Here is a 114,349-nt window from a genome sequence, read left to right as displayed (position 1 = left end):
TGCTTCGGCTCCTGCTTCGGCTCGTCGAACGCGGGGCGGGCGTGGTGCCAAGGGGCGTCGGAGCTGCGCGGCGCCGCGGGCCTTGCTGGTACGGCGGCAGCGGGCGGCTCGGCGGGAACTGTCGGCCCCGCGGGGGGCGTTGGTTCGGTGGAGGGTGTTGGTTCGGTGGGAGCGGGCGGCTCGGTGGCCTGCGTCCTTTGTGTCGCCGAGCCCTGGCTCGCGCTGCGCGCACGGCGGGGGCCGGCGGGAGGCGTCGGCTCGGCGACCCCAGGGGCGCCGGGGGCTGTCGTGGTCGCCTGCTGGTCGGTGGCCGGGGCCTCGGTCTGCTGGCTGGCCGAGCCCTGGCTCGCGCTGCGCGCCCGGCGCGGTGGCGTCGGGGCCTGCGCACCGGCAGTGGCGGCAGTGGTGGCACCGGCGGCGGGACCGGTCCCCGTGCCGCCGGTGGTGGTGGCCTGGCTTGCCGAGCCCTCGCCCGCCGTGCGGGCCCGCCGCACCGGGCGGTCGCCGGCGGCTCGGGCCGCTCCGCGCGCCGGGCGGGCGGGGGCCGGGGCGAGCTGGCCCTTCAGGGGACCCCATTCGTTGGGGTCGGGGACGCCGGGCGGAAGCATCTGGCGGCGCTTGGGGCCACCGTGATCGGACTCCCCCGGCTCCTTCGCCCCGGGCCAGGCCTTGGCGACGCGGGCGGCGAGGACGAAGTCCTTGCGGAGGGGGTGGCCTTCGAAGCCCTCGGGGAGAAGAAGGGGGGCGAGGCCCGGGTGGCCCTCGAAGGTGACGCCGAACATTTCGTGGGTCTCGCGCTCGTGCCAGCCGGCGCCGGCGTACACGGAGACCGCCGTCGCCAGGACGGGTGCCTCGTGCGGGACGGTCGTACGGACGAGGAGGCGGCGTACGGGGGACAGGGCCACCACGTGCGCGGCGACGCGGAAGCCCGTGCCGGGTTCGTCGACGGCGCTCAGCCAGTCGAAGTAGGTGCAGCCCAGCGAGTCGCGCGCGGTCTCCAGGGCGGAGAGCCAGGCAGTCGGCGGTACGTCGACCGTCAGGACCTCGTACGACTCCTCGGCCGTGGCCTCCGGGCCGAAGAGTTCCTCGACGGGGGCGGGGAGCCAGCCGACGGTCATCGGTCCTCCCCCACGGCGGGCGGACGCACCAGGTCGCTCTGGAGGGCGGCGGCCGACGGACGCGGCGAGGAGCTGTAGCGCTCCCCCAGCGACTCCCGGGCGATCTTCTCCTGGAGCTTGAGGATGCCCTGGAGCAGCGCCTCGGGGCGGGGCGGGCACCCGGGGACGTAGACGTCCACCGGGATGATCTGGTCGACGCCCTTGGTGACGGAGTAGGAGTCCCAGTATGGGCCGCCGCAGTTGGAGCACGCGCCGAAGGAGATGACGTACTTCGGCTCGGGCATCTGCTCGTAGAGGCGCTTGACGGCCGGGGCCATCTTGTCCGTGACCGTGCCGGAGACGACCATCAGGTCGGCCTGGCGCGGACCCGGCGCGAACGGGATCACGCCGAGCCGGATGAAGTCGTGCCGGGCCATCGACGCGGCGATGAACTCGATCGCGCAGCAGGCGAGACCGAAGTTGAAGACCCAGAGCGAGTAGCGGCGGCCCCAGTTCAGGACCACCTTCATCGGCTCCGGAGCCAGCCGGGAGAGCACGCCGAGCCGCTTCGGCTCGGGAAGCAGCACCGGCTCGGGAAGCATGGACTCGGGCGGCGGCGCCGGCTCGGAGGTCGTCGAGGGGGTCACGTCCGAGGGGGTCACGTCCATGTCAGGACGCCCTTCTTGTATGCGTACAGCAGGCCCACGGCCAGGAAGCCGAGGAAGATGAACATCTCCACGAGGGTGGCCGCGCCGTAGCCGGGCGCGGCGAAGACGGTCGCCCAGGGGAAGAGGAAGATCGAGTCGACGGCGAAGATGACGTAGAGGAAGGCGTAGACGTAGTAGCGGACCTGGGTGTGGGCCCAGCCCTCGCCGACGGGGTCGACGCCGCACTCGTACGTCAGGAGTTTCTCGGGGGTCGGGACCACCGGCCGCAGCAGACGGCCCGCCCCGAAGGCGACGGCGACGAAGAGCACGCCGACGACGGCGAGCAGTCCGACGACCGAGTACGACTGGAAGTAGCCCGCCGCGACGACGGCCCCGGTTGCCGTGACAACGGTCGGTTCCGGCACGTCAGCCCCTCACTCCCTGACCTCGTTGCGCCCGGCGCGCGCCCCGTCGCGCACGCTGTGATGCGCCCCGTTCGACGATCTGTACGGACGGGAGTCTAGGGCCTGCTAAAGAGACGGTAAGCAGCCCGTCACGCATTGGCTATCGGGGACATGTCACGGACTCGTCCGCCTCGCCCGTCGCCGGGTTCCCGGACTCGCCCGGCTCACGTGTCACCGGATTCCCGTCCGCACCTCGCGGTCACTTCCCATTTCACCTCGCGAGCACATCCAGGTACACCGCGCGGCGGCGATCGCTTTCACCTCAAGGGGTGGGGTTTTCCCCAGTGGATCGTGGCGGTCGACCTCATGGCGCGGCGGCTCGCCGCCGGGCAGGCTAGCGAATATGACCGAACGCATCATCCCTGTCGGCCCTGTCGGCCCTGTCGGCCCCGTCGGCCCGTCGGACACGCCGCGAGCCCTGGATATACCGGGCGCACCGGATGTACCCGACAAGTCGGCCGACAGTGACCGGCTGCCTCCCCCACGTTTCGCCCTCAGCCGGCAGACGTGGAAGGAGATCGCGCACCTCCTCGCCAATCTGCCGGCCTCGATCTTCGGCTTCGTGTACGTCGTGACGCTCATCTCCACGGGCGCGGGGCTGGCCGTGACGGTGATCGGGCTGCCGCTGCTCGCGGGCGGGCTGCGGGGCACGCGGCTGCTGGGCCGGATGGAGCGGGCGCGGGCGCGCAAGCTGCTCGGCGTGCGGATCGACGAGCCGAGTCCGATGCCGGTGCGCGGGACGGGTTTCTTCCCCTGGCTGTGGTCGAGCCTGCGGGACCCGGTGGCCTGGCGGACGGCGCTGTACGACTTCATCCGGCTGCCGTGGGGCATCGTCACGTTCACGGTCACGCTGACGTCGTTGTTCCTGCTGTGGCCGGTGCTGCCGTTCCTCGCTCGGGGGCTGACGAACGTGGACCGGGCCATGGTGCGCGGGCTGCTGTCGCCCTCGGACGAGTTGGAGCGGCGCATCGCCGAGCTGGAGTCGGACCGGGGGGTCGTGGTCGACACGGCCGCGGCGGACCTGCGGCGCATCGAGCGGGATCTGCACGACGGGGCGCAGGCGCGGCTCGTCAACCTCGCGATGGGGCTCGGGCTCGCCAAGGAGAAGCTCCTCGAGGGCCAGGCCGACGAGACCGTCGCGGCCATGGTCGACGAGGCGCACGGCGAGGTGAAGCTGGCCCTGCAGGAGCTGCGCGATCTGGCCCGTGGCATCCATCCCGCGGTCCTCACCGACCGGGGCCTCGACGCGGCGCTGTCGTCGGTCGCCTCGCGCTGCACCGTGCCGGTGAAGGTGACGGCCGACCTCCCGACGCGACCGGCCGCCGCCATCGAGGGCATCGCCTACTTCACCGTGTCCGAGCTGTTGCAGAACGTCAGCAAGCACAGCGGGGCGCGCTCCGCGTCCGTCGACGTGTGGCGGTCGGACGAGCGGCTGCTCATACAGGTCCAGGACAACGGGCGCGGTGGGGCCGCCCTCGACGGCGGTACGGGGATGGCGGGGCTCGCGGACCGGCTGGGCGCGGTGGACGGGCTGTTCGTCGTCGACTCGCCGCCCGGCGGGCCGACCACCATCACGGCGGAGCTGCCTTGGCGGGACCGGGGGGACGGGCGGGGCTGACGGGGCTGACGGGGCCGACGGGGCTGACGGGGCTGACGGGGCGAGTGGGACGGGCGGGACCGGCGGACGGGCCTTGGCCGGGGGGTCTTGGCGGGGCGGTCGGTGGGTCTTGGCGGGGCGGTCGGTGGGTCTTGGCGGGGCGGTCGGTGCGGGGTCTGCGCATGACTGAGATGTATGTGCGGTTTCCGTACGGCTGAGGTGCCTGTGTGTGATTTCCGTACGTCTGAGGCATCTGCGTCGTTTCCGTACGGGCGCGGCCTCTGCCCGGTTTCCTACAGGCGCGGCCCCCGCGTTTTCCGGGCGGGCGTCGGGCTCCGGGGTAGGGAAAACCCCCGTCCCAAGACGCCGACCCGCTCCATGGTCGGGAAGGGCCGGGGACAGCAGGGTGGGAGTACGAGCCGACGAGCAGGACGAGTAGAACGGACGACACCGATGGCGACGGAGTACGGACAGGGGTACGGGTACCCGAGCGGGCCCGGATTCCACGAGGCGGGCGCCGAGGAGCGGCGGCACCGTCTCCCGGCACCGCTGCGGGCGCCGATCGAGGCGCGCAGCTGGCGCGAGTTCGGTTATGTGATGTCGGGCCTGCCGGTCGGCATCCTCATGTTCACGTTCGCCGTCACGATGTTCTCGCTCGGCATGGGGCTGCTGATCACCTTCCTGGGGATCCCGGTGCTCGCCGCGGCCCTCGCCGGCATCCTCGGGTTCGGCGCGCTGGAGCGGGCGCGGGCGCGTGGGTTGCTCGGGATCGAGGTGGCCGCGCCGGAGCCCCTGCGGGTGCGCAAGCACGGGGCGATGGCGTGGATGGGTGCGATCCTCAAGAGCGGTTCGGCGTGGCGGCATCTGTTGTACTCGGTGGTGCAGTTCCCGTGGTCGGTGTTCTCGTTCGTGGTGGCGTTGAGCTTCTGGGTGTACGGCTGGGCGATGCTGACGTATCCGCTGTGGTTCTGGCTCTTCCCGGTGTACGGCGGGCAGGGCGGCCTCCAGCTCTACGGCGACGGCGCGCACCGCATCTACCTGGACAACCCCTTCGAGATCACCGTCACCGCGCTGCTGGGGCTGCTGATCACGATGGCCACGCCGTGGATCGTGCGGGCGCTGACCACGGTGGACCGGGTGATGGTGGCGGGGCTGCTCGGGCCGTCGCGGCTGGCGAGCCGGGTGGTCGAGCTGGAGTCGGACCGGGGGGTCGTGGTCGACACGGCCGCGGCGGACCTGCGGCGCATCGAGCGGGATCTGCACGACGGGGCGCAGGCGCGGCTCGTCAATCTCGCGATGGGGCTCGGGCTTGCCAAGGAGAAGCTCACCGAGGATCCGCGGGCCGCGGCGCGGATGGTGGACGAGGCGCACGGTGAGGTGAAGACGGCGTTGCAGGAGCTGCGGGATCTGGCGCGTGGGATTCATCCGGCCGTGCTGACCGATCGTGGGCTGGATGCGGCACTGTCTTCCGTGGCCTCGCGGTGCACCGTGCCGGTGCAGGTGGATGTGGATCTTCCCGCTCGGCCGGCGCCGGCGATCGAGGGGATCGCGTACTTCACCGTCTCCGAGCTGCTGCAGAACATCAGTAAGCATGCGCGGGCGACGCGGGCGATGGTCGATGTGTGGCGGGTCGATAACCGGTTGATGGTTCAGGTTGTCGACGATGGTGTGGGTGGGGCCGATGTTTCCGGTGGTTCCGGGCTTGCGGGGCTGGCGGAGCGGCTCGATGCGGTGGACGGGGTTCTGGTGGTGGACTCTCCTGTGGGTGGGCCCAGTCGGATTACTGCGGAGTTGCCCTGGCGGGGGTGAGCGGGGGGCGTGGGGTGGGGTGTTTCTCGCCCCCGCCGCCCCTACCCGTCCCATCCCGGGGGCTCCGCCCCCACCCCCCCGGCGGGGCTCCGCCCCTGCACCCCAGCGGACCACGGCCGCAACCCCGCGAGACCCCGCCCTCGCGAGCCCGCGCGCGCCCCCGCACCCCGGGGGCTCCCCGAATCCCACTGCCCTGCCCCTACGCCCCACCAAAGAACCTTTACGAGGCGGCACGAGTGCGCCCCCAGGGGCACCGCCGCCCCCTCCTCCCCCCACCAGCCCGAAATCCCCGCCCCCCTGAACCCCACCCGGAGCCAAAAGTGCGCCCCCCGTATTCCCCCTCCCCCCACCCCCTGATTTCCCTTGATTTCCCTTGATTCCCCTTGCCCCGGCACAGGGCGGTTCGAATGCTGGGATGCTGTGGGCTGATGTATGAGCGGGGACGCGGCCGGCGTGGGTCGGGGAATGGTGTGGGGGGCCGAGAATCGTGGAGGACAGGGTGCGGGTGGTCATCGCCGAGGATTCAGTGCTGCTCAGGGAGGGCCTGACCCGGTTGTTGACCGACCGCGGGCACGACGTCGTGGCCGGTGTCGGAGACGGCGACGCGCTGATCAAGACCATCACCGACCTGGCGGCCCAGGACTCGCTGCCGGACGTCGTGGTCGCCGACGTACGGATGCCGCCGACGCACACCGACGAGGGCGTGAAGGCGGCCGTGCAGCTGCGCAAGCAGCACCCGGGGGTGGGGGTGCTGGTGCTGTCGCAGTACGTGGAGGAGCGCTACGCCACCGAACTGCTGGCCGGTTCGAGCCGTGGCGTCGGCTACCTGCTCAAGGACCGCGTCGCGGAGGTGCGCGAGTTCGTGGACGCGGTGGTGCGGGTGGCCCAGGGGGGTACCGCGCTGGACCCGGAAGTGGTCGCGCAGCTGCTCGGGCGCAGCCGTAAGCAGGACGTGCTGGCCGGGCTCACCCCGCGGGAGCGGGAGGTCCTAGGACTTATGGCCGAGGGACGCACCAACTCGGCGATCGCGCGGCAGCTCGTGGTGAGTGACGGAGCGGTCGAGAAGCACGTCAGCAATATCTTCCTGAAACTCGGACTTTCCCCGAGCGACGGCGATCACCGGCGTGTTCTCGCGGTCCTCACCTATCTGAACTCCTGAGGGACTGACACTGGGTCAGCAGAACGGAAGCGCCCCCGGGTGACAGGGACGCCCGACACGGCACCAGAGCGGCGCGAGACCGGCACGAGAACCAAAGGATGAGGTAGAAGCGTCTTCCAGAGGAGCGTCGGGGGCGAGTAAGTCATGACAAATCAGGGCGTCGAACCGTCTCAAAATGGTGTCCATCATGCGAACGGCCGGGGGAAGGCGACCCTTACAGACGTAGGGTTGATCCTGGGAGGGCCTGCGGGAAGGCCACTCCCAGACAGCCGCCTCGAAGGAGGTCCAGTTAAGTGACCAGCCAGGTCAGTAGCCCAGCGGAGCACGCCGACGAAGCCGTCGTAGGAGAACAGCGCAAACCGGCGGGGGCGAAGGAAACACGCCGGCTCGACCGGGTGATCATCCGGTTCGCGGGCGACTCCGGTGATGGAATGCAACTCACCGGCGACCGCTTCACCTCCGAGACGGCGTCCTTCGGCAACGATCTTTCGACGCTGCCGAACTTCCCCGCCGAAATCCGAGCGCCCGCAGGCACCCTGCCGGGCGTTTCTTCATTTCAGCTGCATTTCGCGGACCATGACATCCTCACACCCGGTGACGCGCCGAATGTGCTGGTGGCCATGAATCCGGCGGCGCTCAAGGCGAACATCGGTGATGTGCCGCGCGGCGCGGAGATCATCGTCAACACGGACGAGTTCACGAAGCGGGCGATGGCGAAGGTCGGTTACGCGGCCAGCCCGCTGGAGGACGGTTCGCTGGACGGGTACGCCGTCCATCCGGTCCCGCTGACGACGATGACGGTCGAGGCGCTCAAGGAGTTCGAGCTGTCCCGCAAGGAGGCCGAGCGCAGCAAGAACATGTTCGCGCTGGGGCTTCTGTCGTGGATGTATCACCGGCCCACCGAGGGCACGGAGAAGTTCCTGCAGACCAAGTTCGCGAAGAAGCCCGAGATCGCCGCCGCCAACATCGCCGCGTTCCGGGCGGGCTGGAACTTCGGTGAGACGACGGAGGACTTCGCGGTCTCGTACGAGGTCGCTCCGGCCGCCAAGACCTTCCCGACCGGCACCTACCGCAACATCTCCGGGAACCTGGCCCTGTCGTACGGCCTGATCGCCGCCTCCAAACAGGCGGACCTGCCCCTCTACCTGGGCTCTTACCCGATCACCCCCGCCTCAGACATCCTGCACGAGCTCAGCAGGCACAAGAACTTCGGCGTGCGCACCTTCCAGGCCGAGGACGAGATCGCGGGCATCGGCGCGGCCCTGGGCGCGGCCTTCGGCGGCTCCCTCGCCGTCACCACCACCTCCGGGCCGGGTGTGGCGCTGAAGTCGGAGACCATCGGGCTCGCGGTCTCCCTCGAACTGCCACTGCTGGTCATCGACATCCAGCGCGGCGGCCCGTCCACGGGTCTGCCGACGAAGACGGAGCAGGCGGACCTGCTCCAGGCGATGTACGGGCGCAACGGAGAGGCCCCGGTCCCGGTGGTCGCCCCGTGCACACCGGCCGACTGTTTCGACGCCGCCCTGGAGGCGGCCCGGATCGCCCTCACCTACCGCACCCCCGTCCTCCTCCTCTCCGACGGCTACCTGGCCAACGGCTCCGAGCCGTGGCGGATCCCGGAGGTCGACGAACTCCCGGACCTGCAGGTGCAGTTCGCACAGGGTCCGAACCACACCCTGGACGACGGCACCGAGGTGTTCTGGCCGTACAAGCGCGACCCGGGGACCCTGGCCCGCCCCTGGGCGATCCCGGGCACACCGGGGCTCGAGCACCGCATCGGCGGCATCGAGAAGCAGGACGGCACGGGCAACATCTCCTACGACCCCGCCAACCACGACTTCATGGTCCGCACCCGCCAGGCGAAGATCGACGGCATCGACGTCCCGGACATCGAGGTCGACGACCCCTCCGGCGAGGCCAACACCCTGGTGCTGGGCTGGGGTTCGACGTACGGACCCATCACCGCGGCGGTACGGCGGCTGCGGACGGCCGGGGAGAACATCGCGCAGGCCCATCTGCGCCACATCAACCCCTTCCCCCGGAATCTCGGCGCGGTGCTGGGGCGTTACGAGAAGGTGGTGATCCCCGAGATGAACCTCGGCCAGCTCGCCACGCTCGTCCGGGCGAAGTACCTGGTCGACGCGCACTCCTACAACCAGGTCAACGGCATGCCGTTCAAGGCCGAACAGCTCGCCACGGCGCTCAAGGAGGCCATCGATGGCTGAGACGTCCACAGGAAGCGCGGACACGATCGAGGCCCTCACCCTGGTGCCCAAGGCCGAGGCCAGGCAGTCCATGAAGGACTTCAAGTCCGATCAGGAAGTGCGCTGGTGCCCCGGTTGCGGTGACTACGCGGTCCTGGCCGCCGTACAGGGCTTCATGCCCGAGCTCGGCCTCGCCAAGGAGAACATCGTCTTCGTGTCGGGCATCGGCTGCTCGTCCCGCTTCCCGTACTACATGAACACGTACGGTATGCACTCCATCCACGGCCGCGCGCCCGCCATCGCGACGGGCCTCGCCTCCAGCAGGCGTGACCTGAGCGTGTGGGTGGTGACCGGTGACGGGGACGCCCTCTCCATCGGCGGCAACCATCTGATCCACGCGCTGCGCCGCAACGTGAACCTGAAGATCCTGCTGTTCAACAACCGGATCTACGGCCTCACCAAGGGGCAGTACTCGCCGACCTCCGAAGTCGGCAAGATCACCAAGTCGACGCCGATGGGCTCGCTGGACGCGCCCTTCAACCCGGTGTCCCTGGCCATCGGCGCGGAGGCGTCCTTCGTGGCCCGGACCGTGGACTCCGACCGCCAGCACCTCACCGGCGTACTGCGGCAGGCCGCCGCCCACCCGGGCACGGCGCTGGTGGAGATCTACCAGAACTGCAACATCTTCAACGACGGCGCCTTCGAGGCTCTCAAGGACAAGCAGCAGGCCGAGGAGGCGGTGATCCGCCTCGAACACGGGCAGCAGATCCGCTTCGGCGCGGACCGCGCCAAGGGTGTCGTACGGGATCAGCTGACCGGTGACCTGAAGGTCGTCACCGTCACCCCGGAGAACGAGGCACAGATCCTGGTCCACGACGCCCACTCCGCGTCCCCGACCACGGCCTTCGCGCTCTCCCGGCTGGCCGACCCGGACACCCTGCACCACACCCCGATCGGCGTCCTGCGCTCCGTGGAGCGGCCGGTCTACGACACCCAGATGGCCGACCAGCTCGACACGGCCATCGAACAGAACGGCAAGGGCGATCTCGCCACGCTCCTCGCGGGCGGGGACACCTGGACGGTCGTCGGCTGAGCGAGCCGACCGTTCGAGGCGTTGCTCGAGGCGTTATTCGAGGCGTTCAAGATGTTCCAGAGGCCCGGGTGGCTGACGCCCGGGCCTCGTCGTATGCCAGGCGGGACTTCTCGACGTCGTCCATCCGGTCCTCGGTCCAGCCGGCGAGCGCGCGCACCTGCTCGGCGGCCTCGCGGCCCAGTTCGGTGAGCGAGTAGTCGACGCGGGGCGGGATCACGGGCTTCGCGTCACGGTGGACAAGACCGTCGCGCTCCAGGGTCTGGAGGGTCTGGGTGAGCATCTTCTCGCTGACCCGGCCGATCGCCCGGCGCAGCTCGCTGAAGCGGTAGGGGCGGTCGAGGAGCTCGATCAGTACGAGCACGCCCCAGCGGCTGGTGACGTGCTCCAGGACGAGGCGGTACGGGCACATCGCCTCGCCGGTGTCGTACTTGGAGACGGCCGCGGGCTTGGAGACCGTCGCAATCTTGGAGACGGCAACAAGCTTGGACGCGGCCGGAGTGTCGGTGGGCATCTTGGCACTTACTCCCATGCCAGTACCTTACTTCAAAGTGGGTACTTTCGCAGAGTTAGCGCACATCCTAGGGTTAGCGTCAGACCTACCCCACAAGGAGCCAAGTCATGAGCATCGTCGTCACCGGAGCCACCGGACACCTCGGCCGCCACGTCATCGAGGGACTGCTGGAGAAGGTTCCGGCCGACCAGATCACCGCAGTCGTCCGCGACGCGGAGAAGGCCGCGGGCTTCGCGGCCCGCGGTGTGAAGATCGCGGTCGCCGACTACAACGAGCCCGGGTCCTTCGGAACCCTCTTCGCCGCCGGTGACAAGGTGCTGCTCATCTCCGGCAACGAGTTCGACAAGGGCCGCGTCAACCAGCACCAGGTCGTCCTGGACGCCGCCAAGGCCGCCGGGGTCGCGCTCTTCGCGTACACCAGCGCGCCGGGCACCCTCACCGCCGCCCTCGCCGACGACCACAAGGGCACCGAGAAGGCGATCCTGGAGTCGGGTGTGCCCTACGCCCTGCTGCGCAACGGCTGGTACAACGAGAACTACACCGAGAACCTCGCCCCGGTCCTCGAGCACGGCGCCGTCACCCAGGCCGCCGGCGACGGCAAGGTCGCCTCCGCCACCCGCGCCGACTACGCGGCCGCCGCCGTGGCCGTACTGACCGGCGAGGGCCACGAGAACAAGACGTACGAACTGAGCGGCGACACCGCGTGGAGCTTCGCGGAGTACGCCGCCCTGGTGGCCGAGCGGTCCGGCAAGGAGATCGTCTACAACGCCGTCTCCGTCGAGGTGCTCACCGGCATCCTGACCGGCGCCGGACTGCCCGGCCCCCTCGCCGCGATCCTGGCGGGCGTCGACGCGTCCATCGAGAAGGGCGAGCTCGCGGGCACCAGCGGTGACCTGTCCCGGCTGACCGGCCGCCCGACCACGCCGGTCGCCGAGTCGATCGCGGCGGCGCTGAAGGGCTGACTCCCCCTCGGGGCCCCGGCACCGTCGCCCTCCGAACCCCCGCCTGTCATGACCGTATAGCGATACGGGCATGACAGGCGGGGGTGCTCGGCGCTACCTTCTTGGAGGCTGCGCGGGAGCAGCTGTGCGAGAGGGAGGGCCGACGGCCGTGCAGCAGGCGAAGAATTCGATAGGCGCGACCGGCTCCATGGCTTCCAGTGGCCCCGTCGGCTCGACGGGTCCCCAGATATCCAAGGCCGAGCAGCGCATCGGGCTGTTGAACGGCTTCGCCGCGTACGGCATGTGGGGGCTCGTTCCCCTCTTCTGGCCGCTGTTGAAGCCGGCCGGGGCCCTGGAGATCCTCGCCCACCGGATGGTGTGGTCCCTCGCCGTGGTCGGCGTCGCCCTGCTGGTGATGCGGCGTTGGGCCTGGCTCGGCGAGCTGCTGCGACAGCCGCGCAAGCTGGCGCTGATCAGCGTCGCGGCGGCCGTGATCACGGTCAACTGGGGCGTCTACATCTGGGCCGTGAACAGCGAGCACGTCGTCGAGGCGTCCCTCGGCTACTTCATCAACCCGCTCGTCACCATCGCCATGGGCGTCCTGCTGCTGAAGGAACGGCTGCGCCCCGTGCAGTGGGCGGCGGTCGGTGTCGGCTTCTGCGCGGTGCTCGTCCTCACCATCGGGTACGGCCGGCCGCCGTGGATCTCCCTCACCCTCGCCTTCTCCTTCGCCACGTACGGGCTGGTGAAGAAGAAGGTCAACCTCGGCGGGATCGAGTCGCTCGCCGCCGAGACGGCCATCCAGTTCCTGCCCGCGCTCGCCTATCTGCTGTGGCTGGGTTCGAGCGGGGGCGCGACCTTCGGCACGGAGGGCGCGGGGCATGCGACGTTGCTCGCGGCGACGGGCGTGGTGACCGCGCTTCCGCTGGTCTGTTTCGGCGCGGCCGCGATACGGGTGCCGTTGTCCACGCTGGGGCTGTTGCAGTACCTCGCCCCGGTGTTCCAGTTCCTGCTCGGCATCCTCTACTTCCACGAGGCCATGCCGCCGGAGCGGTGGGCCGGGTTCGCGCTGGTCTGGCTCGCGTTGTCGCTGCTCACCTTCGACGCGCTGCGGACCGCGCGGCGGGCGGCTCGGGCGCTCAAGGCCGGGGCCCCCGGAGATGCCGTCGGAAATGCCGTTGCCGGCGTGCGGGATGCCGCCGCCGTGGACGCCAAGCCGTAGAGGGTTTCGCCCCCGCCGCCCCTGCCCCGCGCCCCTGAAAGCCTCGGCGTGTCCGGTGTTCAAGGGGCACCTGCGCCAATCCGTTGCGCGCTCAGTCACGCAACCACTATGAGTGGCTGCATGACGCCTACGCCCATGCACTGGAAGCTGGTCATCGACGCCACCGACCCGCACGCCCAAGCCGACTTCTGGGCCGCCGCCCTCGGTTACGAGATCGAGGACAACAGCGCGCTCGTCGAACGACTGCTGGACCTCGGCGCCCTGCCGGCCGAGGCCACCGTCGACTTCCACGGCCGCCCGGCCTTCCGGGACCTGATCGCCGTACGGCATCCGGACGACCCGTACGACAAGGAGCGCGGCATCGGGCTCGGGCGGCGCCTGCTCTTCCAGCGCGTCCCTGAGCCGAAGACCGTCAAGAACCGGCTCCATCTCGACCTGCACCCGGGCGAGGGCCGACGCGCGGACGAGGTCGCCCGGCTGGAGGGGCTGGGCGCGGACGTGCTGCGGCACGTGAAGGAACCGGCCGGCGAGTGGGTGGTGATGGCCGACCCGGAGGGGAACGAGTTCTGCGTGGCATGAGCGTCGCCCACCCCGGTGGCCCGGGTTCGCTATGCGAACCAGCCTGACCGGATTGCGCTCTTGACGGAACATCAGCCTCAGAAACACCATCAGGCACCTCATTCCCATAAGGAATCCGGAGCCCCCCACATGAAGCTCTCCGTTCCCGGGCGTGCCACCGGCGCCGTCGTCGTCGCGGCCGTCACGCTCCTCACCACCGGCGCGATAGCCGGCGCGGCGCCCGCCCCCACCGCCGCGGCCGCCGCACCCGACATCCCCGTGGCCAACGTCAAGGCCCATCTCGCACAGCTGCAGTCCATCGCCACCGCCAACGGCGGCAACCGCGCACACGGCCGCACCGGCTACAAGGCCTCCATCGACTATGTGAAGGCGAAGCTGGACGCGGCCGGATTCACCACGACCCTCCAGCAGTTCACGTCCTCCGGCCGCACCGGGTACAACCTGATCGCCGACTGGCCCGGCGGCGACGCCAACAAGGTCGTCATGGCGGGCTCCCATCTCGACAGCGTGACCGCGGGGCCCGGCATCAACGACAACGGATCCGGGTCCGCCGCGATCCTGGAGACCGCGCTCGCCGTCTCCCGGGCCCAGTACCAGCCCACCAAGCACCTGCGGTTCGCCTGGTGGGGCGCGGAGGAGCTGGGGATGGTCGGCTCGAAGTACTACGTGAACAGCCTGTCCTCCGCGAACCGGGCGAAGATCGGCGACTATCTGAACTTCGACATGATCGGCTCACCGAACCCCGGCTACTTCGTCTACGACGACGACCCCACGATCGAGAAGACCTTCAAGGACTACTTCGCGGGCGTCGGCATCGCCACGGAGCCGGAGACCGAGGGAGACGGCCGCTCGGACCACTCCCCCTTCAAGAACGTGGGCATACCGGTCGGCGGTCTCTTCAGCGGCGCCGACTATATCAAGACGGCCGCCCAGGCAGCCAAGTGGGGCGGCACCTCCGGCCAGGCCTTCGACCGCTGCTACCACGCCTCCTGCGACACGGCGTCCAACATCGACGACACGGCGCTGAACCGGAACGCGGACGCGCTGGCGTACGCCGTGTGGACGCTGTCCTCCTAGGACTCCTGGGGTCCCTGGGGCTCCTGGGGCTCCTCGTCCTCCCAGCCCTCCTAGGGTGTGTACGGGTTGTCCGCCAGGGAGCGGGCCCGGGCCCGCTCCGCGAGGCGGGTCATGCGGGTGCGGGCCGACTCGAGCTGTTCGAGGTCGTCGGCGGCGGGGCCGCCGTCGGCCACGAGTTCGGTCCACAGCGTGATCAGGTCCTGCCCCAGGTTCAGCCCCTGCACGGGGTCGCGGACGGCACGCCAGGCCGCGGCGGCGCTCTGTACGTTGCCGTACGCGGCGTCCGCGTCCTGGTGCCGCCTGCGGACCCGCGCGAGGTCGAGGGACAGATGGAACGCGCGGAGCGGGTCACCGGCCAAGTAGGCGATGTACGAGGTCAGCTCACGCAGCCGCAGCACCTCCGGGTGCTCGGGGCCCAGCGACCGCGACGCGTCCGCGCCGACCCGCTCCGCCATCCCCGTGGCCTCTTCGATCCGGCCCATCTTCACGGCCTCGTTGATCCGCGCCACGGGCTCCATGAGGAACGCCGCGCCCTCCGTCTCCTGAACCGGCGCCAGCACCGACTCGGCGACAGCGTCGAAGCCCCGCGCGGGAGTGGGCTTCGGTTCCGGCTCCGGCTCGGGGTCCATGAGGGACATGGCCCCCATCGCGGGGGCCGGACGCTCAGGACTCAGCCCCACGGGCGGCGGGCCGAACTCTCCCGTCGGAGCCACCGCGACACCGGGGGTGGCGTCCCCCGTCGGCTCCGGCAGCGCCCGCAGCACATGCGTCGCCGCGGGCAGGGGCAGGGGCTGAGGCTCCGGCACCGGCGGCGCCGCGGGAGGGGCCGCGGGCACCGCGGGAGGCGCCGCGGGAGGGGATGCGGGCACCGCGGGAGGGGATGCGGGCACCGCGGGAGGGGATGCGGGCACCCCGGGTACCTCGGCCGGCGGCCCGATCCGTACCGGCTCGCCCGTGTACCGGCTCGACCCGTCCCCGTACACCTCCAGCGGTACGACGAAGCCGATCCGTTCGTCGTGGATGGTGACGAGGACGGAGTGACCGGCGGCGAGGGCGAGTCCGTGGAGGTGGTTCAGGACGGCGGCCTGGACGCTCTCGCCGGGCACCACGACGACCGGCACACCGCCGACCGTGGCACCGCCCCCGCTTTCCCCCGCGGGCACGGGGACCCACACCTCCAGCGGGCCGGCACCGGGGCCGACCGCCGAGCGCTGCCGCTTGGATTCCCGCTTCTGTCCGCGGCTGAGTCGAGACATCGATTCCCTCACTCGGGTCGTACTTCCATGCGTCGACCTTGCCTCAAGATCCGGTCAGGTACATACAGTCAAGTCTCTCGGCTCACCACCGCTGCATGCGTCACTACGGCGTCACAGGCTCGTAAGAGTGGCCGACAACAAGTACGACGGTTGATGGCGACCGATGACGGATGACCGTTGACCGACGAGTGATGACCGATGGCTGACGACCGACGACCGAGGAGAGTGGTCAGGTGATGCAGGGGAGTATGCGGCAGGGGGCGCACGGGCCCGAGATCTGGCTCCGCGGGCCAGTCGCCGACACGGCGGAACCCGTTCAGTGGCCCGAACCCGCCGGGGGCGAACCGGGCCACCTCGCCGTCGGCCCCCGGCGGTTCGCCTGGGTCGCGACGCACGGCGGCGCAGGCACCACCACGCTCGCCGCGGTCTTCGGCGGCCATGACGCCGGGCGGAACTGGCCCCGGCCCGACCTGGGAGAACCGGGGTCTGTGCTCCTCGTGGGGCGTACGCACGCGGCGGGACTGGACGCCGTCTCGCACACCCTGGAGACCTTCCGCCGGGGCGAGGCGCCCCCGGGGCTCGACCTCGACGCCGTGGTGCTGGTCGCGGACGCGCCCGGACGGCTCCCCCGCCCTCTCGCCCAGCGCGTCAAGGTGATCGATTCGATGATCGACGTGTATCAGGTGCCGTGGATCCCGGCGTGGCGCCTCGGTGACCTCGCCTCGGCGCCGCCCCGCGAAACGGCCGCGCTGGCCCGCCTGACGGGGGCCGCGCGTCTGCCCTGAACCCCGGCAGGACCCCGACAGGACCCCGACAGGACCCCGCAGCCGACAGCCGACGCCCAGCATCCGCCATCCGGGCGTCCCGGCGTCCCTGCATCCCGGCGACCCGGCGACCGACATGGACTTCGCATGCGTGTGCATATATTGTGCACGCATGCAGTTGTGGTCGTGGCGTTCAGCGACCCGTCGCACACGCACCCTGGGGGACCCATGAACCGTCATTTCCTGTTCCTGCTCGGCAGCAGCCGCCCCGACGGCAACACCGAGCTGCTGGCCCGCCGGGCCGCCGAACAGCTGCCCGCGGATGTCGAGCAGCGCTGGCTGAGCCTCGCCGAGCACCCGCTGCCCGACTTCGTGGACCTGCGGCGCGACAGCGACCACGTACACCCGGCCGCGGGGAGCAACCCGGCGCTGCTGCTCGACGCCACCCTGGCGGCCACCGACATCGTGATCGCCTCGCCGTTGTACTGGTACTCGGTGTCCGGCCTCACGAAGCGCTACCTGGACTACTGGTCGGGCTGGCTGCGCACTCCCGGCGTCGACTTCAAGGCCAGGATGGCGGGGCGCACCCTGTGGGGCGTCACCGCGCTGGCGCACGAGGAGGAAGAGGTCGCCGACCCGCTGATCGGCACTCTCAACCACTCGGCCGCGTACCTGGGCATGCGTTTCGGCGGGGTCCTGCTCGGCAACGGCAGCAAGCCCGGTGACGTACTGAAGGACACGGCCGCGCTGGCGCGTGCGAAGACGTTCTTCGCACAGGAGGCGCCACCCGCCCGCTACCCCTACGAGACGCACGACACCGACGACACGCCCGAGAGGCGCGAAACGCAGGGCCTGGCGACTACGCGGTGATGTCCTTCGCCGTGAACCGCGCCCACGCCGCCGAGCCGAACACCGCCGCGTACAGGCCCTGGAGTCCGAGATTGCGGACCAGGTCGTCCCAGTACACCGGGTCGCGCATGAGGTCGGCGAAGGACAGCCAGTAGTGGGAGAAGAAGTACGGCTGGAGGGCGTGCAGCTGGGGGATCTGGTCCAGGATCTGGATCGTGATGACAAGGCCGACCGTCGTCGCCATCGCCGCGATGCCGCTGTTGGTCAGTGTCGAGACGAACAGGCCGAGGGCCGCGACGCCGATCAGTGACGCGGCGACGACCAGCGCGATGAGGAGCGCTCGCCCGAGCCCCTCGGTGAAGCTGATCCGGGTCCCGGAGATCGTCGTCAGCTCGCCCAGGGGGAAGAGCAGTGCGCCGACCGCGAGCGCCGAGAGCGCCACCACCAGGGTCGCGACCAGGCAGAACGTCATGGTGGTCGCGTACTTGGTGAGCAGCAGGCGGGTACGGCCGGCGGGCGCGACCAGCAGGTAGCGCAGGGTCCCCGCGTTCGCCTCACCCGCGATCGCGTCGCCCGCGATGACGCCGATGGCCATCGGCAGGAAGAAGGGGAGGGTCGCGGCAAGCGCCGTGAACACCAGGAACAGGCCGTTGTTGGTGATCTGCGAGATGAACGCCGGTCCTTCGCCGCCACCACCGCCCGCCGTCGAGCCGTCGCGCGTCTCGATCTTGATCGCGATGCCGATGAGGATCGGCACGGCCGCGAGCACGGCGAGCAGCGCGATGGTCCGCCAGCGCCGGAAGGTGGTGAGGAGCTCGCTGCGGAAGAGTCCGAAGGTCCACAGGGGGCTCGGTTTCCGTATCGCCGTGTCCTGGACGCGTACCAACTCGGCCTCGGCCTCAGCCCGCGACATCGAACCCCTCCCCCGTCAGCGCCACGAACGCGTCCTCCAGTGAGGCCCGTTCGACGCCGAAGCCACGGACGCGGACGCCCGCCGTGACCAACGCGGCGTTCAGTTCGGCGAGTTCGCGGTCCGGGGGTTCGGCCCACACGCCCGTCTCCGTCACGACCAGATCCGCGACTCCCTGTTCCTTCAGTACGCGCGCCGCGTCCCCGGGGTCCGGGGTGGTCACGACCAGCCGCCCCCGCGCCCCCGCCGCGAGCTCCGCCACCGGGCCCTGGGTGATCAGCCGCCCCTGTGCCATCACGGCGGCGTGCGTGCACACCTGCTCGATCTCGTCGAGCAGGTGCGAGGAGAGAAAGACGGTCGTGCCGTCCGAGGCCAGCTCCCGCACCAGGGAACGGATCTCGCGCATGCCCTGCGGGTCGAGGCCGTTGGTCGGCTCGTCCAGGACGAGCAGGCGGCGGGGCTGGAGCAGCGCGGCCGCGAGCCCGAGGCGCTGCTTCATGCCGAGCGAGTACGCCTTCGCCTTCTTGCCCGCGGCCGCGGTGAGTCCGACCCGCTCGAGGGCGGCCTCGACGCGGGTACGCCGGGTGCGCGGGTCGGCGGTCGGGTCGGCGGCGTCGTACCGGAGGAGGTTGTCGCGGCCGGAGAGGAAGCCGTACAGCGCGGGGCCCTCGATGAGGGCGCCCACGTGCGGGAGCACGGCGCGGGTGGCACGGGGCATGGGCTGCCCCAGCACCCGCGCCGTGCCCGAGGTCGGCTCGATCAGGCCCATCAGCATGCGGATGGTGGTGGTCTTGCCCGAGCCGTTGGGCCCGAGGAAGCCGAAGACGCTGCCCGCCGGGACGGTCAGATCGAGGCCGTCCACGGCGAGCTGTCCGCCCCGGAAGCGCTTGGTGAGCGCATGGGTGGCGATGACCGCGCCCTCGGCGGACGCGGTGGCGGTGCCCGCCGCAGGCGGGTCCGTACCCTCGGCGGACCGCTCCTCCATGGACTCCCTCGTTTCGGCTTCGTCCGTACGGTGGTCGGTTCTGTACGTCAGTTCTGTACGTCAGTTCCGTCCGTCAGTTCCGGCCGTACGCGTCTCAGTGGGCCGCGTTGGCCGCCTTCACCAGCGCGTCCTTGGTGACCGCACCGGCGTACACCTTGCCGTCGTCCGTGATCAGCGCGTTGACCAGTCGGGTCGAGAAGACCGTGCCCGAGCCGAACTTGCCCTTGACGTGGTCGCCGAGGGAGTTCAGGAACCCGGAGACGTTGCCGCCCTGGGACGACGCGCCGGAGGGCAAGCCCTGGCCGCCCGTGTCGAACTCGGCGATGGTGCTCCAGCCCTTGCCGATGGTCTTCGGACCCTCGAGCCCCTTGCCGAGATCGCCGCGGGTCGGAGCGGACTCCGGGGCCTTGGTGTCCTTGGGGTCCTTGCCATCCTTGCCCTCGGTGACCTTCGCACCCTTCGGCGGGGTGAAGTCGAAGGTCGAGGCGGCCGGCTTGGCGAAGGTGACCTGGGTGAAACCGGCGTCCACGACGGCCGCGCCGCCGCTCTTCGGGACCAGCGTGAACTTCAGCGGCACCCCGGTCTTCGCGTCCACCGCGACGGTGATCGCGCCGACCGTGGAGCCGGACTGCTTCGGCTTGATGAGCAGCTTGTAGGCGTCACGGCCCGCGACCTGCGCCGTGCCGTCGACCGTCACGGAGGTCGTGTCGTCGACCGACTTCAGGGCCTCGTCGGCGAGCTCCTTGGGCGTCGTCGGGACGTCCTTCGGCGCCTTCTCCTTGCCCTTTTCGGCCGCGGGGGCCGTCGAGTGGTACACCTCGTTCGACTTGCTGTCGTACGCCCATACGTCGTTGCCGTTGTGGATGACGCTGTACTCGGCGGCGTTCTCCAGGACGGAGACCTTGGCCTTGTCCGGGCCGTCGGCCGCGACGCGCACCGTGTGCGTGCCGGAGGCCAGCTCCAGGAGCTTGGACTGCGGGTCGGCGGACGAGTCGCCCGACCCCTTGGTGGCGCCGGACAGCATGCCGCTCTCCAGGCCGCCCAGGCTGGGCAGTCCGAGATCGGTGCTGACCTTGACCGTGCCGGACAACTGCTGGACGTCCGACTTGGCGATCTTCTCTATGAGCTGCTCTGCGGTGATCTTCGGCAGGCTGGGGTCGCCGGAGTCGGCGAGCGCCGGGACGAGCCCGATGGTCGCGGCCGCCACCCCCACCACTGCGACCGGAACGACGTAACGAGCCGCCTTGCGCCGGCCGGCGCGGACGTCGTCGGCCTCGTCGGGCAGTCCTTCCGCCCCGGCGGTCCTGTCGGATTCGTACGGTGCCATGTGTGCCTTACCTCCGTCGTCGGCGGCGGCCTACCGTCCTCACTTCTCCACCCCTGTAGCCGCCATTCTCACCCGAACCGGTGAGGAGTGGTGTTCTCAATCTGACCAAATCGGCCGACAAGAAGCGTCAGACCCCGGACTCAACTCCACGTAGTCCTGCGGTATGACGTGAGGAGGCGGTGGCTCCCCCGACCCGTAGGGGTTGGGAAACCACCGCCTGAGCCTCACTGGGCCTCGGTACCCGTCAGCGCTGCACGAACACGTAGTCCGCCTGATAGGGCACGCCCATGATCGCGCCCGGCGAGCAGGACCCGGCCGGGGCGACGCCGCCCACGGTGTTGAGCCGCAGGATCTCCTGCGTGTCGGCCAGCAGACCGCGGTGTTTGCCGGACTGGGTGGCCTTGAGGTCCAGCTCGGCGATGTTCTTGTCGCCGTTCGGAATCTTGGAGATCACCGCTCCGGTGACCGCGCTGCGGTCGGGCGCGACCCACTGCGGCGTACCGGAGCTGGGCTTCACGAACGTGTGCGCGATGCCGCCACCGAGCAGCGCCGCGACGTCACGCTGCGCGAAGGCGTAGCCACCGCCCTCGGCGGGCTTGCACTCGTAGATCTGCTTGCCCTTGACCACGGACGCCTGGAAGTTGTCCAGGGCGTCGCGGAAGTCGAAGGAACCGGTGACCTTGTGGAGCTGGCCGCGGACGGCCCCGCCCGGGAACTCGGCGGTGTGCAGATTGGCGTAGAACGCACCCGGGTCGTTCTTCAACCGCTCCAGCAGGGCGGCGTCCTTCACCTTCACGGTGCCGACCACGTGGTGACCCTTGATCCTGTCGAGCAGCCCGGTGAAGTCGATCTTGACGCCGCCGTTGGCGCCCTTGGCGCCCTGGTGGATGTGGAGCATGGTCGGCCTGCCGGTACCGCGCCAGGTCACGGCGACGGACACCTTGTCCCCCCTGACCTTGATGAACTCCAGTGCCGCGCCGTCCTTGTCGCCGACGGCGGGGCCGCCCTGGACGGGCACCTCGTTGGCGCCGCGGAGGCTGGTGGCGAGGATGGTGCCGCCGCTGCCGCCGACGACTCCGCTCTGCGCGACGATGGTCCGGTCGCCGGGCGTCGAGTGGTTCATGCCGCTGTGGTCACCGTGGTGACCCCCACCGGCTGCGACCGCCGGGACGACGGCGGCGGCGACACCGGCCGCGGCCAGCACCGCGACACCGGCCAGGACAAGGCCCTTGCGACGCGTGTCCGACATGGCATTGAACGTGGCGTTCGATTCCATGATTCTTTTTTCTCCCCGTAATGCAGCTGACGCCCCCTGCGTCAGCTTCTGTACGGGAGTACGGACCGATTCCTACCCTGGACTCAATCCAACAATGTGACGTGCGTCACAACAGGAAGGGTGTACGCCAGTACCGGGGAGGCCGTACGCCAGTAGCTCGCTCCGTCCGTACGCCAGTGGCGCGCTCCGGGCACCTATCCGGCCCGGTGCACCACCGCGTCCACCAGCTCCACGAGCGCGGCCTTCGCATCGCACTCGGGGAGCGGAACGAGCGCGGCGCGGGCCTCCTCCGCGTACCGCACGGTGTCACGGCGGGCCTGCTCCAGCGCGGGATGCGCCCGCAGCAGGGCCAGCGCCTCCGCGTGCCGGTCGTCGTCCGTGAGGTCGGAGTCGAGCAGCTCGCACAGCGCGATGTCCTCGGCGAGACCGAGCCGCTCCGCCCGCTCACGCAGCCGCAGCACCGGCAGCGTGGCGATGCCCTCGCGCAGGTCCGTACCCGGCGTCTTCCCGGACTCGTGCGAGTCGGAGGCGATGTCCAGCACGTCGTCCGCGAGCTGGAAGGCGACGCCCAGCCGCTCCCCGTACTGCGTCAGCACGTCCACGACCGTCTCGTCGGCGCCCGACATCATCGCACCGAACCGGCACGCCACGGCGACCAGCGAGCCGGTCTTGCCGCTGAGTACGTCGAGATAGTGGTCGACCGGGTCGCGCCCGTCGCGCGGCCCCGCCGTCTCCAGGATCTGTCCGGTGACGAGCCGCTCGAACGCCTCGGCCTGGACACGGACGGCCTCGGGCCCGAGGTCGGCCAGGGTGTGGGACGCGCGCGCGAAGAGGAAGTCGCCGGTGAGCACGGCGAGCGAGTTGCCCCAGCGGGTGTTCGCGCTGGGCACGCCGCGCCGCGCGTCGGCCTCGTCCATCACGTCGTCGTGGTACAGAGTGGCGAGATGGGTCAGTTCGACGACCACGGCCGAGGGCACGACACCCGGCGCGTAGGGGTCACCGAACTGCGCGGCGAGCATCACGAGCAGCGGACGGAACCGCTTCCCGCCGGCGCGCAGCAGGTGCTGCGCGGCCTCTGTGATGAAGGGGACCTCGCTCTTGGTGACTTCGAGCAGGCCCTCCTCCACAGCCGTCAATCCGGCCTGGATATCGGCTTCGAGAGCCTGATCCCGCACGCTCAGCCCGAACGGCCCGACGACGGTCACGAGAGGTTCTCCTGTCTGCTGACGATCACATGGCGAACTCGGTCGATCATTCGGTCGATGACACGGTTTGTCGATGTGTCGCTGCCATCACTCAAGTCAGCGTATCCGGTCACGTTTCGATCACCACGAGCGCCCACCGTCCCCACTGCCGACTTCCTCCCGACTTCCCTCTCCCCGCCACCCGATGTCCCCCGGGCGGCAGACAGTCCCACAGCCGGGCGGTACGGGATCACGAGCGGTATGTTCTTGATCGGTCGATACAGCCCGATATCAGACGTATTGACTGACCGGACGTGCCACAGGCCACTGAAGACACTGAGAACACCAAGCACACCAAGCACACCAAGCACACCGTGATGAGCATGCACATCCGTACGTCCTTCTCTCATGAGACGACTCACGAGGATCTGTGGATCCCTCTCCCGGACGGCACCCGCCTGCACGCGCGCGTGTGGCGCCCGCTGACCGACACGCCCGTCCCCGCGCTCCTCGAATATCTCCCAGGCCGGCTCACCGACCGGACCGCGCCACGCGACTGGCAGCGCCACCCCTGGTACGCGGGCCACGGCTACGCCTCCGTCCGGGTGGATGCCCGCGGTCACGGCAACTCGGAGGGGGTGCCGACGGACCCGTACGGGGAGGTCGAGCGGGCCGATGGGGTGGAAGTGATCCACTGGCTGGCGGACCAGCCCTGGTGCAGCGGCGCGGTGGGCATGTTCGGCATCTCCCGGGGCGGCTTCACCTCCCTCCGGATCGCGGCCCTCGCGCCCGAACCGCTCAAGGCGATCGTCACGGTCTGCTCGAGCGATGATCCCTATGACAACGACGGGCACCGCATGGGAGGTTCCGTCCTCGCCGTCGAGACGCACGCCCGGGCGGCCACGGCACTCGCCGATGTCGCCCGTCCGCCGGATCCGGCGCACGTGGGCCAGGTGATGTGGCGCGACATGTGGGTGAAGCGTCTGGAGACGGTGGAGCCGTTCATCCATACGTGGCTGTCCCACCCGACCCGGGACGCGTACTGGCGCCACGCCGGCGTGCGCGAGGACGGGGGATACGGAGGGATCCGGGCCGCCGTGCTTGCGGTGGGCGGCTGGCACGACCCGTACCGCGACACGGTGCTGCGGCTGGTCGAGAGCCTTCCCGCCGACCGCGTGCGCGGCCTGATCGGCCCCTGGTGCCACCAGTACCCGGACCGGGGCCTGCCGCCGGGCCCGGCGATCGGCTTCCTCCAGGAGACGCTGAGGTGGTGGGACCACTGGCTCAGGCCGGCCGATACGGTCCCCGAGCCCGATCCAGACGTGATCGGCAATCCCGACCTCGGTGTGACCGGCAATCCCGACCCCGGTGTGATCAACAACCCCAGCCCCGCCGGGACCGCTGATCGGGGCCCCGGCGCGACCGCCCGTCCGGACCCCGGCGCGACCGTCGCTCCGGACCCCGGCGAGGACAACGATCCGGACCCCGTCGTGAACAACCGCGACGTGATGGCGCAGCCCCTCCTGCGCTCCTACGTCATGGCCGCACACCCGCCGGCGACGACGTACCCGTCCCTCCCCGGTCGCTGGGTGGGCGACGCGGCCTGGCCCTCCCCCTCCGTGACCCCGATCGCGTACGCGCTGCGGGGCGCACCGGTGCTGGTGCGCTCCCCTCAGCACACGGGTGTGGACGCGGGCCGTTTCCGCCCCGTCGGGAACGACGCCGACCTGCCGCCGAACCAGCGGGAGGAGGACGCGAGGTCGGCCTGCTTCGAGTTCGAGGTTCCGGGGGAGACCTGGGTCCTGGGGCGCCCCAGGGTCCGCCTGCGTCTGACGTCCCGCTCCCCCTGGGGCCAGGTGATCGCCCGGGTCTGCGACGTCGCTGCCGACGGTTCCTCGACGCTGGTGACCCGGGGTGCTCTGAACCTGTCAGCGCGCTATGGCCCCGACCAGGCGGTCTCCTGGAATCCGGGCTCTACGGAGGACGTGGTTTTCGACCTGACCGCCATCGGCTACGCGTTCCCGCCCGGCCATCGCATCCGGCTCTCCCTGTCCTCCGCCTACTGGCCGTGGATCTGGCCCCAGCCGGGTTCGGCGGCGGGATTCATCCTGGACCCGGCGGGCAGCTGCCTCGAACTTCCGGTGCGAGCGCGGGAGTCCGACCCGGGGATCACCTTCGAGGAGCCGGAGCAGTCCGAACCCCTGGGAGTGACGTCCCCCGCCACCCTCGACGAACCCCGCCCCGAACGCCTGGTCGCCCGTGACGTGGCGAGGGGCGAGTGGCGTTCGGAGGTCGACCCCCGCCGGGACGGCACCCGTGTCCACCCGGACGGCCTCGAATGCACGGAGGAAGCCCTGGACACGTACACCATCGGCGAGTCGGACCCGCTCTCCGCCCGTATCCGCTCGACGAGGTCGATCCGTCTGCACCGGCCGGAGCTGCCTTGGGACGCCCGGGTCGAGACACGCTCCGAACTCAGCTGCGACGCCCGGGAGTTCATCACCTCGAACGAGCTGATCTGCAAGGACGGCGACGAGGTGGTCTTCCATCGGACGTGGGAGAGGAGAATCCCCCGGACGGCGGACTGGAGTCCCGACGGCGCCATGGGCAACCCTGAGGAGCATGGCGCGGACCGGTGAGTTCCTGATGGCCCTGGACGAGGGGATGCTCGCGTACTTCCGCGAGATGGCCGACGAGATGGTCACACGCTTCGGGATCCCCCGGGCCGAAGCGGTGGCGAGGATCAACAGGGCTTACGCGGGGCAGGAGTTCGGGCCTTATCCGGACCTGATGTGCCACGAACTCCCCGAATACTGGGCCTACGGCCTCTACTTCAAGCCCAACGCGGGCCGGCTCCCCGACGACGACCCCGACACGGACCTGTCCGTGTGGGAGGTACGCCCGGCTCCGCCCGCGGGCTCATCGGCCTGGACGCTCGACTCCTGATGTCCGTTTTGCCGCCAGTGCCGCTTTATTTCTACTTGGTCGCGTGAATTGGGTCACGCGCATGCGGGGTGGACTCTTTATCCCATCTTGACGACTTCCCCTTTGCATAAGGCAAGTTGAGCGTCACGTTCCGGATTAATCGGGCATTTTCCCCCTCATTTTTGCCAGGTGAAAGCGATCTACACCGGGAAATGAGGGCTTGTTCCGGACATGTGCTCTCGCATACGTTCACGTCGATCCGGACGGACCGCCCAATCCTGCCGCCGACCGGAATAACCCAGCCACCCACACACGCACGGCAGGAGCGGGGGACCCAGGTAAGCCGCCGATCCGGACACCGGAACGGCTAGGGGTGAAGTCGCACACACCGTGCGGCCGGGCAGCTCCCGCCCGAACCCGACAGCTCACCTCGCAGGCACCGGAGAGGAATTCGCCATGTCCGCACGAGGCAAACGCCACAGCTTCAAGACCCGCAGCATCCTCACTCGGGGCATCCTCGCCGCGGGAATGGGCGGAGTCGCGCTCGCCCTTCCGATCATGAGCGCGACCTGCGCACAGGCCGCCACCACCACCGACGTCCAGCTCATCACGTACAAGGTGGTCGCGGGCGACACCCTGGCCAAGATCGCGCAGAAGAACCCCACGAGCGGCGGCGCGGCGAAGCTGTACGCCGCCAACCGCGCGGTCATCGGCCCCGACCCGACGACGCTCCGCCCGGGCCTCACGCTGACCGTGGGCACCAGAACCATCAAAAGCACCACCAAGGCGACCCCGGCGCCCACCGCCAAGGCCCCTGCGAAGACGTACGCGAACAACCTCGACGGATGGATCAAGCACTCGCTGGACATCATGGCCCGCGCCAAGATCCCCGGCACCTACAACGGCATCCACCGCAACGTCATGCGCGAGTCCTCCGGAAACCCCCTGGCCATCAACAACTGGGACTCCAACGCAAAGGCCGGCATACCTTCCAAGGGCCTCCTCCAGGTCATCGACCCGACGTTCAAGGCCTACCACGTGCCGGGCACGTCGATGAACCCCTACGACCCGGTCGCGAACATCACGGCGGCCTGTAACTACGCGGCGGCGAAGTACGGCTCGATCGACAACGTCAACGGGCCCTACTGATAGGACTGGTGGGGCTGGTTGGGCCGGTAGGGCTGGTACGACTGCCGGGGCTGACGGGGCTGATGGGGTCGAAGAGACTCGGACGGCTGCCGGGACCCACGCGGCTCTCCGGACTCCCGGAACCGGTCCGACCGGCCCGGGAACAACCGCTCCAGCACCACCGCGATCCCGTCGTCCTCGTTCGACAGCGTCACCTCGTCGGCCATCGCCTTCAGCTCCGGATGGGCGTTGGCCATGGCGACCCCCTGCGCGGCCCAGTCGAACATGGGGATGTCGTTGGGCATGTCACCGAAGGCGATGGTGGCGGCGGGAGTGAGACCGAGGTGAGCGGCGGCGAGTGCCAGACCGGTCGCCTTGGTCACGCCGCATGGCTGGAGTTCGACGGTCCCGGGCCCCGACATGGTGACGGTGGCCAGCGAGCCCACCACACCCCGGGCCGCCGAGGCCAACTCGTCGTCGGACAGCGACGGGTGACGGAGCAACACCTTGCTGATCGGCTCCGTCCACAGGTCGTCGCGGCGGTGCACCCGTACCGCCGGAAGCGTCGGATGCGGCATCACGTATCCCGGCTCGATGAGCGTCAGCCCGTCCACGCCGTCCTGGTCCACCGCGGCGTAGAGCAGCCCGACCTCCGCCTCGATCTTGCCGAGCGCGGTCTCGGCGAGTTCCCTGTCCAGGGTCACCGACCACAGCAGGCGGTCCGCCGCCGCGTCGTACAGCTGCGCCCCCTGCCCGCACACCGCCAGTCCCGCGCCGCCGAGTTCGTCGAGCAGCGGTCGAACTCTCGGCGCCGGGCGCCCCGTCACGACCAGGTGCCGGGCGCCCGCCTCGGCCACCCTCGCCAACGCGGCCCGGGACCGGTCGGAGAGGGTGTCGTCGCCGCGGAGCAGCGTTCCGTCCAGGTCAGTGGCGATAAGTGAATATGCAGTCGGAGCGGCCATGATCCGAAGAATACGGATCGAACGACTCATCGGCCCGGCGTGAACCGGACGACGTCCGGTATCCCGTCAGCAACGCCGTTCACCGTACGGGGCGTACCGGGCGTACAAAGTGCACTTCCGCGCCGCCCACCGAAGCGGGCGGTACGAAAAGACTCCGAGCGGAATGTCACTCCAGAGGATGACGCGGCTGCGGTGACTGTGGCCGTCTGAACCCAACACGAGCTCCGACACGGCGGGTTGGACCCGACCCGCCGTGTGGCCCACCAGCCACCGTCCCCTCCGGCCCTACGGACCCCGCCACCTCACCCGTGCGCGCCCGCCAAGTGCTTGGCCAGCCGCGGCGAAGCGAACTCCGTACCGCACACGAAGCGCATCACCGGCCCGTACGAAGCCGCCGCCGGCAACCCCGTGAAGTACAGCCCGGGCACCGAGGAGCGGTACCCGGCACCGAGCTTGGGAGTGCCGCGGCTCACCGCGAGCGCCGTACGCAACTCGTGTCCCAGGAAGTCCATCGCGGCGATGTCGACGCGATAGCCGGTCGCAGCGATGACATGGTCGGCGGAGAGCTCCTCGGCCCGGCCGCCCGGGGTCCGCACGGAGAGGACCGGACGCCCGTCGGAGACATCGGCGCGAACGATCCCGGAGACCTCGCTGACCTCGACCTTGCCCTCGAAGCGGTCGCGCAGCCACCACGCCCCGAGGGGACCGAGCACCCGGCGGACCAGGTGGTGCCGGGCCTCGGCGGGCAGATAGCGGTAGGGGTGCGGGTAGTAGCTGAGCGCCCACAGGGACCAGGCGCGTCCGAAGGGCGACTCGGGACGCAGCCTCGGCTGCTTCCAGGGCGGCGCGCCGAAGGCGACCCTGCCCCGCCCCCGGGACACCACCCGCACCCGCGCGCCCGCCTCCGCCGCGAGCGCCGCCGTCTCCAGCGCGGACTGGCCCGCGCCGACGACGATCAGTTCCTTGCCGGAGAACCGGGCGAGGTCGTGGTGCTGGGAGCTGTGCGAGACGGGGCCGGTGGGTGTGGGTCCGTCCGCCGCCGCGCCGCCGAGCTCGGGCGGCAGATGAGCGAGTCCGTACAGTCCCGTGGCCACGACGACCGCCCGCGCCGTGAACGACTCCCCCGAGTCCAGCTTGAGTTCGAAGCCCTCGCCGCCCCGGCGGTCGACGGACACGACCCGCACCCGCTCCAGCTCGGGCACCAGCTTCTGCTGGAACCACTCGCCGTACGCGATGAACGTCTCGACCGGAATGATGTCCTCGTCCGTGACGAGCCGGCGGATCCCCGCCGCGTCGCAGTAGTCGGCGATCGTGTGGCCGGGCTGCGGGGCGTCGAGGCTGGACGCGGCCGGGGTCGACTTGAGGAGCATCCCCTCGGGCATGTGGTCACGCCAGCTCACCATGGGCTCGCCGAACACGCGCACCGGTACGCCGCGCGCCCGCAGATGAGCGGCGGTGGACAGGCCGAACGGACCGGCACCGATGACTGCTACCGGATGAATCACGAAGTCCCTCCCCAGGACGTACTTTCGTCACTTCGCGGTCGTACTGGTACTGCTGCCACGGCGGTTGGTCCGCCACAGCTGATACAGATGCTTCGCGCCCGGCCGCACGAAGCGCGCGAGCATCGTGAAGAACGGCCGCAGGTCGTCACCCGCGAGCCAGGCCAGCTCCGTACCGCTCGCGCGAGCCGGCGCGTGCGGGGTCGTGTAGCCACTGCGCCGGTAGGCGAGCAGGGCCGGCAGGTCGATGTTCTCCACGATGTACCGGTGACCGGCCCGCTGTTCCCCTTCGGGAACGGTGCGCCCGGTCAGGTCGAGGTGCATGGCACGGACGACGTCGATCCCCGACTCGTTCTCGAAGAGCCGGAACTGCGCGCCCATCCGGGGGTTGAAGTCGAGGAGTTTGTACTGTCCGTCGCGCCGGTCGAAGCGCAGGTCGAGGTCGATGACGCCGCTGAAGCCGATCTGTTTGATGAAACGCGCGGCGAGGTCGGCGAGTTCAGGATTGTCGACGACGTACGCGTTCGCCGTCATTCCCGCGTGCGGCGGCCAGGAGCGGACCTTCACACCCGTGAACATCGCGAGCGGCGTCGAGTCCGCGTCGAAGTAGGCGTGCACGATCCAGTCCTCCGCCTCCTCCCTGGGCAGGTACTCCTGGAGGATCACGCCCGGCTGATCGCCCCAGTCCCGGGCGAGTGACAGCAGTCCCTCCCGGGTCGGGATCCTCGTCGTCCCGTTCACCGCCGGCTGACTGCGGCGTACGAACGCCTCACGGTTCTTGGCGACGATCGGAAACCGGGCGCTCTCGGCGAACGCCACGATCTCGTCGTACGACTGTGGAAAGGCCGCCGCCGGACTGGGGATGCCGTGTTCCGCACAGAGTTCGTGCAGGCCCTGCTTGCTGGCGAGGCGCCGGGGCAGTTTGGCGTCCACCCGGGGAAAGAGGAACCGCTCCCCCAACTCCTCCTGGTGCTCGGCGATCAGGACGGCCGCCTCCTCGTCCGTCGGGACGAGCACCGTCGGCCGCCCGATGCGGGCCCCGATCCGCAGCAGCCCCTCGACGAGACGCTCCGGCTCCTCCGTCCCAGTCGTCGGCCAGACGAAGGCACGGCGCAGATAGCGTGAGGCCGCGGCAGGCGTGTAACGGTCCTCGGTGATCGCGTACATGGGTATGCCGAGGCGGCCCAGACTCCGGATGGCGCCCACACCGCCGTGGTGCAGCGGATAGTCGCCAAACTTCACGATCAGGCCCGGAACGTTCCGATCGGCGTCGACCGGCACGCCACCGACACTCCTGGCCACGGGTCCCCCCACGTGTCCCCCCCTACGGACCGGACCCACCCCGTCCATGTCCCCAAAGGACGCTAAGCCGGAATTACCGCGTCCGACAAGGCCTATTCGGACATTGCGAACTCTTTAGGCACTGTCGAGGCAACTCCTCGGGTACCGCCCCTGCGACTCGGGACAACTCGCGGCGACTCACGGCGACTCTCTGGGCACTGCCACAGCACGTCACTCCCCCGTAACCTGTGCCGCGACCACCCGGAACACGTGAAACACCCACACCTGCACCGCGCGGATCACACGGCAAGACAGTCACACGGATCACACAGCGCGCACGACCACGAAAGCGAGGCACCACCCGATGCCCCCCTTCGACGTCCCCGAGGGCGATCCCTTCGGCCCGCACAACCTCCCCTACGGCGTCTTCTCCCGGGCCGGAGCGTCCGAGCGGAGCGTCGGCGTCCGGCTCGGCGACCACGTCCTCGACGCGGGAGCGACCGCCCGGGCACTCGGCTCCCCGTACGCCGAACTGCTCGCGCAGCCCACCCTGAACCCGCTGCTCGCCGCCGGCCGCACGGCCTGGTCCGACGTACGCCGCGCACTCACCGCCTGGGTGACGGTCCCCGCCCACCGGGAGACCATCGCAGCCTTCCTGCACCCCCTCTCCGAGGTGACCCTGCACCTCCCCTTCGAGGTCGCGGACTACGTCGACTTCTACGCCTCCGAGAACCATGCCCGGAACGTCGGACAGATCTTCCGCCCCGACGCCACCGACTCCCTCACCCCCAACTGGAAGCACCTGCCGATCGGTTACCACGGCCGCTCCGGCACGGTCGTGGTGTCGGGCACGGAGGTGGTCCGCCCCTCGGGCCAGCGCAAGGCTCCTTCCGACACCGCCCCCGTCTTCGGCCCCTCCGTCCGGCTCGACATCGAGGCGGAGGTCGGCTTCGTGGTCGGCGCACCCTCGACCAGGGGCACGCCCGTCCCCCTCTCCTCGTTCCGCGACCACGTCTTCGGCCTCTGCCTCCTCAACGACTGGTCGGCGCGCGACATCCAGGCCTGGGAGTACGTCCCTCTCGGCCCCTTCCTCGGCAAGTCCTTCGCCACCTCGGTATCGGCCTGGATCACCCCGCTCGACGCACTGGACGACGCACGGGTCGCACCCCCGGCCCGCACGCACCCCCTCCTCCCCTACCTGGACGACACCGAGGACGAGCCCGGCGGCTACGACCTCCGTATCTCCGTCGCCGTCAACGGCCACGTCGTCTCCGAACCCCCCTTCTCCACCATGTACTGGACGGCCGCCCAGCAACTGGCCCACATGACGGTCAACGGAGCCTCCCTGCGCACCGGCGACCTGTACGGTTCGGGAACGGTCAGCGGCCCCTCCGAGCACGAGCGCGGCTCCCTCCTGGAACTCACCTGGAACGGCCGCGACACCCTCGACCTCCCCGACGGCAAGCGGGCCTTCCTGGAGGACGGCGACGAGGTCACCCTGACGGCCTGGGCCCCGGGCCCCGGCGGCACGCGGGTGGGGCTGGGCGAAGTGACGGGCCGCATCACCCCGGCACCCAACCCCTCCTGACTCCGGCCCGGAATGGTCCGGGGACCGCAAACCCCGGCGGGGTACGGGGGCGAAGCCCCGCGACGTCCCGAGGGCACACGGCCCCGGGATGCGGAGGCAGCAGACCCGCGATGCCCCGAGCACGCAGCCCCGGCGGGGTACGGGGGCGAAGCCCCGTGGTGGTCCCCCGGGGAGGGAAGTCCCCAGGGGGTCGAAGGGGCGGAGCCCCTGGGATGGGACGGGTAGGGGCGGCGGGGGCGAAAACCCTACCCCGCCGGCCCCACGCCCCCGCGCCCCGCGCCACCACCCCCGCCCCCACACCGCGCCGCCACGGGTGGCAGATCTCCCCTCCTCCCGACCAAAACCGCAGGCCAACCCCCGGCTCTCACCGTCGGCAGGTGGCGCAACACTCCGGCAACACCACCACCCGCACCCCGTCGGTATGGTCCGTCGCATGCCCACCGAACGCATCCGAGAGCACGCCGGCCCCGGCGCGACCACCGTCGCCGCCCACCGGCGTCGGCTGCGCGCGGACCGGGCGAGGCAACTCGCCGACCTGCTCCGCCACCAGGTGCTGACCGGCGGCTTCCCGGACGGCACCCTGCCGCACGAAGCCGCCCTCGGCACCGACTACCGCACCTCGCGCAACACCGTCCGCCAGGCCCTCGGCCTGCTCCGCGCGGAAGGCCTGGTGGACCGCCTCCCCGGCGTCGGCACGGTCGTCGTCGCCCAGAAGTACCCGCACGGACTCGACCGGCTGATGGGACTCGCGGAGACCCTGCGCGAACACGGCCACGTCACCAACGAGGTCCGCACGGTCGGCCCCGTGGCCGCGCCCACCCCCGTGGCCGACCGCCTCCGTATCGCCCCCGGCGCCGACGTCCTCTACATCGAACGACTCCGCCGCCTCGACGGACTCCCCCTCTCCCTCGACCTCACCTACATCCCGCTCGACCTGGGCACCGCTCTGCTCGGCGCCGACCTGGAGAACACCGATGTCTTCCGTCTCCTGGAAGCCATCGCCGGCCAGCCGCTGGGGCACGCCGAGATCACCCTGGAGGCGGTCAACTCCGACGCGCACTCGGCGGCCGTCCTGCAAGCGCCCCGCGGTGCGGCCGTCCTCATGCTGGAGCGGCTCACTCACCTCGCCGACGGCCGCCCCGTGGACCTGGAGTTCATCCGCTTCCGCGGCGACCGCATCACGATGAGCGGCCGGCTTCGCCGCGTGCTCTGACGCCTCTCTTCACCACGTCGCCGTCACCTCCCTTCCTCTCCCTTCCTCACCGCACCGCCCCTGCACCACCACGCCCCTTCACCCCTTCATCGTTTCGAAGGGCCCTTCCGGTTCATCCCACGCACGACTTTTCTGGAGACAGCCATGCCCTTGGCGCCCCAGCGGGCCGACGTGCCCGTGACCATCGACGAGTCGAAGTGCATCGACGGCTGCACGCTCTGCGTGGACATGTGCCCGCTGGACTCCCTCGCCATCGACGAGAGCAACGGCAAGGCGTACATGCACGTCGACGAGTGCTGGTACTGCGGCCCCTGCGCGGCCCGCTGCCCCACCGGGGCCGTCACGGTCAACATGCCCTACCTCCTCCGGTGAGAGGACCGGACTCCCATGAAAACCAAGGCACTCACCGCCCTCGCCACGGCCGCCCTCGTACTTCCTCTCACCGCCTGCGGCAGCGGCGCCACGACCAGCGCCGGCTCCACGGTCACCATCACGGTCGGCTACCAGTCCAAGACCATCAACACCGTCACGGCGGGAACCCTGCTTCGTTCCCTCGGCTACTTCGAGAAGGAGCTCAGCGCCCTCGGAGACGGCACGACGTACAAGGTGAACTGGCAGGACTACGCGACCGGCGCACCGATCACCGCCCAGATGACCGCCGGGAAGATCGACATCGGCTCGATGGGCGACTTCCCGCTGCTGATCAACGCGGCCCGCGGCAAACAGCTCGGCCGCCCCACCCGCCTCGTATCCGTCACCGGCTACAACCTCCGAGGCGGCCTCAACACCATCGTCACGGCACCGGACTCGAAGCTCGCCACCCTCGGCGACCTGCGCGGCAAGAAGGTGTCGACCAGCATCGGTTCGGCGGCCGACGGCACCCTCGTACGCGCCCTGCGGCGCGCCGGAATCGACCCGGACAAGGGCATCCAGAAACTCAACCAGCAGCCCGCGGTGGGCGCTTCGGCCCTCGCCGCGGGCAGCACCGACGCGCTCTCGCAGTTCGTCGCCTGGCCCGGCCTGCTCGCCTTCCAGGGCAAGGCCAAGGCCCTGTACGACGGCGCCGCACTCGATCTGCCGACCTTCCACGGCGTCACCGCACGCGAGGACTTCGCGAAGAAGCGCCCGGCCGTGCTGGAGGCCTTCCTCAGGGCCCAGTCGGAGGCGACGGCCTACCTGCACGACCAGCCCCTGGCCGCCGCCCAGAAGGTCGCGAAGGCGACCGATCTGCCCGCTGAGGTCGTCTACCTCTACAACGGCGCTCACGGCGTCGCCACCTTCGACCCGGCCCTCAAGCCCCAGCTGATCTCCGCGCTGAAGAAGGACGTCTCCGTCCTGAAGTCGGCGAGGCTCGTGGGCGACGTCGACGTGGACGCCTTCGTCGACGACCAGTACGTGAAGCGCGCCCTCGGCCCGACCGCGTACACCGATCAGCTCGCCGCGTCACCTCCACCGGCCGCGAGCGAGGTGTGGCCCAAGGGCGCCTCCTCGACCCGCACCTTCACCTCCCCCTCCTCTCTCCTCCACTACGTGTCCTCCCACCGCGACACCGTCCGCGCCGCGTACGTCCCCGACGCCGCGACCGGCACTCTGTGGTTCGCCGACCGGGCGGTGTGGGTGGCCGACGGCGGCGACCTGCGCCCCTTCGTCACGGCGGCGACCGCCCAGGCGTACCTCGCCGCCCACCAGGGCGCGCGCACGATCTCGTACGTCTCGGCGCTGGAGCGGGCGTCATGACCCGGTATCTCGTCAGGGCCGCGTCGCTCGCCGCGGCCCTGACCGCCTGGCAGCTGCTGACCAGCCTGAACGTCGACCTCTGGCTGCGCTTCTCGCAGTTCCCCACCGTCGCCGACGTGGCCCGTGCCTTCGGTGACCGCCTCGGCGGCCACGACTACTGGACGGACCTCACCGACAGCCTCACCCGGATCCTCACCGGCTTCCTGCTGGCGGCCGTCCTGGGGGTGGCCACGGGCGTGCTCGTCGCCCGCTCGCGCCTCGCCGAGGACCTGCTCGGCCCGCTGGTGGAGGTGGTCAGGCCGATCCCCGCGATCGCGCTCGTCCCCGTGGCGATCCTCCTCTTCCCCGACAACGAACAGGGCATCGTCTTCATCACCTGCGCCGCCGCCTTCTTCCCGGTCCTGGTCTCCACCCGGCACGCGGTTCGGGCCCTGGCCCCCGTGTGGGAGGAGGCGGTGCGCACCATGGGCGGCGGCCGATGGCGGGTCCTCGGCTCGGTCGTCCTGCCCGGCGCCCTCCCCGGGATCTTCGGCGGTCTCTCGGTCGGCATCGGCGTCTCGTGGATCTGTGTGATCTCCGCCGAGATGATCTCCGGCCAGTACGGCGTCGGCTACCGCACCTGGCAGGACTACACCGTCGTCGACTATCCCGGTGTCTTCGTCGGCATGGTCACGATCGGTGTGCTGGGCTGGGTCACCTCCACCGCCGTCGAGCGCGTGGGGCGGTGGCTCACCCGCTGGCTGCCACGCACCGAGTACGTCGCCGGGGTGCGCCTGCGCAAGGCCCCCGGCCCAATCTCGTCCGTCCCGGAGCCTGTCCGGGAGGAGGGGGTGCGCGATGAGCACCTCGTCTGAGACCGGAACGCCCGTCGCCGCGCGCGGCACCCGGCTGGCCCTCACACGCGCCTCGCTCGGCCGTCCCGGCGCCCCCGTCCTCGAAGGCGTCGACCTGGACATCACTCCCGGCGAGATCCTCACCGTCGTCGGCCCCTCCGGCTGCGGGAAGTCGACCTTCCTGCGCACCCTCGCCGGGTTGCTGCCCGTACTCGCCGGAACCCTCGCCCAGGACGGTCGCCCCCTGGTGGGCCCCGGTGCCGACCGGGCGCTCGTCTTCCAGGAGGACGCCCTTCTTCCCTGGCGCACCCTGCGCGCCAACGTCGAACTTCCGCTGGCCATCAAGGGCTCGTCCCGCACCGAGCGGCGCGCGCAGGCCTCGGTCTGGCTCGCCCGCGTCGGACTCGCCGACCGGGAACGGCAGTTGCCGCACCGCGTCTCCGGCGGCCAGCGCCAGCGCGTCCAGCTCGCCCGCGCCCTCGCCGGAGCACCCCGCGCCGTCCTCATGGACGAACCCTTCGGTGCCCTCGACGCCCAGACCCGCGCCGGCATGCAGGACCTCCTCGTCGAGGTACTGCACGGCACCGGAGCGACCGTCGTCTTCGTCACCCATGACGTGGACGAGGCGCTGTTCCTGGGCGACCGGGTCGCACTCCTCGGCTCCGGGCACCCGGCCGACGACGGCGGTCCCGGCAGCCCCGGCCGGCTTCTCTCCGTACGTGAAGTACCGCGTCCGCGTGAGCGATCCGCACTCGACGACCCGGCGCGGCTCGCCCTGCGCCGCGAGGTCCTCACGTCCCTCAGTACCTGAAAGGCAACCTCGTGGACACCCCCGTGGACACCCTCGTGGAGATCCCCGCGCTCGCGGACGCCGAAGAGCTGTCCTGCGACGTCCTCGTCATCGGCGGCGGCACGGCCGGCACCATGGCGGCACTCACCGCCGCCGAGCACGGGGCCGACGTCCTCCTCCTGGAGAAGGCGCACGTCCGCCACTCCGGCGCTCTCGCCATGGGCATGGACGGCGTCAACAACGCGGTCATCCCCGGCCGCGCCGAACCCGACGACTACGTCGCCGAGATCACCCGCGCCAACGACGGCATCGTCGACCAGTCCACCGTCCGCCAGACCGCGACCCGCGGCTTCGCGATGGTGCGGCGCCTGGAGTCGTACGGCGTGAAGTTCGAGAAGGACGAGCACGGTGAGTACGCCGTCCGCCAGGTGCATCGCTCCGGCTCGTACGTGCTGCCGATGCCCGAGGGCAAGGACGTCAAGAAGGTCCTCTACCGGCAGTTGCGGCGCCGCGAGATGCGCGAGCGCATCCGCATCGAGAACCGGGTGATGCCGGTACGGGTCCTCACGGCGAAGGGGCGTGCGGTGGGTGCCGCGGGCTTCAACACCCGCACAGGGCGGTTCGTCTCCGTACGTGCCGGGGCGGTGATCCTCGCGACCGGCGCCTGCGGCCGCCTCGGCCTGCCCGCCTCCGGCTATCTCTACGGCACGTACGAGAACCCCACCAACGCCGGTGACGGCTACGCCATGGCCTACCACGCCGGCGCCGAACTCACCGGCATCGAGTGCTTCCAGATCAATCCGCTGATCAAGGACTACAACGGTCCCGCCTGCGCCTACGTCGCCAACCCCTTCGGCGGCTACCAGGTCAACCGGCACGGCGAACGCTTCGTCGACTCCGACTACTGGTCGGGCCAGATGATGGCCGAGTTCGCCGCCGAGATCGCCTCGGACCGGGGCCCGGTGTACCTCAAGCTCAGCCATCTCCCCGAGGAGTCGATCAGCGCCCTCGAGTCCATTCTGCACACCACCGAACGCCCCACGCGCGGTACCTTCCACGCCGGTCGCGGGCACGACTACCGCACCCATGACATCGAGATGCACATCTCCGAGATCGGCCTGTGCGGCGGCCACTCCGCTTCGGGCGTACGGGTCGACGACCACGCCCGTACGACCGTGCCGCGCCTGTACGCCGCCGGGGACCTGGCCTGTGTCCCCCACAACTACATGATCGGCGCGTTCGTCTTCGGCGACCTCGCGGGAGCGGACGCCGCCCAGTACAAGCCCTACGAGGGCGAGTTGCCGCAGGATCAGCTGAGCGACGCGCACGAACTGATCTACCGCCCGCTGCACCATCCGGACGGGCCCCCGCAGTCCCAGGTCGAGTACAAACTCCGCCGCTTCGTGAACGACTACGTGGCGCCGCCAAAGTCCGGCGCCCGGCTCTCCCTCGCCCTGGAGGCGTTCGAGCGGATGCGCACGGACATCGCGGAGATGGGTGCCCGCACTCCGCACGAGCTGATGCGGTGCGCCGAGGTCACGTTCATCCGCGACTGCGCGGAGATGGCGGCCCGCGCCTCCCTGGCCCGCACGGAGTCCCGCTGGGGCCTGTACCACGACCGCACGGACCATCCTGCGCGCGACGACGCCTCCTGGTTCCACCACCTCGACCTGCACAAGTCCCCCTCCGGCTCCATGGAGTTCACGGCCCGTCCCGTGGCCCCCTATCTCGTCCCGGTTCCCGATTTCGCCCCGACGGGCGGTCCCTCCCGACACCTCGGCGAGGTCCACCCGGAGGGGGTCGCCACGGCGGGGGCACGGGACGCCGCGCCGGTGGCCTCGGTGCCCCCTTCCGTCCCGGTCCCTGCCAGCGATCCCGACGGCAGGGGACTCGACCACACCGGCGCCTGCACCTCGCCCCGCCTCCTCGAACTCCTCGCCCTCACGGAACAGGAGCCCCAACTCACCGCAGTGCTGCCCTACTTGGACGACCCGTCCCCCGCTGTCCGACGCTCGGCCGTCGACGTCCTCACCGAGACCGTGCCGCCCGGTACCGGACCCGCCCTCGCCGCCGCACTCCGGGACCCGCACGGCGACGTACGGGCCACCGCCGCGGCCTCGCTGCGTGAGCTGGTGGAGACCCTGCCGGCCGAGCCGGACCTGCGCGAGGGCCTCGCCGCCGCCCTCACCGAGGACGATCCCGTCGTACGCGCCGCCGCCCTGGACGTCCTGCGCGCGCTGCGCCTGGGCGACGCGGATCTGTTCGCGGACGCCCTCGCCGATCCCGAAACCGCCGTCCGCGTCGAGGCCGTGCGCGCGCTGGTCTCCGTCGACGCCGCGGAGCCCCTGAGCCGGGCCGCGGCCGACTCGTCCCGCGAGGTCCGCGTCACGGTGGCCAAGGCCCTCGCCAACGTGACCCCGGGCAGGCTCGTCGAGGGCACCCTCGACCGGCTCACGACCGACCCGGACGCCCTGGTCCGGGCAGCGTCCTTCGCGACGCTGGCCGTCACCGGCTGCCCGGCGTCCCTGGCCGCGCGTGCCGTCGCCGTCCAGGCCGACCCCGCCTGGCAGGTGCGCTCCGGCGCCGCGACCGCCCTGTCCGCCGCGGCGGCCGCGGTCGCCGTCCCGGCGCTCGCCCGGGCCCTGGAAGACCCGAACGCCGACGTCCGCAAGGCGGCGGTCCTGGCCCTCGTACGGCACTCCGCGATCGACGAGGGCGCCCGCGCGGCCCTGGCCACGGCCACGGCGGACTCCGACGCGGATGTCAGGGCGTACGCGTCACGGGCCCTGTGACCACAGGGTCGGGCAGGGGGCCGGGGCGCCCTATATCCAGTCCTCCGGCTCCGGTTCCGCGTCCATCTCGGGCCAGTCCGGGTCCGGTGCCTCAGCGGCCGCGGGAGCCGGCGCTGCTGCGGGGGCGCCGCCGCTCAGGGAGGCGAGCACTCCGATCACGCCCTCTCCGTACGTCGCGAGCTTCTTCTCGCCCACCCCGCTGATGCCGCCGAGGCCTTCGACCGAGGTGGGCCACACCGTGGCGATCTCCCGGAGCGTGGCGTCGTGGAAGATGACGTACGCCGGGACGCCTTGTTCCTTGGCCTGCTCGGCGCGCCAGGAGCGCAGGGCCTCGAAGGCGGGGACGAGCTCCTGGGGCAGGTCGGCCGCGGCGGCCTTGGCCTTGCGATCGCCCCGCGAGGACGAGGAGGACGACGAGCGGGAGACGGTGGGCTTCGGCGGCTCCTTGCGGAGCGGCACCTCGCGCTCGCGCCGCAGCACCGTCCCGCTCTCCTCGGTCAGCACCAGCGTCCCGTACTCGCCCTCGACCGCGAGCAGGCCTTGCGCCAGCAACTGCCTCGCCACGCCGCGCCATTCGGACTCGGCGAGCTCCTCACCGATGCCGAACACGGACAGCTGGTCGTGATCGAACTGGATCACCTTGGCGGTGCGCCGCCCCAGCAGGATGTCGATGATCTGACCGGCGCCGAACTTCTGGCCGCGCTCGCGCTGCAGCCGTACCACCGTGGACAGCAGCTTCTGTGCCACGACCGTGCCGTCCGAGGTCTCGGGCGGTGCGAGGCACGTGTCGCAGTTGCCGCATGCCGGGGTGTGCGGGTCCTGGCCGAAGTAGGCGAGGAGCTGGGAGCGCCGGCACTGGACCGTCTCGCACAGGGCCAGCATCGAGTCCAGGTGAGCGGCGGCCCGGCGGCGGAACGCCTCGTCGCCCTCCGAGCCCTGGATCATCTTGCGCTGCTGGACGACGTCCTGAAGCCCGTAGGCCATCCATGCCGTGGAGGGCAGTCCGTCACGGCCCGCGCGTCCCGTCTCCTGGTAGTAGCCCTCGACCGACTTGGGCAGGTCGAGGTGGGCGACGAACCGCACGTCCGGCTTGTCGATACCCATGCCGAAGGCGATGGTGGCGACCACGACCAGGCCCTCTTCGCGCAGGAAGCGCGACTGGTGGGTGGCGCGGGTGCCCGCGTCCAGACCCGCGTGGTACGGCACCGCCTCGACGCCGTTGCGGGAGAGGAACTCGGCCGTCTTCTCGACCGAGTTGCGCGAGAGGCAGTACACGATGCCCGCGTCGCCCGCGTGCTCGTCGCGCAGGAAGGACAGCAGCTGCTTCTTGGGGTCGGCCTTCGGGACGATCCGGTACTGGATGTTGGGACGGTCGAAGCTCGCCTCGAAGTGGCGGGCGGTCGGCATGGCCAGGCGCTGGGTGATCTCCTTGTGCGTCGCGCGGGTGGCCGTGGCCGTGAGCGCGATGCGCGGGACGTCCGGCCAGCGCTCGCCGAGCAGTGAGAGCGCCAGATAGTCGGGGCGGAAGTCGTGGCCCCACTGGGCCACGCAGTGCGCCTCGTCGATCGCGAAGACGGAGATCTTCCCGCGTGACAGCAGGTCCAGCGTGGTCTCCAGGCGCAGCCGCTCCGGAGCGAGGTAGAGCACGTCGAGCTCCCCTGACAGGAACTCGGCCTCCACCACGCGCCGCTCGTCGAAGTCCTGCGTGGAGTTCATGAACCCGGCGCGCACGCCCAGCGCGCGCAACGCGTCCACCTGATCCTGCATCAGCGCGATGAGGGGGGAGACCACGACTCCCGTACCCGGTCTGACCAGGGCCGGAATCTGGTAGCAGAGCGACTTGCCGCCACCCGTCGGCATCAGGACGACGGCGTCACCGCCCGCCACCACGTGCTCGATGATCGCTTCCTGCTCGCCGCGGAAGGCGTCGTACCCGAAGACCCGGTGGAGCGTGGCCAGCGCCTCGCTCTCTCCCAGCGTCTCCGTCGCGTCCGCTTCGGTCATCACACCCGTCCCGCCCATCGTCCTGTCCCCCGTACGTCGCGCCTCGACCACTGCGTCCACGATAGGGGTCCGCGCCGACAGCCCGAGAGTTATCCACAGGCTGCGACCGATCGGCTTCCCTACGCACTCGCGTCCGGCCGGCCTCGCTCCCCCGCACGGCGCGCCCTGCGCGCGTTCAATCCGCTGGCCCCACTCACATGGCGACGCCTCTCCAGCCGGGAACGCACGTGCCCGGTCCGTCCGGGCCAGGCGGCTCAGACCGGACACGCGATGCGCTGATCACAGCTCGGGCCCCGCTCCCTCACGAGGAGGAAGCGGGGCCCGGCCCGTGCGTGGTTCAGCGGACGAAGACTCCCGCCTGGCTCGCCAGGTTCAGGAAGTACTGCGGCGCCACACCGAGCACCAGCGTGACCGCCACGCCGAACCCGATCGCCGTCATGGTCAGCGGCGAGGGCACGGCGACCGTCGGTCCCTCCGGCCGGGGCTCGCTGAAGAACATGAGCACGATCACACGGATGTAGAAGAACGCCGCGATCGCCGACGAGATCACACCGACCACGACCAGCGCGCCCGCGCCGCCCTCCGCCGCCGCCTTGAAGACGGCGAACTTCCCGGCGAAGCCGGAGGTCAGCGGGATACCCGCGAACGCCAGCAGGAAGACCGCGAAGACGGCCGCGACCAGCGGTGAGCGGCGTCCGAGGCCCGCCCACTTGGACAGGTGCGTGGCCTCGCCACCCGCGTCCCTGACCAGGGTCACGACCGCGAAGGCCCCGATCGTCACGAACGAGTACGCGCCCAGGTAGAAGAGGACCGACGAGACGCCGTCCGGCGAGGTCGCGATGACGCCCGCGAGGATGAATCCGGCGTGCGCGATGGACGAGTACGCCAGGAGCCGCTTGATGTCGGTCTGGGTGATCGCGACGATCGCACCGCCCAGCATGGTGACGATCGCGACGGCCCACATGACCGGCCGCCAGTCCCAGCGCAGCCCCGGCAGGACGACGTACAGCAGTCGCAGCAGCGCCCCGAAGGCGGCCACCTTCGTCGCCGCGGCCATGAAGCCGGTGACCGGTGTCGGCGCGCCCTGGTAGACGTCGGGGGTCCACATGTGGAACGGCACCGCGCCGACCTTGAAGAGCAGGCCCATGACGACCATCGCGGCGCCGATGAGCAGCAGCACGTCGTTGCCCATGGTGCCGGCGAGCGCCGGGTCGACGTTCGGGATCGTGCCGTCCACGACCTGCGCGATCTTCGCGTACGACACGGAGCCCGCGTAGCCGTAGAGCAGGGCGATGCCGAAGAGGGTGAACGCGGAGGCGAAGGCGCCGAGCAGGAAGTACTTGACCGCGGCCTCCTGCGACATGAGCCGCTTGCGGCGGGCCACGGCGCACAGCAGATAGAGGGGCAGCGAGAAGACTTCCAGCGCGATGAACAGTGTCAGCAGGTCGTTGGCCGACGGGAAGACCAGCATGCCGCCGATCGCGAAGAGCAGCAGCGGGAACACCTCGGTGGTGGTGAACCCGGCCTTCACCGCGGCCTTCTCGCTGTCGCTGCCGGGCACGGAGGCGGCCTGCGCGGCGAACGAGTCGACGCGGTTGCCGTGCGCCTCCGGGTCGAGCCGTCGCTCGGCGAAGGTGAAGACACCGAGGATGCCCGCCAGCAGGATCGTGCCCTGCAGGAACAGGGAAGGTCCGTCGACGGCGATCGCGCCCATGGCCGCGATGTGCGCCTTCGTGGTGCCGTATCCGCCCGCCGCCAGTGCGATCACCGCGGCGAAGGCGGCGGCGAGCGCGACGACGGACAGGAACACCTGCGCGTAGTAGCGGGCCTTGCGCGGCACGAAGGCCTCGACGAGCACCCCTACGAGCGCCGCCCCGATCACGATCAGGGTGGGCGACAATTGCCCGTATTCGATCTTCGGCGCGTCGATCTTGGAGATCGGTCCGGCCGCGGTTGTCCACAGGCTGTGGACAGCTGCTGTGCTCACTTGGCCGCCTCCACCTCGGGCTTGGGGTCCGTCTTATGGACGTCGGACATGGTCTGCTGGACCGCCGGGTTGACGATGTCGGTGACCGGCTTCGGATAGACGCCCAGGAAGATCAGCAGGGCGATCAGCGGGGCGACCACCAGGAGCTCACGCACCCTGAGGTCGGGCATCTTGGCGACCTCCGCCTTCACCGGGCCCGTCATCGTCCGCTGATAGAGGACGAGTGTGTAGAGCGCGGCGAGGACGATGCCGAAGGTGGCGACGATGCCGACGGCCGGGTAGCGCTCGAACGCGCCCACCAGGACCAGGAATTCACTCACGAAGGGCGCGAGCCCGGGGAGCGAGAGGGTCGCGAGGCCGCCGATCAGGAAGGTGCCCGCGAGCACCGGGGCGACTTTCTGCACCCCTCCGTAGTCGGCGATCAGACGCGAACCGCGCCGCGAGATCAGGAAGCCCGCCACCAGCATCAGGGCGGCGGTCGAGATCCCGTGGTTGACCATGTAGAGCGTCGCGCCCGACTGGCCCTGGCTGGTCATCGCGAAGATGCCCAGGATGATGAACCCGAAGTGCGAGATCGACGCGTACGCCACCAGCCGCTTGATGTCCCGCTGGCCGACCGCGAGCAGCGCCCCGTAGATGATGCTGATGAGGGCGAGGACGAGGATGACCGGCGTCGCCCACTTGCTCGCCTCCGGGAAGAGCTGGAGGCAGTAGCGGAGCATCGCGAAGGTGCCGACCTTGTCGACCACCGCCGTGATCAGTACCGCGACCGGCGCCGTGGCCTCTCCCATGGCGTTGGGCAGCCAGGTGTGCAGCGGCCACAGCGGCGCCTTCACCGCGAACGCGAAGAAGAAGCCGAGGAACAGCCACCGCTCCGTGCTGGTCGCCATGTGCAGCGAGCCGTTGGCGCGGGCCTGCACGATCTCCTGGAGCGAGAAGTTTCCGGCCACTACGTAGAGGCCGATGACGGCGGCCAGCATGATCAGACCGCCGACCAGGTTGTAAAGGAGGAACTTCACCGCGGCGTAAGAGCGTTGGGTCGCCGCCGCGTCGTCCCCGTGCTCGTGGGCACGGTCCCCGAAGCCGCCGATGAGGAAGTACATCGGGATCAGCATGGCTTCGAAGAAGATGTAGAAGAGGAAGACGTCGGTGGCCTCGAAGGAGATGATCACCATCGCCTCGACGGCCAGGATCAGGGCGAAGAAGCCCTGGGTCGGCCGCCAGCGCCTGTTCCCCGTCTCCTGCGGGTCGGCGTCGTGCCAGCCCGCCAGGATCACGAACGGGATCAGCAGCGCGGTCAGCGCGACGAGCGCCACCCCGATGCCGTCCACGCCCAGCTCGTAGCGCACCCCGAAGTCCTTGATCCAGGCGTGGGATTCGGTGAGCTGGTAGCGGTCGCCGCCGGGATCGAAGCGTACGAGCACGATCGCGGCCAGGACGAGCGTAGCGAGCGAGACGAGCAGCGCCAGCCACTTGGCGGCGACGCGTTGCGCGGCCGGCACGGCGGCCGTGGCGATCGCCCCGATCGCCGGGAGCGCCGCCGTCGCTGTCAGCAGAGGAAAGGACATCGGTATCAGACCGCCCTCATCAGCAGGGTCGCGGCGACGAGGATCGCCGCACCGCCGAACATCGAGACCGCGTAACTGCGCGCATAGCCGTTCTGCAACTTGCGCAGCCGCCCGGAGAGGCCGCCCATGGAGGCCGCGGTGCCGTTGACGACCCCGTCGACCAGGGTGTGGTCGACGTACACCAGGGAGCGTGTGAGGTGCTCCCCGCCGCGCACCAGCACGACGTGGTTGAAGTCGTCCTGGAGCAGGTCGCGCCGGGCGGCCCGGGTGAGCAGGGAACCGCGCGGGGCGACGACCGGGACGGGGCTGCGCCCGTACTGGGCGTACGCGATTCCGGCGCCGACGACGAGCAGCACCATGGTGGCCAGCGTGACCGTGAGGGCGCTGACGGGCGAGTTGCCCTCCGAGTGCCCGGTGACCGGCTCGAGCCAGTTGAGGAAGCGGTCGCCGATGCTGAAGAAACCGCCCGCGAAGACCGATCCGAAGGCCAGCACGATCATGGGGATCGTCATGGACCTCGGGGACTCGTGCGGGTGCGGCTCATGGCCTTCGGCGTCCGGCTGCCAGCGCTTTTCCCCGAAGAAGGTCATGATCATCACGCGGGTCATGTAGTACGCCGTGATGGCCGCGCCCAGCAGGGCCGCGCCGCCGAGGATCCAGCCCTCGGTGCCGCCCTTGGCGAAGGCCGCCTCGATGATCTTGTCCTTGGAGAAGAAGCCGGACAGGCCCGGGAAGCCGATGATGGCGAGGTAGCCGAGTCCGAAGGTGACGAAGGTGATCGGCATGTACGTGCGCAGGCCGCCGTACTTGCGCATGTCGACCTCGTCGTTCATGCCGTGCATGACCGAGCCGGCACCGAGGAACAGTCCGGCCTTGAAGAAGCCGTGCGTCACCAGGTGCATGATCGCGAAGACGTAACCGATGGGGCCGAGGCCCGCGGCCAGCACCATGTAGCCGATCTGCGACATCGTCGAACCGGCGAGCGCCTTCTTGATGTCGTCCTTCGCGCAACCGACGATCGCACCGAACAGGAGCGTGACGGCGCCGACCACGGTGACGACGAGCTGGGCGTCGGGCGCCGCGTTGAAGATCGCGGCGGAGCGGACGATCAGGTAGACACCCGCGGTCACCATGGTCGCGGCGTGGATGAGGGCCGAGACCGGGGTCGGGCCCTCCATCGCGTCCCCGAGCCAGGACTGCAGCGGCACCTGGGCGGACTTGCCGCAGGCGGCGAGCAGCAGCATGAGGGCGACGGCGGTGAGCTTGCCCTCGCTCGCGCCACCGACGAGCCCCGGGTGCCCCTCGGTACCGAGCACCGGCCCGAAGGCGAAGGACCCGAAGGTGGTGAACATCAGCATGATGGCGATCGACAGGCCCATGTCGCCGACTCGGTTGACCAGGAAGGCCTTCTTCGCGGCGGTGGCGGCGCTGGGCTTGTGCTGCCAGAAGCCGATCAGCAGGTACGAGGCGAGACCGACGCCCTCCCAGCCGACGTACAGCAGCAGGTAGTTGTCCGCGAGGACGAGCAAAAGCATCGCCGCGAGGAACAGGTTCAGGTAGCCGAAGAAGCGGCGGCGCCGCTCGTCGTGCTCCATGTAACCGATCGAGTACAGGTGGATCAGGGAGCCGACGCCGGTGATCAGCAGGACGAACGTCATCGACAGCTGGTCGAGCTGGAAGGAGACGTCCGCCTGGAAGCCCCCGACGGGGACCCAGCTGAACAGGTACTGGCTCATGGCCCGGTGGTCCGCGCTCTTGCCCAGCATGTCGGCGAAGAGGATCGCGCCGATCACGAAGGACGCGGCCGCGAGCGCCGTGCCGATCCAGTGGCCGACGGCATCGAGCCGCCGACCGCCGCACAGCAGTACGGCCGCTCCGAGCAGAGGCGCCGCTACCAGCAGCGCAATCAGGTTCTCCACGATTCAGCGACCCCTTACAGCTTCATCAGGCTGGCGTCGTCGACCGAGGCCGAGTGGCGGGAACGGAAGAGCGACACGATGATCGCGAGCCCGACCACGACCTCCGCGGCGGCGACGACCATCGTGAAGAAGGCGATGATCTGGCCGTCGAGATTGCCGTGCAGGCGGGAGAAGACGACGAACGCGAGGTTGCAGGCGTTGAGCATGAGCTCGACGCACATGAACACCACGATCGCGTTGCGTCTGATCAGCACACCGGTGGCGCCGATCGTGAACAACAGGGCGGCGAGATAGAGGTAGTTGACCGGGTTCACTTGGACGCCTCCTCCGTCTTCGTGCGCTCCAGGCGTTCTTCGGCTCGCTGCTCCAGCGCCTTCAGATCGCTCAGCGCCTCGGGGGACACGTCACGGATCTGGCCGCGGTCCCGCAGCGTCTTGCTGACGGTCAGCTCGGACGGGGTGCCGTCCGGAAGGAGGCCCGCGATGTCCACCGCGTTGTGCCGGGCGTAGACACCGGGGGCCGGCAGCGGCGGTACGTGCTTGCCCTCCCGTACGCGCTGCTCGGACAGCTCGCGCTGGGTCTTGGCTCGCTCGGTGCGCTCGCGGTGCGTGAGCACCATGGCGCCGACGGCGGCCGTGATGAGCAGGGCGCCGGTGATTTCGAAGGCGAACACGTACTTCGTGAAGATGAGGGCGGCGAGGCCCTGCACGTTCCCGTTGGCGTTGGCCTTGCCCAGGCCGTTGAAGTCCTTCAGGGACGCGTTGCCGATGCCCGCGATCAGCAGGACGCCGAAGCCGAGTCCGCACACCAGGGCCAGCCAGCGCTGCCCCTTGATGGTCTCTTTCAGGGAGTCCGCCGCGGTGACACCGACGAGCATGACCACGAAGAGGAACAGCATCATGATCGCGCCGGTGTAGACGACGATCTGCACGACGCCCAGGAAGTAGGCGCCGTTGGCGAGGTAGAACACCGCCAGGATGATCATGGTGCCGGCGAGACAGAGCGCGCTGTGCACGGCCTTCTTCATGAAGACGGTGCACAGGGCGCCGATCACGGCGACCGTGCCGAGGACCCAGAACTGGAAGGCCTCTCCGGTGGAGGTGGAGTAGGCGGCGAGCTGCGCGCTCATGCCCCCACCCCCTCTTCCGTGGGCTTCTCGCCCTTGGAGACGGCGACTTGGCGCTCCGTGCCCGGCGCCGCCTCGGTCACCAGACCCTGGTAGTAGTCCTGCTCGTCCATGCCGGGGAAGATCGAGTGCGGTGTGTCGACCATGCCCTCATCGAGCCCGGCGAGCAGCTGCTCCTTGGTGTAGATGAGGTTGGCGCGGCTGGAGTCGGCGAGCTCGAACTCGTTCGTCATCGTGAGCGCGCGAGTGGGGCACGCCTCGATGCACAGGCCGCACAGGATGCAGCGGGCGTAGTTGATCTGGTAGACGCGGCCGTACCGCTCGCCCGGCGAGTAGCGCTCCTCGTCGGTGTTGTCCGCGCCCTCCACATAGATGGCGTCCGCGGGGCAGGCCCAGGCACACAGCTCGCAGCCGACGCACTTCTCCAGACCGTCCGGGTGGCGGTTCAGCTGGTGCCGGCCGTGGAACCGCGGGGCGGTGGTCTTCTGCTGCTCCGGGTACTGCTCCGTCAGGCGCTTCTTGAACATGGCCTTGAAGGTCACGCCGAAGCCTGCGACGGGGTTCTGGAAACCGGGCTTGGTCTCCTTCGGCTCCTCAGCCATCGGACCCCTCCTTTCCGTCACGAGTTCCGCCATTCGATCCGTCACTCGCAGTATCGGTCCCACCACTGACAATCAACTCGCGCTCGCGGCGCGGGCGGCGCCGGGGCACGGGTGGCAGCTCCTGTCCCGGCAGTGGCGGCACCGGGAATCCACCGGCCATCGGGTCGAAGGCGGCGGGCTCGGCGGGCGCTTCCTGGGCACCCTGCTTGTCGCGGAAGATGTCCGCGGCGAACGAGAGCAGCAGCAGGACGAGGACACCGCCGCCGACGTACAGGGCGATGTCGGCGAAGTCGTAGTTCTCGTTCCTGAGGGTCCGCACGGTCGCGACGAGCATCAGCCAGACCACGGAGACCGGGATGAGGACCTTCCAGCCGAGCTTCATCAGCTGGTCGTAGCGGACGCGCGGCAGCGTGCCGCGCAGCCAGATGAAGAAGAACAGCAGCAACTGCACCTTCACCACGAACCAGAGCATCGGCCACCAGCCGTGGTTGGCCCCCTCCCAGAAGGTGCTGATGGGCCACGGGGCCCGCCAGCCGCCCAGGAAGAGCGTGGTCGACACGGCCGAGACCGTCACCATGTTCACGTACTCGGCGAGCATGAACAGCGCGAACTTGATGGACGAGTACTCGGTGTTGAAACCGCCGACGAGGTCGCCCTCGGACTCCGGCATGTCGAAGGGGGCGCGGTTGGTCTCGCCGACCATCGTGATGACGTAGATCAGGAACGAGACCGGCAGCAGGATGATGTACCAGCGGTCGTGTTGCTGTTCGACGATCGTCGAGGTCGACATCGACCCGGAGTAGAGGAACACCGAGGCGAAAGAGGCGCCCATGGCGATCTCGTACGAGATCATCTGCGCGCAGGATCGCAGACCGCCCAGCAGCGGGTAGGTGGATCCAGAACTCCAACCCGCGAGCACGATCCCGTAGATGCCCACCGAGGCGACTGCGAGGATGTAGAGCATCGCGATCGGCAGGTCCGTGAGCTGCATCGTGGTGCGGTGGCCGAAGATCGAGATCTCGTTGCCGGCGGGCCCGAAGGGGATCACCGCGATCGCCATGAAGGCCGGGATGGCCGCGACGATCGGCGCGAGGATGTAGACCACCTTGTCCGCGCGTTTGACGACGAGGTCTTCCTTGAGCATCAGTTTGACGCCGTCGGCGAGCGACTGGAGCATGCCCCAGGGGCCGTGCCGGTTGGGTCCGATGCGCAGCTGCATCCAGGCGACGACCTTGCGCTCCCACACGATGGAGAAGAGCACGGTCACCATCAGGAAGGCGAAGCAGAAGACCGCCTTGACGACGACCAGCCACCAGGGGTCGCGGCCGAACATGGAGAGGTCTTCAGCGGCGAGGTACGGCGTCATGCCTCCACCTCCTTGGGGGCCTCGGTGGCGAGCGTCGCCGGGCCGATGCGGACGAGTGCGCCGGGCAGCGCCCCCGTGTCGGAGGCGACGCCCCCTCCGGTGGAGTTCAGCGGGAGCCAGACCACGCGGTCGGGCATCTCGGTGATCTCCAGCGGGAGTTCGACGGTTCCGGCGCTGCTGGTGACCGCGAGGAGGTCGCCTTCCTTGACGCCCGCCTCGGCGGCCGTGGCGGCCGACACACGCGCGCGTGCGGCATGCCGGGTCCCGGCGAGCGCGTCGTCGCCCTCCTGGAGGCGGCCCTGGTCGAGCAGCAGCCGGTGGCCCGCGAGCACGGCCTCCCCCGCGGCGGGACGCGGCAGCGATGCCGCGATCTCCACGGGCCCGGTGGCCCGCAGGCCGCCCCAGGGACCGAGCCGGTCCAGCTCCCCGCGCGCGGTGCGCAGATCCGGCAGACCCAGGTGTACGTCCATGGCGTCGGCGAGCATCTGCAGGACGCGCGCGTCGGTGGGCGCCAGGCGGCGGGTCATCTGGTCGGGCTTGAGCGCGGCCTCGAAGAAGCGCACCCTGCCCTCCCAGTTCAGGAAGGTGCCCGCCTTCTCGGCGACCGCGGCCACCGGGAGGACGACATCCGCGTGCTCGGTGACCTCACCGGGCCGCAGTTCGAGCGACACCAGGAAGCCGACTTCGGAAAGGGCCGCACGCGCGCGTGCCGGGTCGGGAAGGTCGGCGACCTCCACGCCCGCCACCACCAGGGCCCGCAGCTCCCCGCCGACGGCGGCTTCGACGATCTGACCGGTGTCGCGCCCGTAGCGATGCGGGAGCTCGGAGACACCCCAGGCGGCCGCGACCTCCTCCCGCGCTCGCGGGTCGGTGGCCGGACGTCCGCCCGGCAGCAGCGACGGCAGCGCGCCCGCCTCGATCGCGCCGCGCTCCCCGGCCCGGCGCGGGATCCACACCAGTGTGGCGCCGGTCGCGGACGCGGCCCGTACGGCGGCGGTGAGCCCGCCCGCCACGCCCGCGAGCCGCTCGCCGACGACGATCACCGCACCCTCGGTGTGCAGCGCCTCGGCGGCCCTGGCACCGTCGCCCTCCAGACCGACGCCGCTCGCGAGGGCGTCCAGCCACTCGGTCTCGGTACCGGGCGCGGCGGGCAGCAGCGTGCCGCCCGCCTTGTCCAGGCCGCGTGTCGCGTACGTGGCGAGCGAGAAGGTCTTCTGTCCGTGTCCGCGCCAGGCCTTGCGCAGCCGCAGGAAGACTCCGGGCGCCTCCTCCTCGGACTCGAAACCGACGAGCAGGACGGCGGGCGCCTTCTCCAAAGAGGTGTACGTGAGGCCCGTACCGTCGAGATCCCGTCCGTGTCCGGCGACCCGGGAGGCCAGGAAGTCGGCCTCCTCGGCGCTGTGCACGCGCGCGCGGAAGTCGATGTCGTTCGTGTCGAGGGCCACGCGCGCGAACTTGCTGTAGGCGTAGGCGTCCTCGACGGTGAGGCGGCCACCGGTCAGGACGCCGGTCCGGCCGCGTGCCGCCGACAGGCCCCGAGCCGCCGCCTCCAGGGCCTCGGGCCAGGAGGCGGGCTCCAGTTCACCCGACTCACCCCGTACGAGGGGCGTCTCGAGCCGGTCCCGCTGCTGCGCGTACCGGAACCCGAACCGCCCCTTGTCGCAGAGCCACTCCTCGTTGACCTCGGGGTCGGGGGAGGCCAGGCGCCGCATGACCTTGCCGCGCCGGTGGTCGGTGCGGGTCGCGCAGCCGCCCGCGCAGTGCTCGCACACCGAGTGCGAGGAGACGAGGTCGAACGGACGCGAGCGGAAGCGATACGCCGCCGAGGTCAGCGCGCCCACCGGGCAGATCTGGATGGTGTTCCCGGAGAAGTACGACTCGAACGGGTCGCCCTCGCCGGTGCCGACCTGCTGGAGCGCGCCCCGCTCGATCAGCTCGATCATCGGATCGCCCGCGATCTGGTTGGAGAAGCGGGTGCAGCGGGCGCACAGCACGCACCGCTCGCGGTCGAGCAGCACCTGCGTGGAGATCGGGACCGGCTTCTCGTAGGTCCGCTTCTTGCCCTCGAAGCGGGATTCGGCGTTGCCGTGCGACATCGCCTGGTTCTGCAGCGGGCACTCGCCGCCCTTGTCGCAGACGGGGCAGTCCAGCGGGTGGTTGATGAGCAGCAGCTCCATCACACCGTGCTGGGCCTTTTCGGCTGCGGGCGAGGTGAGGTGAGTCTTCACCACCATTCCGTCCGTACACGTGATCGTGCAGGACGCCATGGGCTTGCGCTGGCCCTCGACCTCGACGATGCACTGGCGGCAGGCGCCGGCCGGGTCGAGCAGCGGATGGTCGCAGAATCGGGGGATCTCGATGCCGAGCTGTTCGGCGGCCCGGATGACCAGGGTGCCCTTGGGCACGCTGATCTCGGCTCCGTCGATCGTCAGCGAGACGAGATCCTCCGGCGGAACCGCCGCCTCTCCCCCTCCCGAGGGAGCGCTGGTGGTCACCGTCATGCGTTCACCTCCGTGCGGTCGGCCCAAGCGGTGGACTTGGCCGGGTCAAAGGGGCAGCCGCGGCCCGTGATGTGCTCCTCGTACTCCTCGCGGAAGTACTTGAGCGAGGAGAAGATCGGCGAGGCCGCGCCGTCGCCGAGGGCGCAGAACGACTTGCCGTTGATGTTGTCGGCGATGTCGTTGAGTTTGTCGAGGTCCGACATGACGCCCTTGCCCGCCTCGATGTCGCGCAGCAACTGCACGAGCCAGTACGTCCCTTCGCGGCAGGGTGTGCACTTGCCGCAGGACTCGTGGGCGTAGAACTCGGTCCACCGGGTGACCGCCCGCACGACGCAGGTCGTCTCGTCGAAGCACTGGAGTGCTTTTGTGCCGAGCATGGAACCCGCGGCACCCACTCCTTCGTAATCAAGAGGGACGTCGAGGTGCTCGTCGGTGAACATCGGGGTGGAGGAGCCGCCCGGCGTCCAGAACTTCAACCGGTGGCCGGGGCGCATCCCGCCGCTCATCTCGAGGAGTTGACGGAGGGTGATGCCGAGCGGGGCCTCGTACTGGCCGGGGCTGGCGACGTGGCCGCTGAGCGAGTAGAGCGTGAAGCCCGGGGACTTCTCGCTACCCATCGACCTGAACCATTCCTTGCCTTTTCGGAGGATTGCGGGAACTGACGCGATCGACTCGACGTTATTCACCACAGTCGGGCACGCATAGAGGCCCGCGACGGCTGGGAAGGGGGGACGGAGCCGCGGTTGACCACGGCGGCCTTCGAGCGAGTCGAGCAGTGCGGTCTCCTCACCGCAGATGTACGCGCCCGCGCCCGCGTGCACGGTGAGCTTGAGGTCGAGTCCGCTGCCCAGGATGTTCTCGCCCAGGTAGCCCGCCGCGTAGGCCTCTCGCACGGCCTCGTGCAACCGCCGCAATACGGGGACGACTTCACCGCGGAGATAGATGAACGCATGCGAAGACCGGATGGCATAACACGCGATCACAATGCCCTCGATGAGGCTATGCGGGTTCGCGAAGAGGAGCGGGATGTCCTTGCAGGTTCCCGGCTCCGATTCGTCGGCGTTGACAACTAGATAGTGAGGTTTGCCATCACCCTGAGGAATGAACTGCCACTTCATTCCGGTGGGGAATCCCGCGCCGCCCCGGCCGCGCAGCCCGGAGTCCTTGACGTACGCGATCAGGTCGTCCGGCGACATGGCCAGCGCCTTGCGCAGCCCCTCGTACCCCTCGTGCCTCCGGTAGACGTCGAGCGTCCAGGACTTCTCCTCGTCCCAGAAGGCCGACAGCACGGGTGCGAGCAGCTTCTCCGGGCTGGTCTCGTCGATCTCGGGTGCCAACGTCATCACTCCCCCTCCTCGGCTGCGGGACCCGCCGGGTGCGACGGATCAGAGGCCGATGTGTCCTGCGGCGCGTCGTGCGAGCTCAGGTGCTCGGCCGGCGACTGGTCCTGCGGTGCCCCACCGCCCCGGGGGTGGACCACGCGCGCGTGGACGCTCTCCCCCTTGGCCAGGCGGAGGCCGATCAGTGAGGCGGGGCCCGCGCTGCCGCCCGCCTCCACGGCTCCCTCGCGCTCGTCGGGGAAGCCCGCCAGGATCCGCGCGGTGTCCTTGAAGGTGCACAAGGGGGCGCCGCGGGTGGGTGCGACCTGTACTCCCGTGCGCAGGTCGTCGACGAGGCGCTTCGCGGAGGCCACGGTCTGGTTGTCGAAGAACTCCCAGTTGACCATCACGACCGGTGCGAAGTCGCAGGCCGCGTTGCACTCGATGTGCTCCAGCGTGACCTTGCCGTCGTCGGTGGTCTCGCCGTTGCCGACGCCCAGGTGGTCCTGCAGGGCCTCGAAGATCGCGTCGCCGCCCATGACCGCGCACAGGGTGTTGGTGCACACACCCACCTGGTAGTCACCGCTCGCCTTGCGCCGGTACATCGAGTAGAAGGTCGCGACGGCGGTGACCTCGGCCGTGGTCAGGTTCAGTACGTCCGCGCAGAACCGCTGCCCCGTGCGCGTGACGTGGCCCTCCTCCGACTGCACGAGATGCAGCAACGGAAGGAGCGCCGAACGGGAGTCCGGGTAGCGGGCGACGATCTCGCGCGCGTCCGCTTCGAGCCGGGCCCGAACGTCGTCCGGATAGTCGGGCGCGGGCAGTTGGGGCATGCCCAGGCTGACGCCCTCGGGGGTGGTGGTCACCGGTCGACGCCTCCCATCACGGGGTCGATGGACGCGACGGCGACGATGACGTCGGCGACCTGGCCGCCCTCGCACATCGCCGCCATGGCCTGCAGATTGGTGAAGGACGGGTCACGGAAGTGGACCCGGTAGGGGCGGGTGCCTCCGTCGGACACGGCGTGCACCCCGAGCTCGCCCTTGGGCGACTCGACCGCCGCGTACGCCTGTCCCGGCGGGACGCGGAAGCCCTCGGTCACCAGCTTGAAGTGGTGGATCAGGGCCTCCATGGAGGTGCCCATGATCTTCTTGATGTGGTCGAGGGAGTTGCCGAGACCGTCGGGGCCCAGTGCGAGCTGGGCGGGCCAGGCGATCTTCTTGTCGGCGACCATGACCGGGCCGGGCTGCAGCCGGTCCAGGCACTGCTCGACGATGTGCAGCGACTGGCGCATTTCCTCCAGGCGGATCAGGAAGCGCCCGTAGGAGTCGCAGGTGTCGGCGGTCGGGATCTCGAAGTCGTACGTCTCGTAGCCGCAGTACGGCTGGGCCTTGCGCAGGTCGTGCGGCAGGCCCGCGGAGCGCAGGATCGGGCCGGTGGCGCCGAGGGCCATGCAGCCGGCCAGGTCGAGGTAGCCGACGTCCTGCATACGGGCCTTGAAGATGGGGTTCCCGGTGGCGAGCTTGTCGTACTCGGGAAGGTTCTTGTGCATCTTCTTCACGAACTCGCGGATCTGGTCCACCGCGCCGGGCGGCAGGTCCTGGGCGAGTCCGCCGGGGCGGATGTACGCGTGGTTCATCCGCAGGCCGGTGATCAGCTCGTAGATGTCGAGAATGAGTTCACGATCACGGAAGCCGTAGATCATGATCGTGGTGGCGCCGAGTTCCATGCCTCCGGTGGCGATGCACACCAGGTGGGAGGAGAGTCGGTTCAGCTCCATCAGGAGGACGCGGATGATCGTGGCGCGGTCGGGGATCTGGTCCTCGATGCCGAGGAGCTTCTCGACGGCGAGACAGTAGGCCGTCTCGTTGAAGAACGGCGTCAGATAGTCCATGCGCGTCACGAACGTGGTGCCCTGGGTCCACGTGCGGAACTCGAGGTTCTTCTCGATGCCGGTGTGGAGGTAGCCGATGCCGCACCGGGCCTCGGTGACCGTCTCGCCGTCGATCTCCAGGATGAGCCGGAGCACCCCGTGGGTGGACGGGTGCTGCGGGCCCATGTTGACGATGATGCGCTCGTCGTCGGACTTCGCCGCGGACTGGGCGATCTCGTCCCAGTCGCCACCCGTGACCGTATATACGGTGCCCTCGGTCGTCTCCCGCGCCGCCGCGGCGGACGCGCCGGAAGAAGGGGTCTGCGTGCTCATGAGTACGACCTCCGCTGGTCCGGAGCAGGGATCTGGGCGCCCTTGTACTCGATGGGGATGCCACCGAGGGGGTAGTCCTTGCGCTGCGGGTGGCCCTGCCAGTCGTCCGGCATCATGATCCGCGTCAGTGCCGGGTGGCCGTCGAAGATCAGGCCGAAGAAGTCGTACGTCTCGCGCTCGTGCCAGTCGTTCGTCGGGTAGACGGAGACGAGCGAGGGGACGTGCGGGTCGGCGTCGGGGGCGCTGACTTCGAGGCGGATCAGCCGGTTGTGGGTGATCGAGCGCAGGTGGTAGACGGCGTGCAGCTCGCGGCCCTTGTCGCTCGGGTAGTGCACCGCGCTCACGCCCGTGCACAGTTCGAAGCGGAGGGCCGGGTCGTCGCGGAGGGTCTGGGCGACCCGCACCAGGTACTCGCGTTCGATGTGGAAGGTGAGCTCGTCGCGGTCGACGATCGTCTTCTCGATGGCGTTGTCGGGGACGAGCCCCTGTTCCTCCAGGGCGCCTTCCAGCTCGTCGGCGACCTCGTCGAACCAGCCGCCGTAGGGCCGGGTGGCCGGGCCGGGGAGCCGGACGGAGCGGACCAGGCCTCCGTAGCCGGTGGTGTCGCCGCCGTTGTTGGCGCCGAACATGCCGCGCTGGACGCGGATCTCCTCGCCGCCCTCGCCACGCTGGCCGGGGAGGTTGGAGGCGCCGAGGTCCTTCTCGGGGTTCACCCCGTTGCCGTTCGCGTCACTCACCGCAGCAGGCCCTTCATCTCGATGGTGGGGAGCGCCTTGAGCGCCGCTTCCTCCGCCTCGCGGGCCGCTTCCTCGGCGTTCACGCCGAGCTTGGAGGTCTGGATCTTCTGGTGGAGCTTGAGGATCGCGTCGATCAGCATCTCGGGCCGCGGCGGACAGCCGGGCAAATAGATGTCGACCGGGACGATATGGTCGACGCCCTGCACAATGGCGTAGTTGTTGAACATTCCGCCCGATGAGGCACAGACCCCCATGGAGATCACCCACTTGGGGTTGGGCATCTGGTCATAGACCTGCCGCAGCACCGGCGCCATCTTCTGACTGACGCGGCCGGCGACGATCATGAGGTCGGCCTGACGCGGTGAGCCGCGGAAGACCTCCATGCCGAAGCGCGCGAGGTCGTAGCGGCCCGCGCCGGTCGTCATCATCTCGATGGCGCAGCAGGCGAGTCCGAACGTGGCGGGGAAGACGGACGCCTTGCGCACCCAGCCCGCGGCCTGCTCGACGGTGGTCAGCAGGAATCCGCTCGGCAGCTTTTCTTCGAGTCCCATGTCTTAAAGGCCCCTCAGTCCCATTCCAGGCCGCCGCGCCGCCATACGTACGCGTACGCGACGAAGACGGTGAGCACGAAGAGCAGCATCTCCACGAGCCCGAAAACACCCAGGGCGTCGAAGGTGACGGCCCAGGGGTAGAGGAAGACGATCTCGATGTCGAAGACGATGAAGAGCATCGCCGTCAGGTAGTACTTGATGGGGAAGCGCCCGCCGCCGGCCGGCGTGGGGGTCGGCTCGATACCGCACTCGTAGGCCTCGAGCTTGGCCCGGTTGTATCGCTTTGGACCGATAAGCGTGGCCATGACCACGGAGAAGATCGCAAAGCCTGCCCCGAGGGCTCCCAGTACGAGGATCGGCGCATACGCGTTCACGCTCCTCGCTCCTCTCAGTCGGCACTGACTGCTGGCGGTTGCGTCAGGCAAGCACTTCCGCCCCACCCGTCCCACGAACCCCGTGTGTCCCGACGAAGATCGCGTACATGTGAAGCAGGTCACAAGCCCAACTGCCTCGCATCTTATGCCCGCCGGTCTGTGATCTGCGACACGGGGTATTGCACAAGCTTTGTGATCTCCACCACCTGACGAAGGATCATGAAGTCGGATGAGCGGTGATCTTCATACGCGAAGCGTCCGTGCGATCACCAGATGTGACATTTCCGCTCGTCACCACAGGTCCAAGGCGGTGTCTCACTATCAAGAGACTTCCGATGCATGCAAATTGGTGCTGGACGCAGGGGCTTGATAGAGGAGCGCGTTCACACATCAGAGGGAGAGGTGTGGACGGATGTGGACGGGCATCGGCGCGTGCATACATTCACGAGCGGGGGCAGTCGAGAGATACGCGCGGGACGCCGCCGCCCCGGTGACCGTTCCGTGACCTGTGTCACATCGACCTATGGGTCGGATAAGCCGGCCTTGGCCACAGGCTGCAACCAATGGTAGGCAGAGGGCAATTCGGGCGTAATACGGAAAGAGCATGATCACAGCCTTGATCATCTCTGTCCAGAATGCCCGTTACGGCGTCAATAAAGAGTGACGCGCCCCGGATTCGGCCGCGGATTGAACAACTGTGGCGCACCACACGTTTCTTGAAGGTATGAGGGAGTCCCTGATACCGGTTGTACCCATGTCCCACACCGCTCACATACGCAACCACCGGAAGCCCCGCCGCAACGCGTCGACGCTAGCGATGCGCGCCGGAGTTGCCGGTGGCGTTCTCAGCACCTTGGCCGTGGCCGGTGCGGCTGGTTCGGCGAACGCCGCCGAGCCTGTGACCCAGACCCTCGAACTGCCCACCCTGACGGCCGACCTGGCCACTCAGCTGGCGCAGTCCGCGGACGCCACGCAGCAGGCCGCTGCGAACTACGAGCTGCAGGCCGAGCGCGACGCGGCTGCCGCAAAGGCCGCGAAGCAGGCCAAGGCGGACCTCGCGGACGCCAAGAAGAAGGCCGAGGCCAAGAAGAAGGCCGAGGACGCCCGCAAGGCCGCGGCCGCCCAGGCCGCCTCTCGGTCGTCCACGCGGACCATCCTGTCCAGCTCCGCGGGCTCCTCGAGTTCGACCTTCTCCGCCCCGGCCAGCGGCAGTGTCGCCACCGTCCTCGCCTTCCTCAAGGCTCAGGTCGGCGACGCGTACGTGATGGGCGGTACGGGCCCCAACGCGTGGGACTGCTCCGGCCTCGTGCAGGCCGCGTTCAGGCAGGTCGGTGTCGACCTGCCGCGCGTCTCGCAGGACCAGTCGACGTCCGGTACGCCGGTCTCGCTGTCCAACATCCAGGCCGGCGACATCCTGTACTGGGGTTCGGCCGGTTCGGCGTACCACGTGGGTGTGTACATAGGTAACGGTCAGTACCTGGACGCGGCCAACCCCTCCAAGGGTGTGGTGATTCAGGACCTTTCGGGCTACCCGGCCACGGGCGCGGTGCGCGTTCTCTGAGTCGCGGGACCTTGTGAGTCATACGGCGTGAAGGCCGCCACCCGAGTGGGTGGCGGCCTCGTCGTACTGCCCCGGGGCGGGACCGCCCCCGGACGCCCTCCGGGACGCCCCCGGAGGCCCCCGGGCGCCCCCCGCGCCGGCGTCAGGCCTTCGGTGCCACCTTCGAGAGGCCGTTGATGATGCGGTCCATCGCGTCGCCGCCGGTCGGGTCCGTGAGGTTCGCGAGCATCTTGAGGGTGAACTTCATCAGGAGCGGGTGGGTCAGGCCGCGCTGAGCCGCGATCTTCATGACCTTCGGGTTGCCGATGAGCTTCACGAAGGCGCGGCCGAGGGTGTAGTAGCCGCCGTAGGTGTCCTTGAGGACACGGGGGTAGCGCTGGAGGGCCAGTTCGCGCTGGGCAGGCGTCGAGCGGGCGTGGGCCTGCACGATGACGTCCGCGGCGATCTGGCCGGACTCCATGGCGTAGGCGATGCCCTCGCCGTTGAAGGGGTTGACCAGGCCGCCGGCGTCGCCGACCAGCAGCAGACCCTTGGTGTAGTGCGGTTGGCGGTTGAAGGCCATGGGAAGGGCGGCGCCGCGGATCGGGCCGGTCATGTTCTCCTGTGTGTAGCCCCAGTCCTCCGGCATGGAGGCGCACCAGGCCTTCAGGACCTCGCGCCAGTCCAGCTCCTTGAAGGAGTCGGAGGTGTTGAGCACGCCGAGGCCGACGTTCGAGGTGCCGTCGCCCATGCCGAAGATCCAGCCGTAGCCGGGCAGCAGACGGTCCTCGGCGCCCCGGCGGTCCCACAGCTCCAGCCAGGACTCCAGGTAGTCGTCCTCGTGGCGCGGGGACGTGAAGTACGTACGGACCGCGACACCCATCGGGCGGTCCTCGCGGCGGTGCAGGCCCATCGCCAGGGACAGGCGGGTGGAGTTGCCGTCGGCGGCGACGACCAGCGGCGCGTGGAAGGTGACCTCGCGCTTCTCCCCCGCGTCGCCCAGCTTCGCGTGCACGCCCGTGATGCGGCCGGTGCGGTCGTCGATGATGGGGGCGCCGACGTTGCAGCGCTCGTACAGCCGCGCGCCCGCCTTCTGCGCCTGCCGGGCCAGCTGCTCGTCGAAGTCGTCGCGCTTGCGGACGAGTCCGTAGTCCGGGTAGGAGGCGAGATCCGGCCAATCCAGCTGAAGGCGGACACCGCCGCCGATGATGCGCAGGCCCTTGTTCCGCAGCCAGCCGGCCTCTTCGGAGATGTCGATCCCCATGGAGACGAGCTGCTTGGTGGCGCGCGGGGTCAGGCCGTCACCGCAGACCTTCTCCCGCGGGAACGCGGTCTTCTCCAGGAGCAGGACGTCGAGTCCGGCCTTCGCCAGGTAGTACGCGGTCGTGGAACCGGCTGGTCCAGCCCCGACGACGATCACATCTGCGGTGTTTTCGGAGAGGGGTTGGGGCTCGGTCACGGCGGGGTCTCCCCAAGACTCGAAATCTGCGTGCTGACGGGCACTGGACATGGGCAGTCTATGCAGCGGTACTGATCACCTGGCTGAAGGGCTGCCCCGTGAACCGAGCTCTCCCCGACGTACGGCTGCGTGTCCCCACCGACGAGGACGCGTTCGCCTGGCACCGGATCTTCGCCGACCCCGAGGTCATGGAGTTCCACGGTGGGAAGGCGGCCGAACTGTCGGTGTACGAGGAGCTCACCGCGCGCCAGCGCCGGCACGACGCCGAACTCGGTTTCTGTCTGTGGACCATGGTCGACGCGGAGGGTGAGGTGCTGGGGTTCACCGGGGCGCAGCCGTGGCCGCGCGAGTGGGGGCCGAGGGGTGAGATCGAGATCGGGTGGCGGCTCGGCAGGGCGCACTGGGGCAAGGGGTACGTCACCGCCGCCGCGCTCACCACCCTGGAGCGGGTGCGCGCGGCGGGCGTCCGGGGCGTCGTCGCCATGGTCAGACCCGGCAACGAGCGCTCCATCGCCGTGACCCGACGCGTCGGCATGGAACTGGCGGAGGTCTTCACCCGTCCCACGACGGCCGAGCCCGCGCACTGCTACCGCCTCGCCCTCTGACGGCTTCCGGAAGGCCGCCGCACGGTCTCCGGCAGCCACCCGACGGCTTCCGGAAGGGCCGGGCCCTGGCTTACCCTTCCGGTACCGCTGGGGGTGACGTCCGTGCGCCTGACACCCAAGACACCCGAAGTGCGCGTGCCGCGGCTCATCGGCCTGATGGCCGTGGACGCGCGCGAGACGGCCGATGCGCGAGGTGTGCTGCTCGCCGCGCCCGACCGGCCCGACTTCCATCTCACCGTCGTCGACTACGTCGTACGCCAATATCCGCCGCCCGGCTCCGAGGTGCCGCGCGGGGCCGTGGTCACCGTGTGGTTCGACCTCGGTGACGCGGAGGGCGGCGCGGGTGTGCGGGAGCCGCGGCTGCCCGGTCCGCCGTCGGGCGGTATGCGCCGTGAGCTCGACGAGCCCGGTGACCCGTTCGAAGTGCTCAGCTGAGACAGCCGCTCTGCGGAACCGAGAGCGGCAGCTCGCCCGGAGGAGGCGCCAGGCGGCGCTTGCCCGAGGGACGGCGCAGGCGCCTGCCCGCAGGACGCGTCAGGCGGCCTTGAAGCCCCGGTGCAGGGCCACCACGCCGCCCGTCAGGTTCCGCCAGGCCACCTTCGACCAGCCGGCCTTGCGCAGCTTCTCGGCGAGCTCGGGCTGGTTCGGCCAGGCGCGGATGGACTCGGCGAGGTAGACGTACGCGTCGGGGTTGGAGGACACGGCACGGGCGACCGGCGGCAGCGCGCGCATCAGGTACTCGGTGTAGACCGTGCGGAACGGTGCCCAGGTGGGGTGCGAGAACTCGCAGATCACGACCCGGCCGCCGGGCTTGGTCACCCGGTACAGCTCGCTCAGCGCCGTGTCGGTGTCCTGGACGTTGCGCAGGCCGAAGGAGATCGTCACCGCGTCGAAGGTGTCGTCCTTGAAGGGCAGCTTCGTCGCGTCGCCCGCGGTCAGCGGCAGCCAGGGGTGGTTCTTCTTGCCGACCCGCAGCATGCCGAGGGAGAAGTCGCAGGGCACGACGTACGCGCCGGCGCGGGCGAAGGGGAGGGACGAGGTCGCCGTGCCGGCCGCCAGGTCCAGGATCTTCTGCGCGGGGCGCGCGTCGACCGCCTTCGCGACCTCCCTGCGCCACACCCGGTCCTGGCCGAGCGACAGCACGTCGTTCGTCAGGTCGTACCGTTCCGCCACGTCGTCGAACATCGAGGCGACTTCGTGCGGCTGCTTGTCCAGGGATGCGCGGGTCACTCCCCCATTGTGGCAGCACGGACCGGGCGACTTCGCGGCGCCCGGCCCGTACGCCGGTCTCACGCAGCCTTCCTCAGGGGAGCAGCTTCGGCTTCTTCTTGGCGGCCACGTCCTCGACCCAGCCGACCAGCGGGATGGCGATCCAGATCAGCACCCAGCCGATGCCGAACATGAACCACTGGCTCTCCAGCGGCAGCCACTTCTCGAAGGCGGGCACCTTCCAGAACTGGTCGATCAGCGGGACCGCGAGCACGAGGGCGATCTCGTGCCAGAGGTAGATCGTCACCGCCCGCCCGTTGAAGATCGTCACGATCCGGTCGAGCCGCTTGAAGCGGGCGAGCCAGGCGAAGTCGACGTTGCAGTACGCCTTGAAGTACATCAGCAGCGTCACGAAGCCGGCCGACCAGAAGGTCTGCGCTACGGGGACCTCGTCCAGGTCGTACGTGCCGAACTCCGCCTGGTGCGCGAAGGCGTACCAGCCGCCGTACGCCAGGAGGGCGAGCGACGCCAGGATCACCAGGGCAGGCTTCAGCCGCTGGAGCACGCCCTCGCGGTGCGCGAAGCCGACCAGCCAGCAGAACAGGAAGGTGGCGAAGTCCGTCAGGCCGCTGCCGAAGCGGTTGTCCGGCGGCTGCCAGGCGTACTGGAAGACCAGGATCGGGGCGAGGGAGAGAAGCAGGACCGGGAGGGGGGCCTTGCGGAAGACCTTCAGGAGCAGCGGGGACATCAGGACGAACCAGAGGTACGTCCGCAGGTACCAGAGGATCTCCCAGGCCTGGATGCCCCACTGGTTGCCCGGCGGGTCGCCGACCGGCACGATCCAGAAGACGATCTGCCAGCCCGGCATCCAGTCGTGGATCAGCATCGCCACCACGACGAAGAAGCCCCAGAACCAGAAGGGCGGCAGCAGCCGTCGCATCCGGCTCTTGACCACCTTGAGCGCGGGGCGTTCCAGGGACTTGGCCATGAGCGAGCCGGCGAGCGCGAACATCACGCCCATCGACGGGAAGACCAGGCCTGCCCAGGCCCAGCCGAAGGTGTGGTACGCCACGACACGGACCAGCGCGACGGCGCGCAGCGCGTCGAAGTAGCGGTCGCGTCCGGTGCCTCTGGCCTTCGGCGCCGGGTCGGCAGCGGGGCTTTCGGGCTCTCCGGCGTCAGGGCCGGGCTCGGTCGGGACGACAGTGTCCGCCGCGGGCTCCGGCTCGATCACCGGCAGGGGTGCCGTCTCGGTGACGTACACCTGGCCGTGGTCGACGTACCCCTGGCCGTAGCCGTACTGCTGGGGGGCCTGAGGCTGCCGGCCCTGCCCGTAGGGATCGGGCTGCTGCCCGTACCCATAGTCATATCCCTGCTGGCCCTGGTACCCCTCATATCCCTGGTACCTCTGTTGTTCCGAGCCCCAGCTCATGTCAGCTCACTCCTGCCGGGGTCCCGACCTCACCCGTGCGCTTGAGCTTCTGCCAGCGGAGGCGACCGCCGGTCAGGGCGGTCACGGAGGAGTGGATCAGGACGAGGTACATCATCTGGCGGTACGCGAGCTGCTGCAGCGGCAGCATCGCGAGGTAGCGGTACTTCTCGCGGTCGAGCCGGAACGCGTAGGCGGCGCAGACGAGTTGGACGACCAGCACCGCCAGCCAGGCCAGCAGTGAGGCCCAGAAGTCCACGAAGATCATCGAGTAGACGGTGAACACGTCGATGAGCGGAGCGAGGACCGGCGTGACGATCTGGAAGATCACGACGAGCGGCATGCCCATGCGGCCGAAGCGACCCGACGGGCCCTTGTCCGTCAGGGACTTGCGGTGCTTCCACAGCGCCTGCATGGTGCCGTACGACCAGCGGTAGCGCTGCGACCACAGCTGCTTCAGCGAACTCGGCGCCTCCGTCCAGGCCTTGGCGTGCTCCTGGTAGACGACCCGCCAGCCCGCGCGGTGCATCGCGATGGTGATGTCGGTGTCCTCGGCGAGCGTGTCCTCGCTCATGCCGCCGACCTCGAGGACCGCGTCGCGGCGGAACGCGCCGATCGCGCCCGGGATGGTGGGCATGCAACGCAGCAGGTCGTACATGCGGCGGTCGAGGTTGAAGCCCATCACGTACTCGATGTGCTGCCAGGCGCCGATGACGGTGTTGCGGTTGCCGACCTTGGCGTTGCCCGCGACCGCGCCGATGCCCGGGTCCGCGAAGGGCTGGACGAGCTGGTGCACGGCGTCCGGCTCGAAGACGGTGTCGCCGTCCATCATCACGACGATGTCGTAACTGGCATTGCGGACGCCGTTGTTGAGGGCGGCCGGTTTGCCCGCGTTCTCCTGGCGGATGACCCGGACGTTGGGCAGGCCCAGCGACTCGGCGATCTCCTTGGTGCCGTCCGTGGAGCCGTCGTCGACGACGATGATCTCGATCGGATGGGTGCTCTGCGCCAGCGAGTGGAGCGTGTTGGCGATGCACTCCTTCTCGTTGTACGCGGGCACGATCACCGTCACCGGCCTGGTGACCGTCGGCCCCCAGCTGAACTTGCCGCCCTTGCCGCGCTTCCTGTTGCGCTGTCTGTAGTGGCGGCGGGCGAGGATCAGCATCATCCCGAAGCGGCCCATGACGGAGATGCCGACGACCAGCAGCAGCCAGGAGAGCAGCGGCAGGACCCATTCGGCGACCGCGACCGCGTAGATGAGGGCCTTGCCCTCGTAGAGGGTGGCACCGGTGGCCTGCTGCTGACCGGACTGCTCGATGTTCCCCTTCCTGGCGGAGCTGGATCCGGGCGCGGACTGCGTGCCGCCCGGCTGCTCGCCCTGAGCGCCGACACCGGCACCGGCACCCGCACCCGCACCGGTACCGGCACCCGCACCCGCACCCGCACCGGTCTGTCCGACCCCGGCCTCAACGGCCTGTCCGGAACCGGAACCGGTGGTGCCCGTGCGCCCGGCCCCGTTCGACGCCCTGTTCAGCTTCGCCATCGCGCCGCTGACGGTGGTGAAGGAGTAGCCCTTCGCCTTCATCTTCTTGATGTACGTGTCGAGCGCCTTGACCGTCTGAGAGCGGTCGCCGCCCGCGTCGTGCATGAGGACGACGGCGCCCTTGTCGTTCTTCGGCGTGGCCCACTGGACGATCTTCGAGACGCCCGGCTTCTTCCAGTCGTCGCTGTCGGTGTCGACGAAGACGCTGGTGTAGCCGAGGTTGCCGATCTCCTTGTAGACGGGCCAGCTGTAGTTGTCGACGGCGTCGATCTCCGAGGAGTACGGGGCCCGGAACAGCGTCGTCGTGATCCCCGCCGCACCCGCGAGCGCGAGCTGGGTCTGCTTCAGCTCGCGCTGGAGCCGTCCCGTGCCCTGGTAGGAGAGGTCGACATGGGTGAAGGTGTGGATGCCGACCTCGTTGCCCTGGTCCACGAGGTCCTTCACGACGCTCGGATAGCGGGAGACCATCGAGCCGACCATGAAGAAGGTGGCCTCGACGCCGTTGTCTTCGAGCACCTTGAGGATCTGGGGAGTCCAGGCCGGGGTCGGACCGTCGTCGAAGGTGAGCACGATGGTCTTCTTCGGGACGGACTGGGTCTTGGCCGTGCCGCCCGTGAACGTCAGGAGCGGACCGCCGTCGAGGATCTTCTGCGGCACCTTGTCGTAGGCCGCGCCGTCGCGCACCCGCGCGTCGTTGCCGATCTCGGAACGCAGATAGCCGTCGAGCAGCATCACGCTGGTGAGCCCCAGCAGGAGCAGCAGGGCGAGGATCACGCGCGGTTTCTGCAGCGCCGCGGCCTTGCCGGCCGCCCGCTCCATCTTGGTGGGGGCGCGCCGGCGGCCGCGTGGAGGCGTCGTCGAAGTCATGGAGGTGGGTCCGTTCCGGTCAGTTGGCGCCGGTGGAAGCGGACGCGGATGCGGCCGAGGCCGGGGAGGAGGCCGAGGCCGGGGAGGTGGCCGAGGAGGGGGCCGTGCCCGTGCGCAGGCGCGCCGGCGGGGTGCCGGTCGGCCTGCCGGTGGGGGCCACGCCGCCCTGCGGCCGAAGGTTGCCCCCGGGTGCGGAGCCGGCCTGGCCGCCGCTGAACGGGAGGAGCGAGGACGGGGTCAGCGAGGTGCCCCAGCCCATGAAGGCCATCCCGAGGACGACCGCGTAACCGAAGCAGACGGCGCCGACGAGCATGCCGAACCTGCGCAGCAGACGTGCTCTGCGCCCGGAGTTGTCAACGAACACGGGACCGTCTTCGGACGCGCTGCCGCGTTTGCGGCGGCGGCCGCGCCCTTGACTGTGGTTTTCGATGGCTGACTCGGATTGCATTCCCCGGATATTAGGGCTCCTTTATGTGGCCAATTCTCTGGTTCTCATGTGAGGCGCCCATGAAACTTGGCCCAAGCTGTCCATTCCCTGAGAGATTCCTTGAACATCTGCGCAGTTCAGCGTCGATACATATTTACCTTGTGTACCGATTCGCGGCCCGGCTTGCCCGATTCGCGTACCGCTACTCATGGGTCACCCATGCGCTTCCTGTATTCGGTAATCACCCTCGGATGTGCCACCTTGGAACTCCCGAATCGCACTTTGTTTCGGTCCTGAGACAGAAATCACGAGAGCGGGTGCATACGCAATGAGGGGTTATCTGAGGCCGGCTGCCGGGCTCACCTGCCTGTTTGCTCTGGCGGCGGCGGGGTGCTCTTCCGGTGGTACGGGCGCCATGGACACGGCGCCCGCGCAGACCTCCCGGGCCCCGCGGACGAGTGCGGCGCCCTCCGGGAGCGCGTCCTCCTCCAGCACCTCCTCCAGCACCTCGTCCAGCACCTCGTACGCGCCCTACGTGAGCGCCACGGAGGCCTCCGCGACGGACTCGGCAGGGTCTCCGACCACGTACAACCTGGCTTTCGTGATCTCCGACGGCACCAACTGCACGGCCAAGTGGAACGGCACGGACGCCATCGGCAAGGCCGCCGTGAAGTCCCGGATCTCGGCGCTGAAGGAGTCCGGCGCGCGTGTGCGCGTCTCGTTCGGCGGGGCGTCCGGCAAGGAGCTGGCGGAGGTCTGCGGCAGCGCGAGCGCGCTCGCGGCGGCGTACGGGGCGGCGCTCGACGCCGCCGGGTCCACCCAGGCCGACTTCGACATCGAGGGGGACGCGCTGACCGACTCCGCGTCGGTCGCGCTGCGGTCCAAGGCGATCGCGCTGCTTCAGAAGGAGCGCGGTGACCTCAAGGTGTCCTTCACGCTGCCGGTCATGCCGTCCGGGCTGGACTCGGACAGTCTGGCGCTGCTGGAGTCCGCCAACGACAACTCCGTGACGGTCTCCACGGTCAACATCATGACGATGAATTACGGGAGTTCGTACTCCGGGGACATGGGCGACTACGCCGAGACGTCCGCCAAGGCGACCCATGATCAACTGCAGGATGTTTTCGGACTGTCGAGTGCGGGCGCCTGGCAGGGGCTCGCGTTGACCTCGATGATCGGGGACAACGACGTGGCCAATGAGACGTTCAGCCTCTCGGACGCGGCGCAGGTCCGTGCGTTTGCCGAGTCGAAGAAGATCGCTTGGGTGTCGATGTGGTCGACGTTCCGGGATCAGCAGTGTTCGAGTGATGACGCTTCTTCGGACAATGCGGCCACCAATTGCAGTGGGGTTTCGCAGAGTTCGGGGGCGTTTGCGGAGGCGTTCGCCGGGTGAGTTCGTCGGGTGCGGACCGGTGGGGGCTGAGCGCGCCCCGCGGCGGAGCCGCATATATACACAGCCCCGCGCCCCTCAAAGAAGGGCGCTGCCCGGTCCGGGGTGAAGAAGTTCAGCGGCGTCTGTGTACCAGGCGGCCCGCGCACACCGTCGCGATGCATGCTCCGTCCGCATCGAAGACCGCGAGGTCGGCACGTCCCGCGTCGACGATCGCGGTCTCTCGCGTGCGCGGGAGTACGGCGACCTCGTTACGGGAGGCCGCCGCGCGGAGGTCGGGGGTGTCGGCGTACTGCTGCAGTACGGCGGTGGCGCCCGACTTCAGGACGGCGTGCAGCCGCTCCCTGGGGGACGGCGCCTCGGGCAGTGGGCCCTCATGGACGCGCGCCGGCCCCAGGACCCCGGGCCAGCTGCGGACCCGCGCCCCCGGAAAGCGCTCCAGCAGCACGTCCAGCGGCCCGGTGCCCGCGACCCGGTCGCCCTCCACGGCGACCGCGCCGTCCTTCAGCGGGTCCGCGTCCCGGCTGATGCGCAGCTCGTCGGCGGTGTGGATCGTCAGCACGGCGGGGCTAGTTGGAGGCGAGCAGCTTCAGCTCGGGGTGTGCCGTGCCGCCCTCGATCGCGGTGGACGAGATGTGGGACATGACGCGCTCGTCGACCGGGTCGTTCGCCGGGTCGTCGTGGACGACGATGTGCTCGTACGTCGTGGCCCGCTGGGCGGGCACGCGGCCGGCCTTGCGGATCAGGTCGATGATCTCCATGCGGTTGGAGCGGTGCTTGGCGCCCGCCGAGGAGACGACGTTCTCCTCCAGCATGATCGAGCCGAGGTCGTCCGCGCCGTAGTGCAGGGAGAGCTGGCCGACCTCCTTGCCGGTGGTCAGCCAGGAGCCCTGGATGTGGGCGATGTTGTCCATGAACAGCCGGGCGATCGCGATCATCCGCAGGTACTCGAAGAGCGTCGCCTGCGTGCGGCCCTTCAGGTGGTTGTTCTCGGGCTGGTAGGTGTACGGGATGAAGGCGCGGAAGCCGCCCGTGCGGTCCTGTACGTCACGGATCATCCGCAGGTGCTCGATGCGTTCGGCGTTGGTCTCGCCGGTGCCCATGAGCATGGTGGACGTCGACTCGACGCCCAGCCCGTGCGCGGTCTCCATGATCTCCAGCCAGCGCTCGCCGGACTCCTTGAGGGGGGCGATCGCCTTGCGGGGGCGGGCCGGGAGGAGTTCGGCGCCGGCGCCCGCGAAGGAGTCGAGGCCGGCGGTGTGGATCCGCTGGATGGCCTCCTCCACACTCACCTTGGAGATGCGGGCCATGTGCTCGACCTCGGACGCGCCGAGGGAGTGGATGACCAGCTGCGGGTAGGCGGCCTTGATCGCGGCGAAGTGCTTCTCGTAGTACTCGACGCCGTAGTCCGGGTGGTGTCCGCCCTGGAACATGATCTGCGTACCGCCGAGTTCGACGGTCTCCGCGCAGCGGCGCAGGATGTCGTCGAGGTCGCGCGTCCAGCCCTTGTCCGTGTCCTTGGGAGCCGCGTAGAAGGCGCAGAACTTGCACGCCGTGACGCACACGTTCGTGTAGTTGATGTTGCGCTCGATGATGTACGTGGCGATGTGCTCGGTCCCCGCGTACCGGCGGCGGCGTACCGCGTCCGCGGCGGCGCCCAGGGCGTGCAGCGGGGCGTCGCGGTAGAGGACGAGCGCCTCTTCGGGGGTGATGCGCCCGCCCGCGGCAGCACGGTCGAGGACGGCTGTGACATCAAAAGACGTGAGGTCGGCCTTCTCGGTCACCGGGAGCGTCCCTTTCGTAAGGGTTCTGGACGGACTTGGTCAGCCTACGCCAGCCCCGCCCGTGGCCCGACGTCAGGCCGCGTACGCCCCGATCAGCAGCCCGATGTACGCCCCCGCGATCAGGAACGGTCCGAAGGGGATGGACGTCTTGCGCCCCGCGCGTCGCATCAGCACCAGCCCCAGCCCGTACAGGCCGCCGAACAGGAACCCGGCGAAGGTCCCGAGCACCACGGTCCCCCATCCGTACCAGCCGAGCACGGCCCCGATTCCCAGCGCGAGCTTCACATCCCCGAAGCCCATGCCGTTCGGGTTGACGAGGAAGAGGAGGAAGTACGCGCCGCCCAGCACGAGCGACCCGAACAGCGCGGTCGGCCACTGCCCCGCGTGCTCCGGTACGAGGGCCATCAGGCCCAGCAGTACGAGCGCCAGGCCCGCGAGCGGCAGGGTCAGGACGTCCGGCAGGCGCTGCACCCGGAAGTCCACGACCGCGAGCAGCACGCCGAGCGGCGCGAGCAGCAGCCAGACGGCCAGTTCGGGGCGGGCGCCGGTGGCGAGGGCGAGACCGGCGCAGGCCCCCGCGGTGGTGAGGGCGACGAGGGGGGTGCCGGGGCCGTAGCGGTACGCCGTCGGGGCATCGCCCGGCACCCGCCCCGCAACACCGGGCACCGGCCCCGCATCACCGGCCACCGGCCCCGCAACACCGGGCGCGCGCCCCGCGTCTCCGGGCGCCGACCACGACGTACGAAGGTACTGGGCGCAGTCGGCGCAGCGGGCGAGGCCGAGCCAGCCGGCCGCGGCGCCGGTGAGGGCGTGTCCGTCGGGGCACCGGGTCCGCCACGCCTCGTCCGGTTCCACCGCGAACCGGTAGGCGGCCCGCGGTACCAGCAGTCCCGCCGCCGCGCCCCAGAGGGCGGCGAGGACGGTCAGCCACAGTGGCCGGATGGACCAGAGTTCGAGGTCCACGGCTACTCGGCCTTCGACATGCGTGCCACCGGATCGCCCGCGTCCGGGTTGTCCGTCTCGTACTTGAGGTCGCCACCGGCGGGGATCAGCCGTACCTCGTGGCTGCCCGTCGTGCAGGTGCTGGGGTTGGACGTCTTGGCGGTGCTCGTCGCGGTGAGCTGTTCGTCCGTGACCTTCTTCAGGACGAGTACGTCGTCACAGACGCCGCCGATCAGGTCGGTCGAGCGGAACGTGCCCAACTCCTTGCCCACGGCGGCCTGGTGGAGGGTGACCCGGAACGTGCCCGCGGGCAGCTTGCCGCTCAGCGCGTAGGCGTCGCCCGACCAGGTGCCGAGGTAGTGCGCGGGCACGGAGGCGAGCGTCGCGCCGGCCGATCCGGCGGCGCTCGGTGTCGCCGCCGGGGGGCTGGCCGCGGAATCGGGGCCGCTGGAAGCCGAGTTGTCACCGCCGCCGCCCGGGAGCAGGTGGAACATGAACACCGAGCCCACGGTCACCGCGGCCAGCGCACCCGCGACGGCCAGCGCGAGCGTGCAACTCACCCTGCGGCCACGACCGTTCGCACCGGGGGCGGAGGTCGCGGCCATGCTGACGGAGAGCTTGCCGGGGTGGTCGGAGCGGGCCGCGGGCGTGCTCGGGTGGACCGTCGGCGCCGGGACCGCGTCCTGGACATCGCGCTGTCCCGGTACGTACGTCGGCATGGCGTACGGCGGCATGGTCGGCGGCGGCCCGAACACCCCGTCGGGTGGCGGCGCCCCGGCCCCGGAGTCCGTGCCCACCGAAGGGCTGCTGAAGCCCACCGGCCCGGACGGCGTCACCTCCGCCGCTTCCAGGTTCAGCAGCTGCACCGCGCTGCGGCTGACCTGCTCCACCAGGGGCCCCGGCAGCCAGCCGGCGGTCACCAGCCGGGCCGCCCCCTCGGGGGCCAGCCGCCCGGCCACCTCCCCCGGGGTCGGCCGTCCGGCCGGGTCCTTGGCGAGGCAGGCGGCCACGAGTTCCCGCAGCTCCCCCTCCAGGGAGCCGAGCCGGGGTTCCTCGTGCACCACCTTGTAGAGGAGGGCGGCCGAGGAGTCGCCGGGGAACGGGGACTCGCCCGTCGCCGCGTACACCAGCACCGCGCCCAGGGAGAAGACGTCCGCCGCGCCCGTGACCCCCTTGCCGAGGATCTGCTCGGGGGACATGTAGCCGGGGGAGCCGACGGAGACGCCCGTCGAGGTGAGCGAGGCGGTGCCGTCGGTGGCCCGGGCGATGCCGAAGTCGATGAGGAGGGGGCCGTCTAGGGTGAGCAGGACGTTGGAGGGCTTGACGTCACGGTGGACCAGGCCCAGCGCGTGGACCGCCGTGAGCGCCTCGGCCAGGCCCGCGCCCAGCACCCGTACCGAATGCGCCGGAAGCGGACCGCCCGCGTCCGCGACCGCCGCCGCGAGCGAGGGACCGGCCGCGTAGCCGGTCGCGACCCACGGCACGGACGCCTCCGGGTCCGCGTCGAGGACCGGGGCCGTCCACGCGCCGCCCACCCGCCGCGCGGCCTCGACCTCGCGGCGGAAGCGGGCGCGGAACTCCTCGTCGAGCGCGAAGTGCGGGTGCACGATCTTGACCGCGACCGTCCGCCCGCCCGCGCTGCGGCCCAGGTACACCCGCCCCATGCCGCCGGAGCCCAGCCGGCCGAGCAGCCGGTAGGGCCCCACGACCGTGGGTTCATCCACTCCGAGCGGCTGCATGGCGCTCCCACCTCCCCCGTACGCACGGACGCACTGCCCAGCAGGGTAGTTCCGTACGCCCCCGCGGGGTCCCCAACGCCCCCGCGGGTTCGGAACATCCCCCGCGATCCCAGGGAGACGTCCGCGCGATGTCAGGGAGTCAGCAGTTCGACCTTCACGTCCGTCGGGAAGCCGGTGGTCGAGCCGACCCGTCGGGCGAACTCCTGTACGGCCGCGAGCTGCGGGCCGCCGAAGCGGAAGTCGAGCGTGGTGAAGTACCGCTCCAGGATCCGCTCGTCGAAGGCCTCCCAGCGGGCCGCCTGCTCGGCGACCTTGGAGACCTCGTCCAGCGAGAGGTCCCGGGAGGCGAGGAAGGCCTCGTGCACCTTGCGGGTGACGACGGGCTCGCGCTCCAGGTAGTCGCGGCGGGCCGCCCACACGGCGAAGACGAACGGCAGGCCCGTCCACTCCTTCCACAGCGTGCCGAGGTCGTGCACCTCCAGACCGAACTTCGGCCCGTCGAGGAGGTTGGCCCGCAGTGCCGCGTCGCCGATGAGGACGGCGGCGTCGGCCTCCTGCATCATCAGGCTGAGGTCGGGCGGGCAGGTGTAGTAGGACGGCTGGACGCCCACGCTCTCGGCCAGCAGCAGCTGCGCGAGCCGAACGGACGTACGGGAGGTGGAGCCGAGGGCGACCCTGGCGCCGTCCAGCTGGTCCAGCGGGACCTGCGAGACGATCACACAGGACATCACCGGACCGTCGCAGCCGACCGCGATGTCCGGGAAGGCGACCAGCTCGTCGGCGTGCTTGAGGAACTCGACGAGCGTGATGGGCCCGATGTCGAGGTCGCCCTGCACCAGCTTCTCGCTGAGCTTCTCCGGGGTGTCCTTGGTGAGCTCGAAGTCGAGGAGCGTGCCCGTTCTCGCGAGCCCCCAGTAGAGGGGCAGGCAGTTCAGGAACTGGATGTGGCCGACGCGCGGCCGGGTGCGGTAATTGTCCACATCGCGAGGCTAGACCCCATGGAGTACCGTGCAGTCTCCAGGGTCCCCGCGTGGTTTCCGAAACCCTTCCGCCCTCTTGTGTCAACCCTTGCGACAGCGAGTCGACACCCCCACGTCAACCCATCCGCCATGCGGGTCAAACATCCGGGTGACGTGATCTTGCCCCCTATTGCTTTCGGCTGCCTGCGTGCTAGGCTCGCCGCAAGTTGCAGTTTGGTTTCCCTTGCAGTACAGAGCCTGCGGAGCATGTGACCGCGGGCTCTCGTCGTTTTCAGACGAATGCAGTTGTTTACACAATCGCAGGTTCTGGAGCAGGGCAACCCTTTGGGCCCAAGGAGGGCTTATGGCTACCGGAACCGTGAAGTGGTTCAACGCCGAAAAGGGCTTTGGTTTCATCGCCCAGGAAGGCGGCGGCCCGGACGTCTTCGTCCACTACTCCGCGATCAACGCGAGCGGATTCCGCTCTCTCGAAGAGAACCAGTCGGTTTCCTTCGACGTCACGCAGGGTCCGAAGGGCCCGCAGGCGGAGAACGTCACCCCGATCTAAGTCTGCGGGCTTCATGAGCCCAATGCTTTGATCCGGAACGGATCGCATTACCCAAGGAGCCCCGCGCCAGCCGGTCGCGGGGCTCCTGCCTTGTCCGGATCGGCCCGGAGCGGCCCTACCGCACGTACAGCTCCTCGATCTCCTTGCTGAAGTCACGTTCGATCGCCGCCCGCTTCAGCTTCATGGTGGGGGTCACATGTCCCGCCAGCTCCGTGAAGTCACCCGGGAGGACGGCGAAGCGGCGGATGGACTCGGGGCGGGAGACGAGTTTGTTGGCCTCGTCGATCGCGCGCTGGAGGATGACGTTCAGCTCCGGGTCGTCCATGAGGAGCTCCGGCGGGACGGGGTGCTTGCCGATCATCCGGCGCCAGTGGGTGACGCCGTCCTGGTCGAGGGTGAGCAGGACGGTGACGTAGGGGCGGCGGTCGCCGAGAACGATGCACTGGGCGATCAGCGGATGCGAGCGGAGCCAGTTCTCCAGAGGCGCGGGAGCCACGCTCTTGCCGCCCGCGGTGATCAGGATCTCCTTCTTGCGGCCCGTGATGGTGAGGTAGCCCCCGTCGTCCAGTTCGCCGATGTCGCCGGTCGCGAACCAGCCGTCCGGCGCCGCGTCGACGACGCCGCCCGCGTTCGGGTCCCAGTAGCCGCGGAAGATCTGTTCGCCGCCCAGCAGGATCTCGCCGTCCCCGGCTATCCGGACCCGGGTACCGGGCAGCGGCCAGCCCACCGTGCCCAGCCGGGGTTTGAGCGGGGGCGTGACGGTCGCGGCGGCGGTGGTCTCCGTCAGGCCGTACCCCTCGAAGATCTCGATGCCGGCGCCCGCGTAGAACGCGGCGAGACGGCGGCCCAGCGGGGAACCGCCGCAGATCGCGTAGCGGACCTTGCCGCCCAGCGCGTTGCGGATACGGCGGTAGACCAGGGGGTCGTAGAGGGCGCGGGCGGCGCGCAGGGAGCGCGAGGGACCCGGCCCGGTGCCGTGCTGCTTGGCCTCGACCGCCTCGCCGTAGCTGCACGCGATGCGCGCGGCGCGGTCGAAGGAGGACCCGCGGCCCATCTTCTCGGCCGTGGCCCTGCCGGTGTTGAACACCTTCTCCAGGACGTACGGGATGGCCAGCAGGAAGGTGGGTCTGAAGCTCGCGAGGTCCGCGAGCAGGTCCTCGGTGCTCAGGCTCGGCGCATGGCCCAGGCGCACCCGCGCGCGCAGACAGGCGACCGCGACCATCCGCCCGAAGACATGGGAGAGGGGGAGGAAGAGGAGCATCGACGCGGCGTCCGAGGTCTTCGCCTTGAAGATCGGGTAGAGCAGTTCGATCGCGTTGTCGATCTCGGCGAAGAAGTTGCCGTGGCTGAGTGCGCAGCCCTTGGGGCGGCCGGTGGTGCCCGAGGTGTAGATGAGGGTGGCGAGCGTGTCGGGGCCGAGCACCCCGCGGCGCACGGCGACCTCCTGGTCCGGGATGCCCTGGCCCAGCTCGGCCAGCCGCTCCAGGTGTCCCTTCTCGAAGACCCACATGTGCCGCAGGTCGGGGATCCGGTCGCGTTCCGGGCCGAGCGCGGACGCCTGCGCCACCGTTTCGGTGGCGAGGGCGACGGCTCCCGAGTCCTGGAGGATCCAGCGGACCTGGAAGGTGGAGGAGGTGGGGTAGACGGGGACGGTGACCAGACCCGCCGCCCAGGCCGCGAAGTCCAGGAGCGTCCACTCGTACGTCGTCCGCGCCATGATCGCGATGCGGTCGCCGGGGGCCAGGCCCTCGGCGATCAGGCCCTTCGCGACCGCCAGCACCTGCGCGGCGAACTCGGTGGCGGTCACGTCCTCCCAGGCGCCGTCGGCGTTCTTCCTGCTGAGAACCGCCGCGTTCGGGGCCACGGTCGCGTTGTCGAACGGGATGTCCGCGAGCGAGCCGTGGGTCACCTGACCGACGAGGGGCGGCACGGACACCTCGCGCACCACCCCGTCCAGCCGCTTGATCTCGGGCTCCACGAGGGAGGGTGGGGAGTCGTACGGGCTGGGCTGGCTGGACATGGGGCGGCTCCTTGGCTACCAGGACCCGGTCGGTATGAGGCGGGTTGGGGGCGCAAAGCCTCATACGTGCCTGGGGCGTGGGGGGTTCATGCGAGTTTCAACAAGGCAGGGGTGACCGGGATCGTACGGGCTTGGGGTGTGGGGTTTGTGGGTGTCTGGGGCGGGCGGGGTGCGAGTTGCCTCCGGTACGGGGATTCGGGTGCGGGGGGGTCCTCGTATGCGGTGGGTTCTTCGGGTGCGGGTGTGTGGGGGCTTGTCGCGCCCCGCGGCGGAGCCGCATATGTACAGCCCCGCGCCCCTAGAAGCGCCGGGGCGGGCGGCATTGGAGGGTGCCGGCGTCAGTGGCGTTCCAGGATGGCCGTGACTCCCTGGCCGCCTGCCGCGCAGATCGAGATGAGGCCCCGGCCGGGGGTGTCGCGTTCCGCCAGGAGTGTGGCCAGGGTCGCCACGATGCGGGCGCCGGTGGCGGCGAAGGGGTGGCCGGTGGCGAGGGAGGAGCCCGCGACGTTGAGGCGGGAGCGGTCGACCGTTCCCAGGCCGCCCTTCTCCCAGGCTGCCAGGGTGGCGAGGACCTGGGAGGCGAATGCCTCGTGGACCTCGATGAAGTCGAAGTCCTCCAGGGAGAGTTCGGCGCGTTCCAGGAGCCGGGGGACGGCGTACGCCGGCGCCATCAGCAGGCCGTCCTCGCCGCCGACGACGTCACCCTCGACGAAGTCGACCGCGGCGGTCTCGTACGCGGTCAGGTGGGCGAGCGGGGACAGCCCCCGCGCCTCGGCCCAGTCGTCGCTCGCCAGGAGCACCGTGGCCGCGCCGTCCGTCAGCGGTGTCGAGTTCCCCGCGGTCATGGTCGGGTCGGGCTGTTCGGTACCGAACACCGGCTTGAGCGCGGCCAGTTTCGTGGGCGTCGAGTCCGGGCGGAGGTTCTGGTCGCGGGTCAGGCCGCGGAACGGGACGACGAGGTCGTCGAAGAGGCCCCGTTCGTACGCCGCCGCCAGCCGCTGATGGCTGGTGGCCGCCAGTTCGTCCTGCGCCTCGCGGGTCACCCCCCACGCGCGGGCCGTCACGGCGGCGTGCTCCCCCATGGACAGACCCGTGCGCGGCTCGGCGTTGCGCGGGATGTCGGGGACGAGGTGGGAGGGCCGGACGCGGGCGAGGGCCCGGAGGCGGGCGCCGGGCGACTTGGCGCGGCGCAGCTCCAGGAGGATGCGGCGCAGGTCGTCGTTGACCCCGAGCGGGGCGTCGCTCGCGGTGTCGGCGCCGCCCGCGATCGCGCACTCGGTCTGGCCCAGCGTGATCTTGTTGGCGGCGGCGATGACGGCTTGCAGGCCGGTGCCGCAGGCCTGCTGGATGTCGTACGCCGGGGTGCGCGCGTCGAGCTTCGAGCCGAGGACGGTCTCGCGGGCGAGGTTGAAGTCGCGGCTGTGCTTGAGGACGGCACCGGCGACCAACTCGCCCACCGCTCCCGGCTCTTCGAGCCCGAACCGCTCGACCAGGCCGTCGACCGTCGCGGTCAGCATCTCCTGGTTGGAGGCGGTGGCGTACGGGCCGTCGGAGCGGGCGAAGGGGGTGCGGGCGCCGCCGACGACAGCGACGGGGCGCGTCCCGGACGGACTTCCGGTGGGGCTTGTTCTCGGTGGATTGCGGGGGCTCATCTCGACCTGCTCCTGATCCTTCACGTAGCCTTACCCTGGGTAACCTTACTCTGGAGTAAATTTACGTCCGAGCGGGGAGTTGGACAATGGCGGACCGCTATCTGAGCTTCACCGGGACCGCACCCGGTCGCTTTCTGACCCGTCGGCTCGGGCTGCCCCAGCCGGCCGCGCTGCGGCGCTGGTCACCCGAACGCCCCGTCCTGGAAGGCACGTTGCTGCTCCTCACGGCCGGGAAGCCGACGCTGGACGACGTGACCGCCGTACTGGCCCGGACGGGGCTCGAGGTGCGCACGGAGGCGACGGCTGAGCGGCCGGCCGGGGTCGTGCTCGACGCGACCGGGGTCGCCGACGTGGAGGCGCTCGCCGAGGTGCACGCGGCGCTGCATCCCGTGGTGCGGTCGGTCGCCGACGGTGGGCGGGTGGTGGTGCTCGGCACGGCGCTCGACCCCGCCGATCACCATCAGGCGGCGGCGCAGCAGGCGCTGGAGGGGTTCGTGCGGTCTCTGGGGAAGGAGATCGGGCGGGGGCGGACGGTGACGTTGGTGCGAATCGTGGGGGCGGCGGCAGGGACGGCGGGTTCCGCGGCCGGTGCCGAGTCCACGTTCCGGTTTCTGCTGTCGCCCAGGTCCGCGTATGTCAGTGGGCAGGTGATCGAGGTCGGTCACGCCGGTGGTGGTGACGGCGGTGCTGGTGAGGTGTCCGTCCCGGCGGACTGGGCGCGGCCCCTCGCCGGGCGGACCGCTCTCGTCACCGGGGCCGCGCGGGGGATCGGGCGGGCGGTGGCCGAGACCCTGGCGCGGGACGGGGCGCGGGTGGTGTGTCTGGACGTGCCCGGCGCGGCGGCCGAGCTCGGCGTGGTCGCCGCGCGGCTGGACGGGGCGCGGGCGTTGGCGCTCGACATCACCTCCGCGGACGCGGGGGCGCGGATCGGGGAGGCGTTGCCCGACGGGCTGGACGTTCTCGTCCACAACGCCGGGATCACACGGGACCGGAAGCTGGCCAACATGCCCGCGGAGCGGTGGGGGTCGGTGCTCGACGTGAATCTCGCGAGTGTGCTGCGGACGACGGATGCGCTGTTGGGGGACGGGGTGGTGCGGCGTGGGGGGCGGATCGTGGCCACCGCGTCGATCGCCGGGATCGCCGGGAACGTCGGACAGACCAACTACGCGGCCAGTAAGGCGGGGGTCGTGGGGTTCGTACGGGCGCTGGCTCCGCGGGTGTGGGACGAGCACGGGGTGACGGTGAACGCCGTCGCGCCCGGCTTCATCGAGACGAGGATGACGGCGGCCGTGCCGTTGTTCGTTCGGGAGGCGGGGCGTCGGATGAACTCCCTCGGGCAAGGGGGGTTGCCGGTCGATGTGGCCGAGACGATCGCGTGGCTCGCGGGGCCGGGGTCCTGGGCCGTGAACGGGCAGGTGGTGCGGGTGTGTGGCCAGAGTCTGCTGGGGGCGTAGGAGTTTCTTCGCCCCCGCCGCCCCTGCCCGTCCCACCCCTCCGGGGCTCCACCCCAGGCCCTCCGGGGCTCCGCCCCAGGCCCCATGGGGCGGCCTTGTGGCTGCGGGCCGGTGGGGGCTGGTCGCGCAGTTACCCGCGCCCCTAGAGGCACTGGGGCGGACGGCGTCGGCGAGGGCGAAGCAGCCCTCCGCTCAGCCCCACCGGCCCGCAGCCGACGAACCACCCCACCACAGCCTCCCGGAAGGATCCCATGACCACCCTCACCCTCACCGCTCCCCCGGCCCTCGCCCCGCTCCTGGCCCGGGGTGCCCTGTTCTCCCCCCTCAAGCGGCGGCCCCGCCCGGACGCCCACGTCCCGCCGACCCGTCTCGTGCTCCCGGACGTCCGTATCGATCTCGCCCGGCTCGCCACGTACGAGCGGGTCTGCGGGTTCGCCACGGGGGCGGACGCGCTGCCGGTGACGTATCCGCACGTCCTCGGGTTTCCACTCGCCATGCGGATCATGGCGAGCCGCTCGTTCCCCCTGCCGCTGCTCGGGCTCGTCCACACCTCGATCGAGATCACCCAGCGGCAGCCGCTGGCCGCCTCGGACGCGTACGAACTCGGCGCGCGCGTAGCGGGGTTGGAACCCCATCGCCGTGGGACGCAGGCCTGCGTCGTGACCGAGGCGAGGGTCGAAGGCGAGCCGGTGTGGCAGTCGCGGAGTATCTATCTCGCCCGGCACCGCACGAGCGGGGAGGCGGCGTCCACGATCCCGCGGGAGTCCGACGGCGGCGGTCCCCTTCCCGTCCGTGCCGAGTGGCGGCTCGGCGGTGACATCGGGCGGCGGTACGGCGCCGCTTCGGGGGACCGCAACCCCATCCACCTGCACCCGCTCACCGCCCGCCTGTTCGGCTTTCCCCGCGCCATCGCGCACGGCATGTGGACGGTGGCCCGCTGCCTGGCCGAACACGGCCCGCAGGGCGCGGTGCGCGTACGTGCGGACTTCAAGGCGCCCGTTCTGCTGCCGGGCACGGTCACCTACGCCGCCGACGGCCCCGCCTTCGAACTCCGCGGCACGGACTCCGGGCGCCTGCATCTGGCGGGCGACATACGGCCCATAGGGCGCCCATAGGGTGTCAGGGTCAGTCCTGCGGGGGCGTCCACGGGCGGTTCTCCATCAGGTCGCCCAGGCCCGCCCAGGCGAAGTTCATCAGTGTCGCCGCCGCCTGCTTGGCGGAGACGCCCGGCGTGGCGTTGGCCCAGGCGGCGAGGGACTCGGCGGCGCCGACGAGGGCCTCGGCGAGTCCGGCGACCTCCCGCTCGGGCAGGGACGGGTCACGGTGTGCCTCGCGCGCCGCGACCACGATCAACTGGGTGACGAACGCGACGAGTTCCTCGCGCATCGCCGCGACCTCGGCCGCGAACGGCTCGCCGTGCGTACGCGCCTGACGGTGCAGGACCGCCCAGCCGTCCGGGTTCTCCGCCGTGTGCGTGAAGAACGCCCGTAGGCCTGCCCAGAGTTGACGGTCGGCGGGCAGACCGGACTGGACGCCCGCGCGCACCGCCGCGGTCAGCGCGGCCGCCTCACGGCGGATGCAGGCGGTGAAGAGGTCTTCCTTGGAGTTCAGGTACAGGTACACCAACGGCTTGGACACGCCCGCCAGATCGGCGATCTCGTCCATCGAAGCCGACCGGTACCCCCGCTGCCCGAAGGTCCGCACGGCGGCGTCCAGCATCTGCTGTTCACGCACCGCGCGCGGCATCCGCTTGTTCTTCACAGCACCCATACGGGCAAGCGTACGATCGGCCGCCGTCGGCCAGGCACCGCGAGCCGCGGATCCCCGGACGTGTGGTTACGTGAACGCGTGGAGGGTCAGGAGGTCTGGCCCTGCACGCCGCCGCGGGCGGCGTCGTCCGCGCCGTCCTCCTGGCTGCGGTTATGCTCCAGGTTGGTCTTCATGCGATCCACGCGCGCGACGACCTGGGCGGAGGCGCGGTCGCGCTCCTTGCGCAGCACCACGAAACTGATGGGCGCGGAGATCACCAGCGCGAGCAGGACGATCCACATGTAGTTGGAGTCACCCAGGCCGCGCGGCGCGAGGCCCGAGTAGACAAGGCCCCAGACGACCACGAGGCAGCCGGCGAAGACGCCGAGGCGCATCAGTGTGTAGCGGCCCATGTCAATCCACTCTTCCGTTCCGAACCGTTTCGAACGTTCCCAAAGGGCACCGTCCAGTGAAGCACGCCCGGCCCGATCCTCGTGCAGGGGGGCCTCAGTCGCCAGGCGGCAGAGGCAGCAGCATCGTGATCTCGTCACGGTCGTCGCCCGGCGCGACACGCAGCGCGTCGGGCGCCCGGCCGATCTCCTTGTAGCCACAGGAGGCGTAGAAGCGTTCCAGCCCCTCCCCGCCCCGGCAGGTGAGGCGCAGTCCCTCCAGGCCGAGCGCGCGGGCCCGGTCCTCGGCCCCGCGGAGCAGGTCGGCGCCGTAGCCGCGGCCCTGGAGGGCCGGATCGACCATGACGGTGTACAGCCAGGCCCAGTGACGCATGAGGGGGTGGTCGTTGAGGGCGAGGAACGCGGTGGCGGCGAGCCGGCCGTCGGCGGTGAATCCGGCGAGGAGCCGGGTGCGGCCCTCGGCTATCGCGGTGAGGTGGGCCTCGGCGCGGGGGCGTATGTCGACGGCGGTCACCGGCGGCACGAAGCCGACCGCACCGCCCGCGTTGGTGACATCCGTCCAGAGGGTGAGCAGCTGGTCGGGCAGGGGGTGGGTCGGCTTCGCGTCACGGGTGAACAGGGTGAAGGTCAGTGGCACGGCCACCGAGCGTAGACGAAGGTCTTGGCATCCTGGTGCGGAGACCGACCGGAAGCGAAATGCCGGCCCCCTCCGTGGGGAGGGAACCGGCACCGGGGCCGTCATGGGCGTACGACCGGACCGCGCGGCGTCAGACGCGCATCGGCTGCGGCGACTCGCGGCGCGCCGGGTCCGGGCCGTCGTACTCGCGGATGATCTCGTAACGGGTGTTGCGCTCGACCGGCTGGAAGCCCGCGTCGCGGATCAGGTCGAGCAGGTCCTCGCGGGTCAGCTTGTTCGGCGTGCCGTAGTTGTCCGCGTCGTGCGTGATCTTGTACTCGACGACCGAGCCGTCCATGTCGTCGGCACCGTGCTGGAGGGCGAGCTGCGCGGTCTGCACGCCGTGCATCACCCAGAAGACCTTGACGTGCGGCACGTTGTCGAAGAGGAGACGGGAGACCGCGAAGGTCTTCAGGGCCTCGGCGCCGGTCGCCATCTGGGTGCGCGCCTGGAGCCGGTTGCGGACCTTGCCGTCCTTCATGTCCACGAAGTCGTGCTGGTAGCGCAGCGGGATGAAGACCTGGAAGCCGCCGGTCTCGTCCTGGAGCTCACGGAGCCTGAGGACGTGGTCGACGCGGTGGCGGGGCTCCTCGATGTGCCCGTACAGCATCGTGCACGGGGTCTTCAGACCCTTCTCGTGCGCGAGCCGGTGGATGCGCGACCAGTCCTCCCAGTGGGTGCGGTGGTCGACGATGTGCTGGCGGACCTCCCAGTCGAAGATCTCCGCGCCGCCACCGGTCAGGGACTCGAGGCCCGCCTCGATCAGCTCGTCGAGGATCTCCGACGCCGACAGCCCCGAGATGGTCTCGAAGTGGTGGATCTCCGTCGCCGTGAAGGCCTTCAGGGAGACGTTCGGGAGTGCCTTCTTCAGCTCGCTCAGCGACCGCGGGTAGTAGCGCCACGGCAGGTTCGGGTGCAGGCCGTTGACGATGTGCAGCTCGGTGAGGTTGTCGTTCTCCATCGCCTTGGCGAGGCGGACGGCCTCCTCGATGCGCATCGTGTACGCGTCCTTCTCGCCCGGCTTGCGCTGGAACGAGCAGTACGCGCAGGACGCGGTGCACACGTTCGTCATGTTGAGGTGGCGGTTGACGTTGAAATGGACGACGTCGCCGTTCTTCCGCGTGCGCACCTCGTGGGCGAGCCCGCCCAGCCAGGCCAGGTCGTCCGACTCGTACAGCGCGATGCCGTCCTCGCGGGTCAGCCGCTCACCGGCTCGAACCTTCTGCTCCAGCTCGCGCTTGAGCCCGACGTCCATGCCACTACCTCTTCCTAAGACAGCCTTCGTAAACCGTACTCCCCCACCCTCCGGGCGGGAGGGGCCCCATCAGGCACTTCGTGCCCTAACCCTCTTCGGGCAGCTCTCCGACCCGGTTCTCCCACTTCGTGGAGAGCACGATCGTCGTACGGGTCCGGGAGACGCCCTTCGTCCCCGAGAGCCGCCGGATGGTCTTCTCCAGCCCGTCGACATCACTCGCCCGCACCTTGAGCATGAACGAGTCGTCGCCCGCGATGAACCAGCAGTCCTCGATCTCGCCGAGGTCCCGCAGCCGCCGGGCCACGTCCTCGTGGTCCGCGGCGTCGGAGAGTGAGATGCCGATCAGGGCGGTGACGCCGAGACCGAGCGAGGCGGAGTCGACGGTGGCGCGGTAGCCGGTGATGACCCCGGCCGCCTCCAGCCGGTTGATGCGGTCGGTGACGCTGGGTCCCGACAGACCGACGAGGCGCCCCAGCTCCGCGTAGGAGGCCCGGCCGTTCTCTCTCAGGGCCTGGATGAGCTGCCTGTCCACCGCGTCCATGCGATCGCTAGCCTTCCGCTGAAGTGTGTGAGTCGTGAGTGGTGCGATGTTGCTCAGTGGTGCTCGGTCGTGCGTGCCGGGTCGTGCGGGCCGGGTCGTGCGTGCTCGGGTCGTGCGTGCTCGGGTCGTGCGTGCTCGGGTCGTGCGTGCTCGGGTCGTGCGGGCCGGGTCGGGCCGCTCAGGTCGCTCGGGAACCGCCGCCGAGTTCGCCCTCCCACCGGCGGTACAGCCCGTGTTCGACGCCCGCCGCGTCCAGCACCCGCCCGGCGACGAAGTCCACCAGGTCCTGGATGTGCGTGGCACCCGCGTAGAACGCCGGCGAGGCGGGCAGCACGGTGGCGCCCGCGTCGTCCAGGGAGACCAGGTGACGCAGCGTCTGCCCGTTCAACGGGGTCTCGCGGACGGCGACGACGAGCTTGCGCCCCTCCTTGAGCGTCACGCTCGCCGCGCGTTGCAGCAGGTCCTTCGACAGCCCCAGGGCGACTCCGGCCACGCAGGCCGTCGAGGCGGGCACGATCAGCATGCCCTTCGAGGGGTACGAGCCCGAGGACGGCCCCGCCGCCAGGTCACCGGCGCTCCAGTGCCGTACGGCGTCGAGGCGCCCCTCGAAGGCGTCGAAGGTGCCGGGCTTGCCGTCCGCGCCACGCGCCAGCCACACCCGCAGGTCGTCCCGCCAGTGGGCGTCCCGGAAGGAGAGGCCGGTCTCGTCGAGCAGCGTGAGCCGGGAGGCGCGCGAGACCACCAGGTCGACGCTCTCCCCCGCCGCCAGGAGCGCCCGCAGCACAGAGGCGGCGTACGGCGTACCGGAGGCACCCGACACCCCCACGATCCAAGGCCGCCGCTGCGTCTGTCCTGGCTTCATGATGTCGAGGGTATCCGGCGGCTGTCGGGATTCAGACCGTGAGCCCGCGGACCAGCAGATCGAGCAGGGCACACACGAACAGGGCGATGCCGATGAATCCGTTGACTTGGAAGAAGGCGCGGTTCAGACGGGACAGGTCGTGCGGCTTCACGATGGAGTGCTCGTAGAGGAACGCGCCCGCGACGATCAGCAGGCCCAGCCAGAAGAACGCGCCCGCGTCGGTGGCGACGGCGTACCAGGCGAACAGGGCGGTGGTGACGGCGTGGCAGCCGCGCGCCCCCCAGATCGCGGCGGGGATGCCGAAGCGCGCCGGCACCGACATGACCCCGATCTCGCGGTCCGTCTCGACGTCCTGGCAGGCGTAGATCAGGTCGAAGCCGCCGATCCAGATCCCGACCGCGAGCCCCAGGATGGCGGCGTCCCACGACCACTCACCGGAGATCGCCAGCCAGCCGCCGATCGGGCCCATCGCCTGGGCCAGACCCAGGATGGCCTGCGGGAAGTTCGTGAACCGTTTGCCGTACGGGTACACCACCATCGGGATCACGGCGATGGGGGCCAGGGCCAGGCACAGGGGGTTGAGGAGAGCCGCGGCGCCCAGGAAGAAGACCAGCGCGACCAGCGCGCCCGTCCACGCGTGCTTCACGCTCATCGCGCCGGTGACCAGCTCACGGTGGGCCGTGCGCGGGTTGCGGGCGTCGATCTCGCGGTCGATGATCCGGTTCGCCGCCATCGCGAACGTGCGCAGCCCGACCATCGCGATCGTGACGAGCAGCAGCCTGCCCCAGTGGATGTTCTTGTCCCACTCGAACATCGCGGTCAGCGCGGCGATGTAGGCGAAGGGCAGCGCGAAGACGGAGTGCTCGATCATGACGAGCCGGAGGAAGGCCTTGGTGCGCCCCGGCTGCTGCGGGAGCGCGGCGGATGCGCTGGTCACCGGCCGCCCGCCCTTGTGCTGTTGATGGACCTCACAGGCCGTACTCCTTCCAGCGGCGGTCGACCGTCGCCGCCGTCTCCGGGTCGGAGAGAACCATTTCCGGCCATCCCCCGTCCCGGGTGTAACCCTCCTCGGGCCACTTCCTCGTCGCGTCGATGCCCGCCTTGCCGCCCCAGAACTGCTGGTAGGAGGCGTGGTCGAGATGATCGACGGGGCCTTCGACGACGGTGAGGTCGCGGGCGTAGTCGGTGTTGCCGAGGGCCCGCCACGCGACCTCGTGCAGATCGTGGACGTCACAGTCCGAGTCCACGACCACGATGAGTTTCGTGAGGGACATCATGTGTGCCCCCCAGACGGCGTGCATCACCTTCTGGGCGTGCTTGGGGTACTTCTTGTCGATCGCGACGATCGCACAGTTGTGGAAACCGCCGGCCTCGGGGAGGTGGTAGTCCACGATGTCCGGCACGATGATCTTCAGCAGGGGGAGGAAGAAGCGCTCGGTCGCCCGCCCGAGGGGGCCGTCCTCGGTCGGGGGCCGCCCCACGACGATCGACTGGAGCAGCGGCCGCTTGCGCATGGTCACGCAGTCGATGGTCAGCGCCGGGAAGGGCTCCTGGGGCGTGTAGAACCCGGTGTGGTCGCCGAAGGGCCCCTCCGGGAGCATCTCCCCCGGCTCCAGCCACCCTTCGAGCACGACCTCCGCGTTCGCGGGGACCTGCAGCGGAACGGTCTTGCAGTCCACCATCTCGATCCGCTTGCCCTGGATGAACCCGGCGAAGAGGTACTCGTCGATGTCACCGGGCAGCGGGGCGGTGGAGGCGTACGTCACGGCGGGGGGGCACCCGAAGGCGATCGCGACCGGCAGTCGCTCTCCCCTCCTCGCCGCGACCTGGTAGTGGTTGCGGCTGTCCTTGTGGATCTGCCAGTGCATGCCGATGGTGCGCTTGTCGTGGCGTTGGAGGCGGTAGAGCCCGAGGTTGCGGATTCCGCTCTCGGGGTCCTTGGTGTGGGTGAGCCCGAGGTTGAAGAAGGAGCCGCCGTCCTGGGGCCAGGTGAAGAGCGCGGGGAGAGCGTCCAGGTCGACGTCCTCGCCGCGCAGCACGACCTCCTGCACGGGCGCGTTGTCGGACTTGACCTTCTTCGGCGGTACGTGGGTCATCGCGCCGAGCTTGCCGAAGGCCTCGCGTACGCCGACGAAGCCGTGGGGCAGCTCGGGCCTGAGCAGACCGCCGATCTTCTCGCTGATCTCGCCGTACGACTTCAGGCCGAGGGCCTTCAGCAGCCGCCGGTCGGTCCCGAAGACGTTCATGGCGAGCGGCATGGCGGATCCGCGCACGTTCTCGAAGAGCAGGCCCGGTCCACCCGCCTTCTGCACCCGGTCGACGATCTCCCCGACCTCCAGATACGGGTCCACCTCGGCCTTGATGCGCTTGAGGTCGCCCTCGCGCTCCAGCGCCCTCAGCAGGGATCGAAGATCGTCGTAAGCCATGCGTCCAAGTATCGCTGAGGGCCGCCCGGCACCGACGTGCGCCCCACCGCCGTGGGCGGGACCACCCCTCTCGCCCCCGCCGCCCCTACCCGTCCCATCCCAGGGGCTCCGCCCCTTCCACCCCGCCGGGGTCTACGCCCCCGGACCCCCAATCGGCCTGAACGGCCTCGTCCTCAAACGCCGGACGGGCTGGGGGTGCGGACCCGGGTGGGTGGGTGGACGGGATGGGTGGGGCATCGGACTCCACCCTCGTCCTCAAACGCCGGACGGGCTGAAAGATGCGGGCCGGGGTGGATGGGGTGCGGCCTGAACGCCGGACGAGCCGAGGCTTTTGGGGGCGCGGGGAACTGCGCGATCAGCCCCCACCGGCCCGCGGCCGAGGAACCGCCGGGCGCACGGGGGCTCGGGGCGAAGCCCCGCTCTGGGGCCGGGCGGAGCTCCTGGGGCGGTGGGGGCGGGGGAAAGTGTCATACCCCCGTTGAAGTCAGCCGCTACCCTGTGCGCGTCACCGGGGCCCCACACCGCCCCGCCGCCGTCCACTGGGGGACTGTTCCACCATGCTCAGGTATCTGCCGTTCCTGCTGGTCCTGGCGCTGTGGATCTACTCGTTCATCGACTGCCTGAACACGCCGGAGGAAGAGGTCCGCGGCCTGCCCAAGGTGGTGTGGGTGATCGTCATCCTGCTCTTCGGAGAAGTCCTCGTCGGCCCGATCGCTTGGCTCGTCGCGGGCAAGGTCGGCCGGGGCCCGACCCGAGGCGTCACGCCCTCCGAGTGGCACCGCGACCGGCGCCCGCAGTACGTCGCCCCCGACGACAACCCCGAGTTCCTGAACTCCCTCAAGGCGGAGCCCGCCCCCTCCAAGAACGTCAAGGACGAGACGCTCCTGAAGGACTGGGAGGCCGACCTGCGGCGCCGCGAGGAGGAGCTGCGCCGGCGCGAGGCCGGCGAGGAGTCCGAGAGCTGACGCCCGTACAAGGTGTACGCCGACGAGCCTCCTGAAACGGACAGTGCGCCTCTGGCCGGGGGTGGCGGGGCCCCGGACACTTACGGTGCATGACGACCGCTCCCGCCGGCACCACCGCACCGATCACGCCCGAGTACGGCGACAGAGTCATCGCCGTCGAGACGGCGGGTTCGGAACCGATCCCCGACACCGAACGCCACGGCAGTCCGCTCCAGTTGCTGTGGACCTGGGCCTCCCCGAACATCGAGTTCGCGACCGTGTACATCGGCGTGATCTCGGTCCTCTTCTTCGGGCTGAACTTCTGGCAGGCGGCCGCGGCACTGCTGCTGGGCACGGCGCTGGGCGCGCTGACGCAGGGCGTCCTGTCCCTCGACGGACCCCGGTTCGGCGTCCCGCAGATGGTGATCGGCCGCCTCTCCTTCGGCTACCGGGGCAATCTGCTGCCGGCCGGGGTGAACGCCCTGGTGGCGGGCGTGGGCTGGTTCGCCGTGAACAGCGTGAGCGCCGCGTTCGCGCTGAACACACTGACGGGTCTGCGCCCCCTGCCCTCCCTGCTGCTGGTGGTGGCGGTCGAGATCGTCATCGGCTTCATCGGCCACAACTTCGTGCACGCCTTCGAGAAGTACGCGTTCCCGGCGCTGGCGGTGGTGTTCCTGGTGGCGGGGGTGTGGACGTTCGACCACGCGGACCTGGGCACCTCGGGCGGGGGCGGCGGCATCGGCGGCTTCCTGCTGGCGTTCAGCACGGCGTGGGGGTACGCGGCGGGCTGGAACCCGTACGCCACGGACTACTCGCGCTATCTCCCCCGTACGGCGAACAAGTTCAGGACCGCCCTCTACCCTGCCGTCGGACTCTTCCTCTCCGTCGCGATCGTCTCCCTCGTCGGCGCGGCGTCGGCGACGATCGCGGCCCCCGGGAGCGCGACCCCGACGGCCGCATTCACCGGCCATCTCCCGTCCTGGCTTGGCGACTTGGTGCTGCTGTCCATCATTCTGGGCGGTGTCTCGGCCAACGCGCTGAACGTCTACTCCTCCGCCATGTCCATCACCTCGCTCGGCCTGCGACTGCCGGCCTGGCTGGGGCGCGGCGCGCTGGTGGTGCTCTCGGGCGTGGCGGGTACGGCGGCGGCGTGGGCGTCGCTGTCCGACGCCGGGCATGCGTACGAGGCGTTTCTGCTGGTCATCGCGTACTGGATCGGGCCGTGGCTCGGAGTGGTGCTGGTGGAGCGGTGGCTGCGGACCCGTACGCCGGACGACGAGCCGGCCCGGCGCCTGGGCGACCGTGCCTTCACCAACTGGCCCGGTATCACCGCCCTGTTGATCGGTGTGGCGGTCTCGGTTCCGCTCTTCTCCAACCAGGAGAAGTACGTGGGCTGGGTGCCGAAGCACTGGGCGTCCTTCGGCGACATCACCTGCCTGGTGGGCTTCGCGGTGAGCGCGGCGCTGTACGCGCTGCTGCGGCGGACGCCCCGCACGGGCTGAGCGGTCAGCCCGTGGTGCTCAGCGGCGACGCCTGTTCGGCGTACCCCACCCATCGGTTCACGGCGCCGGGTCCTCACGCAGGACCAGGTCGAGAAGTCCCGGGAAGCGGGCCTCGAACTCCTCGCGCCGTAGGCGGTTGACGCGCTTGGGGCCCTCGTCACGCTGCTCCACCAGGCCCGCCCCGCGCAGCACCGCGAAGTGGTGGCTGAGGGCCGCCTTGCCGACGGGCACATCGAAGCTGCCGCAACTCCGCGCCCACGCCGCCGAGTCGGCCAACTCCCTTACGAGAGTGAGGCGTACGGGGTCGGCCAGGGCGGCGAGGGCGGCCTGGACCGGCACGTCGTCGGGATGGGTGTGCTCCGGGGCGGCTCTGTGACCCGCTCGTTCCGCCACGCCGACTCCCCTCAGATCTTTCACACCTTGCCGAGTGTTCGATGAAAACCATACACTCCCGAGTGTTCGGTTTTCATTGAACAGTCGAGCCGACGAGTTCTCGTGAGAGGTGTGCCATGCGCGCGGTCGAGATCCAGGAGTACGGCGGTCCCGAGGTGCTGAGGGTCGTCGAGGCGGAGGTGCCCGAGCCCGGTCCGGGGCGGGTGAGCATCGACGTGGCGTACACCGGTGTGAACTTCGCCGACCTCAAGGCACGGTCCGAGGGCTACCGCGTGCCCGCCCTGCCCTTCGTCCCCGGTCTGGAGGTCTCGGGCCGTGTCCGGGGCCTCGGCACGGGGGTCACCGGCCTCGCCGTGGGGCAGGAGGTGGCGGCCCTGACGCAGGGCGGCGCGTACGCGGACGTCGTCGTGGCCGACGCGGTGACCGTCTTCCCGCTGCCGCCCGGCGTGGGCCTGCGCACCGGCGCGACCCTCCCCACCGTGCTGCCCACCGCGTACGCCCTGATCCACACCGTGGGCCGGCTCCAGCCCGGCGAGAGGGTGCTCGTGCAGGGCGCGGCGGGTGGGGTGGGCACGGTGCTCGGGCAACTGGCGAGCGCGGCGGGGGCCGGGGCGGTCTACGGGGTGGTGTCGGGTGCGGCGAAGGCCGAGTACGCGCGGGAGCACGGTTATGACGAGGTCTTCGTCACCTCCTCCGCCTCCTTCGCGAAGGAGGTGCGCGAGGCGACGGACGGTCGCGGGGTCGACCTGGCCCTCGACCCGGTCGGTGGCGAAACCCTCCGGGCCTCCCTCGACTCCCTCGCCCCCTTCGGCCGCCTGGTCTCCTTCGGCAACGCGAGCGGGGCGCAGCCGTGGCAGGTGGGCCAGCCCGACCTCTACCCCCTGGCCCTGTCGGTCTCCGGCTTCTCCATCCTCACCCTGGCCCGGACGGCCCCGGCCGAACTGCGCGCCCTCACCGAACGCGCCTTCCGGACAGTGGTCGACGGGGTGGTGTCCCTGCCGGTGACAGCGGAGTTCGCCCTGTCGGACGCGGCGGAGGCGCACCGGCTGATGGGGGCGCGGACGAGCACGGGGAAGCTGCTGTTGCGCGCCGACCGCACGGCCGGGGAAGCCGATATCGCGTAACAACAACTCCTCAGGACTGTCAGTCCCCTCGGCTAGCCTCCCTCGCCATGACCTCTCACCCCTCGACCTCCCGCCCCTCGACCTCCCGCCCGGACGCCACCAGGGCGTCGTACGACACCGTCGCCGTCGACTACGGCGAGCTCCTCAAGGCCGAGTTGGAGCACAAGCCCTTCGACCGGGCCATGCTCGCCGCCTTCGCGGAGAAGGTGCGGGACGGCGGGGGCGGACAGGTCGCGGACCTCGGGTGCGGGCCGGGGCGGGTGACGATCCACCTCGAGGGTCTCGGGCTGGACGCGTACGGGGTCGATCTGTCGCCGCAGATGGTCGCCGTGGCCCGGCGCAGCCATCCGCACCTCCGCTTCGAGGTGGGCACGATGGCGGACCTCGACATCGAGGACGCCGCACTCGCCGGGGCTCTCGTCTGGTACTCCACCGTGCACACGCCGTTGGACGAACTTCCGCTGTTCTTCCGGGAGTTCCACCGGATCCTGGCACCGGGCGGTCATCTGCTGATCGCCTTCAAGGTGGGCGACGAGCGCGTGCACCTCGGCCACGCGTACGGCCATGACCTGGACCTCGACGTCTACCGCTTCCCACCCGAGCGCGTCGCCGAACTGCTGCGCGAGGCGGGGCTGGTGGAGGTCGCCCGCCTCGTCCGCGAGGCCGACGCCCACGAGAACACCCCGCAGGCGTTCGTCCTGGCCCGCAAGCCGGAACCCTCGGCGTGACGCGTTCGTCGCCCTGGCGTACGGCATCGCCGAGGTGGTGTCCGGGGTGTGACGTTCGATCGAGGGTCCCGCCGATACTTTTGTCGGCCCTCCGTAGACCATCGGCGGACTGCGGGGCCCAGGGCCGCTTCCCAGACTGGAGTCCGGAAGACGGACACGGGGAGGCGCGATGCGGGGGATCACTCGGGCACGGTTCATGGGGATGGCCGCGGGGGCCGGGGGCGCGGTGGTGCTGCCGGCCGGGCGGGCCGGGGCGACGGGCCGTCGGCCGGGGCTGACACACCGGGGTGTGGTGTACGAGGTGACGGACGGGGAGACGCCGAGCACCGGGTGGAGCCCCGGACGCATGCGCCGCGACCTGCGCGCCATCGCGCACGACCTGCACGCCGACTCCGTCAAGGTCACCGGCGACGGCGTCGAACGGCTCGCCGCCACCGCGGCCGAGGCGGCGGAGCTCGGTCTGAACGTCTGGCTGGAGCCGACCCTGGGCGACGTACCGGAACGCGAGATCCTCGACCACCTCGCGGAGACGGGCCGGTTCGCCGAGCGGCTGCGGCGGCGGGGCGCGGGAGTGCATCTCAGTGTCGGCTGCGAGTTCGTGCTGTACGTGCCCGGGATCGTGCCGGGCGCCAACGCCCAGGAGCGCGTCGAGCATCTGCTCAAGGGCGACTTCGACCCCGTACGGATGGCGCGGCGCCTGCACCGGTTCACGGCGAGGGCGGCGTCCGTGGGCAGGTCCGTCTTCCACGGGCGGCTCACGTACGCCGCAGCGCGGGACGAGGACGTCGACTGGGGCCTCTTCGACCTCGTCGGTGTCGACTACTACGGCTGGTTCCGGGACCGGAACGCCTACGTCCGCGACCTCACCGCGCTGCGGCGCTTCGGGAAGCCCGTCGCCGTCATGGAGTTCGGCTGCTGCACCTTCGAGGGCGCGCCGGAGAAGGGCGGCATGGGCTGGGACGTCGTCGACTACGGCAAGGAACCGCCGGAGATCAGGGGCGGTCTCGTCCGCAGTGAGCACACGCAGGCCGTCTATCTGACGGACGTGCTGTCGGTGTTCGAGTCGATGGGCCTGTACTCGGCGATGGCGTACACCTTCGTCACCCCCGACGCCCCGCACCGCCCCGGCGACCCCCGCCACGACCTCGACATGGCGAGCTACGGCATCGTGAAGACGATCGAGGACCGCCACGGCGGCTGGCACTGGGAACCGAAGGAGTCCTTCCGCGCGCTGGCCCGGCAGTACGCACGGGCCCGCGCACACACCTGCTGAGGGTCGGGTCAGGCCACCGTCCGCAGGCCGCCGCCCGCGGTCGCCGGCACCCCCCGCACGATCCGGTGCGCGCACAGGGCCGCGAGCAGCTCCCCCAGGAGGTCCGGGTCGTCGATCTCCAGGCCCAGGAGGGATTCGATGCGTTCCAGGCGCTGGTAGAGGGACTGCCGGCCGATGTGGAGCAGGGCCGCCGTACGGGTGGGTGAGCAGCCGTGGCGGAGGTGGATCTCCAGGGTGCGGACGAGGTCGCTGGGGTGGGCGGCCTCCCAGGTCAGCAAGGGACCCAGGGTGTGCTGGACCAGGCGGGCGAGGCGGTCGCGGTTGGCGTCCACACCGCCTCGGGTCAGCTCGCGTTCCAGGGTGAGGGCACGCGAGGAGGTGACGACCGGGCCGCCGGTCGGGCCGGGTTCGGCGGACGGCACGGTGAGCGCCAGTTCCAGGGTCGTCCGGGCCGCCCGCAGTGTCTCGCTCCAGCGCAGCCAGCCGCCGCCCGCGAGGACCGCGGGCCCGACCGCCACGGTCACCCCGGCCTCGGCGACCGTCCGGAAGGCCTCCTGCACGGCCCGTACGGCATCCCGCCGCGCCGTCACCGTCCGTACGGCGTCGTCCGCCATCGCCACCAGCGCCAGTACGTCCCCCGGGAACGCCGCCCGCAGCACCGCGACCCCGCCCAGGGAGCGCGCCGCCCGGTCGACCACACCCAGCTCGCGCGCCCCGTGCGCCGACACCCCCACCAGCCGTGCGCCCGGCCCCGGATGGAACCCGGCGAGCGCCGCGCGTGCCTCCACCTCAGGCTGGTTGAGGGCCTGCCCGTCGGCGAGATCGGCAAGCAGGGCGGCGGTGTGGTCGCCGCCCCAGGGCCGTACGGAAGCCGCCCGCCCCGACAGACCGCGCGCCACGATCGCCCGGTTCGCTGCCTCGGTGATGCGGACGAAGGGCACCACCCGGTGCAGGGCGAGCAGCGGCAGCCCGAGCCGCCGGGCCTCGTCGACGACCTCCTCCGGCATCCGCACCAGCGACCGTCCGACCTCCACCGCGAGCCCCGCCGCTCCGCGCGCGGCCAGCTCGCGGACGTAGCGCCGCCGGGTGTCCTCGTCCGCGTCGGTCAGCCCGAAGCCGTTGGTGAGGAGCAGTTCGCCGCCGTCGAGGAAGTTCGCCCCCTCGTACACCTCGCTCGAATGCACCCAGCGGACCGGGCGGTCCAGGGCGCCTTCGCCGGCGAGGAGTTCGGGCTCGCTGCCGCGGACGGGGTCGAGGGCCAGGATGTCGCGGAGGGTGAGTGCGGGCACGGGAGCCTCCTTCAGGCGCTGACAGTCCGTCCGGGTGCGGGTTGCCGGGAGAGTACTTTCCGCACGTTGCCCTCGTGTTTCGGCCACAGGAGAGTGGAGTCATGGAGCACATTGATCAGGCACGGGCACGGGTGTGGCTGTCGACCGCCGTCGCGGAGGCCCGCGCCGGGCTGGCGGAGGGCGGTATCCCCATCGGCGCGGCGCTGTACGGCGCGGACGGCGCGCTTCTCGGCCGCGGCCACAACCGGCGGGTCCAGGACGGCGACCCTTCCCTGCACGCGGAGATCTCGGCGTTCCGCAATGCGGGACGACAGCGTTCGTACCGCGGTACGACCATGGTGACGACCCTGTCGCCGTGCTGGTACTGCTCCGGCCTGGTGCGCCAGTTCGGCATCTCGCGGGTCGTGGTGGGCGAGGCGGAGACCTTCCACGGCGGACACGACTGGCTGGCCGAGCACGGCGTGGAGATCGTGCTCCTGGACGACCCCGAGTGCGCCGCGCTGATGCGCGACTTCATCAAGGACAACCCGGCTCTGTGGAACGAGGACATTGGTGAGTAGCACCCCGAGCAGCCCCCGTACCCCCGGTACCCCGCGCATCCCGACCATCGACCTGCGGCCCTGGCTGGACGGCGACCCCGAGGCCCGTACCGTCATCGCCCGCACCGTCGACGAAGCCCTCCAGAGCGCCGGTTTCCTCCTCGTCACCGGACACGGTGTGGACCCGGCCCTGCGCACCCGCATCCGCGAGGCCGCCCGGGGCTTCTTCACCCTCCCCACGGAGGTCAAGCAGCCGTACGCCGTCCAGGTCGGCGGGCGCGGCTGGCTCGGCCCGGGAGCCGAGGCCAACGGATACTCGGAGGGTACCCAGACACCCCCCGACCTCAAGGAGTCGCTGACCTTCGCGACGCACGAGCCCTTCGAGGACCCGGAGACCAACGCGGAGTGGTACGCGCCCAACGTCTGGCCCGCCGAGGCCCCCGAGCTGCAAAAACTCTGCGCGGAGTACCTGGCGGGGATGGGCGGGCTGGAGAACCACCTGCTGGCCCTCCTGGGTGAGGCCCTCGGTCTGGAGCCTGACTTCTTCACCCGGCACATGAACCACCCGACGTACGGCTTCAACATCAACTGGTACCCGGGGACGGAGGTCGTCGGGGAGCCGGAGCCCGGCCAGTTCCGTATCGGCCCGCACACCGACTTCGGCACCGTCACCATCCTCGACCGTCAGGCCGGCAAGGGCGGGCTGCAGGTCTACACGGACGAGGGCGGCTGGGAGGACGCGCCCTTCGATCCGGCGGCGTTCACGATCAACATCGGTGACCTGATGGCCCGTTGGACGGGTGACCGGTGGCGCTCGGGCCGGCACCGCGTGCTGCCCCCGCCCGCCGACGCGCCGGCCGAGGAGCTGATGTCGCTGGTCTACTTCGGCGAGTGCACGCCGGGGACGGTGGTGGAGTCGGTGCCCGCGCCGGTGGGACGCGTCGCGTATCCGCCGGTCGACTCCCATGTTTATCTGCGCGAAAAGCTGGATTCGATCACCGTGGGGTAGACGGGCGAAAATGCGCGGACAACTTTCGTAACCAAACGGACATCACGTGCCCTAGTCCGAATCAACTCCCCCTTTTTACACTGGTGTTGATAGACCTCACAGCAGCACAGAGCAGGACCGGACCGCGCCAGGGGGAGATGCGGTGCACAGAGGGCTGCACGGACGCGGAGCGTTGTTCGACACGGATCCGCCCGGTCTTGCACTACGGCTCGTCGGCCTGCGCCCGTACCAGCTGCGCTCGTCCCCGTACGAACACCCGAAGGAACTGCCCTTCGTGGTGTTCGCGGGCGGTCGGGGGCTCGGCAAGAGCGCCGTACTGCGGGAGCTGCGCGACGCGTATCGCGGCCACACGCCCATCGCGCTGATCGACGGCGAGGAGCGGCAGTTCGCCGGGCCGCCCGCCGAGCGGCCCGCGGAGTCCTGGTCGCCGGTGGGACAGGCGCTCACCACCATCGCCGAGCAGCTCGCGGAGCCGGTGACCGGTGCCGGACGGATCGGATTTCCGCGCCTGACGTCCGGGCTGCTGGCCGTCGCGGCGGGCGGCTGGAGCGACCGTGACGTGCCCCGCATCCGGCAGGAGGCGGAGCGGATCCTGCTGCTGAACGAGACCGGCTCATGGCTCTCGGGGTTCGCGGGCCGCTGGGTGAGCAAGGTCGTCTCCAAGCTCATCGCCTCGCTCAGCGGTACGGGTCCCGTGATAGCGCCGATCATCGAAGCCACCCTGGAGGCGTTCGCCGAGGGGATCGGCCCCGCTCCCCGCCGGCTTCGCAGGGCCGCCACCTGGTACCGCGACTATCCGAACGCGGGCGGCAATCCGAAGCTCGGCCTGATCCTGCTCTCCTCGCACTTCCGCGCGGGCGGCGACTCCCGCACCCATGCCGAGCGCTATCTCGTACGGGCTCTGCTGGCCGACCTCGACGACGCGTACGCGGGGGTCATGCAGCGCTCGCACCGGCTGGGCCGCCCGGTCGTGCTGATCGACAACGTGCAGGAACGGGCGGGCCTCGGCCTGATGGAACCGGTGCTGCGCGACCGCGCCGACGGTATCGCCGACCACGTCGTCTTCTTCGCCGCCCTGCGCGGATACACCCATGGGGCGCTGCGCAACGCGAGCCGCCGCACCCTCCCCGAGGTCGCCCGGCACACCGGCTGGGAGCCGGGCACCTCGCCCTCCTCGCGGGCGCTGCTCGTCGCGCTGCCGCCGCTGACCCCGGACGACACCCTGCACCTCGTCGGCGGCGTCTCGCAGGGCCTCGCCGTCCCCGCTCAACTCCCGCACGCCACCCACCGGCTGTCCGGCGGCAGCCCACTCGGCGTCACCCTCCTCGCGGAGTCCGCCCGCCAGAACCTGCCCCAAGGAGCCAAGTCCCTCGGCGAGTTGCTCACCTCCGACGTCGCCGTCCACGAGGACAACGACGGCCGGCCCACCTATCAGGAGCTGCTCGACCGGCTCGTACCCGGTGGCCGGCTCGACGAGCTGACCGTGCTCGCCGCGGCCCACGACCGCGACTCGGCCTGCGTGCTCGCGGAGGTCCAGCTCTCCGACGACTTCGGCGCGTCGGGGGTCCTCGCACTGGAGGAACGACTCACGGAGGAAGGCTGGACGAGCGCCGCCGGACAGTTCGTGGGCGATCCGTTCCTGCGCGCGCTGCTCCTGCTGCGGCTGCACCACGACGACCCCGACCACGCACGCTGGCGGTCCGTGCACCGCACCCTCATCGACCACTACGGCGACGGGGACAGGCCGGACAGCGCCCGCTATCGGCTGCACCACGAACTCGCCCTCGGCAAGGCCGACTTCGCGGTGGCGCATCTGCGCGACACCTTCCCGCGCACCGACACCGGGTCCTGGCTGTCCTCGCTCGTCTTCATCGCGTCCGCGCCCTACTACCACGCCCACGACCCGGACGGCCGCGACTTCGCCGGCCACGGCGGTCACGACGACCGGGCGGCCGTCGCGCTCGGCCGCACCGACGCCGCCCAGCAGCCGCCGGACAGCGTGGACGCCGTACTGCACTTGCGGGTACGACGGCTGCTGCACGCGGTCTGGCAGCTCACCGATCCGCTGGTGCTGCCGGATCCGAAAGTGTCCGACCGGCTCCGTTTCGAGCTGGAGCAGCTGTCGAACCTGCGGCCCGCGGGCAACCCGCTGCTGTGGCGGGCCTCGCGGGAGTGGCCGTCGGACGCGCTCGCCGGACGCCCCCTGCGCATCCCTGGTGACGACGACGAGAACGGGAACGGGGACCTGTGATGGCGCGCTTGTGGACCTGGCTGCGCGAGGACGTCTGGGAGATTCGCTTCCGCAGGTACGTCGCGCTGACCCTCGCGGCGGTGCTCGCGGGCCTCGGCGTCTGGGGCGGTATGACGGCCACCAAGGAGAATCGCTCCTGCGCGCCCGGGGTCGTCCAGCCGAAGGGCAGCGACGAGTGCGTGGGCGTCTCGTGGACGACGTACGCCTTCGGGCGTGCGCAGTTCGCCGACACCGTACGGGCCATCCACCGCGAGAACGCCCGTCTGGCGCCCGGCGGTTACGTCACCGTCGCGCTCCTCGAACCCTTCACCGCCACCGACGCCGACAACCTGGGCGATGTGCTGCACGAGCTCCAGGGCGCCTATCTGGCCCAGTACCAGGCCAACCACGACACCACCGGCCTGAAGCCGAAGATCCGCCTGGTGCTGGCCAACCCCGGCTCCACCGGCACGTACTGGCAGCACACGGTCGACCAGCTGGTGGGCATGACGGGAAGCTCCGACCGGCTGCGCGCGGTGACCGGGGTCGGCCTGAGCACCGACAACAACAAGAAGGCCGTCAAGGAGCTGACCCGCCGGGGCATCCCGGTGATAGGGAGTTCGATCACCGCCGACGACCTGGCCAACGGGCAGCACGGCAAGGACCCGTTCCCCGGCCTCGCCCGGGTCTCCCCCACCAACACCGACGAGGCACGCGCGCTCGCCTCCTTCGCCAAGGTCTCCGCCGCCAACGCCTTCCTCGTCTACGACCGCACCGGCGACCCGTACACGCGCACGATCCAGGCGTCCTTCGAGAAGATGCTCAAGGGCTCGCGCTACGAGGCCCAGCCGTTCACGCCGCCCGCCGACCGCAGCAAGGAGGGCAGCACCTCCAACGTCTTCATGCAGATCACCAACATCCTCTGCAACACGCCGGCCACCACGAACACCATCCTGTTCGCGGGGCGCCACACCCAGCTGCGCCAGTTCATCAACATGCTGGGCCAGCGCGGCTGCCACGACCGCCGGTTCACCGTGCTCACCGGCGACGAGGGCTCCTACCTCGCCGGGGACAAGGACCTCGACCCGGCCGCCCTCAAGGACCCGCTGCTGACCGTCCGCTACACGTCCCTGGCCCACCCGGACGCCTGGCTGAAGGACACCGCGAAGACGGGCGGCAGCGCGGCCGACGCGAAGGTGCTGCGGTCGCTTCTGGGGAGTGCGGGGAAGGAGCCGGTCGGGCCCCTCGGTCCGATCGCCCTGGACGACGGCCAGCTGATCATCGCGTACGACGCCATGCGGCTCGCCGTGCGCGGTATCCGCGGGGCGTCGCCGACGGGGAAGATCCCGGCGCTCGCGGACGTCGGGCTCCAGTGGCCGCAGGTCAAGGGCAAGGAGCTGCGGGTGAACGGGGCGAGCGGGTGGATCTGTCTGGACGCCCACGGCAATCCGTACGACAAGGCGGTGCCGATCGTGCAGCTGACGCCCGAGTCCAGGGCTCGCTTTGTGAAGATCGCGTGGCCTGAGGGGAAGCCCCCGGCTACGGCGTGCCTGCCGCCGGCCTGACAGGGGGCGCCGATGGGGGATCGGTGGTTCGTACGTGCGGGCCGTATGTGGCTGGGCGCGCAGTTCCCCGCGCCCCTACGGGGCGCTGATCAGTTGCTCGAAGCGCCGGCGCCAGCCCGGGTCCTCGTCCCTTGGGGACTCGTGGGTGAAGCGGACCGTCGTGCCCGACGGACGGGACGGTTCCAGGTGGAAGCGGATGCGGCCCCGGCCCTCGACCGTGTACTCGGCGATCCGCTCGACGTCCCACGCCGTGATCCGGCCGCTGCCGATCCCGCGCAGCGTGACCGCGCCGCCGAGGCGCGACTCGAACACCTCGGCGGCGGCCAGCCACCCCCGCAGTCCTTCCGAGGTGGCCACCGCCGCCCAGACGTTCTCCACAGGCTGGGGAAGGTGCAGCAGATAGTGCAGGACGTGGGTGCCGTCCTCCCGGATCTCGGTGCTGCCCTCTTCAATCGCTCGGGTCATGACACCAGCGTGTCCCGCGGCGGCGGGTTCCGCATCAGACCCCGGCGTAGGAGTGCTTGCCCGAGACGAAGATGTTGACTCCGTAGTAGTTGAAGAGGAAGCAGGCGAAGGCGATCAGGGCGATGTACGCGGCCTTGCGGCCCTTCCAGCCGGCCGTGGCGCGGGCGTGGAGGTAGCAGGCGTAGGCGACCCAGGTGATGAACGCCCAGGTCTCCTTGGGGTCCCAGCCCCAGTAGCGGCCCCACGCGTCGCCCGCCCAGATGGCGCCCGCGATGATCGTGAAGGTCCACAGCGGGAAGACGGCGGCGTTGACGCGGTAGGAGAACTTGTCGAGGGAGGCCGAGGAGGGCAGCCGCTCCATGACGGAGGTGGCGAAACGGCCCGGCCGGCCGCCGGTGGCGAGCTTGTTCTCGTACGAGTCCTTGAAGAGGTACATCAGGGTGCCGACCGCGCCCACGTAGAAGACGGCGCCGCAGAAGATCGCGGTCGAGACGTGGATGTACAGCCAGTACGAGTGGAGCGCGGGTACCAGCTGGTCGCTCGCCGTGTAGAGCACGGTGACCGCGAGGCCCAGGTCGAGGAGGACCGTGGTGACCAGGGGCAGGCCCAGCCAGCGGATGTTCTTCTTCAGCGCCAGCATCACCAGGAACACGGCGACGGCGACCGTGGAGAAGGTGATGTTGAACTCGTACATGTTGCCCCACGGCGCCCGCTGCACCGACAGCGCGCGGGCGACGACACCGGCCGCCTCGACGGCCCAGGCGAGCACGGTGAGGGACACCGCGATCCGGCCGTAGAGGTCGCCCTGCTCGTCCCCGCCGTGCGCGCCGGGCCCGTCGGGTACGTCACGGGCGCCCGCCGCCGACCGGGTGACGACCTTCGGCCGCTCCAGAACGGCCGTGCCGCCCGCCGACTGCACGGTGACCGCGGGGGCCTTCGCCTTCTCGGTGGCGGTGAGCGCGGCGGCCGTACGGGCGACCTTGCTGCGGCTGCCGAAGATCCACTCGGCGATGTACGCGAAGAAGGCCAGGGTGTAGACGGCCATCGCGGAGTAGATCAGCGTGTTGCTGATGTTGGCGAGGTGTTCGTTGGTGGCCGTGGCCAGATCGGTCACGGCACCCAGGTCGGTTGCGGTGGCGAGAGTCACTTCTCAGCCCCTTCGGCGGCAGGTACGGAGGGTTCGGCGTCGGGGTCGGATTCGACCGCGTCGGGCTTGGTGGGCGCCTGCTCGTGGACGAGTGCGGCCAGGTCCCCCAGTTCCTCGGGGAGTTTCGCGGACTCGCTGCGGCCGAGGCCGGCCATCTCGACGACGGTGACGCCGTCGGCCCCGGTGGTCGCCCGCACCCACACGCGGCGGCGCTGGATGAAGAGCGAACCGGCGAGACCGAAGATCGCGGTGAAGGCACCGGTCAGCGCCCAGTCACTGCCGGGCTGCTGGGTGACCTGGAAGTTCGCCCACTCCTTGATGCCCTTGTCGAAGGTGATGGAGCCGGCGCCGTTCGGCAGCTTCATCGTCTCGCCGGGCAGCAGGCGCGCCTTGACGATGTTGCCCTTCGCGTCCTTGAACTGCTTCATCTTCGAGGTGTCGAGCTGGTACACGTTCTGCGGGATGCCCGCGTCGACACCCAGGCTGCCGTGGTACCCGGACAGCGCGAGCACGGGGAAGTCGAGCGCGGGGAACTGGGAGAACATGTCGCCCTTGCCCGCACCCGCGAAGGTCGGCACGAAGAAGGCGGAGAAGCCGAGCTGTTCGGTCGTCCCCTGCGCGTTCTTGTAGCCGTCCATGACCTTGATCGCGCCCTGCGAGGTGACGTTCGAGTCGAGCGGCAGCATCGGCACGGCATCGTGGTAGACGACGTTGCCCTTGCCGTCCCGGACGGTGACGACGGGCGCGTAGCCGTGGGCGGTGAGATAGACCTTCGAGTCGCCGATCCTCAGCGGCTCGTTGACCTTGACGGTGGTCTTCTTCTCCTTGCCGTACGCGCCGACGCTGTAGGTGATGGCCGCCTGGTACGTGCGGGGCGTGCCCTTGTTGGGGCCGGTGCGCTCGTAGGTGCCGGTGAACTTCCTGAGGTTGAAGCTGAACGGCGTGAGGTCGTCGGTGCTGAAGAGGTTGCCGGACTTGAAGTCGTCGTACTGCGAGATCGTGTTGGAGAACCCGTCGCCCTCGACGATCAGCTTGTTGCCCTCGGACTTGAAGAGCTGGCCCCAGGCGAAGGCCACCAGCATCACGATCAGCGCGATGTGGAAGAGCAGGTTGCCGGTCTCGCGGAGGTAGCCCTTCTCGGCGGCGACGGCGTCCTTCTCGATGTGCGCCCTGAACCGCCGCTGCTTGAGGATCTTGAGGGCGGCCTCGCGGACCTGCTCGGGCTCGGCCCCGGTGCGCCAGGTCGCGTACGCGGGCAGCCGGTTCAGCCGCTTGGGGGCGCCCGGCGGACGGCCGCGCAGCTGTCCGACGAACTGCCAGGTGCGCGGCACGATGCAGCCGATGAGCGAGACGAACAGCAGGATGTAGATCGCGGAGAACCACACCGAGCTGTAGACGTGGAACAGGCCGAGCTTGTCGTAGACCGGCCCGAGGATGCTGTGCGCGTCCTTGAAGTCCGCCACCTTCTGGGCGTCGGTCCCGGACTGCGGGATCAGGGAGCCGGGGATCGCCCCGAGCGACAGCAGGAAGAGCAGGATCAGGGCGACCCGCATCGACGTCAGCTGCCGCCAGAACCAGCGGGCCCAGCCGACGACCTCACGGCCGGTCCAGGTCAGCGAGCCCAGGACGCCGGGCGCGCGGGACCCGCCGAAGGAGCCGGGCACGGCCGTGTCGACCGGCGCGGTGGAGAGCTGGGATCCGGCTTCGCCGAGTTCGCCGTCGGCGCTCACCCCGATGTGCCGCTTGGCGGCCGCCGGGTCCTTCGTCCTGCCCGTGCCGGTGTCGGTGTCGGTCGTGCTCATCGATCAGATCCCTACCGTGAAGCCGTTGGACCAGGTCTGCATCTGCTGCACGATGCCGTCCCAGGCGCCGGTGAGCAGGAGCAGGCCGGTCGCGATCATCATGCCGCCGCCGATCCGCATCACCCACACGTAGTGCCGCTTGACCCAGGCGAAGGCACCGAGCGCCTTGCGGAAGGCGACGGCCGCGAGGACGAAGGGCACTCCAAGACCGACGCAGTACGCGACGGTCAGTATGGCGCCGCGGCCCGCGCTCGCCTGGTTCATGGAAAGAAAATTGATGGAGGAGAGCGTCGGTCCCAGGCAGGGCGTCCAGCCGATGCCGAAGAGCGCGCCGAGTATCGGAGCACCCATCAGTCCGGTCACCGGCCGTTTGTGGAAGCGGAACTCGCGCTGCGTGAGCCAGGGCATCATCCCCATGAAGAACACGCCCATCGCGATCATCAGCACGCCGAGGATCTTGCTGAGCGTGCTCTGGTACTCCTGGAGGGTCGACCCGAAGTAGCCGAACAGCGCCCCGCCGGAGACGAACACGGCGGTGAAGCCCACCACGAACAGACTGGCGCCCGCGACCATCCGTCCCCGTCTGGCCTCCGCCAGATCCGTGCCGGTGACACCGGTCACGTACGACAGATAGCCGGGGACGAGCGGCAGCACACAGGGCGAGAAGAAGGAGACGAGCCCGCCGAGGACGGCGATCGGCAGGGCGAGCACCAGGGCACCGCTGACGACGGTGTCGGACGACGCGGCGAGGTTCGCGGACGCGGCGAGAAGGGACACGTCGGTCACTTCTCCGCGAGAACGGGGTCGAGCATCTCGCGGAGCTTCTCCTCGCTGAGGGCCTGCAGCGAACGGGCCGCGATCTTCCCGTCCCGGTCGATGACGAGCGTGGAGGGGATCGTCTGCAGGTTCAGCGTGCCCTTCTTGAAGCGGAGCAGCAGCTTGCCCGTGGGGTCGTAGAGGCTGGGGAAGGTGACGCCGTGCTGCTTCTCGAACGCCTGGGCCAGACTGACGTTGGCGTCACGGGTGTTGATGCCGACGAACTGCACGCCCTTCGCCGCGGTGTCCTTGGCGACCTTGGCGAAGTTCGGCGCCTCGGCGCGGCACGGCGGGCACCAGGAGCCCCACACGTTCAGGACGACGACCTTGCCCTTGTAGTCCTTGACGTCGAGCTGCTTGCCGTCCACGGTCGGGCCGGAGAGGTCCGGGGCCTCGGCCCGGGAGCCCCTGGCGACGGTCGAGATGCCGTCCTTGCCCGCCACGAAGTTGCTGTTCCCCGAACCCCCGGACGTCCCTCCCGAACCGCACGCGGACAGGACAAGCGCGGCGACGGCGGCCCCGGCGGTGAGCAGGGCGGCGCGGCTACGGGTGCGGTTCGAGCGCTGTTCGGCGCGGCAGGCGGCACTCATGTGAAAAGTTTCGCATGCCCGTTTCGGGGATCTTCCGCACCCCCCTTGCGGGCGGAAAACACCATTTCAGGCGGCGCTCCCGGACCCCTTGGACGTGCCCGTCCCAGTACCGGAACCGGAACCGGTACCCGTACCAGCCCCCTTGCCGGTGTCACCGAGGAACGCCTTCCAGCCACCCGCCGGCCGCTGTCCCACGTCCAGAGTCCGCAGCTTGGCCAGTGTCTCGGGCTTCTGTACGTCCATCCAGTCCACGTACTGCCGGAAGGAGACGAGACGGACGTCCTCGCCCTTCTCCTTCTCCCGGGCGATGTGCTTGAAGGCGTACTCGACGGCGTCCATGTAGATACCGCCGTTCCAGTGCTCGAAGTGGTTGCCGATGAAGAAGGGCGCCCGGTTGCTCTCGTAGGCCCGCTGGAATCCGGCGACGTACGCCTCGCCCGCCTGCTGCCGCCACGCCGGGTAGTTGTGCGCGGGCGCCTTCGTCGAGTTGATGGACTGGTTGGCCAGCATGTTGTAGTCCATGGACAGCACCTCGAAGCTGCGCCCCGGGAAGGGGATCGCCTGGAGGGGCAGGTCCCACAGTCCGTGCCGCTTCTGCGGCCAGACCTGGCGGCCGCCGGGCGAGGAGGCGTCGTAGCGCCAGCCGAGTTCCCTGGCGGTGGGCAGCAGGTTGTTCTGGCCGAGCAGACAGGGAGTGCGTCCGCCGACGAGTTCCTTCTCGTAGTCGAAGGGCAGCGAGGGCAGATCGGTCCAGCCCGTGTTGGTCCGCCACTCCTTGACGAAGGACTTGGCCTGGTCGATCTCACTGCGCCACTGCGCCGGCGTCCAGTTGCCGACGGTGCCGTGGCCGGAGCAGAAGTGGCCGTTGAAGTGCGTGCCTATCTCGTGGCCGTCGAGCCAGGCCTGCCGGACGAGCCCGAGCGTCGACTTGACGTGGTCGTCGGAGAGATAGCCGATGTCGGAGGCGCCCCGGGGGTTGTTCGGCGGCAGGTACTTGCGCTTCTTCGACTCGGGCAGGAGGTACAACCCGGAGAGGAAGAAGGTCATGTGCGCCTCGTGCTCGCGGGCGAGCCGCAGGAAGCGGGAGAAGAGACCGGTCCCGACCTCGCCCGCGCCGTCCCAGGAGAAGACCACGAACTGCGGAGGGGTCTGGCCGGGCTCCAGCGGAACCGGCTTGGCGGGCTGGTTCGGCTGCTTGCCCGTGAAGGAGGTGGAGCCGTCGCCTATCGGGCGGGCGGGGTGCGAGGAGGCGCCGGGCTTGCCGGACGGACCGGGCTTGCCCGACCGGGAACCACCGCCCCCGCCCTGACCGTCCTGTTGGTCGGTGCCGCACGCCGCGAGTCCCATCGCCGCCGCGGCACCCGCCCCGAGGCCGATCATTCCCCTCCGGCTGATGTCCCGCATTCGGTCCCCATCTCATCGCGCCCTCTCAGCTGGCTCCCAGCCGACACACAATGAGAGGGCACGACAAGCAGATAGGTTCCTTCGAACGCGCAACATTGATCGTATTTTACGAAGAACAGCTCGGATAGAGACATATACGAACACTTTGCGCCAAGGTGTACGGGAATGGGTGCTCTACGCCCCGAACGCCTTGCCCTTCCCCTTCACCGGCTTGGCGCCCGCGAGGAGATGGGCGGGGACGAGATCCCGGGCGGGCTCGCTGTACCCCACGGACACGATCTTGTCGCCGCGGTAGGTGAAGGTGGTCAGGGACGCCAGCGTGCACTGCCGCTTGCGCGGGTCGTGCCACAACCGCCGCTTCTCCACGAAGGACCGCACGATCCAGATCGGCAACTGGTGGCTGACCAGCACCGCTTCATGACCACGGGCCGCGTCCTTGGCGGCGTCCAGCGCCCCCATCATCCGTACGACCTGATCGACGTACGGCTCGCCCCAGGACGGCTTGAACGGGTTGACGAGGTGCTTCCAGTTCTCGGGCCGCCGCAGCGCCCCGTCCCCCACGCCGAAGGTCTTCCCCTGGAACACGTTCTCGGCCTCGATCAGCCGCCCGTCGGTGTCGAGGTCGAGACCGTGCGCCTTCGCGATGGGCGTCGCGGTCTCCTGCGCCCGCTCCAGTGGGGAGGCGACGACATGCGTGACGTCCCGCGGGGCCAGGTGCTCGGCGACCCGCTCGGCCATCTGCCGCCCGAGCTCGGAGAGGTGGTAGCCGGGCAGCCGCCCGTAGAGCACCCCGTCCGGGTTGGCGACCTCGCCGTGCCGCATGAGGTGCACGACGGTGATGTCCTGATTCCGCCCCTGCGCCTGATCGTGCGTCCGGCCCTGCGTCTGATCCTGCGTCTGATCCTGGCTCATGCCGTGGCCTCCGCCGCTGCCCGGGCCGCCGCCGGAAGGGCGTCGGCGATCCGCTGAATGGCCCGCTCGTCGTGGGCCGTGGACACGAACCACGACTCGAAGGAGGACGGGGGCAGATAGACGCCCTGCGCCAGCATCGAGTGGAAGAACGCGGTGAACCGGAAGGACTCCTGCGCCTTCGCGCCCTCGTAGTCGCGCACCTCACGCCCGGTGAAGAAGACCGAGAACATGTTGGAGGCGTGCTGCAGCCGGTGCGCCACGCCCTCCTTGCTCAGCGCCTCCGTGACCAGCCCGCGGATCTGCTCGGAGACGGCGTCGACCTTGCCGTACGCGGCGTCGTCGAGCAGCCGCAGCTGGGCGAGCCCGGCGGCGGTCGCGACGGGGTTACCGGAGAGCGTGCCGGCCTGGTAGACGGGTCCCGCGGGAGCCAGGTGCTCCATGACGTCCTTGCGGCCACCGAAGGCGGCGGCGGGGAAGCCTCCGCCCATGACCTTCCCGAAGGTCATGAGATCGGGACGTACCCCGTCAATCCCGTACCAACCGGCCTTGCTGGTCCGGAATCCGGTCATGACCTCGTCGGAGATGAACAGGGCCCCGTTGCGCGCGCAGGCGTCCTTGAGTCCCTGGTTGAACCCGGGCTGGGGCGGTACGACGCCCATGTTGCCCGGCGAGGCCTCGGTGATCACACAGGCGATCTCACCGGGGTGCGCGTGGAAGGCCTCGTTCACGGCTTCGAGGTCGTTGTAGGGCAGGACGATCGTGTCGGCGGCCTGGGCGCCGGTGACACCGGGGGTGTCGGGCAGCGCGAAGGTCGCCACCCCGCTCCCCGCCGACGCCAGCAGCGAGTCGACATGCCCGTGATAGCACCCGGCGAACTTGATCACCTTCGAGCGCCGGGTGAACCCGCGGGCGAGCCGGATGGCGGACATGGTCGCCTCGGTCCCGCTGGAGACGAGCCGGACCTGCTCGACGGGCTCGACGCGGGCGACGATCTCCTCGGCGAGCGCGACCTCGCCCTCACCGGGAGTGCCGAAGGAGGTGCCGCGTGCGACGGCCTCCTGGACGGCGCCGATGACGTCGGGATGCGCGTGCCCGAGGATCATCGGCCCCCATGAACACACGAGGTCGACGTATTCCCTCCCGTCGGCATCGGTCAGGTATGGACCGTTTCCGGACACCATGAAGCGGGGCGTACCGCCCACGGCGCGGAACGCGCGCACCGGAGAGTTCACGCCGCCGGGCGTGACGGCAGCCGCACGGTCGAAAAGAGTCTGCGAAACTGGGGCTTCGTACGGATAGCTCACACGGGCCATGGTGTCAGAGGCTGCGAAGATCCTGCGGACAGGTGTTTCAGCGTACGTTTCGGCGTGCGGCCGTGGGGGAGGTCACTGTCACGATGATCGGGTTGCGTGGCGGGGGTCGCGCGCCTTAGAAAAGCAGTCGGGTGGAGATATGCATCGCGGTGGCGGACTGGGCGAGGGGACCGATGACCTCGGTCCTCGGCGTGCCCGGCGGGGAAGGCACCGGCGCGAGGCGGAGGAAGCGGCCGAGGCACGACAGACGCAGGGGTCGCCGGGCTCTCCCGGATCACCGGGATCACCCGGGTCGCAAGGATCACAGAACGATCCTGAGCGGATGGACCCGTCGGGCCGTATGGACGGTATGGACTACACGGACCGCGGGGCAGACCGGCTCAGGGCAGGAAGCGGGAATGGTGGCCGGGTGGGGGTGACCTACAAATACTTCGGCGCGCCGGACGGCGCGACGGCCGCCCGCGTGCCGATCTCGATGCGCCCCGAGGAACTCGGCGGCGACGAGCTCGGCATGAACGGCATGTTCACCAAGATCAAGCCGGAGACCATGGCCGCGATGGTCCTCACCGGCATCGAGGGCGTCCCTCTCCACAAGGTCCCGCCCCTGGAACTGGTCGTCCTGCACCCCGACTACGCCGTCGTGAAGCTCCCCATGACCGTCGTCGACCCCCTCCGGGGCATCGGCGAGGAGGCGGTCGGCGCGGCGGCCTTCATCTGGTCGACGGTCCCGGACCGCGGAGGCCCGCGGGACGCCTTCAACGTGTACCAGCTCCTCCACGAATGGCAGGATTTCAGCCATCGTCTGCACGAGGCGGGGCATCAGCCGTACTGCCTGGTGTGGCCCTGATCTCCGGTTCTCCGTGACACGGGCGGGACTTTCGGGTCTCGCCCAGGGCGCCTGAGCCGTATCCCCGACGAGGAGCCGCCCCCCGTGTCCCCGGCGAGGAGCCGCGCCCCGGGTCATGTCGCGGACACGGCCGCGCTCACAGCCAGCCGTTGCGCTTGAACCCCCGGTGGATGACGAAGCACGCCGCGGCGATCACCGTGAGGGCCAGCGGGTAGCCGAAGCGCCAGTGGAGTTCGGGCATGTGGTCGAAGTTCATGCCGTAGATGCCGCACACCATCGTCGGTACGGCGACGATCGCGGCCCAGGCCGTGATCTTGCGCATGTCCTCGTTCTGGGCGACGGAGACCTGGGCGAGGTGGGCCTGGAGGATGGAGTCGAGGAGGCTGTCGAAGCCGGTGATCTGTTCGGTGACCCGGGACAGGTGGTCGGCGACGTCACGGAAGTACGCCTGTATCTCGGGGGCGATGAGGCGCATCGGCTCGGTCGCCAGAATGTGGAGAGGGCGGCCGAGGGGGACCACCGCGCGTTTGAGCTCGAGGAGTTCGCGCTTGAGCTGGTACATGCGGCCGGCGTCGGCGCCCTTGGCACCGCGGGGTGAGAAGACGGACGTCTCCACCTGGTCGATGTCGTCCTGGACGGCGTCCGTGACGGTCAGGTAGTCGTCCACGACGTGGTCGGCGATGGCGTGCAGCACGGCGGCCGGGCCCTTGGCCAGCTGCTCCGGCTCGGCTTCCAGGTCCTCGCGCAGGGGGCCGAGGGAGCCGTGCCGTCCGTGCCGCACCGTCACCACGAAGTCGGGGCCTGCGAAGACCATGATCTCGCCGGTGTTCACGACCTCGCTGGTGGCGGTCAGTTCGGCGTGTTCGACGTAGGAGACCGTCTTGAAGATGGCGAACAGGACGTCGCCGTACTGCTCGACCTTGGGGCGCTGGTGGGCGTGGACCGCGTCCTCGACGGCGAGCGGGTGCAGGCCGAACAGTTCGGCGACCCGGGCGAACTCCGTCTCGGTCGGCTCGTGCAGCCCCAGCCAGACGAAGCCGGGGCCACCGCGCTTGCGGACCCGGGCGACGGACTCCTCGACGCTGGGCGCGGCCTCCTGGCGGACGCCGTCGCGGTAGATGACGCAGTTGACGACGGCGGAGCCGAGCGGGGAGCGGGCGGGGTGGCTCAGGTCCACCCGGCGTCCGCCGCGTGCCAGACGGGCGACTTTGCGCAGGTTGCCGACCATCGACATGCGGTGCTCCTTCCCCGGTTTTCCCGGAACGGACGGCCAGTGTGCCAGCAAGGGGTAAGACCGACGTCAGAGCCCGGTTCGAGCGTGCGCCCACCCCCCGCCCCGCGGTGTCAGGAAGGTGTCATGAATCACGCCCGCGCCGTCAGGCCCACGCCAAGGCGGCGGTCCGCCGCCGTCCTCCGGCCCTTCGATGGCGGAGGGGTACGTGTGTGGACCGACGTCGAGGAGTGCGCGAGCGATGAGCGAGGAAGAGCGGGGACCGCGCGTGGTCGCCGGAGTGAGCGGTTCGCCGGGGAGCCTGGCGGCCCTGCGCCGGGCCGCCGCCGAGGCCCGGCGCGGCGGCGCCGAGCTGCTGGTCGTGATCGCCTGGGAGCCACCCGGTGGTGACTTCGCCCACCGCAGTGCGCTCAGTCCACCGCCTGTGGCCACGCTCCGGCGGGACGCGGGCCGGCGGCTGCTCGCCGCGCTGGACACCGCCTTCGGCGACGCGGGGCCCGCAGTCCCGTACCGGGGTCTTGTCGTACGGGGCACACCGGGGCGGGCGCTGGTCGAGACCGCCGACCGGGCCGACGACCTGCTGGTGGTGGGCCCGGGCTGCCGAGGAAAGCTGCACCGGTCGCTGTTCCCGTCCGTCGCCCGGTACTGCCTCGCGCACGCCGTCTGCCCGGTGCTGGCCCTGCCGCCCTCGCCCCTGTCCCGCGAACTCGCCTCGGTGCACCGCCGTATCCGGCTGTGGCTGCCGCTCGACGCACGGGAGCTGACCGAGGACAGGTCCTGAGCGGCCGCTGAGGAGACGTCATGTCCATTCAGCAACTGCCCCTTCAGAATCCGCCCGTCCAGGAACCGCCCGTCCAGGAAGCCGCCGATACGTTCAGAGGCTGAGCCGGTAGGGCACCACGCAGACGACCACGTCCGTACGGGCCCGCAGCGCGGCGGCGAGGAGCAGGCCGCGCTGGTTCTGGAGGATCTGATAGCGGCGGTGGAGGGGCTCCACCTCGGGGATGAGGACGGCGATCTGCCGTCCTCCCTCCTCCGCCCTCCGGACGTAGTCGACGATCGGTTCCACGAGCGAGCGCTGCGGGCTGTCGACGACGTCCAGGCGTACGCCCGGGTTCCAGCGGTCCCAACTATCCCTGAGGGCACGGACCTTGGCCGGGTCGGCGTGCACGGCGACCGCGACCACCTCGTGGCCGAGGGCGCGGGCGGCCGACAGCGCGTGCTGGGTGAGTCTGCTGACCTCGCCGACCGGCACGATGACGAGGGAGTCGCCGCCGCGCACGGGCGGCGGGACCTCGCCGAGTCCGAGTTCCCGGCCGACGGTCGTGTAGTAGCGCTGGATGCGGTCGAACAGCAGCATCAGCAGCGGGATGGCGACGACCACCACCCAGGCCCCTGCCAGGAACTTGGTGGTGAGCAGGACGACGCCCGCCACGGCGGTCAGTACCGCGCCGACTCCGTTGAGGACCGCGCGCCGCAGCCAGCCGTGCGGACGCTGCCGCGCCCAGTGCCGTACGAGACCGATCTGGCTGATGGTGAAGCCGATGAACACGCCGATCGCGAAGAGCGGGATCATGCGGTGGGTGTCGGCGTTCACGGCGATCAGGAGAACGGCCGCGAGCAGGGCGAGGGTCACCACGCCCCAGCGGTACACCGGCCGTTCCGTGCGCAGCCCGAAGAGGTGCGGCAGCCGGTGGTCCTTGGCGAGCAGGCTCATCAGGACGGGCAGACCGCCGAAGCTGGTGTTCGCGGCGAAGGCGAGGGCCAGGGTGACGATGAGATTGGTGGCGTAGTACGGCCATCCCGTCCCGTACGCGCCCGCCGTCAGCTGCGCCAGTACGGTCACGCCGCCACGCGGGGCGACATGGTCGCGGCGGATCAGCAGGGCCATGCCGATGAGCATCAGACCGAGCAGGGCGCCGAGCATCAGTTCCGTGCGCTGGGCGCGTTTGACGCGCGGCTCGCGGAAGGAGGGCACGCCGTTGGCGATGGCCTCGACTCCGGTGAGCGCGGAGCAGCCGGAGGAGAACGCCTTGAGGAGCAGCAGGACGCTCAACGCCTCGGTGGCGTGGACGGGCTGGTCGGTGCCGACGGCCGCCACGGGATGGCCTCGCACCAGGCCGAGCACGACGATGCCGAGGATGCTCACGATGAACAGCACGGTGGGCAGCATCAGCACCCGCGCGCTCTCGGCCACACCGCGCAGGTTCACGACCGTGAGCAGGGCGAGCCCGATCAGGCAGACCGCGAGCAGGTGCGAGCCGAGCACCGGGAACGCGGAGGCGAGGCTGGCCGCGCCCGCCGCCAGACTGACCGTCACGGTCAGCACGTAGTCCACGACCAGGCTGGCCGCCGCGAGCAGGCTGACGGTCGCTCCGAGATCCTTCTTCCCCACCGCGTAAGCGCCGCCGCCGTCCGGATGCACGGCGATCACCTGTCCGTACGACACGACGAGCACCGCCAGCAGTCCGGCGATGACGAGCGTCACCGGGAACGTGGCGGACAGCGCGCCCGTCCCGGCGGCGATCAGTACGAGCACGATCGCCTCGGGGCCGTACGCCACCGAACTCAGCGCGTCCAGGGAGAGCGCGGCGAGTCCCTCGACGCTGGTCAGGTGGTACTTGTCGCCCTCCCCGTGCCGCAGCGGAACTCTCGGCCGCAGTTCGCGGCGGGCCAGGCCGTACGCCATGGGGGACCTCGCGGGGGTGGGGGTGTCTGAGGTCAGTGTGACCGGCTTGGTGCGGTGTGGAGGGGCAAGGACGCGCCAGGAGCGCCGCGGACCGAAGGTGCGGGACGCGCAGTCGTGTTGCCGCCGATCGGGTAGTACCCGAGGCGCGGTGCGGGCGGGGGCACGGCCGCTCGTCCCCGGCGAAACAGCAGGTCAGTGGAGTCTGACGAGTCATCGGTTGGCCGAATGGGCCGGGTGGACGCGACTTCGGGGGTGCGCCAGGTGCGCGGCTCGAGTGGTGCGCGGAGCCCAGCGGATTGACGGTGGATCACGTCGGGGTCGGGTTCTCACGAGCTGACGCAGTGTCAGCTGCCTGGCTGCGACGGAAGGACTCCGAAGATGCGATCTGCCCGCATGCTCCTCGCCGCCGCGACGGCCACGGCCGCCCTCGCGATCGGCGCACCAGGCGCCCTCGCCGCCACGGCGGGTGACGAGGGCCACGATGACTCTTCCTACAGCAAGGAGCAAGACAAGGAGAGCAAGCACGGCAAGCCGAACGGGGGGGTGCACACGGGTGGCGGAGCGCTGACCACCGTGCGCGGTGACGACTCGGGCTCCGACCGTGGCAAGGGTGACGACTCGGGCTCCGAGCACGGCAAGAAGGGCGGCGGCTCCGAGCACGGCAAGGGCGACGACTCCGGCTCCGACCGCGGCGGCCCCCGCGGCGGCATGCACACCGGCGGCGGCGCCCTGAGCATCGTGCGCGGCAACGACTCGGGCAACAACGACTCCAGCTCCGACGACTCGGGCTCCGAGCACGGCAAGAAGGGCGGCGGCTCCGGCCACGGCAAGGGCGACGACTCCGGCTCCGACCGCGGCGGCCCCCGCGGCGGCATGCACACCGGCGGCGGCGCCCTCAGCGCCGTGCGCGGCAACGACTCGGGCAACAACGACTCCGGCTCCGACCGCGGCAACGACGACTCGGGCTCCGAACACGGCAAGAAGGGCGGCGGCTCCGGCCACGGCAAGGGCGACGACTCCGGCTCCGACCGCGGCGGCCCCCGCGGCGGCATGCACACCGGCGGCGGCG

The 114,349-nt window shown here is 70.2% G+C and carries 100 protein-coding genes and 1 riboswitch (1 of these 101 cut by a window edge); of the genes, 40 read left to right on the top strand and 60 right to left on the bottom strand.

Annotated features, from left to right (window positions below):
- The 3 genes in view from ACIQTP_RS24600 to ACIQTP_RS24590 are tightly spaced (each overlapping or abutting the next) and all read right to left on the bottom strand, a layout consistent with a single transcriptional unit that may run on beyond the window.
- Nucleotides 1-1,118 carry the 5' portion of an NADH-quinone oxidoreductase subunit C gene (locus ACIQTP_RS24600; protein WP_403403092.1) on the bottom strand. 226 nt of this gene lie to the left of the window's left edge, so 1,118 of the gene's 1,344 nt are visible here — the first part of the coding sequence; it begins with the start codon at nt 1,116-1,118; the stop codon falls past the left edge of the window.
- Nucleotides 1,115-1,765 (bottom strand): NADH-quinone oxidoreductase subunit B, encoded by a 651-nt coding sequence (locus tag ACIQTP_RS24595; protein WP_403403089.1) that lies wholly within the window; start codon nt 1,763-1,765, stop codon nt 1,115-1,117. Before ACIQTP_RS24595 ends, ACIQTP_RS24600 begins: the two co-directional genes overlap by 4 nt.
- Nucleotides 1,756-2,169 (bottom strand): NADH-quinone oxidoreductase subunit A, encoded by a 414-nt coding sequence (locus tag ACIQTP_RS24590; RefSeq protein WP_067367359.1) that lies wholly within the window; start codon nt 2,167-2,169, stop codon nt 1,756-1,758. Before ACIQTP_RS24590 ends, ACIQTP_RS24595 begins: the two co-directional genes overlap by 10 nt.
- 382 nt (nt 2,170-2,551) lie before the next feature.
- Between ACIQTP_RS24590 and ACIQTP_RS24585 the strand changes: the two genes are divergently transcribed.
- From ACIQTP_RS24585 to ACIQTP_RS24565, 5 genes are all read left to right on the top strand, one after another.
- Entirely contained in the window at nt 2,552-3,826 is a 1,275-nt protein-coding gene (locus ACIQTP_RS24585; protein ID WP_403403086.1) for a sensor histidine kinase, read from the top strand.
- Nucleotides 3,827-4,258: 432 nt separating this feature from the next.
- Nucleotides 4,259-5,614, top strand: coding sequence for a sensor histidine kinase (locus tag ACIQTP_RS24580; protein ID WP_403403083.1), 1,356 nt, complete (start codon nt 4,259-4,261; stop codon nt 5,612-5,614).
- A 499-nt stretch (nt 5,615-6,113) separates the two neighbouring features.
- Complete coding sequence (locus ACIQTP_RS24575; RefSeq protein ID WP_054232179.1) at nt 6,114-6,773, top strand: response regulator transcription factor; 660 nt, start codon at nt 6,114-6,116, stop codon at nt 6,771-6,773.
- 293 nt (nt 6,774-7,066) lie between these two features.
- Entirely contained in the window at nt 7,067-8,998 is a 1,932-nt protein-coding gene (locus tag ACIQTP_RS24570) for a 2-oxoacid:acceptor oxidoreductase subunit alpha (RefSeq protein ID WP_403403080.1), read from the top strand.
- Nucleotides 8,991-10,070: a 2-oxoacid:ferredoxin oxidoreductase subunit beta gene (locus ACIQTP_RS24565; protein ID WP_403403077.1), complete on the top strand. Its 1,080-nt coding sequence runs from the start codon at nt 8,991-8,993 to the stop codon at nt 10,068-10,070. The genes ACIQTP_RS24570 and ACIQTP_RS24565 overlap by 8 nt, the downstream gene beginning before the upstream one ends.
- Before the next feature lie 46 nt (nt 10,071-10,116).
- Here ACIQTP_RS24565 and ACIQTP_RS24560 read toward each other — a convergent pair whose 3' ends face one another.
- Nucleotides 10,117-10,479, bottom strand: coding sequence for a winged helix-turn-helix transcriptional regulator (locus ACIQTP_RS24560; RefSeq protein WP_403403425.1), 363 nt, complete (start codon nt 10,477-10,479; stop codon nt 10,117-10,119).
- Between the two features lie 209 nt (nt 10,480-10,688).
- Here ACIQTP_RS24560 and ACIQTP_RS24555 point away from each other — a divergent pair, with 209 nt between their 5' ends.
- The 4 genes from ACIQTP_RS24555 (at nt 10,689) to ACIQTP_RS24540 (ending at nt 14,400) form a co-directional block, all read left to right on the top strand.
- Entirely contained in the window at nt 10,689-11,543 is an 855-nt protein-coding gene (locus ACIQTP_RS24555; protein WP_403403074.1) for an SDR family oxidoreductase, read from the top strand.
- Between the two features lie 187 nt (nt 11,544-11,730).
- On the top strand, nt 11,731-12,744 hold the full coding sequence (rarD, locus tag ACIQTP_RS24550; protein WP_403403422.1) for an EamA family transporter RarD: 1,014 nt from the start codon (nt 11,731-11,733) through the stop codon (nt 12,742-12,744).
- Nucleotides 12,745-12,864: 120 nt separating this feature from the next.
- Complete coding sequence (locus ACIQTP_RS24545) at nt 12,865-13,323, top strand: VOC family protein (RefSeq protein ID WP_403403071.1); 459 nt, start codon at nt 12,865-12,867, stop codon at nt 13,321-13,323.
- Nucleotides 13,324-13,452: 129 nt separating this feature from the next.
- Nucleotides 13,453-14,400, top strand: coding sequence for a M28 family metallopeptidase (locus ACIQTP_RS24540; RefSeq protein ID WP_403403068.1), 948 nt, complete (start codon nt 13,453-13,455; stop codon nt 14,398-14,400).
- Nucleotides 14,401-14,450: 50 nt separating this feature from the next.
- Here ACIQTP_RS24540 and ACIQTP_RS24535 read toward each other — a convergent pair whose 3' ends face one another.
- A complete protein-coding gene (locus ACIQTP_RS24535; protein ID WP_403403065.1) occupies nt 14,451-15,656 on the bottom strand; it encodes a tetratricopeptide repeat protein in 1,206 nt (401 codons plus the stop codon).
- 236 nt (nt 15,657-15,892) lie between these two features.
- Here ACIQTP_RS24535 and ACIQTP_RS24530 point away from each other — a divergent pair, with 236 nt between their 5' ends.
- Both ACIQTP_RS24530 and ACIQTP_RS24525 read left to right on the top strand, forming a co-directional pair.
- Complete coding sequence (locus ACIQTP_RS24530; protein WP_403403419.1) at nt 15,893-16,441, top strand: DUF6668 family protein; 549 nt, start codon at nt 15,893-15,895, stop codon at nt 16,439-16,441.
- A 207-nt stretch (nt 16,442-16,648) separates the two neighbouring features.
- Nucleotides 16,649-17,290: a flavodoxin family protein gene (locus tag ACIQTP_RS24525; RefSeq protein WP_403403062.1), complete on the top strand. Its 642-nt coding sequence runs from the start codon at nt 16,649-16,651 to the stop codon at nt 17,288-17,290.
- On the opposite strand, the gene ACIQTP_RS24520 is transcribed toward ACIQTP_RS24525, so the two are convergent.
- The 5 genes from ACIQTP_RS24520 to ACIQTP_RS24500 all read right to left on the bottom strand — a co-directional run bounded on the left by ACIQTP_RS24520 (nt 17,280) and on the right by ACIQTP_RS24500 (nt 22,972).
- The gene (locus ACIQTP_RS24520) at nt 17,280-18,182 is read right to left on the bottom strand and encodes an ABC transporter permease (RefSeq protein ID WP_403403060.1); all 903 of its coding nucleotides are present in this window, start codon (nt 18,180-18,182) and stop codon (nt 17,280-17,282) included. The two genes, ACIQTP_RS24525 and ACIQTP_RS24520, sit on opposite strands and share 11 nt — an antisense overlap.
- Complete coding sequence (locus ACIQTP_RS24515; RefSeq protein ID WP_403403057.1) at nt 18,169-19,164, bottom strand: ABC transporter ATP-binding protein; 996 nt, start codon at nt 19,162-19,164, stop codon at nt 18,169-18,171. Before ACIQTP_RS24515 ends, ACIQTP_RS24520 begins: the two co-directional genes overlap by 14 nt.
- 94 nt (nt 19,165-19,258) lie before the next feature.
- Nucleotides 19,259-20,491 (bottom strand): outer membrane lipoprotein carrier protein LolA, encoded by a 1,233-nt coding sequence (locus ACIQTP_RS24510; RefSeq protein ID WP_403403054.1) that lies wholly within the window; start codon nt 20,489-20,491, stop codon nt 19,259-19,261.
- A gap of 244 nt (nt 20,492-20,735) precedes the next feature.
- On the bottom strand, nt 20,736-21,740 hold the full coding sequence (locus ACIQTP_RS24505; RefSeq protein WP_403403051.1) for a CHRD domain-containing protein: 1,005 nt from the start codon (nt 21,738-21,740) through the stop codon (nt 20,736-20,738).
- A gap of 221 nt (nt 21,741-21,961) precedes the next feature.
- Nucleotides 21,962-22,972 (bottom strand): polyprenyl synthetase family protein, encoded by a 1,011-nt coding sequence (locus ACIQTP_RS24500; protein WP_403403049.1) that lies wholly within the window; start codon nt 22,970-22,972, stop codon nt 21,962-21,964.
- A 356-nt stretch (nt 22,973-23,328) separates the two neighbouring features.
- Here ACIQTP_RS24500 and ACIQTP_RS24495 point away from each other — a divergent pair, with 356 nt between their 5' ends.
- From ACIQTP_RS24495 to ACIQTP_RS24485, 3 genes are all read left to right on the top strand, one after another.
- Nucleotides 23,329-25,590 (top strand): CocE/NonD family hydrolase, encoded by a 2,262-nt coding sequence (locus tag ACIQTP_RS24495; protein ID WP_403403416.1) that lies wholly within the window; start codon nt 23,329-23,331, stop codon nt 25,588-25,590.
- Complete coding sequence (locus ACIQTP_RS24490) at nt 25,574-25,897, top strand: hypothetical protein (protein WP_403403046.1); 324 nt, start codon at nt 25,574-25,576, stop codon at nt 25,895-25,897. Before ACIQTP_RS24495 ends, ACIQTP_RS24490 begins: the two co-directional genes overlap by 17 nt.
- A gap of 269 nt (nt 25,898-26,166) precedes the next feature.
- A riboswitch (cyclic di-AMP (ydaO/yuaA leader) is annotated at nt 26,167-26,328 on the top strand.
- Nucleotides 26,329-26,332: 4 nt separating this feature from the next.
- Nucleotides 26,333-27,025: a transglycosylase SLT domain-containing protein gene (locus ACIQTP_RS24485; RefSeq protein ID WP_403403044.1), complete on the top strand. Its 693-nt coding sequence runs from the start codon at nt 26,333-26,335 to the stop codon at nt 27,023-27,025.
- Here ACIQTP_RS24485 and ACIQTP_RS24480 read toward each other — a convergent pair.
- The 3 genes from ACIQTP_RS24480 to ACIQTP_RS24470 all read right to left on the bottom strand — a co-directional run bounded on the left by ACIQTP_RS24480 (nt 27,019) and on the right by ACIQTP_RS24470 (nt 30,749).
- The gene (locus ACIQTP_RS24480; protein WP_403403041.1) at nt 27,019-27,966 is read right to left on the bottom strand and encodes an HAD family hydrolase; all 948 of its coding nucleotides are present in this window, start codon (nt 27,964-27,966) and stop codon (nt 27,019-27,021) included. The two genes, ACIQTP_RS24485 and ACIQTP_RS24480, sit on opposite strands and share 7 nt — an antisense overlap.
- A 302-nt stretch (nt 27,967-28,268) precedes the next feature.
- Nucleotides 28,269-29,471 (bottom strand): FAD-dependent oxidoreductase, encoded by a 1,203-nt coding sequence (locus ACIQTP_RS24475; protein ID WP_403403038.1) that lies wholly within the window; start codon nt 29,469-29,471, stop codon nt 28,269-28,271.
- A 27-nt stretch (nt 29,472-29,498) separates the two neighbouring features.
- A complete protein-coding gene (locus ACIQTP_RS24470; RefSeq protein WP_403403035.1) occupies nt 29,499-30,749 on the bottom strand; it encodes an ATP-grasp domain-containing protein in 1,251 nt (416 codons plus the stop codon).
- A 364-nt stretch (nt 30,750-31,113) separates the two neighbouring features.
- Here ACIQTP_RS24470 and fahA point away from each other — a divergent pair, with 364 nt between their 5' ends.
- The 7 genes from fahA to ACIQTP_RS24435 all read left to right on the top strand — a co-directional run bounded on the left by fahA (nt 31,114) and on the right by ACIQTP_RS24435 (nt 39,702).
- On the top strand, nt 31,114-32,337 hold the full coding sequence (gene fahA / locus ACIQTP_RS24465; protein ID WP_403403032.1) for a fumarylacetoacetase: 1,224 nt from the start codon (nt 31,114-31,116) through the stop codon (nt 32,335-32,337).
- Nucleotides 32,338-32,770: 433 nt separating this feature from the next.
- Complete coding sequence (locus ACIQTP_RS24460; protein WP_403403029.1) at nt 32,771-33,550, top strand: GntR family transcriptional regulator; 780 nt, start codon at nt 32,771-32,773, stop codon at nt 33,548-33,550.
- 144 nt (nt 33,551-33,694) lie between these two features.
- Nucleotides 33,695-33,922, top strand: a complete 228-nt coding sequence (locus ACIQTP_RS24455) for a ferredoxin family protein (RefSeq protein WP_010986276.1) — start codon at nt 33,695-33,697, stop codon at nt 33,920-33,922.
- A 15-nt stretch (nt 33,923-33,937) separates the two neighbouring features.
- On the top strand, nt 33,938-35,287 hold the full coding sequence (locus ACIQTP_RS24450) for an ABC transporter substrate-binding protein (RefSeq protein ID WP_403403026.1): 1,350 nt from the start codon (nt 33,938-33,940) through the stop codon (nt 35,285-35,287).
- Nucleotides 35,284-36,141 carry an ABC transporter permease gene (locus ACIQTP_RS24445; RefSeq protein WP_403403023.1) on the top strand — a complete coding sequence of 286 codons (858 nt, stop codon included), beginning with the start codon at nt 35,284-35,286 and terminating at the stop codon, nt 36,139-36,141. Before ACIQTP_RS24450 ends, ACIQTP_RS24445 begins: the two co-directional genes overlap by 4 nt.
- The gene (locus ACIQTP_RS24440; RefSeq protein ID WP_403403020.1) at nt 36,125-36,931 is read left to right on the top strand and encodes an ABC transporter ATP-binding protein; all 807 of its coding nucleotides are present in this window, start codon (nt 36,125-36,127) and stop codon (nt 36,929-36,931) included. Before ACIQTP_RS24445 ends, ACIQTP_RS24440 begins: the two co-directional genes overlap by 17 nt.
- Before the next feature lie 11 nt (nt 36,932-36,942).
- The gene (locus ACIQTP_RS24435; RefSeq protein WP_403403018.1) at nt 36,943-39,702 is read left to right on the top strand and encodes a fumarate reductase/succinate dehydrogenase flavoprotein subunit; all 2,760 of its coding nucleotides are present in this window, start codon (nt 36,943-36,945) and stop codon (nt 39,700-39,702) included.
- 30 nt (nt 39,703-39,732) lie between these two features.
- Here the strand turns inward: ACIQTP_RS24435 and recQ are convergent, their stop codons facing one another.
- From recQ to ACIQTP_RS24360, 15 genes are all read right to left on the bottom strand, one after another.
- Nucleotides 39,733-41,724: a DNA helicase RecQ gene (gene recQ, locus ACIQTP_RS24430; protein WP_403403413.1), complete on the bottom strand. Its 1,992-nt coding sequence runs from the start codon at nt 41,722-41,724 to the stop codon at nt 39,733-39,735.
- 319 nt (nt 41,725-42,043) lie between these two features.
- Complete coding sequence (gene nuoN, locus ACIQTP_RS24425) at nt 42,044-43,693, bottom strand: NADH-quinone oxidoreductase subunit NuoN (RefSeq protein WP_403403015.1); 1,650 nt, start codon at nt 43,691-43,693, stop codon at nt 42,044-42,046.
- The gene (locus ACIQTP_RS24420) at nt 43,690-45,261 is read right to left on the bottom strand and encodes an NADH-quinone oxidoreductase subunit M (protein WP_403403012.1); all 1,572 of its coding nucleotides are present in this window, start codon (nt 45,259-45,261) and stop codon (nt 43,690-43,692) included. Before ACIQTP_RS24420 ends, nuoN begins: the two co-directional genes overlap by 4 nt.
- A gap of 5 nt (nt 45,262-45,266) precedes the next feature.
- Entirely contained in the window at nt 45,267-47,180 is a 1,914-nt protein-coding gene (gene nuoL / locus ACIQTP_RS24415) for an NADH-quinone oxidoreductase subunit L (RefSeq protein WP_403403009.1), read from the bottom strand.
- A gap of 14 nt (nt 47,181-47,194) precedes the next feature.
- On the bottom strand, nt 47,195-47,494 hold the full coding sequence (nuoK, locus tag ACIQTP_RS24410) for an NADH-quinone oxidoreductase subunit NuoK (protein ID WP_095853175.1): 300 nt from the start codon (nt 47,492-47,494) through the stop codon (nt 47,195-47,197).
- Nucleotides 47,491-48,309, bottom strand: coding sequence for an NADH-quinone oxidoreductase subunit J (locus tag ACIQTP_RS24405; RefSeq protein ID WP_403403006.1), 819 nt, complete (start codon nt 48,307-48,309; stop codon nt 47,491-47,493). The genes nuoK and ACIQTP_RS24405 overlap by 4 nt, the downstream gene beginning before the upstream one ends.
- Entirely contained in the window at nt 48,306-48,908 is a 603-nt protein-coding gene (gene nuoI, locus ACIQTP_RS24400) for an NADH-quinone oxidoreductase subunit NuoI (RefSeq protein ID WP_402034496.1), read from the bottom strand. Before nuoI ends, ACIQTP_RS24405 begins: the two co-directional genes overlap by 4 nt.
- Entirely contained in the window at nt 48,901-50,274 is a 1,374-nt protein-coding gene (nuoH, locus tag ACIQTP_RS24395; protein ID WP_403403003.1) for an NADH-quinone oxidoreductase subunit NuoH, read from the bottom strand. The genes nuoI and nuoH overlap by 8 nt, the downstream gene beginning before the upstream one ends.
- Complete coding sequence (locus ACIQTP_RS24390) at nt 50,271-52,775, bottom strand: NADH-quinone oxidoreductase subunit G (protein ID WP_403403000.1); 2,505 nt, start codon at nt 52,773-52,775, stop codon at nt 50,271-50,273. Before ACIQTP_RS24390 ends, nuoH begins: the two co-directional genes overlap by 4 nt.
- Nucleotides 52,772-54,121: an NADH-quinone oxidoreductase subunit NuoF gene (gene nuoF, locus ACIQTP_RS24385; protein WP_211118779.1), complete on the bottom strand. Its 1,350-nt coding sequence runs from the start codon at nt 54,119-54,121 to the stop codon at nt 52,772-52,774. Before nuoF ends, ACIQTP_RS24390 begins: the two co-directional genes overlap by 4 nt.
- Nucleotides 54,118-54,927, bottom strand: a complete 810-nt coding sequence (gene nuoE / locus ACIQTP_RS24380) for an NADH-quinone oxidoreductase subunit NuoE (RefSeq protein ID WP_403403411.1) — start codon at nt 54,925-54,927, stop codon at nt 54,118-54,120. The genes nuoF and nuoE overlap by 4 nt, the downstream gene beginning before the upstream one ends.
- A 29-nt stretch (nt 54,928-54,956) precedes the next feature.
- Nucleotides 54,957-56,300, bottom strand: coding sequence for an NADH-quinone oxidoreductase subunit D (locus tag ACIQTP_RS24375; RefSeq protein ID WP_054232151.1), 1,344 nt, complete (start codon nt 56,298-56,300; stop codon nt 54,957-54,959).
- Nucleotides 56,297-57,037, bottom strand: a complete 741-nt coding sequence (locus ACIQTP_RS24370; protein WP_101400038.1) for an NADH-quinone oxidoreductase subunit C — start codon at nt 57,035-57,037, stop codon at nt 56,297-56,299. Before ACIQTP_RS24370 ends, ACIQTP_RS24375 begins: the two co-directional genes overlap by 4 nt.
- Nucleotides 57,034-57,588, bottom strand: coding sequence for an NADH-quinone oxidoreductase subunit B family protein (locus ACIQTP_RS24365; RefSeq protein ID WP_053743379.1), 555 nt, complete (start codon nt 57,586-57,588; stop codon nt 57,034-57,036). The genes ACIQTP_RS24370 and ACIQTP_RS24365 overlap by 4 nt, the downstream gene beginning before the upstream one ends.
- 14 nt (nt 57,589-57,602) lie before the next feature.
- Nucleotides 57,603-57,962, bottom strand: a complete 360-nt coding sequence (locus ACIQTP_RS24360; RefSeq protein ID WP_007383963.1) for an NADH-quinone oxidoreductase subunit A — start codon at nt 57,960-57,962, stop codon at nt 57,603-57,605.
- A 724-nt stretch (nt 57,963-58,686) separates the two neighbouring features.
- Here ACIQTP_RS24360 and ACIQTP_RS24355 point away from each other — a divergent pair.
- Nucleotides 58,687-59,523 (top strand): C40 family peptidase, encoded by an 837-nt coding sequence (locus ACIQTP_RS24355; protein WP_403402995.1) that lies wholly within the window; start codon nt 58,687-58,689, stop codon nt 59,521-59,523.
- 142 nt (nt 59,524-59,665) lie between these two features.
- Here the strand turns inward: ACIQTP_RS24355 and ACIQTP_RS24350 are convergent, their stop codons facing one another.
- Nucleotides 59,666-60,961 carry a geranylgeranyl reductase family protein gene (locus tag ACIQTP_RS24350; RefSeq protein ID WP_403402993.1) on the bottom strand — a complete coding sequence of 432 codons (1,296 nt, stop codon included), beginning with the start codon at nt 60,959-60,961 and terminating at the stop codon, nt 59,666-59,668.
- 98 nt (nt 60,962-61,059) lie between these two features.
- Here ACIQTP_RS24350 and ACIQTP_RS24345 point away from each other — a divergent pair, with 98 nt between their 5' ends.
- Both ACIQTP_RS24345 and ACIQTP_RS24340 read left to right on the top strand, forming a co-directional pair.
- Nucleotides 61,060-61,566 (top strand): GNAT family N-acetyltransferase, encoded by a 507-nt coding sequence (locus tag ACIQTP_RS24345; protein ID WP_403402990.1) that lies wholly within the window; start codon nt 61,060-61,062, stop codon nt 61,564-61,566.
- A 102-nt stretch (nt 61,567-61,668) separates the two neighbouring features.
- A complete protein-coding gene (locus ACIQTP_RS24340; protein WP_403402987.1) occupies nt 61,669-62,001 on the top strand; it encodes a PASTA domain-containing protein in 333 nt (110 codons plus the stop codon).
- A gap of 99 nt (nt 62,002-62,100) precedes the next feature.
- Here the strand turns inward: ACIQTP_RS24340 and ACIQTP_RS24335 are convergent, their stop codons facing one another.
- The 4 genes from ACIQTP_RS24335 to ACIQTP_RS24320 all read right to left on the bottom strand — a co-directional run bounded on the left by ACIQTP_RS24335 (nt 62,101) and on the right by ACIQTP_RS24320 (nt 66,978).
- The gene (locus ACIQTP_RS24335) at nt 62,101-62,796 is read right to left on the bottom strand and encodes a demethylmenaquinone methyltransferase (RefSeq protein WP_403402984.1); all 696 of its coding nucleotides are present in this window, start codon (nt 62,794-62,796) and stop codon (nt 62,101-62,103) included.
- A 73-nt stretch (nt 62,797-62,869) separates the two neighbouring features.
- Nucleotides 62,870-64,207: an acyltransferase family protein gene (locus tag ACIQTP_RS24330; RefSeq protein ID WP_403402981.1), complete on the bottom strand. Its 1,338-nt coding sequence runs from the start codon at nt 64,205-64,207 to the stop codon at nt 62,870-62,872.
- A 1-nt stretch (nt 64,208) separates the two neighbouring features.
- Nucleotides 64,209-66,614 (bottom strand): bifunctional polysaccharide deacetylase/glycosyltransferase family 2 protein, encoded by a 2,406-nt coding sequence (locus ACIQTP_RS24325; protein WP_403402978.1) that lies wholly within the window; start codon nt 66,612-66,614, stop codon nt 64,209-64,211.
- Nucleotides 66,615-66,633: 19 nt separating this feature from the next.
- A complete protein-coding gene (locus tag ACIQTP_RS24320) occupies nt 66,634-66,978 on the bottom strand; it encodes a hypothetical protein (protein ID WP_403402976.1) in 345 nt (114 codons plus the stop codon).
- Nucleotides 66,979-67,369: 391 nt separating this feature from the next.
- Here ACIQTP_RS24320 and ACIQTP_RS24315 point away from each other — a divergent pair, with 391 nt between their 5' ends.
- Nucleotides 67,370-68,434, top strand: a complete 1,065-nt coding sequence (locus ACIQTP_RS24315) for a chitinase (RefSeq protein WP_403402973.1) — start codon at nt 67,370-67,372, stop codon at nt 68,432-68,434.
- 112 nt (nt 68,435-68,546) lie between these two features.
- Here the strand turns inward: ACIQTP_RS24315 and ACIQTP_RS24310 are convergent, their stop codons facing one another.
- From ACIQTP_RS24310 to ACIQTP_RS24290, 5 genes are all read right to left on the bottom strand, one after another.
- Entirely contained in the window at nt 68,547-68,993 is a 447-nt protein-coding gene (locus tag ACIQTP_RS24310; protein ID WP_403402970.1) for an imidazolonepropionase-like domain-containing protein, read from the bottom strand.
- A 7-nt stretch (nt 68,994-69,000) separates the two neighbouring features.
- A complete protein-coding gene (gene mqnC / locus ACIQTP_RS24305; protein WP_403402967.1) occupies nt 69,001-70,215 on the bottom strand; it encodes a cyclic dehypoxanthinyl futalosine synthase in 1,215 nt (404 codons plus the stop codon).
- 72 nt (nt 70,216-70,287) lie between these two features.
- Entirely contained in the window at nt 70,288-71,178 is an 891-nt protein-coding gene (locus tag ACIQTP_RS24300) for a prepilin peptidase (protein WP_403402964.1), read from the bottom strand.
- Between the two features lie 2 nt (nt 71,179-71,180).
- Entirely contained in the window at nt 71,181-72,896 is a 1,716-nt protein-coding gene (locus tag ACIQTP_RS24295) for a serine/threonine-protein kinase (protein WP_403402961.1), read from the bottom strand.
- Between the two features lie 131 nt (nt 72,897-73,027).
- Nucleotides 73,028-73,876 carry a menaquinone biosynthetic enzyme MqnA/MqnD family protein gene (locus tag ACIQTP_RS24290; RefSeq protein WP_403402958.1) on the bottom strand — a complete coding sequence of 283 codons (849 nt, stop codon included), beginning with the start codon at nt 73,874-73,876 and terminating at the stop codon, nt 73,028-73,030.
- A 343-nt stretch (nt 73,877-74,219) separates the two neighbouring features.
- On the opposite strand from ACIQTP_RS24290, the gene ACIQTP_RS24285 reads away from it, so the two are divergent.
- Entirely contained in the window at nt 74,220-74,423 is a 204-nt protein-coding gene (locus ACIQTP_RS24285; RefSeq protein ID WP_028805073.1) for a cold-shock protein, read from the top strand.
- A 115-nt stretch (nt 74,424-74,538) separates the two neighbouring features.
- Here the strand turns inward: ACIQTP_RS24285 and ACIQTP_RS24280 are convergent, their stop codons facing one another.
- Complete coding sequence (locus tag ACIQTP_RS24280; protein WP_403402955.1) at nt 74,539-76,443, bottom strand: AMP-dependent synthetase/ligase; 1,905 nt, start codon at nt 76,441-76,443, stop codon at nt 74,539-74,541.
- Between the two features lie 338 nt (nt 76,444-76,781).
- On the bottom strand, nt 76,782-78,095 hold the full coding sequence (locus ACIQTP_RS24275) for an acetyl-CoA C-acetyltransferase (protein ID WP_403403408.1): 1,314 nt from the start codon (nt 78,093-78,095) through the stop codon (nt 76,782-76,784).
- A gap of 86 nt (nt 78,096-78,181) precedes the next feature.
- On the opposite strand from ACIQTP_RS24275, the gene ACIQTP_RS24270 reads away from it, so the two are divergent.
- Together ACIQTP_RS24270 and ACIQTP_RS24265 are read left to right on the top strand one after the other, a co-directional pair.
- Nucleotides 78,182-79,549 carry a 3-oxoacyl-ACP reductase gene (locus tag ACIQTP_RS24270; protein WP_403402952.1) on the top strand — a complete coding sequence of 456 codons (1,368 nt, stop codon included), beginning with the start codon at nt 78,182-78,184 and terminating at the stop codon, nt 79,547-79,549.
- A 251-nt stretch (nt 79,550-79,800) separates the two neighbouring features.
- A complete protein-coding gene (locus ACIQTP_RS24265) occupies nt 79,801-80,664 on the top strand; it encodes a MaoC family dehydratase (protein ID WP_403402949.1) in 864 nt (287 codons plus the stop codon).
- A 10-nt stretch (nt 80,665-80,674) separates the two neighbouring features.
- Here ACIQTP_RS24265 and ACIQTP_RS24260 read toward each other — a convergent pair whose 3' ends face one another.
- The 8 genes from ACIQTP_RS24260 to ACIQTP_RS24225 form a co-directional block, all read right to left on the bottom strand.
- Nucleotides 80,675-81,319, bottom strand: a complete 645-nt coding sequence (locus ACIQTP_RS24260; protein ID WP_402034451.1) for a TetR/AcrR family transcriptional regulator — start codon at nt 81,317-81,319, stop codon at nt 80,675-80,677.
- A gap of 86 nt (nt 81,320-81,405) precedes the next feature.
- The gene (locus tag ACIQTP_RS24255; protein WP_403402946.1) at nt 81,406-81,711 is read right to left on the bottom strand and encodes a DUF4229 domain-containing protein; all 306 of its coding nucleotides are present in this window, start codon (nt 81,709-81,711) and stop codon (nt 81,406-81,408) included.
- Between the two features lie 94 nt (nt 81,712-81,805).
- Nucleotides 81,806-82,345, bottom strand: coding sequence for a GNAT family N-acetyltransferase (locus ACIQTP_RS24250; RefSeq protein WP_403402944.1), 540 nt, complete (start codon nt 82,343-82,345; stop codon nt 81,806-81,808).
- A 130-nt stretch (nt 82,346-82,475) separates the two neighbouring features.
- Nucleotides 82,476-83,639 carry an aminofutalosine synthase MqnE gene (gene mqnE / locus ACIQTP_RS24245; protein WP_054232131.1) on the bottom strand — a complete coding sequence of 388 codons (1,164 nt, stop codon included), beginning with the start codon at nt 83,637-83,639 and terminating at the stop codon, nt 82,476-82,478.
- A gap of 85 nt (nt 83,640-83,724) precedes the next feature.
- The gene (locus tag ACIQTP_RS24240) at nt 83,725-84,180 is read right to left on the bottom strand and encodes an Lrp/AsnC family transcriptional regulator (RefSeq protein WP_101400019.1); all 456 of its coding nucleotides are present in this window, start codon (nt 84,178-84,180) and stop codon (nt 83,725-83,727) included.
- A 178-nt stretch (nt 84,181-84,358) separates the two neighbouring features.
- Nucleotides 84,359-85,042, bottom strand: coding sequence for a UbiX family flavin prenyltransferase (locus tag ACIQTP_RS24235; protein ID WP_402034444.1), 684 nt, complete (start codon nt 85,040-85,042; stop codon nt 84,359-84,361).
- A 31-nt stretch (nt 85,043-85,073) separates the two neighbouring features.
- Nucleotides 85,074-85,979: a menaquinone biosynthesis prenyltransferase MqnP gene (gene mqnP / locus ACIQTP_RS24230; RefSeq protein WP_402034442.1), complete on the bottom strand. Its 906-nt coding sequence runs from the start codon at nt 85,977-85,979 to the stop codon at nt 85,074-85,076.
- 31 nt (nt 85,980-86,010) lie between these two features.
- Complete coding sequence (locus ACIQTP_RS24225; protein ID WP_403402938.1) at nt 86,011-87,468, bottom strand: menaquinone biosynthesis decarboxylase; 1,458 nt, start codon at nt 87,466-87,468, stop codon at nt 86,011-86,013.
- Nucleotides 87,469-88,025: 557 nt separating this feature from the next.
- On the opposite strand from ACIQTP_RS24225, the gene ACIQTP_RS24220 reads away from it, so the two are divergent.
- Both ACIQTP_RS24220 and ACIQTP_RS24215 read left to right on the top strand, forming a co-directional pair.
- Nucleotides 88,026-88,433 carry a PLD nuclease N-terminal domain-containing protein gene (locus ACIQTP_RS24220; RefSeq protein WP_403402935.1) on the top strand — a complete coding sequence of 136 codons (408 nt, stop codon included), beginning with the start codon at nt 88,026-88,028 and terminating at the stop codon, nt 88,431-88,433.
- Nucleotides 88,434-88,522: 89 nt separating this feature from the next.
- Nucleotides 88,523-89,914, top strand: a complete 1,392-nt coding sequence (locus tag ACIQTP_RS24215) for a purine-cytosine permease family protein (RefSeq protein WP_403402932.1) — start codon at nt 88,523-88,525, stop codon at nt 89,912-89,914.
- 57 nt (nt 89,915-89,971) lie between these two features.
- On the opposite strand, the gene ACIQTP_RS24210 is transcribed toward ACIQTP_RS24215, so the two are convergent.
- The gene (locus ACIQTP_RS24210; protein WP_403402929.1) at nt 89,972-90,307 is read right to left on the bottom strand and encodes an ArsR/SmtB family transcription factor; all 336 of its coding nucleotides are present in this window, start codon (nt 90,305-90,307) and stop codon (nt 89,972-89,974) included.
- A gap of 116 nt (nt 90,308-90,423) precedes the next feature.
- On the opposite strand from ACIQTP_RS24210, the gene ACIQTP_RS24205 reads away from it, so the two are divergent.
- The 3 genes from ACIQTP_RS24205 (at nt 90,424) to ACIQTP_RS24195 (ending at nt 93,432) form a co-directional block, all read left to right on the top strand.
- Nucleotides 90,424-91,431: a zinc-binding alcohol dehydrogenase family protein gene (locus ACIQTP_RS24205; protein WP_403402926.1), complete on the top strand. Its 1,008-nt coding sequence runs from the start codon at nt 90,424-90,426 to the stop codon at nt 91,429-91,431.
- Nucleotides 91,432-91,478: 47 nt separating this feature from the next.
- Nucleotides 91,479-92,159, top strand: a complete 681-nt coding sequence (locus ACIQTP_RS24200) for a class I SAM-dependent DNA methyltransferase (protein ID WP_403402924.1) — start codon at nt 91,479-91,481, stop codon at nt 92,157-92,159.
- 169 nt (nt 92,160-92,328) lie between these two features.
- Nucleotides 92,329-93,432, top strand: coding sequence for an abortive phage infection protein (locus tag ACIQTP_RS24195; RefSeq protein ID WP_403402921.1), 1,104 nt, complete (start codon nt 92,329-92,331; stop codon nt 93,430-93,432).
- Between the two features lie 8 nt (nt 93,433-93,440).
- Here ACIQTP_RS24195 and ACIQTP_RS24190 read toward each other — a convergent pair whose 3' ends face one another.
- A complete protein-coding gene (locus ACIQTP_RS24190) occupies nt 93,441-94,721 on the bottom strand; it encodes a PucR family transcriptional regulator (protein ID WP_403402918.1) in 1,281 nt (426 codons plus the stop codon).
- A 101-nt stretch (nt 94,722-94,822) separates the two neighbouring features.
- Here ACIQTP_RS24190 and ACIQTP_RS24185 point away from each other — a divergent pair, with 101 nt between their 5' ends.
- The 4 genes from ACIQTP_RS24185 to ACIQTP_RS24170 all read left to right on the top strand — a co-directional run bounded on the left by ACIQTP_RS24185 (nt 94,823) and on the right by ACIQTP_RS24170 (nt 100,064).
- Nucleotides 94,823-95,281 (top strand): nucleoside deaminase, encoded by a 459-nt coding sequence (locus tag ACIQTP_RS24185; RefSeq protein ID WP_403402915.1) that lies wholly within the window; start codon nt 94,823-94,825, stop codon nt 95,279-95,281.
- The gene (locus tag ACIQTP_RS24180) at nt 95,274-96,269 is read left to right on the top strand and encodes an isopenicillin N synthase family dioxygenase (protein ID WP_403402912.1); all 996 of its coding nucleotides are present in this window, start codon (nt 95,274-95,276) and stop codon (nt 96,267-96,269) included. The genes ACIQTP_RS24185 and ACIQTP_RS24180 overlap by 8 nt, the downstream gene beginning before the upstream one ends.
- A gap of 142 nt (nt 96,270-96,411) precedes the next feature.
- A complete protein-coding gene (locus ACIQTP_RS24175) occupies nt 96,412-98,520 on the top strand; it encodes a hypothetical protein (RefSeq protein ID WP_403402909.1) in 2,109 nt (702 codons plus the stop codon).
- Entirely contained in the window at nt 98,520-100,064 is a 1,545-nt protein-coding gene (locus ACIQTP_RS24170) for an ABC transporter substrate-binding protein (RefSeq protein ID WP_403402906.1), read from the top strand. The genes ACIQTP_RS24175 and ACIQTP_RS24170 overlap by 1 nt, the downstream gene beginning before the upstream one ends.
- 75 nt (nt 100,065-100,139) lie before the next feature.
- On the opposite strand, the gene ACIQTP_RS24165 is transcribed toward ACIQTP_RS24170, so the two are convergent.
- From ACIQTP_RS24165 to hemL, 8 genes are all read right to left on the bottom strand, one after another.
- Entirely contained in the window at nt 100,140-100,529 is a 390-nt protein-coding gene (locus ACIQTP_RS24165) for an SRPBCC domain-containing protein (RefSeq protein WP_403402903.1), read from the bottom strand.
- A 34-nt stretch (nt 100,530-100,563) separates the two neighbouring features.
- Nucleotides 100,564-101,676 (bottom strand): c-type cytochrome biogenesis protein CcsB, encoded by a 1,113-nt coding sequence (gene ccsB / locus ACIQTP_RS24160; protein WP_402034411.1) that lies wholly within the window; start codon nt 101,674-101,676, stop codon nt 100,564-100,566.
- Nucleotides 101,673-103,478: a cytochrome c biogenesis protein ResB gene (locus tag ACIQTP_RS24155; RefSeq protein ID WP_403402901.1), complete on the bottom strand. Its 1,806-nt coding sequence runs from the start codon at nt 103,476-103,478 to the stop codon at nt 101,673-101,675. Before ACIQTP_RS24155 ends, ccsB begins: the two co-directional genes overlap by 4 nt.
- Nucleotides 103,479-103,481: 3 nt before the next feature.
- On the bottom strand, nt 103,482-104,255 hold the full coding sequence (locus ACIQTP_RS24150) for a cytochrome c biogenesis CcdA family protein (protein WP_403403405.1): 774 nt from the start codon (nt 104,253-104,255) through the stop codon (nt 103,482-103,484).
- A gap of 5 nt (nt 104,256-104,260) precedes the next feature.
- Nucleotides 104,261-104,884 carry a TlpA family protein disulfide reductase gene (locus ACIQTP_RS24145; protein WP_403402898.1) on the bottom strand — a complete coding sequence of 208 codons (624 nt, stop codon included), beginning with the start codon at nt 104,882-104,884 and terminating at the stop codon, nt 104,261-104,263.
- A gap of 66 nt (nt 104,885-104,950) precedes the next feature.
- Nucleotides 104,951-106,288, bottom strand: coding sequence for a hypothetical protein (locus ACIQTP_RS24140; RefSeq protein ID WP_403402896.1), 1,338 nt, complete (start codon nt 106,286-106,288; stop codon nt 104,951-104,953).
- Nucleotides 106,289-106,462: 174 nt separating this feature from the next.
- Nucleotides 106,463-107,110 carry a histidine phosphatase family protein gene (locus ACIQTP_RS24135; RefSeq protein ID WP_403403402.1) on the bottom strand — a complete coding sequence of 216 codons (648 nt, stop codon included), beginning with the start codon at nt 107,108-107,110 and terminating at the stop codon, nt 106,463-106,465.
- Between the two features lie 86 nt (nt 107,111-107,196).
- On the bottom strand, nt 107,197-108,513 hold the full coding sequence (gene hemL, locus ACIQTP_RS24130; protein ID WP_403402893.1) for a glutamate-1-semialdehyde 2,1-aminomutase: 1,317 nt from the start codon (nt 108,511-108,513) through the stop codon (nt 107,197-107,199).
- 409 nt (nt 108,514-108,922) lie between these two features.
- On the opposite strand from hemL, the gene ACIQTP_RS24125 reads away from it, so the two are divergent.
- On the top strand, nt 108,923-109,360 hold the full coding sequence (locus ACIQTP_RS24125) for a hypothetical protein (protein WP_003974483.1): 438 nt from the start codon (nt 108,923-108,925) through the stop codon (nt 109,358-109,360).
- A gap of 136 nt (nt 109,361-109,496) precedes the next feature.
- Here ACIQTP_RS24125 and ACIQTP_RS24120 read toward each other — a convergent pair whose 3' ends face one another.
- On the bottom strand, nt 109,497-110,594 hold the full coding sequence (locus ACIQTP_RS24120) for a magnesium and cobalt transport protein CorA (RefSeq protein WP_403402890.1): 1,098 nt from the start codon (nt 110,592-110,594) through the stop codon (nt 109,497-109,499).
- Nucleotides 110,595-110,832: 238 nt separating this feature from the next.
- On the opposite strand from ACIQTP_RS24120, the gene ACIQTP_RS24115 reads away from it, so the two are divergent.
- Complete coding sequence (locus tag ACIQTP_RS24115) at nt 110,833-111,372, top strand: universal stress protein (protein WP_403402888.1); 540 nt, start codon at nt 110,833-110,835, stop codon at nt 111,370-111,372.
- Nucleotides 111,373-111,465: 93 nt separating this feature from the next.
- Here ACIQTP_RS24115 and ACIQTP_RS24110 read toward each other — a convergent pair whose 3' ends face one another.
- Nucleotides 111,466-113,280 carry an APC family permease gene (locus tag ACIQTP_RS24110; protein WP_403402886.1) on the bottom strand — a complete coding sequence of 605 codons (1,815 nt, stop codon included), beginning with the start codon at nt 113,278-113,280 and terminating at the stop codon, nt 111,466-111,468.
- 378 nt (nt 113,281-113,658) lie between these two features.
- On the opposite strand from ACIQTP_RS24110, the gene ACIQTP_RS24105 reads away from it, so the two are divergent.
- The coding region (locus ACIQTP_RS24105; RefSeq protein ID WP_403402883.1) for a hypothetical protein at nt 113,659-114,349 on the top strand (691 nt) is incomplete at its 3' end.

Source organism: Streptomyces sp. NPDC090798, from assembly GCF_044768965.1.
In the GTDB taxonomy this organism is placed as follows: Bacteria; Actinomycetota; Actinomycetes; order Streptomycetales; family Streptomycetaceae; genus Streptomyces.
The sequence above is the reverse complement of the archived record's forward strand: the minus strand, read 5'-3'. Positions and strand labels throughout refer to the sequence as shown.

Coding starts and splice junctions, on each gene's coding strand:
- ACIQTP_RS24270 (WP_403402952.1), top strand. CDS start 78,182: ATGGCGGACCGCTATCTGAGCTTCACCGGGACCGCACCCGGTCGCTTT.
- ACIQTP_RS24170 (WP_403402906.1), top strand. CDS start 98,520: ATGGCGCGCTTGTGGACCTGGCTGCGCGAGGACGTCTGGGAGATTCGC.
- ACIQTP_RS24580 (WP_403403083.1), top strand. CDS start 4,259: ATGGCGACGGAGTACGGACAGGGGTACGGGTACCCGAGCGGGCCCGGA.
- ACIQTP_RS24275 (WP_403403408.1), bottom strand. CDS start 78,095: ATGAGCCCCCGCAATCCACCGAGAACAAGCCCCACCGGAAGTCCGTCC.
- ACIQTP_RS24235 (WP_402034444.1), bottom strand. CDS start 85,042: ATGAAGCCAGGACAGACGCAGCGGCGGCCTTGGATCGTGGGGGTGTCG.
- mqnE (WP_054232131.1), bottom strand. CDS start 83,639: ATGGACGTCGGGCTCAAGCGCGAGCTGGAGCAGAAGGTTCGAGCCGGT.
- ACIQTP_RS24195 (WP_403402921.1), top strand. CDS start 92,329: ATGCGGGGGATCACTCGGGCACGGTTCATGGGGATGGCCGCGGGGGCC.
- ACIQTP_RS24420 (WP_403403012.1), bottom strand. CDS start 45,261: ATGTCCTTTCCTCTGCTGACAGCGACGGCGGCGCTCCCGGCGATCGGG.
- ACIQTP_RS24120 (WP_403402890.1), bottom strand. CDS start 110,594: ATGTCGATGGTCGGCAACCTGCGCAAAGTCGCCCGTCTGGCACGCGGC.
- ACIQTP_RS24135 (WP_403403402.1), bottom strand. CDS start 107,110: ATGCGGCACGGCGAGGTCGCCAACCCGGACGGGGTGCTCTACGGGCGG.
- ACIQTP_RS24510 (WP_403403054.1), bottom strand. CDS start 20,491: ATGGCACCGTACGAATCCGACAGGACCGCCGGGGCGGAAGGACTGCCC.
- fahA (WP_403403032.1), top strand. CDS start 31,114: ATGCCCCCCTTCGACGTCCCCGAGGGCGATCCCTTCGGCCCGCACAAC.
- ACIQTP_RS24260 (WP_402034451.1), bottom strand. CDS start 81,319: ATGGGTGCTGTGAAGAACAAGCGGATGCCGCGCGCGGTGCGTGAACAG.
- ACIQTP_RS24295 (WP_403402961.1), bottom strand. CDS start 72,896: ATGCAGCCGCTCGGAGTGGATGAACCCACGGTCGTGGGGCCCTACCGG.
- ACIQTP_RS24115 (WP_403402888.1), top strand. CDS start 110,833: ATGAGCGAGGAAGAGCGGGGACCGCGCGTGGTCGCCGGAGTGAGCGGT.
- ACIQTP_RS24455 (WP_010986276.1), top strand. CDS start 33,695: ATGCCCTTGGCGCCCCAGCGGGCCGACGTGCCCGTGACCATCGACGAG.
- ACIQTP_RS24565 (WP_403403077.1), top strand. CDS start 8,991: ATGGCTGAGACGTCCACAGGAAGCGCGGACACGATCGAGGCCCTCACC.
- ACIQTP_RS24505 (WP_403403051.1), bottom strand. CDS start 21,740: ATGTCGGACACGCGTCGCAAGGGCCTTGTCCTGGCCGGTGTCGCGGTG.
- ACIQTP_RS24495 (WP_403403416.1), top strand. CDS start 23,329: ATGAGCATGCACATCCGTACGTCCTTCTCTCATGAGACGACTCACGAG.
- nuoI (WP_402034496.1), bottom strand. CDS start 48,908: ATGGCTGAGGAGCCGAAGGAGACCAAGCCCGGTTTCCAGAACCCCGTC.
- ACIQTP_RS24145 (WP_403402898.1), bottom strand. CDS start 104,884: ATGAGTGCCGCCTGCCGCGCCGAACAGCGCTCGAACCGCACCCGTAGC.
- ACIQTP_RS24365 (WP_053743379.1), bottom strand. CDS start 57,588: ATGGGACTCGAAGAAAAGCTGCCGAGCGGATTCCTGCTGACCACCGTC.
- ACIQTP_RS24240 (WP_101400019.1), bottom strand. CDS start 84,180: ATGGACGCGGTGGACAGGCAGCTCATCCAGGCCCTGAGAGAGAACGGC.
- ACIQTP_RS24390 (WP_403403000.1), bottom strand. CDS start 52,775: ATGACGGTGACCACCAGCGCTCCCTCGGGAGGGGGAGAGGCGGCGGTT.
- ACIQTP_RS24545 (WP_403403071.1), top strand. CDS start 12,865: ATGACGCCTACGCCCATGCACTGGAAGCTGGTCATCGACGCCACCGAC.
- ACIQTP_RS24515 (WP_403403057.1), bottom strand. CDS start 19,164: ATGGAGGAGCGGTCCGCCGAGGGTACGGACCCGCCTGCGGCGGGCACC.
- ACIQTP_RS24525 (WP_403403062.1), top strand. CDS start 16,649: ATGAACCGTCATTTCCTGTTCCTGCTCGGCAGCAGCCGCCCCGACGGC.
- ACIQTP_RS24355 (WP_403402995.1), top strand. CDS start 58,687: ATGAGGGAGTCCCTGATACCGGTTGTACCCATGTCCCACACCGCTCAC.
- ACIQTP_RS24265 (WP_403402949.1), top strand. CDS start 79,801: ATGACCACCCTCACCCTCACCGCTCCCCCGGCCCTCGCCCCGCTCCTG.
- ACIQTP_RS24595 (WP_403403089.1), bottom strand. CDS start 1,765: ATGGACGTGACCCCCTCGGACGTGACCCCCTCGACGACCTCCGAGCCG.
- nuoH (WP_403403003.1), bottom strand. CDS start 50,274: ATGACGCCGTACCTCGCCGCTGAAGACCTCTCCATGTTCGGCCGCGAC.
- rarD (WP_403403422.1), top strand. CDS start 11,731: ATGGCTTCCAGTGGCCCCGTCGGCTCGACGGGTCCCCAGATATCCAAG.
- ACIQTP_RS24200 (WP_403402924.1), top strand. CDS start 91,479: ATGACCTCTCACCCCTCGACCTCCCGCCCCTCGACCTCCCGCCCGGAC.
- ACIQTP_RS24460 (WP_403403029.1), top strand. CDS start 32,771: ATGCCCACCGAACGCATCCGAGAGCACGCCGGCCCCGGCGCGACCACC.
- ACIQTP_RS24405 (WP_403403006.1), bottom strand. CDS start 48,309: ATGAGCGCGCAGCTCGCCGCCTACTCCACCTCCACCGGAGAGGCCTTC.
- ACIQTP_RS24450 (WP_403403026.1), top strand. CDS start 33,938: ATGAAAACCAAGGCACTCACCGCCCTCGCCACGGCCGCCCTCGTACTT.
- hemL (WP_403402893.1), bottom strand. CDS start 108,513: ATGGCCCGTGTGAGCTATCCGTACGAAGCCCCAGTTTCGCAGACTCTT.
- ACIQTP_RS24480 (WP_403403041.1), bottom strand. CDS start 27,966: ATGGCCGCTCCGACTGCATATTCACTTATCGCCACTGACCTGGACGGA.
- nuoE (WP_403403411.1), bottom strand. CDS start 54,927: ATGCCCCAACTGCCCGCGCCCGACTATCCGGACGACGTTCGGGCCCGG.
- ACIQTP_RS24280 (WP_403402955.1), bottom strand. CDS start 76,443: ATGTCCAGCCAGCCCAGCCCGTACGACTCCCCACCCTCCCTCGTGGAG.
- ACIQTP_RS24530 (WP_403403419.1), top strand. CDS start 15,893: ATGCAGGGGAGTATGCGGCAGGGGGCGCACGGGCCCGAGATCTGGCTC.
- ACIQTP_RS24215 (WP_403402932.1), top strand. CDS start 88,523: ATGACGACCGCTCCCGCCGGCACCACCGCACCGATCACGCCCGAGTAC.
- ACIQTP_RS24535 (WP_403403065.1), bottom strand. CDS start 15,656: ATGTCTCGACTCAGCCGCGGACAGAAGCGGGAATCCAAGCGGCAGCGC.
- ACIQTP_RS24445 (WP_403403023.1), top strand. CDS start 35,284: ATGACCCGGTATCTCGTCAGGGCCGCGTCGCTCGCCGCGGCCCTGACC.
- ACIQTP_RS24225 (WP_403402938.1), bottom strand. CDS start 87,468: ATGGCTTACGACGATCTTCGATCCCTGCTGAGGGCGCTGGAGCGCGAG.
- ACIQTP_RS24325 (WP_403402978.1), bottom strand. CDS start 66,614: ATGACTTCGACGACGCCTCCACGCGGCCGCCGGCGCGCCCCCACCAAG.
- ACIQTP_RS24165 (WP_403402903.1), bottom strand. CDS start 100,529: ATGACCCGAGCGATTGAAGAGGGCAGCACCGAGATCCGGGAGGACGGC.
- ACIQTP_RS24185 (WP_403402915.1), top strand. CDS start 94,823: ATGGAGCACATTGATCAGGCACGGGCACGGGTGTGGCTGTCGACCGCC.
- ACIQTP_RS24220 (WP_403402935.1), top strand. CDS start 88,026: ATGCTCAGGTATCTGCCGTTCCTGCTGGTCCTGGCGCTGTGGATCTAC.
- ACIQTP_RS24490 (WP_403403046.1), top strand. CDS start 25,574: ATGGCGCGGACCGGTGAGTTCCTGATGGCCCTGGACGAGGGGATGCTC.
- ACIQTP_RS24560 (WP_403403425.1), bottom strand. CDS start 10,479: ATGTGCCCGTACCGCCTCGTCCTGGAGCACGTCACCAGCCGCTGGGGC.
- ACIQTP_RS24285 (WP_028805073.1), top strand. CDS start 74,220: ATGGCTACCGGAACCGTGAAGTGGTTCAACGCCGAAAAGGGCTTTGGT.
- ACIQTP_RS24315 (WP_403402973.1), top strand. CDS start 67,370: ATGAGGGGTTATCTGAGGCCGGCTGCCGGGCTCACCTGCCTGTTTGCT.
- ACIQTP_RS24555 (WP_403403074.1), top strand. CDS start 10,689: ATGAGCATCGTCGTCACCGGAGCCACCGGACACCTCGGCCGCCACGTC.
- ACIQTP_RS24330 (WP_403402981.1), bottom strand. CDS start 64,207: ATGAGCTGGGGCTCGGAACAACAGAGGTACCAGGGATATGAGGGGTAC.
- ACIQTP_RS24375 (WP_054232151.1), bottom strand. CDS start 56,300: ATGAGCACGCAGACCCCTTCTTCCGGCGCGTCCGCCGCGGCGGCGCGG.
- ACIQTP_RS24440 (WP_403403020.1), top strand. CDS start 36,125: ATGAGCACCTCGTCTGAGACCGGAACGCCCGTCGCCGCGCGCGGCACC.
- ACIQTP_RS24110 (WP_403402886.1), bottom strand. CDS start 113,280: ATGGCGTACGGCCTGGCCCGCCGCGAACTGCGGCCGAGAGTTCCGCTG.
- recQ (WP_403403413.1), bottom strand. CDS start 41,724: ATGGGCGGGACGGGTGTGATGACCGAAGCGGACGCGACGGAGACGCTG.
- ACIQTP_RS24155 (WP_403402901.1), bottom strand. CDS start 103,478: ATGAGCACGACCGACACCGACACCGGCACGGGCAGGACGAAGGACCCG.
- ACIQTP_RS24540 (WP_403403068.1), top strand. CDS start 13,453: ATGAAGCTCTCCGTTCCCGGGCGTGCCACCGGCGCCGTCGTCGTCGCG.
- ACIQTP_RS24255 (WP_403402946.1), bottom strand. CDS start 81,711: ATGGGCCGCTACACACTGATGCGCCTCGGCGTCTTCGCCGGCTGCCTC.
- ACIQTP_RS24585 (WP_403403086.1), top strand. CDS start 2,552: ATGACCGAACGCATCATCCCTGTCGGCCCTGTCGGCCCTGTCGGCCCC.
- ACIQTP_RS24140 (WP_403402896.1), bottom strand. CDS start 106,288: ATGCGGGACATCAGCCGGAGGGGAATGATCGGCCTCGGGGCGGGTGCC.
- ACIQTP_RS24485 (WP_403403044.1), top strand. CDS start 26,333: ATGTCCGCACGAGGCAAACGCCACAGCTTCAAGACCCGCAGCATCCTC.
- ACIQTP_RS24520 (WP_403403060.1), bottom strand. CDS start 18,182: ATGTCGCGGGCTGAGGCCGAGGCCGAGTTGGTACGCGTCCAGGACACG.
- ACIQTP_RS24205 (WP_403402926.1), top strand. CDS start 90,424: ATGCGCGCGGTCGAGATCCAGGAGTACGGCGGTCCCGAGGTGCTGAGG.